102 protein-coding genes, 1 tRNA gene and 1 pseudogene (2 of these 104 running past the window's edge) are annotated in these 115343 nt (G+C 40.2%); 46 read left to right on the forward strand and 58 right to left on the reverse strand.

From position 1 onward, the window contains the following. The 9 genes from SD427_RS11430 to SD427_RS11470 form a co-directional block, all read left to right on the forward strand. Positions 1-439: the 3' portion of a TetR family transcriptional regulator C-terminal domain-containing protein gene (locus SD427_RS11430; protein WP_320557926.1), read on the forward strand. Its footprint begins 215 nt before the window's first position; the window shows 439 of its 654 coding nt (coding positions 216-654); its start codon lies off the left edge, out of view; it ends in the stop codon at positions 437-439. Positions 440-449: 10 nt separating this feature from the next. Further along, the gene (locus tag SD427_RS11435; RefSeq protein ID WP_320557927.1) at positions 450-1769 is read left to right on the forward strand and encodes an AarF/ABC1/UbiB kinase family protein; all 1320 of its coding nucleotides are present in this window, start codon (positions 450-452) and stop codon (positions 1767-1769) included. A 2-nt stretch (positions 1770-1771) separates the two neighbouring features. Beyond that, positions 1772-1927: a DUF2256 domain-containing protein gene (locus tag SD427_RS11440; protein WP_320557928.1), complete on the forward strand. Its 156-nt coding sequence runs from the start codon at positions 1772-1774 to the stop codon at positions 1925-1927. Further along, entirely contained in the window at positions 1879-3183 is a 1305-nt protein-coding gene (locus SD427_RS11445; protein ID WP_320557929.1) for a DASH family cryptochrome, read from the forward strand. The genes SD427_RS11440 and SD427_RS11445 overlap by 49 nt, the downstream gene beginning before the upstream one ends. Before the next feature lie 115 nt (positions 3184-3298). Continuing rightward, positions 3299-3580 carry a TIGR03643 family protein gene (locus SD427_RS11450; RefSeq protein WP_320557930.1) on the forward strand — a complete coding sequence of 94 codons (282 nt, stop codon included), beginning with the start codon at positions 3299-3301 and terminating at the stop codon, positions 3578-3580. 192 nt (positions 3581-3772) lie between these two features. Continuing rightward, positions 3773-4471, forward strand: a complete 699-nt coding sequence (locus SD427_RS11455) for an SDR family oxidoreductase (protein WP_320557931.1) — start codon at positions 3773-3775, stop codon at positions 4469-4471. A 48-nt stretch (positions 4472-4519) separates the two neighbouring features. Further along, a complete protein-coding gene (locus tag SD427_RS11460; RefSeq protein ID WP_320557932.1) occupies positions 4520-5164 on the forward strand; it encodes a MarR family winged helix-turn-helix transcriptional regulator in 645 nt (214 codons plus the stop codon). Positions 5165-6276: 1112 nt separating this feature from the next. After that, a complete protein-coding gene (locus SD427_RS11465) occupies positions 6277-7017 on the forward strand; it encodes a DEAD/DEAH box helicase (RefSeq protein ID WP_320557933.1) in 741 nt (246 codons plus the stop codon). Between the two features lie 73 nt (positions 7018-7090). Further along, on the forward strand, positions 7091-7285 hold the full coding sequence (locus SD427_RS11470; RefSeq protein WP_320557934.1) for a cold-shock protein: 195 nt from the start codon (positions 7091-7093) through the stop codon (positions 7283-7285). 265 nt (positions 7286-7550) lie between these two features. On the opposite strand, the gene SD427_RS11475 is transcribed toward SD427_RS11470, so the two are convergent. Both SD427_RS11475 and SD427_RS11480 read right to left on the reverse strand, forming a co-directional pair. Then, a complete protein-coding gene (locus tag SD427_RS11475) occupies positions 7551-8252 on the reverse strand; it encodes a phosphatase PAP2 family protein (RefSeq protein ID WP_320557935.1) in 702 nt (233 codons plus the stop codon). A 192-nt stretch (positions 8253-8444) separates the two neighbouring features. Further along, positions 8445-8606: a hypothetical protein gene (locus SD427_RS11480; protein WP_320557936.1), complete on the reverse strand. Its 162-nt coding sequence runs from the start codon at positions 8604-8606 to the stop codon at positions 8445-8447. A gap of 240 nt (positions 8607-8846) precedes the next feature. Between SD427_RS11480 and SD427_RS11485 the strand changes: the two genes are divergently transcribed. The 4 genes from SD427_RS11485 to SD427_RS11500 all read left to right on the forward strand — a co-directional run bounded on the left by SD427_RS11485 (position 8847) and on the right by SD427_RS11500 (position 14664). Beyond that, positions 8847-10274, forward strand: a complete 1428-nt coding sequence (locus SD427_RS11485) for an SDR family oxidoreductase (protein WP_320557937.1) — start codon at positions 8847-8849, stop codon at positions 10272-10274. 176 nt (positions 10275-10450) lie between these two features. After that, positions 10451-12592 (forward strand): ATP-binding protein, encoded by a 2142-nt coding sequence (locus SD427_RS11490; RefSeq protein ID WP_320557938.1) that lies wholly within the window; start codon positions 10451-10453, stop codon positions 12590-12592. 202 nt (positions 12593-12794) lie between these two features. Then, positions 12795-14306, forward strand: a complete 1512-nt coding sequence (locus SD427_RS11495; RefSeq protein ID WP_320557939.1) for a sensor histidine kinase — start codon at positions 12795-12797, stop codon at positions 14304-14306. Further along, the gene (locus tag SD427_RS11500; protein ID WP_320557940.1) at positions 14299-14664 is read left to right on the forward strand and encodes a response regulator transcription factor; all 366 of its coding nucleotides are present in this window, start codon (positions 14299-14301) and stop codon (positions 14662-14664) included. The genes SD427_RS11495 and SD427_RS11500 overlap by 8 nt, the downstream gene beginning before the upstream one ends. A gap of 185 nt (positions 14665-14849) precedes the next feature. Here the strand turns inward: SD427_RS11500 and SD427_RS11505 are convergent, their stop codons facing one another. The 4 genes from SD427_RS11505 to egtD form a co-directional block, all read right to left on the reverse strand. Continuing rightward, positions 14850-15251 (reverse strand): hypothetical protein, encoded by a 402-nt coding sequence (locus SD427_RS11505; protein WP_320557941.1) that lies wholly within the window; start codon positions 15249-15251, stop codon positions 14850-14852. A gap of 275 nt (positions 15252-15526) precedes the next feature. Further along, complete coding sequence (locus SD427_RS11510; protein ID WP_320557942.1) at positions 15527-16012, reverse strand: DUF4385 domain-containing protein; 486 nt, start codon at positions 16010-16012, stop codon at positions 15527-15529. Between the two features lie 40 nt (positions 16013-16052). Next, positions 16053-17228: an ergothioneine biosynthesis protein EgtB gene (gene egtB / locus SD427_RS11515; RefSeq protein WP_320557944.1), complete on the reverse strand. Its 1176-nt coding sequence runs from the start codon at positions 17226-17228 to the stop codon at positions 16053-16055. Next, on the reverse strand, positions 17218-18234 hold the full coding sequence (gene egtD, locus SD427_RS11520; RefSeq protein WP_320557945.1) for an L-histidine N(alpha)-methyltransferase: 1017 nt from the start codon (positions 18232-18234) through the stop codon (positions 17218-17220). The genes egtB and egtD overlap by 11 nt, the downstream gene beginning before the upstream one ends. A gap of 216 nt (positions 18235-18450) precedes the next feature. Between egtD and SD427_RS11525 the strand changes: the two genes are divergently transcribed. The 3 genes from SD427_RS11525 to SD427_RS11535 all read left to right on the forward strand — a co-directional run bounded on the left by SD427_RS11525 (position 18451) and on the right by SD427_RS11535 (position 21835). Further along, positions 18451-19461: an SDR family oxidoreductase gene (locus SD427_RS11525; protein WP_320557946.1), complete on the forward strand. Its 1011-nt coding sequence runs from the start codon at positions 18451-18453 to the stop codon at positions 19459-19461. A 65-nt stretch (positions 19462-19526) separates the two neighbouring features. After that, on the forward strand, positions 19527-19850 hold the full coding sequence (locus SD427_RS11530; RefSeq protein ID WP_320557947.1) for a hypothetical protein: 324 nt from the start codon (positions 19527-19529) through the stop codon (positions 19848-19850). A gap of 1127 nt (positions 19851-20977) precedes the next feature. Continuing rightward, entirely contained in the window at positions 20978-21835 is an 858-nt protein-coding gene (locus SD427_RS11535) for a lamin tail domain-containing protein (protein WP_320557948.1), read from the forward strand. 590 nt (positions 21836-22425) lie between these two features. On the opposite strand, the gene SD427_RS11540 is transcribed toward SD427_RS11535, so the two are convergent. Continuing rightward, positions 22426-22764, reverse strand: coding sequence for a hypothetical protein (locus tag SD427_RS11540; protein ID WP_320557949.1), 339 nt, complete (start codon positions 22762-22764; stop codon positions 22426-22428). 193 nt (positions 22765-22957) lie between these two features. Between SD427_RS11540 and SD427_RS11545 the strand changes: the two genes are divergently transcribed. Next, positions 22958-23305 (forward strand): hypothetical protein, encoded by a 348-nt coding sequence (locus SD427_RS11545; RefSeq protein ID WP_320557950.1) that lies wholly within the window; start codon positions 22958-22960, stop codon positions 23303-23305. Positions 23306-23414: 109 nt separating this feature from the next. On the opposite strand, the gene SD427_RS11550 is transcribed toward SD427_RS11545, so the two are convergent. From SD427_RS11550 to SD427_RS11565, 4 genes are all read right to left on the reverse strand, one after another. Next, positions 23415-24380: a gluconolaconase gene (locus SD427_RS11550; RefSeq protein ID WP_320557951.1), complete on the reverse strand. Its 966-nt coding sequence runs from the start codon at positions 24378-24380 to the stop codon at positions 23415-23417. Between the two features lie 7 nt (positions 24381-24387). Continuing rightward, the gene (locus SD427_RS11555) at positions 24388-25566 is read right to left on the reverse strand and encodes a PQQ-dependent sugar dehydrogenase (protein ID WP_320557952.1); all 1179 of its coding nucleotides are present in this window, start codon (positions 25564-25566) and stop codon (positions 24388-24390) included. 69 nt (positions 25567-25635) lie between these two features. Further along, the gene (locus tag SD427_RS11560) at positions 25636-26202 is read right to left on the reverse strand and encodes a ferritin-like domain-containing protein (RefSeq protein ID WP_320557953.1); all 567 of its coding nucleotides are present in this window, start codon (positions 26200-26202) and stop codon (positions 25636-25638) included. A 528-nt stretch (positions 26203-26730) separates the two neighbouring features. Next, positions 26731-27468, reverse strand: a complete 738-nt coding sequence (locus SD427_RS11565) for an SDR family oxidoreductase (protein ID WP_320557954.1) — start codon at positions 27466-27468, stop codon at positions 26731-26733. A gap of 505 nt (positions 27469-27973) precedes the next feature. Between SD427_RS11565 and SD427_RS11570 the strand changes: the two genes are divergently transcribed. From SD427_RS11570 to SD427_RS19085, 5 genes are all read left to right on the forward strand, one after another. Then, on the forward strand, positions 27974-28771 hold the full coding sequence (locus tag SD427_RS11570; RefSeq protein ID WP_320557955.1) for an alpha/beta hydrolase: 798 nt from the start codon (positions 27974-27976) through the stop codon (positions 28769-28771). Continuing rightward, the gene (locus tag SD427_RS11575; RefSeq protein ID WP_320557956.1) at positions 28761-29897 is read left to right on the forward strand and encodes a PAS domain-containing sensor histidine kinase; all 1137 of its coding nucleotides are present in this window, start codon (positions 28761-28763) and stop codon (positions 29895-29897) included. The genes SD427_RS11570 and SD427_RS11575 overlap by 11 nt, the downstream gene beginning before the upstream one ends. A 291-nt stretch (positions 29898-30188) precedes the next feature. Further along, a complete protein-coding gene (locus SD427_RS11580) occupies positions 30189-31793 on the forward strand; it encodes an ice-binding family protein (RefSeq protein ID WP_320557958.1) in 1605 nt (534 codons plus the stop codon). 441 nt (positions 31794-32234) lie between these two features. After that, entirely contained in the window at positions 32235-32378 is a 144-nt protein-coding gene (locus SD427_RS11585; RefSeq protein WP_157844669.1) for a bacteriocin-like protein, read from the forward strand. Positions 32379-32406: 28 nt separating this feature from the next. Next, positions 32407-32553, forward strand: coding sequence for a bacteriocin-like protein (locus SD427_RS19085; protein WP_414017690.1), 147 nt, complete (start codon positions 32407-32409; stop codon positions 32551-32553). A gap of 124 nt (positions 32554-32677) precedes the next feature. Here SD427_RS19085 and SD427_RS11590 read toward each other — a convergent pair whose 3' ends face one another. From SD427_RS11590 to SD427_RS11640, 11 genes are all read right to left on the reverse strand, one after another. Then, a complete protein-coding gene (locus SD427_RS11590) occupies positions 32678-33868 on the reverse strand; it encodes a hypothetical protein (protein ID WP_320557959.1) in 1191 nt (396 codons plus the stop codon). Between the two features lie 40 nt (positions 33869-33908). Further along, positions 33909-35465 (reverse strand): hypothetical protein, encoded by a 1557-nt coding sequence (locus SD427_RS11595; protein ID WP_320557960.1) that lies wholly within the window; start codon positions 35463-35465, stop codon positions 33909-33911. A gap of 16 nt (positions 35466-35481) precedes the next feature. Beyond that, positions 35482-36747, reverse strand: a complete 1266-nt coding sequence (locus SD427_RS11600; RefSeq protein WP_320557961.1) for a hypothetical protein — start codon at positions 36745-36747, stop codon at positions 35482-35484. A gap of 20 nt (positions 36748-36767) precedes the next feature. Further along, a complete protein-coding gene (locus SD427_RS11605; protein WP_320557962.1) occupies positions 36768-37787 on the reverse strand; it encodes a hypothetical protein in 1020 nt (339 codons plus the stop codon). Positions 37788-38105: 318 nt separating this feature from the next. Next, positions 38106-38843, reverse strand: a complete 738-nt coding sequence (locus tag SD427_RS11610; RefSeq protein ID WP_320557963.1) for a response regulator transcription factor — start codon at positions 38841-38843, stop codon at positions 38106-38108. A 3-nt stretch (positions 38844-38846) separates the two neighbouring features. Continuing rightward, complete coding sequence (locus SD427_RS11615; RefSeq protein ID WP_320557964.1) at positions 38847-40532, reverse strand: ATP-binding protein; 1686 nt, start codon at positions 40530-40532, stop codon at positions 38847-38849. Between the two features lie 61 nt (positions 40533-40593). Next, positions 40594-40992: a hypothetical protein gene (locus SD427_RS11620; protein WP_320557965.1), complete on the reverse strand. Its 399-nt coding sequence runs from the start codon at positions 40990-40992 to the stop codon at positions 40594-40596. A gap of 806 nt (positions 40993-41798) precedes the next feature. Beyond that, a complete protein-coding gene (locus SD427_RS11625; RefSeq protein ID WP_320557966.1) occupies positions 41799-44045 on the reverse strand; it encodes a DUF262 domain-containing protein in 2247 nt (748 codons plus the stop codon). 10 nt (positions 44046-44055) lie between these two features. Then, entirely contained in the window at positions 44056-45777 is a 1722-nt protein-coding gene (locus tag SD427_RS11630) for a DUF262 domain-containing protein (protein WP_320557967.1), read from the reverse strand. A gap of 150 nt (positions 45778-45927) precedes the next feature. Continuing rightward, positions 45928-48789, reverse strand: a complete 2862-nt coding sequence (locus tag SD427_RS11635; protein WP_320557968.1) for a type I restriction endonuclease subunit R — start codon at positions 48787-48789, stop codon at positions 45928-45930. A 100-nt stretch (positions 48790-48889) separates the two neighbouring features. Next, positions 48890-49816, reverse strand: coding sequence for a tyrosine-type recombinase/integrase (locus SD427_RS11640; protein ID WP_320557969.1), 927 nt, complete (start codon positions 49814-49816; stop codon positions 48890-48892). Positions 49817-49979: 163 nt separating this feature from the next. On the opposite strand from SD427_RS11640, the gene SD427_RS11645 reads away from it, so the two are divergent. Next, the gene (locus SD427_RS11645; RefSeq protein WP_320557970.1) at positions 49980-51137 is read left to right on the forward strand and encodes a restriction endonuclease subunit S; all 1158 of its coding nucleotides are present in this window, start codon (positions 49980-49982) and stop codon (positions 51135-51137) included. On the opposite strand, the pseudogene SD427_RS11650 reads toward SD427_RS11645, so the two are convergent. The 6 genes and pseudogenes from SD427_RS11650 to holA form a co-directional block, all read right to left on the reverse strand. After that, positions 51026-51535: pseudogene (locus tag SD427_RS11650) on the reverse strand (restriction endonuclease subunit S); the annotation flags it as partial. The gene SD427_RS11645 and the pseudogene SD427_RS11650 overlap by 112 nt on opposite strands. A gap of 57 nt (positions 51536-51592) precedes the next feature. After that, a complete protein-coding gene (locus SD427_RS11655; protein WP_320557971.1) occupies positions 51593-53161 on the reverse strand; it encodes a type I restriction-modification system subunit M in 1569 nt (522 codons plus the stop codon). Between the two features lie 417 nt (positions 53162-53578). Beyond that, a complete protein-coding gene (locus SD427_RS11660) occupies positions 53579-53845 on the reverse strand; it encodes an Arm DNA-binding domain-containing protein (RefSeq protein WP_320557972.1) in 267 nt (88 codons plus the stop codon). A gap of 253 nt (positions 53846-54098) precedes the next feature. After that, positions 54099-54183 (reverse strand) — tRNA-Ser (locus SD427_RS11665). A gap of 217 nt (positions 54184-54400) precedes the next feature. Further along, positions 54401-55345, reverse strand: a complete 945-nt coding sequence (gene trxB, locus SD427_RS11670) for a thioredoxin-disulfide reductase (protein WP_320557973.1) — start codon at positions 55343-55345, stop codon at positions 54401-54403. Between the two features lie 208 nt (positions 55346-55553). Next, entirely contained in the window at positions 55554-56591 is a 1038-nt protein-coding gene (gene holA, locus SD427_RS11675) for a DNA polymerase III subunit delta (RefSeq protein ID WP_320557974.1), read from the reverse strand. A gap of 7 nt (positions 56592-56598) precedes the next feature. On the opposite strand from holA, the gene SD427_RS11680 reads away from it, so the two are divergent. From SD427_RS11680 to SD427_RS11690, 3 genes are all read left to right on the forward strand, one after another. Continuing rightward, positions 56599-57030: a type I restriction enzyme HsdR N-terminal domain-containing protein gene (locus SD427_RS11680; protein WP_320557975.1), complete on the forward strand. Its 432-nt coding sequence runs from the start codon at positions 56599-56601 to the stop codon at positions 57028-57030. A gap of 40 nt (positions 57031-57070) precedes the next feature. Further along, on the forward strand, positions 57071-57301 hold the full coding sequence (locus SD427_RS11685; protein ID WP_320557976.1) for a hypothetical protein: 231 nt from the start codon (positions 57071-57073) through the stop codon (positions 57299-57301). 386 nt (positions 57302-57687) lie between these two features. After that, a complete protein-coding gene (locus SD427_RS11690; protein ID WP_320557977.1) occupies positions 57688-58431 on the forward strand; it encodes a dienelactone hydrolase family protein in 744 nt (247 codons plus the stop codon). A gap of 87 nt (positions 58432-58518) precedes the next feature. Here SD427_RS11690 and SD427_RS11695 read toward each other — a convergent pair whose 3' ends face one another. The 11 genes from SD427_RS11695 to SD427_RS11745 all read right to left on the reverse strand — a co-directional run bounded on the left by SD427_RS11695 (position 58519) and on the right by SD427_RS11745 (position 70394). Continuing rightward, positions 58519-58896 (reverse strand): PEGA domain-containing protein, encoded by a 378-nt coding sequence (locus SD427_RS11695; RefSeq protein WP_320557978.1) that lies wholly within the window; start codon positions 58894-58896, stop codon positions 58519-58521. Positions 58897-59215: 319 nt separating this feature from the next. Then, entirely contained in the window at positions 59216-59587 is a 372-nt protein-coding gene (locus SD427_RS11700; RefSeq protein ID WP_320557979.1) for a cupin domain-containing protein, read from the reverse strand. Beyond that, a complete protein-coding gene (locus SD427_RS11705) occupies positions 59574-60110 on the reverse strand; it encodes a GNAT family N-acetyltransferase (protein ID WP_320557980.1) in 537 nt (178 codons plus the stop codon). The genes SD427_RS11700 and SD427_RS11705 overlap by 14 nt, the downstream gene beginning before the upstream one ends. A 2-nt stretch (positions 60111-60112) precedes the next feature. Next, positions 60113-60718, reverse strand: a complete 606-nt coding sequence (locus SD427_RS11710; protein ID WP_320557981.1) for a DUF2911 domain-containing protein — start codon at positions 60716-60718, stop codon at positions 60113-60115. A 165-nt stretch (positions 60719-60883) separates the two neighbouring features. After that, the gene (locus SD427_RS11715) at positions 60884-62752 is read right to left on the reverse strand and encodes a hypothetical protein (RefSeq protein WP_320557982.1); all 1869 of its coding nucleotides are present in this window, start codon (positions 62750-62752) and stop codon (positions 60884-60886) included. Positions 62753-62771: 19 nt separating this feature from the next. Next, positions 62772-63923, reverse strand: a complete 1152-nt coding sequence (locus tag SD427_RS11720; RefSeq protein ID WP_320557983.1) for an ABC transporter ATP-binding protein — start codon at positions 63921-63923, stop codon at positions 62772-62774. A 172-nt stretch (positions 63924-64095) separates the two neighbouring features. Next, complete coding sequence (locus SD427_RS11725; protein ID WP_320557984.1) at positions 64096-64590, reverse strand: hypothetical protein; 495 nt, start codon at positions 64588-64590, stop codon at positions 64096-64098. 88 nt (positions 64591-64678) lie between these two features. Then, positions 64679-67861, reverse strand: coding sequence for a carbamoyl-phosphate synthase large subunit (gene carB, locus SD427_RS11730; protein ID WP_320557985.1), 3183 nt, complete (start codon positions 67859-67861; stop codon positions 64679-64681). 56 nt (positions 67862-67917) lie between these two features. Further along, a complete protein-coding gene (locus SD427_RS11735) occupies positions 67918-68268 on the reverse strand; it encodes a four helix bundle protein (RefSeq protein ID WP_320557986.1) in 351 nt (116 codons plus the stop codon). A 37-nt stretch (positions 68269-68305) separates the two neighbouring features. After that, positions 68306-69400 (reverse strand): carbamoyl phosphate synthase small subunit, encoded by a 1095-nt coding sequence (locus SD427_RS11740; RefSeq protein ID WP_320557987.1) that lies wholly within the window; start codon positions 69398-69400, stop codon positions 68306-68308. Positions 69401-69497: 97 nt separating this feature from the next. Beyond that, positions 69498-70394, reverse strand: coding sequence for an aspartate carbamoyltransferase catalytic subunit (locus SD427_RS11745; RefSeq protein WP_320557988.1), 897 nt, complete (start codon positions 70392-70394; stop codon positions 69498-69500). A gap of 242 nt (positions 70395-70636) precedes the next feature. On the opposite strand from SD427_RS11745, the gene SD427_RS11750 reads away from it, so the two are divergent. The 11 genes from SD427_RS11750 to acs all read left to right on the forward strand — a co-directional run bounded on the left by SD427_RS11750 (position 70637) and on the right by acs (position 83794). After that, entirely contained in the window at positions 70637-71098 is a 462-nt protein-coding gene (locus SD427_RS11750; protein WP_320557989.1) for an Lrp/AsnC family transcriptional regulator, read from the forward strand. A gap of 272 nt (positions 71099-71370) precedes the next feature. Then, positions 71371-71787, forward strand: coding sequence for a transposase-like zinc-binding domain-containing protein (locus SD427_RS11755; protein ID WP_320557990.1), 417 nt, complete (start codon positions 71371-71373; stop codon positions 71785-71787). Between the two features lie 257 nt (positions 71788-72044). Continuing rightward, the gene (locus SD427_RS11760) at positions 72045-73424 is read left to right on the forward strand and encodes a porin (protein ID WP_320557991.1); all 1380 of its coding nucleotides are present in this window, start codon (positions 72045-72047) and stop codon (positions 73422-73424) included. Between the two features lie 44 nt (positions 73425-73468). Continuing rightward, complete coding sequence (locus SD427_RS11765) at positions 73469-75049, forward strand: MFS transporter (protein ID WP_320557992.1); 1581 nt, start codon at positions 73469-73471, stop codon at positions 75047-75049. A gap of 44 nt (positions 75050-75093) precedes the next feature. Beyond that, positions 75094-75321: a DUF6814 family protein gene (locus SD427_RS11770; protein ID WP_320557993.1), complete on the forward strand. Its 228-nt coding sequence runs from the start codon at positions 75094-75096 to the stop codon at positions 75319-75321. An 83-nt stretch (positions 75322-75404) separates the two neighbouring features. Continuing rightward, entirely contained in the window at positions 75405-75599 is a 195-nt protein-coding gene (locus tag SD427_RS11775) for a hypothetical protein (RefSeq protein WP_320557994.1), read from the forward strand. Further along, the gene (locus SD427_RS11780; protein ID WP_320561041.1) at positions 75592-78312 is read left to right on the forward strand and encodes an ATP-binding protein; all 2721 of its coding nucleotides are present in this window, start codon (positions 75592-75594) and stop codon (positions 78310-78312) included. Before SD427_RS11775 ends, SD427_RS11780 begins: the two co-directional genes overlap by 8 nt. 501 nt (positions 78313-78813) lie before the next feature. Continuing rightward, positions 78814-79245, forward strand: coding sequence for an IS200/IS605 family transposase (tnpA, locus tag SD427_RS11785; RefSeq protein ID WP_320557995.1), 432 nt, complete (start codon positions 78814-78816; stop codon positions 79243-79245). A gap of 130 nt (positions 79246-79375) precedes the next feature. Next, the gene (locus tag SD427_RS11790) at positions 79376-79738 is read left to right on the forward strand and encodes a response regulator (RefSeq protein WP_320557996.1); all 363 of its coding nucleotides are present in this window, start codon (positions 79376-79378) and stop codon (positions 79736-79738) included. Between the two features lie 202 nt (positions 79739-79940). Further along, on the forward strand, positions 79941-81839 hold the full coding sequence (locus SD427_RS11795; protein WP_320561042.1) for an AMP-binding protein: 1899 nt from the start codon (positions 79941-79943) through the stop codon (positions 81837-81839). A 47-nt stretch (positions 81840-81886) separates the two neighbouring features. Beyond that, on the forward strand, positions 81887-83794 hold the full coding sequence (gene acs, locus SD427_RS11800) for an acetate--CoA ligase (RefSeq protein WP_320557997.1): 1908 nt from the start codon (positions 81887-81889) through the stop codon (positions 83792-83794). A gap of 39 nt (positions 83795-83833) precedes the next feature. Here acs and SD427_RS11805 read toward each other — a convergent pair whose 3' ends face one another. Both SD427_RS11805 and SD427_RS11810 read right to left on the reverse strand, forming a co-directional pair. Beyond that, the gene (locus tag SD427_RS11805) at positions 83834-84142 is read right to left on the reverse strand and encodes a T9SS type A sorting domain-containing protein (protein WP_320557998.1); all 309 of its coding nucleotides are present in this window, start codon (positions 84140-84142) and stop codon (positions 83834-83836) included. A gap of 71 nt (positions 84143-84213) precedes the next feature. Next, on the reverse strand, positions 84214-85095 hold the full coding sequence (locus tag SD427_RS11810) for a hypothetical protein (RefSeq protein WP_320557999.1): 882 nt from the start codon (positions 85093-85095) through the stop codon (positions 84214-84216). A 217-nt stretch (positions 85096-85312) separates the two neighbouring features. Here SD427_RS11810 and SD427_RS11815 point away from each other — a divergent pair, with 217 nt between their 5' ends. Together SD427_RS11815 and nhaA are read left to right on the forward strand one after the other, a co-directional pair. Then, positions 85313-87517: a RelA/SpoT family protein gene (locus tag SD427_RS11815; protein WP_320558000.1), complete on the forward strand. Its 2205-nt coding sequence runs from the start codon at positions 85313-85315 to the stop codon at positions 87515-87517. Between the two features lie 15 nt (positions 87518-87532). After that, a complete protein-coding gene (gene nhaA, locus SD427_RS11820) occupies positions 87533-88711 on the forward strand; it encodes a Na+/H+ antiporter NhaA (protein ID WP_320558001.1) in 1179 nt (392 codons plus the stop codon). A 64-nt stretch (positions 88712-88775) separates the two neighbouring features. Here the strand turns inward: nhaA and SD427_RS11825 are convergent, their stop codons facing one another. After that, the gene (locus tag SD427_RS11825) at positions 88776-89738 is read right to left on the reverse strand and encodes a YihY/virulence factor BrkB family protein (RefSeq protein WP_320558002.1); all 963 of its coding nucleotides are present in this window, start codon (positions 89736-89738) and stop codon (positions 88776-88778) included. A 202-nt stretch (positions 89739-89940) separates the two neighbouring features. Between SD427_RS11825 and SD427_RS11830 the strand changes: the two genes are divergently transcribed. Beyond that, positions 89941-90414, forward strand: a complete 474-nt coding sequence (locus SD427_RS11830; RefSeq protein ID WP_320558003.1) for a 23S rRNA (pseudouridine(1915)-N(3))-methyltransferase RlmH — start codon at positions 89941-89943, stop codon at positions 90412-90414. A gap of 1 nt (position 90415) precedes the next feature. Here SD427_RS11830 and SD427_RS11835 read toward each other — a convergent pair whose 3' ends face one another. The 6 genes from SD427_RS11835 to secD all read right to left on the reverse strand — a co-directional run bounded on the left by SD427_RS11835 (position 90416) and on the right by secD (position 97207). Beyond that, positions 90416-90877 carry a tRNA (cytidine(34)-2'-O)-methyltransferase gene (locus SD427_RS11835; protein ID WP_320558004.1) on the reverse strand — a complete coding sequence of 154 codons (462 nt, stop codon included), beginning with the start codon at positions 90875-90877 and terminating at the stop codon, positions 90416-90418. A 72-nt stretch (positions 90878-90949) separates the two neighbouring features. Beyond that, positions 90950-91762 carry a tetratricopeptide repeat protein gene (locus SD427_RS11840; RefSeq protein WP_320558005.1) on the reverse strand — a complete coding sequence of 271 codons (813 nt, stop codon included), beginning with the start codon at positions 91760-91762 and terminating at the stop codon, positions 90950-90952. Next, the gene (locus SD427_RS11845; RefSeq protein ID WP_320558006.1) at positions 91759-92325 is read right to left on the reverse strand and encodes a phosphatase PAP2 family protein; all 567 of its coding nucleotides are present in this window, start codon (positions 92323-92325) and stop codon (positions 91759-91761) included. The genes SD427_RS11840 and SD427_RS11845 overlap by 4 nt, the downstream gene beginning before the upstream one ends. A 12-nt stretch (positions 92326-92337) precedes the next feature. Beyond that, positions 92338-92673, reverse strand: a complete 336-nt coding sequence (locus SD427_RS11850) for a twin-arginine translocase TatA/TatE family subunit (RefSeq protein WP_320558007.1) — start codon at positions 92671-92673, stop codon at positions 92338-92340. Between the two features lie 216 nt (positions 92674-92889). Next, the gene (locus tag SD427_RS11855; protein ID WP_320558008.1) at positions 92890-94125 is read right to left on the reverse strand and encodes a TCR/Tet family MFS transporter; all 1236 of its coding nucleotides are present in this window, start codon (positions 94123-94125) and stop codon (positions 92890-92892) included. Between the two features lie 187 nt (positions 94126-94312). Continuing rightward, positions 94313-97207 carry a protein translocase subunit SecD gene (gene secD / locus SD427_RS11860; protein ID WP_320558009.1) on the reverse strand — a complete coding sequence of 965 codons (2895 nt, stop codon included), beginning with the start codon at positions 97205-97207 and terminating at the stop codon, positions 94313-94315. A gap of 215 nt (positions 97208-97422) precedes the next feature. Here secD and SD427_RS11865 point away from each other — a divergent pair, with 215 nt between their 5' ends. After that, a complete protein-coding gene (locus SD427_RS11865) occupies positions 97423-98793 on the forward strand; it encodes a PQQ-dependent sugar dehydrogenase (RefSeq protein WP_320558010.1) in 1371 nt (456 codons plus the stop codon). Positions 98794-98836: 43 nt separating this feature from the next. On the opposite strand, the gene SD427_RS11870 is transcribed toward SD427_RS11865, so the two are convergent. The 6 genes from SD427_RS11870 to SD427_RS11895 form a co-directional block, all read right to left on the reverse strand. Continuing rightward, positions 98837-100042 carry a hypothetical protein gene (locus tag SD427_RS11870; protein WP_320558011.1) on the reverse strand — a complete coding sequence of 402 codons (1206 nt, stop codon included), beginning with the start codon at positions 100040-100042 and terminating at the stop codon, positions 98837-98839. Between the two features lie 7 nt (positions 100043-100049). After that, complete coding sequence (gene hemN / locus SD427_RS11875; protein WP_320558012.1) at positions 100050-101408, reverse strand: oxygen-independent coproporphyrinogen III oxidase; 1359 nt, start codon at positions 101406-101408, stop codon at positions 100050-100052. Positions 101409-101498: 90 nt separating this feature from the next. Beyond that, positions 101499-102410: a sialate O-acetylesterase gene (locus SD427_RS11880; protein WP_320558013.1), complete on the reverse strand. Its 912-nt coding sequence runs from the start codon at positions 102408-102410 to the stop codon at positions 101499-101501. Between the two features lie 95 nt (positions 102411-102505). Continuing rightward, the gene (locus tag SD427_RS11885) at positions 102506-102904 is read right to left on the reverse strand and encodes a hypothetical protein (protein WP_320558014.1); all 399 of its coding nucleotides are present in this window, start codon (positions 102902-102904) and stop codon (positions 102506-102508) included. Positions 102905-102907: 3 nt separating this feature from the next. Then, positions 102908-103921 (reverse strand): glycosyl hydrolase, encoded by a 1014-nt coding sequence (locus tag SD427_RS11890; protein WP_320558015.1) that lies wholly within the window; start codon positions 103919-103921, stop codon positions 102908-102910. 55 nt (positions 103922-103976) lie between these two features. Further along, a complete protein-coding gene (locus SD427_RS11895; protein ID WP_320558016.1) occupies positions 103977-105497 on the reverse strand; it encodes an APC family permease in 1521 nt (506 codons plus the stop codon). A 165-nt stretch (positions 105498-105662) separates the two neighbouring features. Here SD427_RS11895 and pnuC point away from each other — a divergent pair, with 165 nt between their 5' ends. From pnuC to SD427_RS11920, 5 genes are all read left to right on the forward strand, one after another. Then, on the forward strand, positions 105663-106328 hold the full coding sequence (gene pnuC / locus SD427_RS11900; RefSeq protein WP_320558017.1) for a nicotinamide riboside transporter PnuC: 666 nt from the start codon (positions 105663-105665) through the stop codon (positions 106326-106328). A 4-nt stretch (positions 106329-106332) separates the two neighbouring features. Then, the gene (locus SD427_RS11905; RefSeq protein WP_320558018.1) at positions 106333-106959 is read left to right on the forward strand and encodes a hypothetical protein; all 627 of its coding nucleotides are present in this window, start codon (positions 106333-106335) and stop codon (positions 106957-106959) included. 88 nt (positions 106960-107047) lie between these two features. After that, the gene (dapF, locus tag SD427_RS11910; protein ID WP_320558019.1) at positions 107048-107833 is read left to right on the forward strand and encodes a diaminopimelate epimerase; all 786 of its coding nucleotides are present in this window, start codon (positions 107048-107050) and stop codon (positions 107831-107833) included. Between the two features lie 21 nt (positions 107834-107854). Further along, positions 107855-108880 (forward strand): endolytic transglycosylase MltG, encoded by a 1026-nt coding sequence (gene mltG / locus SD427_RS11915; RefSeq protein WP_320558020.1) that lies wholly within the window; start codon positions 107855-107857, stop codon positions 108878-108880. Between the two features lie 166 nt (positions 108881-109046). Next, positions 109047-111557 carry a TonB-dependent receptor domain-containing protein gene (locus tag SD427_RS11920; protein ID WP_320558021.1) on the forward strand — a complete coding sequence of 837 codons (2511 nt, stop codon included), beginning with the start codon at positions 109047-109049 and terminating at the stop codon, positions 111555-111557. A gap of 63 nt (positions 111558-111620) precedes the next feature. On the opposite strand, the gene SD427_RS11925 is transcribed toward SD427_RS11920, so the two are convergent. From SD427_RS11925 to SD427_RS11940, 4 genes are all read right to left on the reverse strand, one after another. Continuing rightward, the gene (locus tag SD427_RS11925) at positions 111621-112088 is read right to left on the reverse strand and encodes an adenylyltransferase/cytidyltransferase family protein (protein WP_320558022.1); all 468 of its coding nucleotides are present in this window, start codon (positions 112086-112088) and stop codon (positions 111621-111623) included. A 25-nt stretch (positions 112089-112113) separates the two neighbouring features. Continuing rightward, positions 112114-112878 carry a methyltransferase domain-containing protein gene (locus SD427_RS11930; protein WP_320558023.1) on the reverse strand — a complete coding sequence of 255 codons (765 nt, stop codon included), beginning with the start codon at positions 112876-112878 and terminating at the stop codon, positions 112114-112116. 11 nt (positions 112879-112889) lie between these two features. After that, complete coding sequence (gene galE / locus SD427_RS11935) at positions 112890-113912, reverse strand: UDP-glucose 4-epimerase GalE (RefSeq protein WP_320558024.1); 1023 nt, start codon at positions 113910-113912, stop codon at positions 112890-112892. Between the two features lie 488 nt (positions 113913-114400). Continuing rightward, on the reverse strand, positions 114401-115343 hold the 3' portion of the coding sequence (locus SD427_RS11940) for a DegT/DnrJ/EryC1/StrS family aminotransferase (RefSeq protein ID WP_320558025.1). Its footprint extends 182 nt past the window's final position; only the last 943 of its 1125 coding nucleotides appear in the window; its start codon lies beyond the right edge, outside the window; the stop codon is at positions 114401-114403.

The raw sequence follows: 115343 nt of genomic DNA on the forward strand, positions 1-115343 counted from the left end.
GGCTGAAGTCAATATTTCGGAAGGAGTGACGGCAAAGGAAAAACTGCTGAATGTCTACTTCATTTTCTTTGAGAACCTGACGATGAACAGATCACTTGTGCTTTCCCTGCTGGGAAAAGACAGGATGGACCATGCAAAGGTATTGGACAGCCTGAAGAGAACCCATCAGCAATTTATCAACACGCTGGATTTCAACGAATGGGAAATACTGAGGAAGGCAGAGAAAATCAGGAACTTTAACGAAAAATCCAGGCAGCAGGCCTTATGGCTTCATTTGGTTTCGTGTATTGAGTTCTGGAAAAAAGACACGTCGCGGGACTTTGAAAAAACAGATATTTTCATTGAAAAAACAATTGATACGGGATTTGAACTAATCGATAATGAACCCTTGAAAAAGCTTCTCGATCTCGGAAAATTTTTATGGAAAGAACACCGGTAAACAAGCATTTATGAAAACATTAGATAAAATACCGACGGGGAAAATTGAAAGAACGGGCAGCCTCCTGAAAGCAGGTGCCAAAGTGGGCGTCAATTACCTGAAATATTACGGCAATAAGATAACCAAGGATGAAGGCGAAGCAAGGAAGATCCTGAATGAGGACAATGCTTCGGACATATATGATTCACTGAAAGAACTGAAAGGCTCTGCCCTGAAAGTTGCGCAGATGCTGAGCATGGAGAAGAATATGCTTCCGGTGGAATATGTGGAAAAATTTTCACTGTCACAGTTTTCAGTACCGCCGCTTTCTGGAGCATTGGTGAGGAAGACGTTCAGGAAATACTTCGGAAGAAACCCTGAGGAGATATTTGATGAATTTTCTTCGGAATCAGTAAACGCAGCAAGCATAGGCCAGGTCCATAAAGCCCGGAAAAATGACAGGCCCCTTGCCGTGAAAATACAGTATCCAGGCGTGCGTGAGAGCATCAGCAGCGACCTTAAAATGGTAAAGCCGATCGCCATGAAGATGTTCAACATTAAAAAAGACGGCTCGGAATCTTATTTCCAGGAAGTTGAAGACAAACTCTATGAGGAAACGGATTATAACTTAGAACTTCAGCGGAGCCAGCATTTTGCAGCGGAATGCAGGCACCTTCCGAATCTTCTTTTCCCTACTTATTATCCGGAATATTCCTGTGAAAAGATCATTACGATGGACTGGATGCCCGGGCTCCATTTTTCAGAGTTCACCAAAAAAAACAATACGCAGGAAGAGCTGAACCTGATAGGCCAGACCCTCTGGGACTTCTACATGTACCAGATGCACATCCTGAAAAAAGTGCATGCAGACCCGCATCCGGGCAATTTTCTGGTTTCTGACGATCAGAAGCTGCTGGTAATCGATTTCGGGTGCATCAAGGAAATCCCGGAAGATTTTTATACGCCTTATTTTGAAATGGCCAGAGCGGAAAACCTGAAGGATCCTGAAATATTCAGGGAGAAATTATACACACTGGAAATATTGCGAGACGATGATACGCCTGAGGAAACAGCATTTTTCTCCAAGCTCTTTTATGAATTGCTGGAACTGTTTACCCGTCCATTCAACAGGGAAGATTTTGATTTTTCCGATGATTCGTTTTTTAATGAAATCGCAGACCTCGGACAGCGGTATTCAAAGCTCAGCGATATGAAAGGGATGAATGCCAACAGGGGTTCCAGGCATTTTATTTATCTTAACAGGACATTCTTCGGGCTGTACCATATGATGCATGACCTGAAATCAAACCGTGTGGTCATCAACAATTACAAAAATTTTGTAAAACCGTAAATATGCCTGCCGGACTGCCTTCAAAGACCTGTGAAGTCTGCGGACTTCCTTTCAACTGGCGCAAAAAATGGAAAAAAAACTGGGACGAAATCAAATACTGCAGCGAACGATGCCGGAAAAACAAAAAATCAATATCCTCTGGTACACCAAAGACCTGAGAACGAGAGACCAGGAATCCCTGTACCGGATTATGCAGGAAGAGACGCCGTTTCTTGCCGTGTATATTTTTGATGAGGATTTTTACAATAAAAGACAGTGGGGATTCAGGAAGTGCGGCCGTTACCGGGCTAAGTTCCTGCTGAAAAGTGTTCGGGGCCTAAGCTCTGTTCTACAAGAAAAGAATATTCCTTTTCTTGTAAAATACGGAAAAACGGAATCTGTATTCAGGGCACTTTCTGAGAAATACACGGTGGAAAAAATCTTCTGCCAGCAGGAATGGACACAGGAGGAACGCGAAACGGAACGCAGGATAAAAAGCGTTCTGCCTTCTGCAGCTTGGGAAAAATCATACTCCCAGTTTCTTATCAGTCCTGATTCTACGCAGGCGTATTTCTCAAAAGTCCCAGTACAGTTTACCGCGTTCAGGCAGAAGCTTGAAAAAAACTTTACGGTCCGTGAGGAATTTGATTCCGAGCATTCGGACTATGATAAATCCGGTCCTGAACTTCATTTTACCAGTGATGATGTCAGCCTGAAGTCATTGGGGTTTGATGAATATGAACCCGACAGCCGTACCGCTTTCCCGTTTTCGGGAGGTGAAAGGCAGGCATCACAGCGATTATCCTATTATTTTTCTGAAACCCGAAATCTGGACACCTACAAAGAAACCCGAAACGGAATGAAGGGTACCGATTACAGCAGCCGGTTTTCTGCATGGCTTGCCGACGGAAGCCTTTCTGCGGTAACGGTTTACCATGAAATAAAAAGATATGAAGCCCGGCACCGGAGCAGCGAATCTTCTTACTGGATGGTTTTTGAACTGCTCTGGCGCGATTTCTTCAGGCATACGTCGTTAGAATACGGAGACAATGTGTTCCGTCAGCACGGCATTAACGGGAAGGCATATGATTATGATCCTGACCCGGAACTGATCCGGCAGTGGACCGAAGGAGAAACAGCATCCGAATTCATCAATGCGAATATGATGGAACTAAAGCATACCGGATGGATGAGCAACCGGGGAAGGCAGAATGTGGCTTCTTACTTCAGTAAAATCCTCAAACAGGACTGGAGAGCGGGTGCCGCTTATTTTGAAGAAATGCTGATTGATTACGATGTACACAGCAATTACGGCAACTGGATGTACCTCGCCGGAGTCGGAAATGATCCGCGGAACAGGGTCTTCAGTCCCGAAAAACAGGCAGCCCAGTATGACCCCGAACAGGAATTCATACAGTTATGGCTGAACAGATAACCATACGGAACAGTCGTTTTTTTTCGGCTTTGGGTTATAAAATACCTAAAAATTCAATAAGAAAAAGACAATAGGTACAATCAGACAATTTTATAAAACAAACACATTATATATTATGGATAAACAATTCAGTCCCCAACAGACAGACCGGATTATTGAAATGGCATGGGAAGACCGGACACCGTTTGAGGCCATTGCCTTTCAGTTCGGGATCAGTGAAGCAGAAGTAATCCAGCTGATGCGCTCGGAGCTTAAACCGTCAAGCTTCAGGTTGTGGAGGAAGCGGGTCAATTCCGGAGTCAGCCAAAAGCACCTTATGAAAAGAAGCGAAGAAATGATCCGGTTCCGGTGCAGCAGGCAGCGTGTAATCAGCAATAATAAGATTTCAAAAAGATAGAAATTACTGTTAAATGCCGGATCTGACCTCTCCTGTTTTCCGGATTGATGGATATTCTGTTTAGGAACAATAAAACATAGGAAACCATTTAATAATTTTCGCAGATTTTTTATATCAAATCTAAAAATCAGGAGAAAATATTTAAGAGTCATCCTTGAAATTTTAATCAATAATAAACTAAAAAATAAGCATATGAAAAATATTGTCATCATCGGATGCGGATCAGGGATCGGACTGGCTGCTGCGAAAATCCTTTCGGAAAACCATAAAATCACCGGTATTTCCAGGACGTTTAACCCGGAACTTCAGCATGAGAATATCGAATTTCATGAAATGGATATCCTTACCGGAAATTTAGACGATATTACCTTTCCTGAAAGTGTTGACGGGCTTGTATATGCGCCAGGAAGCATCAACCTGAAACCGTTTAACCGCCTTACGGAAGATGATTTTAAGAATGATTTTGAAATCAATGTTTTGGGAGCTGTAAAATGCATCCGGAAACTGCTTCCGAATCTGAAAAAACCGGAAAGTTCGTCCATTGTACTGTACAGTTCCGTAGCAGCGAAACTGGGAATGCCTTTTCATGCTTCGGTTGCTGCCAGCAAAAGTGCCGTTGAAGGACTGGTAAAAAGCCTTGCGGCAGAATTTTCGGCACAGAAAATACGGGTCAATGCCATCGCGCCTTCTTTAACAGATACGGCACTTGCTTCACAGCTGCTTTCCACCCCGGAAAAAAGAGAGGCTTCCGGCAAAAGGCATCCGCTGCAAAGAATCGGGAACCCTGCAGAAATGGCAGAGATGACAGCATTCTTACTTTCTGATAAGGCAACATGGATTACCGGGCAGGTTTTCGGGGTTGATGGCGGAATGGGAAGCGTTAAACTGTAATTTTGAATCCCGTATCCAAACATCTATCTTTACACCAAAAATTATATCATGCATACTGATTTTTTTATCGATCTGCTTCTGCAGGTAAAAGATTTTGAAAATTCCGGATCCTACGCGCCCCAGGCTAAAGTGGAAGACTTCCGGCTGTGGCTGAATGATAAAAAATACAGGGAAGAAAGCCCTACCAAGCTTTTTAAGAATGAACAGCATGAGGTTTCCTTCAGAGAAAATGAAATCTGTAAGCAGATCCTTTTGCTGAGCAGGTATTCTAAACAGCTGGTAAGAAAAGGGCTTGGGGAATTCCCTGAACTGGCTAATGAAGAATTCACCTACCTGTACCGGCTGAAAGACGAACCAAACCTCACCAAAATACAGCTGATTGAAAAAAACGGCCATGAAAAGCAGACCGGAACGCAGATCATCAAAAGACTCCTGGAAGCCGGGCTGATTGAAGAAAAAAATGACGAAGAAGACCGCCGGAGCAAAAGGCTGAACCTTACCAAAAAAGGGGAAGACCGTTTTCACCAGTCGGTTGAAAAGGTAAATCTTACTTCTGTGATCCTGTCAGGTAAACTCTGCGATGAAGAAAAAAGCGATTTATTAAAGACTTTAATCAAGCTGAATGATTTTCATTCCCACCTGTATTCCGAGCACAGAAATTCAGACGTAAACCTGATCCGCCAGTTGATTTAATTTATAGGAGAAATCCTGTTTTCCTTATTCAAGGAATACCACAGCGATCTTAAAACTGATTAAGACGATCGGCAAAAAACACATTTAATACGTTATCATACAGCCTATTATCATCAATCAATATGTATAAAACTGACGTTCCTTAAAACATTGATTCATAGATTAATTTAATACAATTCAAGGTATTCCAGCCTTAGTAATCATAAGAACAGTTTTGTAAAGAGATTCTATCGGCGGAAAAGATACAAAAAATCGCATTCTTCAAATTCCATTACTTTTCATTACTGGTCAATAACATACCGGTTTTCATCCGCAAGCACAAACCATTTTCTACCGATGTAAATAATGGCTTCTTTCAACAATCACTTTTGTAAATAAACAGGCTCTGCTTTACGCTCAATATCAATCACATAAAACTTGCTTACCGGAATAAGTTTCGACGGATACAGCCTTACATACTTCCGGTTTATGACGGGCCCTAATAAAGCAAACCATTTTCAGAAGCATATATATCAAAAATCTTTAACAGTTTTCATTAATGGACAGGGAAACCTGCATATCGGGATGGTAAAGTCATCTGTGCTGTAGGGACCATGGTTTAACACGGCATACTAAATAACAAATTTCTGATAATCAACATCTTAAAACTGCTGTTATTCGGTTTTTTTATCGTATGTTTGCAAAAGCATTTACAAACAGGTTTCTGCCTTTGCCATTCTGTATAAGTTTAAAATTACAATTTTTCTTTCAGTCTCGCTTTTCAGCTGCCCGATTTAAACTTCATTTTATTACCATAGAATAATACAGGCGATTGGCTGGCTGAGTTCGGGAATATCCAAACAGGCAAAACAATCCTTTTATAAAGTTTATTTTTACTTAAAGATGTAGATGAGCCGCAATAAAGGTCAGGGGTCATAGATTCATGTGCCACCAATTGTGTGAGATATGCATTGCAAAGCCTGCTGTGTTTTCAATGAGAACATTTGCTGCTGCTGAAGCAAATGAATAGGTTAAAAAAAGCAATTCTTTGAATAACCTGTTTACAAAAATACATCAATTCAGATCATATAAATAAAGATCTGCCCATAAAAACAACAGAAATTCTGATGTCCATGATAAGCTTTAAACATTTAAATCTCATTAATCCTATTGTCCGTGCCGTTACGGAAGCCGGATATTCCAGGCCTACCGAAATTCAGTATACTGCAATTCCCCATATTTTAGCGGGAAAGGATATCCTAGGATGCGTACAGGCGGGAATGGGAAAAACAGCCGCATTTGCAATGCCCGTTATGCAGCTTCTGAAAAAAAACACGCCAGACCATAATGAAATAAGAATCCTTATCCTGACCCCGACACGTGAACTGGCGGTGCAGGTTGAAGATGATTTTAAGATGTACAGCAAATACCTCCCTTTGTCCCAACTCTGTATTTTTGAAGGTGTTTCTGCAGGAGGCCAGCTGGCAGCCTTAAGAAAGAGAGTGGATATCCTCATTGCAACACCGGGAAGGCTTCTGGAACTGATAAACCAAAGGCATATTGATCTTTCTAAAATCGAAATACTGATACTGGATGAAGCCGATATCATGTTTGATCTGGAGCTGATCAGTGAGGTAAAGAAAATCGTACAGATGACCCCAAAAAAGAGACAGACTTTGTTTTTCTCCGCTACGATGCCTGCAGAGATCCGTGCTTTTGCCGGGAGCCTGCTCCAGAATCCGGCAGAAGTTGCCGTTTTACCGAAAGCACAGAATATCCCGCCGCCGGTGTATCCTGATAAAAGAAATATACCGAATGTACCGATAGAATTGACCATGCCTGCCGCCGCACAGGATTTCCGGTATAAGAACTAAGCCCGCAGATAGTTCGGTATCAATGATTATTACCATACACAATTAATAATAACAACAATTTAATATAATTACCATGCAAGAAGGCACCGTAAAATTTTTTAACGAAACAAAAGGTTTCGGGTTTATTTCTCCGTCAGACGGAAGCAGTGATATATTTGTACATTCTTCAGGACTGGCTGTAAGGTCGATCCGTGAAAATGACAAAGTAGTTTTTGATGTACAGAAAGGCGAAAAGGGCTTAAATGCCGTTAACGTTAAGCTTGCATAATTAAAATTTCCTGAAAGATTTCGGATAAGAAAGAGCCTGAAGATTTGTATATAACGGAATTGGTTGGTGAACAAAAAACACAAATACTGAGTCGACAAATCCCATTATCCTGCCTGGTCTGACCATCTGACCTGGCAGAACAAATTTTCCGAGCTTTTCCGAATTAATAAAAGAATAAGATCAATACCCTCTCATGAATATGAGAGGGTATTTTTTTGCTTTTCGTTTTCTGTTACCGTTACCCATATTCAGATTTTTTAAAAATTTAATCAGGTAAGGTTGTCTCCGGTTTATCATGATCCGGATCCGGCCTGCTCCTCAGGTACAGCAGCCGTGCGATCTGCAGAAACTGGATCCCGATAATAAGTCCTCCGAGAATATCGGTAAACCAGTGTGCTCCGAGATAAATCCTTGAAACGGCTCCGCAGACAATGAAGAAAGCCAATAGAGAAATCATTATGCCTCCGGCCTTTCTGCTTATGCTTTTTGAATAATATACGATTATACATAATATCCCGAAGAAAACCGTGTAGAAAAGGACATGGCCGCTGGGGAAGCTCTGGTATTTCGTTTCTTCAATAACCCTTACGACATCTGCACCGGGCCTCGGGCGGTCAATCAGCATTTTCAGGGTCCAGCTTATGGCCCCGGAGAGTACCGTGGAACCGACCAGGATGGCTTCTCTTTTTTTTCCTGAAATCAGAAAAAACAATGAGGCCATACAGATGGCAAAAAAAGCGACCTTTACCCTGCCCAGCCAGCTGAATGCTTTCATAACATAATCCAGAACAGTATGCTGCTGATGCTGAAGGATATCCGTCACATAGTAATCCCAATAGGCAGAGCGGTTAGACAACACGAAAAAAGTCAGTACCAAAAATAAAAAGGAAAGCAGAAAAAACAACAAAGCATTTAAAAATACTGAATTGGCAAAGGACTCAAAGATCCCGTATCTTTTTTTATGCATGAACGGAATAATAGATTGATGAACGATAATTTTAAAGCTGTATATTGGTGAAACTACTTGATCAGAAAAATCCCCTGAGATTAATCAGGTGACTGCTTCAGTAAAATGATGGAAGGAAAATGTACAGCCCTGTATTTTTTTGCAAAAAAAAAGCTACCGAAGTAGCTTATTATTCTTAAAAGGAATCAAAAACTAAAATAAATTATTCTGTTTAAGGCTTCCACTGGCTCCTTTAGGCAAAAAAACAACCTTCCTGCTAATCATTTTCGCTTTTTCAAGAACTTTTATTGCTTTCTGACGTTCGATTTCCTTAGTCATTGTTGAGGAGCTGTCCCATTGAGTAGATTCTTTCATATTGTATAATTTTGTGGTGTTATTGGCAATTAATCAGGCATTCATCACCTGCTTATTATTCTTTTAGCATAAAACAGACCATTTTTTAAAAAACCGGGAGTTAAAATAAAAAAAGTTCATCCTATGGTATCAGTTTTGTAAACTTTCAATGCATAGGGAACTTAATTCTATGTTACAAATATGGGTTCTCTATTCAAGCAGAAAAAAGAATACCGGCAAAACCAATAATAAAAATACAAGATGAAAATATTTCTTACAGGAGCAACAGGATACATTGGAAAGAGACTGCTTATCCAACTTTTAAGCGACGGGCATGAAGTAATCTGTTCAGTACGTGATAGAAAGAGGTTTGACACTTCCATGTACAGTAATTACCAGGATAAACTGAGCATTGTTGAACATGATTATAACGATCCTGAAACCCTTGTTCCGATAGAAAAAGATATTGATGCTGCCTATTATCTTATACATTCCATGTCTTCCAATGCAGACTTCAGCAAAGCGGAAAAAATATCTGCCCGGAATTTCTCCGGAATCATTGAACAGACTTCCTGCAAACAGGTCATTTACCTGACGGGGATTGTAAATGAAGATAAACTTTCCAAACACCTCCAGTCAAGGAAAGATGTTGAGGAAGAACTTAAATCTCCAAACTACAGCCTTACCGTGCTCCGAGCAGGGATTATCATCGGATCAGGATCGGCATCTTTTGAAATTATCCGCGATCTGGTGGAAAAATTACCGGTAATGGTTGCTCCTAAATGGCTTAAGACCCTTTGCCAGCCGATTGGTATCAGAAACGTTATCGAGCTCCTGACCGGTGTTATGCACAAGCCGTTTACCTATAACAGGCATTTTGACATTGCAGGCCCGGATGTATTATCTTACAAGGAAATGCTGCTCATGTTTGCCAGCGAGCGCAAGCTTAAAAGAGTGATTATTTCCGTTCCGTTCCTAAGTCCTAAATTATCTTCTTACTGGTTGTACTTCATTACTTCAACTTCCTATGCACTGGCAAAAAACCTGGTTGACAGTATGACCATTAACGTAGTAGCCGAAGATAACGACCTGGCAGAAAAGCTGAATGTAAAGCTCCTGACTTACCGCGAAAGCCTGAAGCTGAGCTTTGATAAAATCGAACAGAATGAAGTGCTGTCGACATGGTATGATTCATTCGGGAATTACCGCTATACTAAAAATGTGTGGGAATTTTTGGAGGTTCCCTGCAAAGGCGTCTTTAAAGACCGGAGGACCCATGAAGTGAAAGATGAAAAAAAGACCTTAAGTAAAATTTTCGGAATCGGCGGGAAGAACGGGTGGTATTATGCCAATCATTTGTGGAGCATACGAGGTATGCTGGACAAGCTTTTCGGTGGTGTGGGACTGAAAAGAGGCCGTAAAAATTCAGCTACGGTAAATGCCGGAGACAGCGTGGATTTCTGGAGGGTATTATATGCCAGCAAGGAAGATAAAAGGCTGCTGCTTTTTGCCGAAATGAAAATGCCGGGTGAAGCATGGCTGGATTTTAAAATTGAAGACGGAAAACTGATCCAGGAGGCCACATTCAGGCCTGTGGGTTTGATGGGCAGGCTGTACTGGTATTCCGTACTTCCGTTCCATGCATACCTGTTTAACGGAATGATTAAAAAACTTACTGATGACCGGTAATTTTGCAGCGTTTCAATCCGGACAAATCCCGGTAAATCCATGCAGTTGAATTTTTTGCAAACAGCTTTTTAATAAACGGAATATACAAATTTTGCGAGGTACCACTTTTTTGTTTTTTTATAATACCTTTACTGCATCTGTCAGCGCAACTTTTCTTATTTTATCAGAACAGCACTATGATTGAAAATACTTTTGGAATAAATATCGTACCTGAAAACGAAGCACACCGTCTTGATGCCCTGAAGCGCTACCGGATTACCGATACGCCTTCCGAAGAGAGCTTTGACGGAATTGCCAGGCTTGCTGCACAGATTTTTAATACTCCGGTGTCACTGCTTTCCCTTGTAGATGCCGAATCTGTATTTTTTAAAGCAAATATAGGAATGGGTAAAGCAACCCGGACCAACAGAGGCAAAAGCCTGTGCGCACTTGCGGTGATGGACGAAAAATTAACCGTATTTGAAGATGCTCTGAAAGAACCCTGCCTGATCGCCAACCCCAATGTTACCGGCGATTTCGGACTGCGTTTTTATGCAGGAGCACCGCTGATTACCCATGACGGGTTTTCTATCGGTACTTTGTGCATCATTGACCAAAAATCAAGAATATTCAGTGATGCTGACAGGCTGATCCTTGAAGGCCTTGCCAAAACGGCAATGGACCATATAGAACTCCGGAGATCTTCCCTTGATACCATAGATGAAGTAAGGCAGGTAAATATCCAGCTGAATGCAACCAGGAAAAATTTAGAAGATGCAGTACACGAACTGGCCGAGTTCAATATGGAAATGGAAGCCACCAATGATGAGCTTAACAAAGTGAACAATGAACTGAGCAAATCCTATGACCTGACGGTTTCACTGAACGCAAGCCTCAAAAACAGCGAACAGCGCCTGAAATCATTTATCAGCCATGCTCCTGTGGCATTTGGTATCTTAACCGGGAGGGAACTGATGATAGAAGTTGCCAATGATATGATCCTCAAGATATGGGGCAAGACCGGTTCGATTATCGGAATGCCACTTGTGAATGCCCTGCCCGAACTGGAAGGCCAGCCTTATCTGAATATACTTGACAATGTTTTTACCACAGGCAGTTCTTATGTATGCGATACTACCCATGTGAGGCTGGATTCCGAAGGCGTTATCAATGACTGCTACTTCGATTTCATTTATGAGCCGCTTAAAAATGAACTCGGGGAATCTGTGGCTATTATTGTGATTGGCAATGAAGTTACCGACCGTATCAACAAAAGAAAAAAACTTGAAGAGCTGAACCAGCATCTTAAGATCGCCCTGCATGCCGGCCGGCTGGGCTCGTATAACCTGAACCTCAAGACCGGCATAATGAGCTGTTCTGAAATCTGCAAAGCCAATTACGGATTTGCCAATGAAGATCCCTTCAATTTTGATGACCTGATGAACAGCATCCTGCCTGAATACAGGGAATATGTAAAAAAAGAAATAGACAATTCCATAAAGAATGCGCTCCCCTATCATGCCGAATACATGATCAAATGGCCGGATGGCTCGCTGCACTGGATGAGTGCTTCAGGACTGCCGGGATATGATCATGAAGGAAATCCGGCACACATGAACGGGGTTACCATAGATATTACCAAAAGAAAAAACTATGAAGCCCAGAAAGACGATTTCCTGGGAATTGCCAGCCATGAACTTAAAACACCCATTACCAGCCTGAAAGCAACGATTCAGCTTCTGACAAGGCTGAAGGGGAATCTTGGCCATGAAATGGTTCCAAGGCTTATCGATCAGGCATCAGGCAGTATGAAAAAACTGAATGCCCTGGTGGATGACCTCCTGAATATGCACCGCATCAGTGAAGGGCAGCTTGAACTGAAAAAAGAAGTATTCAATGTTTCCAGAATGTTGGATAACTGTTGCAATGATATCCGGTTTATCGGTAAATACAACCTTATTATAGAAGGAGACCGTGAGGCTTCCGTTTTTGCCGATGAAAGCAGAATTGAACAGGTAGTGGTAAATCTTGTGAACAACGCCATTAAATATGCCCCGGATTCCAGGGACATTTACCTTTCTACAGAAACATTGGACAACGGGCAGATAAGAATCAGCGTAAAGGACAACGGTGACGGTATTGATCCTGCTGTCCAGCCTTTTATATTCGACCGTTACTACAGGGCGAACCACCAGGGTAAAAAATATTCAGGACTCGGGCTCGGGCTGTATATTTCATCTGAAATCATCAGGCGTCATGAAGGGGATATCGGTGTTGAAAGCTCGTTAGGCAAAGGCAGTCGTTTCTGGTTTACCCTTCCGGCGAAAGAAAAGGTGTAAATGCATGTTTAAGAAAACTGTGGTAATCTGATGGTATTAAATAAGTTAAATAATTATAATACATTGATCATTAAGAGGCATACTATTTGTGTATCAAGTAATCGGTATACAAATTTGCAAAATTTTATGTTTTTTCTCATATTTGCAGATTAATGTCATTAATACAACACAATTTGAAAGCATTACAAAAACAAGCTACAGAATGACGGATAATAATATTGACATTTATATTCAGGCACTGGATTCGGCTAACTGCGGAATTGTAATCACCGATAATACCCAGCCTGACAATCCTATTATCTACTGTAACAAGGCATTTGAAACGATGACAGACTATTCTTATGATGAAATCATAGGACACAACTGCCGCTTTCTCCAGGCCCAGGACCGTTCACAGTCCGAAAGGCAGTTCCTTAGGGAATGTATCATTAACGGAGATGAGTGCCGCGTGGAGATCAGGAATTATAAGAAAAACGGCAATCTGTTCTGGAATGAACTTTTTATTTCACCCGTTAAAAATAAAGAAGGCAAAGTCACACATTTTATCGGTGTCCAGAATGACATCACTGAGCGCAAGAGGTCTGAACATGAACTGCTTGCAGAAAAATCTTCAATTGAAAGAAAAATCAGGGAACGCACAAAAGAACTTGCCGAAAAAGAAGTATTCCTTTCCAGTATTATACAGACCGTACGGGAAAGCCTCCTGGTGCTGGATTCCGATTATAAAGTACTGAGCGCGAACAACCATTTTTTAAATTCATTTAAAGTCACGTCAGGAGATACCGTAGGGAAAATTTTATTTGAACTCGGAAACAACCAGTGGAACATCGGGCCTTTCAAGGAGCTCCTTATGAAGATACTTCCTACCAATAACCCGGTTGTGGATTACGAAGTGGAACATGATTTTCCGTACATCGGCAAAAAAGTAATGCTGGTGAATGCGTACCGCATTGAGTTTGAGGGACAATATAAAGACAGGATATTAATTGCAATAGAAGATATCACGGAGAAGAAAGAAATTGACCGCCGCAAAGATGATTTCCTTTCTATAGCAAGCCATGAGCTTAAAACCCCTCTAACAACAATAAAAGGGCTTATCCAGCTTCTTCAAAGGATGGTTCCTGAGGGTTCTTCTGATAAATATACCATAACGCTTGATAAAGTATCCTTATATGTAGACCGCCTCAATATCCTGATATCAGACCTTCTGGATACTTCTAAAATCCAGTCGGGCAACATAGAACTCCACAAGGAGCCGTTTAAAATTGATAAAACAATCACCGATACGGTAGAAAACCTGTCGTTAGCCGCTCCCAACCATAAGATTTCCTTATCCGGCAGTACGCAATCAGACGTTTTAGGGGACGAGCTGCAAATCTCACAGGTAATCAACAATCTGATTTCCAATGCCATTAAATACTCACCCGGTTCACATGATGTTGAGGTCTATTTAAGTAAGGTAGGAAATTTTGTGAAGATTTCGGTAAAGGATTATGGAATGGGCATCAATGCCCAGGACAAAGCAAAGATCTTCGAAAGGTTTTTCAGGGCAAGGGATATACAGAAAAAATTTCCGGGGCTTGGTATCGGCCTCTATATTTCACACGAAATTATCGTTAACCATAACGGAACACTTTGGGTAGAAAGTGAAGTAGGTGAAGGATCAACCTTCAGCTTTACTTTACCTATAATGAAAAATGATGAAAATGAATAGCAAAAAGATCATCGTCTGTGATGACGATCAGGGCATACTGGATGTATTGCAGATGCTCCTTGAAACGGAAGGATTTACAGTCTTTACTGAGATCAACAGTACCAACCTGATCAAACAGATTCAAAACAATACGCCTGATCTTATCCTGCTGGATCTCTGGATGCCGCTTTTATCCGGTGACCAGGTTCTGAAGATGATCCGTAATACAGAAGAGATAAAAGATATGCCGGTCATTGTTTTATCCGCCAGTGTAGACGGCAGCGACATTGCCGCTGATGCAGGAGCCAATGATTTTGTAGCCAAACCTTTTGATCTTGATGATATTATTTTTAAAATCAACAATTTATTGAACAATTAATCTACTGAATAAAGGCTGAATTTTACCAATTAAAGACCTGTTTCGGAATGTTTTGTTTCATTCCGAAAATTCGCGCTTGATGCAGTCCGGTCCGGGTAGTAAAGTTATGTTGCTTGTTTTTCAGATTCACAATGGATACCTATAAAGATAGATCTCTGAATTATCACGGGTAAACTTTTATAAATTTATACGCCAATCATAACAGCACCAGTATCAGAACTATGTGCTAAGGAAACGGATTCTTCTTCCTTCAGCCTGAAGATGAACAGAGGGAAATTTCCGCTTACAAAAGTATAATTTATGCTCTTTGAATCAAGGTAATCCTTGGTAGTCTGTATTAAAACAGATATTATCCAGATGTTAAGCTTCATTTGCTGGCCAGGATACAAATGTATGGCATTGCATATGTTGATAAACGTAAGTTCGATAATCTCATCTGAATATTTTTTCAGGCATAAAGACTGTAGTGTAAGGCCATACAACAGGCCGCAATACTTATCATACAGGTAGTCAAAACCATCCTTTTCCTTCCGCATTATCAAGGCATAAAGTTCGGTATCTGAAATTAAGGGTGTTATTAATGTCATTGGTATCCATTATTACTGTTTTATCAAACCTCATCATGTGCTAATGAATAATTAAAAACGGATAGAATAAGATTGACTGTAATCTGCATATATGACCAGGACCGTATTTTCCTTTTTAAAAATATTAGATATATGCTGTGAATCAAAATATATGCTAAACTTAATATTTTATAATCCTGATCATAAAATATATCTAAAATTATCGTAAAATTATATTTTCGTACTATGAAAGGCCTCCTATCATTCTAAAGAATCGCTATGCAAATCACAGATTTTCAGCCCTTGTCTTTCTTCCACACAGCTTTCATCCGGGTATATTGGCTGTCGGCCTCTGCTTCTTTCCATCGGTCATAAAAAATTGCTGCCGATGCTGCCTTTTCAGGATCACCGGTCCCCCTTTCCAGCGATTGGTATCCGTTCTCCTTATCATACTTCCTGCCTCCTTTATAATTGCAGTACCTTCGTGCCCGCGTATACCCCATCTGCAGGTATTTCCTGGCCATATCTGCACCTACAAAATCACGATCTTTAATATATTGCCTAAACATCCCGAAAATCTTTTCTGAACTTTCCTCTGCAATCTCCACAGTCTTGAAACGCCAGTACTGCCCTATTTCACTTTTATACGGTTCACAGATCAGGACGCCCTGTTCGCCTTTTCCCACAAGATAAAGTTCAGGATTAGCACGGTAATCAATATCCGGTTTCCAAGGATAATCCTCAGAATTAAAATTCAGGTAGCTGGGCTTCTTTTCTTTCATATTTAAATATTGTCAGTAAATAAGATAAAGGAATAATGAATTATTTCGCCAGCCTGATTCCCGAGAACTGCCACTGAAGTTCTGCCGGAAAGAAGTTCCGGTACGTATTCCGGCTATGTCCTTTGGAAGTAGCTTCAGAAGCGCCGCGCAAAACCATCTGGTTGACCATAAATTTCCCGTTGTACTCTCCTACTGCGCCCGGTTCTTTTTTAAAGCCCGGATACGGAAGATAGGCACTGTTGGTCCATTCCCAGCGTTTGCCCCATTTAAAATCCGGAGAAGCGATCTCCCATTCCTCTTCTGTCGGAAGGCGCAGCCCTTTCCATGATGCATAAGCTGAAGCCTCATAAAAACTTACGTGGCAGAGTTCTTCATCAGGATTTATTTCCTGTAAGCCGCTTAAGGTGTACATCATCCATGCCCCGTTAATAAAATGCCAGTATAAAGGCGAAACCATCTTTTTCTGCTGTACCCAGTTCCAGCCATCCGCATGCCAGTGCCTGAAGTCCGTGTATCCACCTGCTTCTATAAATTCCAGGTATTCACCATTGGTAACCGGATGTTCCGAGATCTCAAAGTCATCAACATAGACTTTATGCCTCCCAAGTTCATTATCAAAACAGAATCCCGTACCTGAAAACCCGATTTCATAGATCCCTGCAGAAAACGGCAGCATCTTAAGGTTTTCCTGCACCCTTTCAGTATTGCTTTTCCCATCAGGTTTATAGACCGGAAACAGTGGGTTATGCCCCAGAATATATTTGATATCGGTCATAAGCAGTTCCTGGTGTTGCTGTTCGTGGTTCAGTCCAAGTTCGAGCAGAGGCTCAACAGCACCGGCCATATATTCACTTTCCAGGAATTCAGCCATTTTTTCATCTACATATTTCCTGTACCTGTAAACATCTGCCACGGAAGGCCTGCTCAGGTTCCCGCGGTCAGTACGGATTACACGTGCACCGATGGTTTCATAGTAGCTGTTGAACACAAAATTATACTGAGAATCGAATACTTTATAAGAAGGATCATAATGTTGAAGGATAAAGGTCTCAAAAAACCATGTGGTATGTCCTAGATGCCATTTCGGAGGGCTTACATCTACCACCGGCTGTACTACATAATCTTCTATTTCCAGCGGTGCACAGATCTCTGCCGTATGCCTTCGGATATCATGAAACCGCTTAATAAGAGGATCCGTTATTGTATTATTTTCCATAAACATCGGTTTTAAGATGACCTTTTTTCCAGATACTGTCGACAAACCAGTTTTTGGAATCTGTAATTTCTCCTGTTACCTTAAAGCCTGTATGCTCTGCAAGGTGATGTATTTCATCTATTGAAAATTTCTGTGAGACTTCCATATCAAGGATTTCATTTTCTTCAAATATAATTCTTTCACCGGAAATCAGTACTTCCTGATTAACAAGGCTTATCAGAAAGCTCCGGCAGGCTCCGGTAACCGGATCATACGTTGCATAATGCTGAAAATAATCCGGATTGAAATTCCCTTTCAGCTCACGGTTGATCCTTGAAAGAAGATTCAGGTTGAAGGCTGCTGTCACCCCTCCCGGGTCATTGTAGGCATTTAGCACTGTATGGGGATTCTTCTTCAAATCAAAACCGATTAGCAGAATATCCTGAGGATCTGACAGGTGATACAGTTGCTTACAGAAGTCTTCCGCTTCCTGTCTGCTCATATTCCCGATATTGCCTCCTAAAAATAAAATTACCTTTCGCTTAGATGACATGGCCGATGCTTTTTCAAGCATTTCAAAATATTCTCCTTCCAATGGGATAATATCAAGTTGAGGAAGTTCTTTATTCAGATTTTCTTTAAGCACGGAAAGGATGTTCCCGGATATGTCAATCGGCATATAGGTAAAGTCGGCTCCTTTTTCATTGAGATGCCTCAATAGAAAGGCAGATTTCATCGCATCACCTGCTCCCAGCTCAATAAGGTCGAAAGCACTGCCGTACGCATTGATGAGATTGGCAAGGTCCCCGGTTTTATTCCGGAAAATGTCCAGCTCACAACGGGTAAGGTAATATTCCGGCATTGCCATTATCTTCTGAAACAGGCCGTCTCCGGTCTTATCATAAAAATACTTAGAAGATAAATGTTTGGGGTTGCTTCGGAGGCCTGTAAGAACATCTTCGAGAAAATGGTTCATATGATTGCTTTTAAATACCGTTTCAGGGTCTTCAGTTAATGCTAGACTCATATCTGTAATAATTTGGTGGTTAAAATTCTGCAACTATCTTGCCGCCGTGGCTAAAGCATTGTAATTATTTATATATCAGTCCATATAATAATAAAATTCCGGAAGCCAAATCACATTTACGGTAAAAAGATACATGATATTCCAAGCTTGGAATGTTCATTGCTATGATACTGTAGCGGCTGACGAACGGCCTACCACACCACAAAGTTTAATATTATGGAAAAAACAATCACAAGAAGAAATGCGATTGGAAAAATAGCGGCTACCCTTGCTGTTGCTGCTGTCGCTCCAGGCGCGCTGGCGCAGTCACAGCCGCAGAATCAAAAAGTACGAAATACTACCGGTCCGGACCTTACCGATCCCACTACCAAATACCCAAGGCCGCCTTTTAAAAGTCAGTCTCAGCCGTTTCCCGGATTAGCGGGTAAAATGGATCCTGTGCCGGACCATGGCGAGAAAAGCTATATCGGATCCGGAAGGTTAATGGGAAGAAAAGCACTGATTACCGGCGGGGATTCCGGGATAGGCCGTGCTGCAGCCATTGCCTATGCGCGTGAAGGTGCTGATGTAGCTATTAATTACCTGCCTGAAGAAGAATCCGATGCAGCAGAAGTCATTGAGCTGATCCGAAAGGCAGGCCGCAAAGCAGTGGCGATTCCGGGGGACATCAGGGACGAGGCATTCTGTAAAAGATTGGTTTCGCAGGCAGTGCAGCAGCTCGGCGGGCTGGATATCCTGATCAATAATGCAGGACACCAGAAAACCAATGAGTCTATTCTCGACATCAGTACCGAAGCATTTGACAGGACGATGAAAACCAATGTATATGCACCGTTCTGGATCACAAAAGCTGCTCTGCCCCATCTTAAACCGGGATCATCTATTATCGGGCTCTCATCCGTCCAGGCATATGACCCTTCTGAAAACCTGTATGATTACGCACAGACCAAGGCAGCAACCACAAGTTATGTAAAATCCCTTGCCAAGCAGCTGGGACCTAAAGGAATACGGGTAAACGGCGTAGCTCCGGGACCGGTATGGACAGCTTTAGAAGTAAGTGGCGGACAGACCCAGGAAAACCTGGTGAAATTCGGAGACGATACGCCTCTGGGAAGACCAGGGCAGCCTGCTGAGCTGGCTTCTATTTTTGTACAGCTTGCTGCCAATGATGCAAGTTTCACCACAGGGCATATTTACGGGGCCGCAGGAGGAAGCGGGCAGCCTTAATTAATGAATGCCAATAATTTAACTTAATTTACAAAAGAATTATTACTCATTTAAAACAATATATTATGAACAGCAAGATAAAATTAGCATTGGCCTTGTTAGGCACGGGAACGTTGATCTGGGGCTTAAGAAACAGAAATAAAAATAAAAACAGAGTAAAAACCTTCACTGCTCCTGACGGAAATACCTATAAGGAAAACCAGCTGTACCGTACATCTGACAATAAAGCGTATAAAAACGGTAAAGAGGTACGTTTCAGTAAACCTATACCAGAGCAGAATAATACTTCTGTAAATGCTTACAACAATTCTGCAGAAAACCTTTCCAAGAACTACCAGTCTGTAAACAAAGATGTTAACTATCATCATAAAGGAGTAAGACATCGTTAATAAATACCCATTACCATTATAAACAAACAATACTCCGGCTGTCCTAAAGCAGCCGGAGTATTGTTTATGCCTTATTTTGATTATTTCAACAATCCGGAACATAACTTCTATGGCTTATTGAAATAATGTAATTTAAATAGGTTTTAGCTTTCGATTTATACTGATGGCGAAACCGCCGCTTCCTGCCGTTTTAAAACTATCCTTGATTTGCAGGTAATGTCTTTATTATATATATGATGGGTTTAGAGATTCATCATGTGGCCAACACTTTACAGTTTTTATAGATTGTTGCCAGGCCTGATCCATTATTAAACAGCCTGAATTTGATAATCATATTAAGTATAATGAAACGTAAAGGTTAGTCCGTTGTAATAATTGATATAATTTTCTTTTTCTCCCGACACCAGCTGCCGCATTTCATTTTTAGCTTCCTTTTTAACCGACTTTAGCAAAGATGCCGTTCAAATCATTTCCACCATTTCAAGGACGTCTTTTTAAATAATTTCAGTCCGGGTTTTGAATTTTCCGCTACTATGGTTCCTCTTTAACTTTAAACTGTAACAGGGAACGCCGCGCTTTAGCTGAAAATCCATCCCGAATTTCCTTCCGGCGACTGCAAAGACTGTATGCAGATTACAGAGAACATATTTTATAAGGCTTGTATTCCCATATCAATAATTTAGTTTGGTCCTTAACAATGACATTGTACTAAAGTATCCTGTTATTGAGGCGGGCAAAAATTAAGGTTGATATCCATTGGATCCGAAACCTGTCTAAATTCATTTTAATAAAACAATTTTTCAAAGGTTATAATTTTCCAATAATTTCTGATGTGATTAAGCACCTGAACTCCAGTTTTGATAAGAATATAGTTAAAAATTTTGCTTTGAGTGCATTTATAATTTTCTAAGCCTTAATTCATGCAAATCGCATCAAAAACTGATTATGTTGATATATTATATACAATTACATCTATTGAACTAAGGATATCAAATTAATTATTACTATAATCTATCAAATTTTATAAGGTTAATTCATTTATTAAATAATGAAATAAATATATCCTTTTGCTGTGAATTCGGTACTTATTTTGTATACAATTAATTAAATCACCAAATATCATCATTATGAAAAAAGTATTTACTTTTATCGGACTTGTTTCGATAGCTGCATTTTCCAATGCTCAGATTGTCATTAATGAAATTTATACGGGAGGTGGAATTTTAGGCGCCACGCTGACCAATGATTTCATAGAGCTGAAGAATATCGGGTCTTCAACATCTTCTCTTACGGGTGCCACCATACAATACGGGCCTGCTTCCGGTGCATTTACCCAGTACCATACCCTGCCGAATATTACTTTGGCTCCGGGACAGACCTATCTGATTCAGGAAGGTTCGGACGGCGGCGGAATTATTAACCTTGTTAATCCCAATCTTGTTGTAAACACAGTCCTGAATTTTAACGGGTCGAATCCTTTGGTAGGTGTAGGATTAAGTATTGCCTTTACTTCGGGAAAAGTGGCTCTGGCAAGCAATACGATACAGGTTACGGGCCCTGCTGCCTCAAATGTCCTGGATTTTGTAGGATATGGCCTGGCGAATCAGTATGAAGGATCAGGAGCTGCGCCTTCCCCAACGATATTAAATTCAATTAATAGGGTTTCCGGGGACAGCAATAATAATACAGTGGACTTTACCGTTGCCCTTGCTTCTCCGCAGGCAGGTACACTGGCGGTGAAAGATCTTTATACCAGTTCTACACAATATGATTTCATCAGGAATTCTCTAGTAAAAAATAATGAAATTGTATTCGGGTCAGCAGTGAAAGATGTTAAGATTTACTCCCTTTCCGGCCAGTTGATTAAAACTTCTTCTGTGAAGGCTAATGAAACATTAAATATTTCAGAATTGCAGAAAGGAAATTATATTGTTACAGGAGCGGTTAACAACAAGCCGGTTACCCAGAAAATCTTAAAAGAATAGGTAAAATAAATTTATTAATGTTAACAGCTGTCGGTAGACAGCTGTTTTTTTATTTTAGTCCCTATAAGGATTTTTAATTTTAAGCTAAAGCATAGTTAGTGGCAGGCAGCAGAGTCTGAAATTCATGTAAAAAAATTTCAAGCCTCAAGATCATGCCTTTATTCATTGTACAGTATTCTTCATTCAGGATCTGAAAAAATTATTGATCATATTTTGTTCTGATTGACTTTTCTTCCACTACTATCAGCGTAAGGTTTCCTTGCATAGCTTCGGATGCCTTATTCAGAATAAACCTGTCTTTCCGCTATCATAATTCTTAGTCTTTAAAATCAAAATCAAATTAACAGAGCACATTATTTACAGCAGAAAAATAAAGTACCGGGGTAGTTCATACTACATTATAATTTGTCTGGTGATAACAGAAACTTTAATTCCGTGTCCTGTATTTATACTGCTCTGTTTTTAACAGTACTGAATATTGAGTAAATATTTTTTGTATATTGACAATATTGCTTGATAGCATATTTCACCAGCCTACATGCAATAAATGATCACCCTGATATAAGGAAGATAATTTATCTGATGTTATCTTAATTCAGTTTTTCTGCAGTAATGTATATTCTTCCCTGATCGTCATTCCAGGAAGGGCCTTTTACGGTAATGGCATCCCCTATCTGATAACGTTTGTAGATACTTCCGCTTTTCTGAAGGTTCACAATGCTGATGGTTGCCGTATATTCTTTTCCGTTAGCATCTCTGATGGTTGCCATATAACCATCTTTTCCATTTTCGATATGGGTAATGGTTCCGCTTGCAGATATAATCATCTCGTCATCTGCAGCCGTTGACTGAGCTGTTTTATTTGCTGTGCAATCTGTAATGGTGAAAGCTCCTGATAACAAAATCCCCAAAAGAATTATTTTTTTCATGATCATAATCATTTATTGTTGATAATTATTTAGAACAGATAAATTTCAAATGCTGTACCAAACTTTCTGATATAAATTGTGCCTAAAATTAAACCGATAACAAATTCATCAACATTATCAGGTTGGATAAATACTGCTTAACTTTATGGCAGTGAAATGATTTTCAATGGATCAAAGCAGATTTTAACAGATTATGGATAAAGAAACAGCAGGCTATATCATCACATATTTCAGGAACCTGATGACAGCTGATGAAGATCTGGCATTAAAATACCATCTATATACATATAAAAGTGACGGTAATGATAAATTAAGAAAAATAATGACTGACCGAGGCTGGATCAGTGAAAAACCTGAAATAAAAGAATTTCTTAAAAACGGATATGAGGAATTTGAATTAAATGTAGCCGTACGCATTATGAAAGAAACACCTGAAAAAGTTTTTCTGAATAAATGCCCGAAATGCAACGGGCTTGCAAGAACGCCTTATGCAAAGCAGTGCAGGTATTGCGCACATCGCTGGCACACACTCGCCTCTTAACAGGACTAATTATTTTCATTAAACAATAACAGATTGTTTAATCTGAAAAAATAAAAAAGGCAGAGAAAATTCCCTACCTTAATCTATTATAAAAAAATAACCTGCTTTTTTATCTTGGCAGCGGCATCAGCCGTGCATGCTGGATGGCAAATTTCCTGGAAGGGACAGAAGTACTGTCAGTCAGTTCTGAAAATTTGGCATTCATTACCCAAATCTTGTCTTTGGTTTTTGTAGCCGTAGACGGATAAGTAAAACGGTCAGCCGCCAAGGTGGATGCAGACAGTTTTGCAGAAGACCAGTTGTCTTCTGAGGTCAGCTCATAAATTTTATCGCTGCCACCGTTCTGCACCACTACAAGTTTCTGACTATCAGTAAGCAGCAATCCGTCGCCGTTAAGAAAAAACTGTTCTGTGGCTACTTTCGCCACATTTTTAGGATTACTGAGATCAATTTTATATAAGGTCCCTGTACCGCTGCTTACGGTAAGCAGATAACCGGACGGATGATAGACGATTCCGTTCAGCCCGATGCCTTTTGTTTTAAAGAGCGGACTGTCTGCAAAAACAGATGCCTTGCCGCCAGGTGTTACTTTATAAATCACGTTGGCAAAACTGTCGGTAACATAAGCATTCTGCTGGCTGTCGAAAGCAATATCATTCGCAAAATGTTCTCCCGGAACCAATCCTGCAAGATCAATATCATCCGTTTTTTTTCCTGTTGCTATGTCAATACCTACCAGGCGGGCCATTTTTTTACGCGTCTCCGGTGAAGTAAACTTGCTGTAATTGGCATCCCCGATGCAGGCAAACAGGCGTTTACCGTCCGGATGCATTCTGATGCCGTAGCTTGATTTGAATGTCGGATCGTTGATCAGGGTACTGTAAGCACCGGCAGGCGTTACTTTGCCGATACTTCCAAGTCTTGCTGAAGAAACAAAATAAGTATCCGAATTGCTGTTGTACTCAATTCCTTCAGGATAGGCTTCAGGTGCGTTAAATTCTATTCTCGCTGTAGGCTGGTCCGGAATGGCCGAAGCACATCCTACGAATAGCGCGCATACTATTATTTTTTTCATAAAGTTCTTATTTTTTTTTGATACTGTACAAAATGCCGTTTGCATCATCGGAAATATACACTGTGCCGGATGAGGCAATTGCTATCCCGGCCGGCCGGCCGAACCTTGTTTTGCCTTTAAGGAAACCTGTCAGGAAATCCTCTGCGCCTACCGGCTTGCCGTTGACAAACCTTATACGCTGTACTTTAAAGCCTACAGGCTTGCTGCGGTTCCAGGATCCGTGCCAGTTAACAAGGGCATCCCCGCTGTATGGCGAACCAGCAGGAAAAAACTGAAATCCGATCGGTGCCATATGCGCCTGGAACTCCATTACGGAAGGCTCGGTATTTTCTGCCAGCTTTTCTTTGCTGTCACCTGCCGGGTCTTCCCTGCTTTCGTCAATCTCTCTTTTTGCGTATACAAAAGGAAAGCCGTAATTTTTGTTTTCTTTGATCTGGTTCAGTTCCTCAGGCGGCCAGTCGTCTCCTTTAGCATCACCGCCGTTATCCATTGCCCAGAATTCATTGGTCTGCGGATGCCAGTCGAAACCGATGGTATTCCGGAGGCCTGATGCAAAAATGGTCCTTTTCCAGGTAGCCGGGTCAACCTGTACCATAGTGGCTGCCTCCCGGTCGCTTTCCTTACAGTCATTGCAAAGGGTTCCAATAGAAATGTACAGCTTGCCGTCCGGTCCGAAATCCATGGTCCTGTTCGGGTGCTGGCCGGCGCTCGGCATGTCCTTAAACAGCATTTCTTTACCGCTCAGTGTGCCGTCGGTATTCATTTTATACCTCCGCAATTCATTATTGTTGCAGAGGTACATCCATCCGTCTTTCATGGTAATTCCGTGAACTCCCTTGAATTCTGCCACTACGGTTCTGATATCATCAAATTTGCCGTCATTATTGGTATCTTTCAAAAGGAGAACATCTCCCGTATCACGGCGCGTAATGTATATGTTTCCGTTGGGCGTATGGTACAGCATCCTTGGCTTCCCAAGTCCTGAGGCAGCTACGGAAACCTCCCATCCTTCAGGTACTTTCAGGAGCTTTACCATTTCGGGAACAAAATCAAGATGTTCCGGATAGTTGGTGGAATGCGTAATTTTAGTAACATCTCCCGGAGGGGTACCGCGCTGTGCCGATGCACCTGAAAATGCAAGGGCGGCGACCATGGGAATAATTCTGAAAATAGTTTTACTATTCATATTTAATTTATCTTATAATTTAAATGGAAGCAGGCTGCAATATGCAGCCTGCCTCGTGTGTGATTAAATTTATTCCTGGTCCTGATCTTCGTCAGCCGCTTCAAAATTGATTGAGTTGTATGCAGATTCAGTCAGCAATGCGTCCGCTTCTTTTTCTTCCGCCAGTGTGGCTTCCAGCAGTGAGGCGATTTCTTCCTCACCAAGTGTTCTTGCAAACGCAGCCAGCGTACCGTAAGATGCTATTTCATAATGTTCTATTTTCTGTGAGGCAGAGATAATTCCCGCATCACGTACCGGGCCTTCTTCGGTTTCTTCCATAATACTCTCCCCTTCTTTAATCAGCCCCTCCATGGCATCGCACTTTTTTCCCCGGTTGGATTCCCCGAGTATTTCAAAAATCTTTTCCAGCCTCTGAACCTGGCCTTCCGTAACGGCAATGTGGTCTTCGATAGCAGCGGCAAGCTTCGGCTCGCTTGCGTTCTTAGCCATTTTAGGAAGTGCTTTCAGCAAAGCTCTTTCTGCATAGACAATATCTTTAAGTTCATCAATGAACAGTTCTTTAAGGCCTTCTGCAGCGGAAGATTTTGCAGTAACTTTACGTGCTGCTCTTCCATCCTGAGTGTCTGTCTTTTTCATATTATCTATTTAATTAAATGGTTTGTACGGCAATAGATACAAATCTGATACCTTCGGAGTCAAAGATCCTGCTTTGTGGTATTTTTTGTAGAAAATAATTCAATAAATAATATTAATATGGAGATAAAAAATCTGGAATTTCCTATATCGACTGTATTATTGAGCATGCTAAGGACACTGTAATTAAAACAGTAATAATAACAGTAATCATAATCAATAAAATAATAAACGGTTTTCAAAGGTCCTGATGCACCAATATGGGTTTTTCAAACAGAAGGTTTCACAATATCAGTATCTGATATGTATTTACCGTTAATCTTAAAGGAAGATGATCGCCCGGATTCCGCCTGAATTTACCTATGCAGTAAATCACCTGGTACAGCTTTCAGGATATATGACCATAGAATATATCATCAGCAGTAAATCAATCATCCTCAACTTAAAATTCAGTTATACCCGATTACCGCACCGCACCTGTACTGATCTGTTATTCCGTAAGCCGGAATGGGATGCAGCGCATAGCAATTTTTACCAAGGGATCTCCCCTGTCTCCGGATTGCTTTCTTCGCTGAAAAATTTTCCTGTCGGGCCGTCCGGCCTTATTAAAGCATACCTGACGATGCGCTTACCGGCTTCTTCAACCTCGCCTCCATTGTAGCCGGTAAAGTCCGTTTTCGTATACCCCGGACAGACTGCATTTATCCTGATTGCCGCATTTCGTAATTCATAAGCCAGGTGAACGGTATACATATTCATAGCGGCCTTGGATGAAGCATATACTGCATATTTCCCATAATCATATGCCGGCCATTCCGGATTGCTCTGCAATGACAGTGAACCTACACTGGTGCTTACGTTGACGATTACCGGTTCTTCAGACTGCTTCAGCAGACCGATAAATGCCTGGGTAACACGCACAACACCGTATAAATTAACATTAAACACCTCATTGTAATGCTTTACAGAGGTTTCAGCCGCATTCTGCGTGACCACTCCGCTGATCCCGGCATTATTTATAAGAACATCCAGTCTGCCCTGCTCTTTTTCAATGATATCCCGGGCTTTCATCACTGTTTCCTCCTTGGTAACATCAACCTGTATTGCCCTGATGTTTTCAAATCCTTTCTCCTGTAATTCCTTCACTGCAGCATTTCCTTTTTCAATATCCCTGCTTCCCAGATAGACGAGCAATCCTTTGTCTGACAGTTGTTTTGCCGTTTCCAGGCCGATGCCTTTATTGGCACCTGTAATTAATACTGATTTCATTTTTTTGATTTTAAATTCCTGAACAAAGCTAGGACTTACGGATATGGGAATATTTACCATTTGGTAAAAAGTTCAACGATATGATCTTATTCCGATTCATAGTCAGAAGGATCAGAACTCGCCTGGAAGCTATGTAACACCCAAGCCATAATAAATTAATGTCAAATAAGATTCGGCAGAGCAGAAAAAATTTAAGATCAATTTTAATTTCATTCCTGCAGATCATGGCAATCCTGCAGAGTCTTACGTTTCTTTGATAGATCAGCAGAAATTACTCTGTAAGATCTATTTAAACTGACTTTTGGTATGTCACCAAACTGTTTTTCCATACAAAATATTATGAGTACCTGTTTTATGTCAAGATAAAAATGATGAATGTTTAAAAATACAACAAATTATTAGTAAGACTACCTAATTATTATGGATTAAGTACTGTTTGTGAATTTATTATGACAGAGCACGTTCCTCAGTAATAATGAACTATATTTGTAAAAAGCAGCCTTTTATGAGTATACTTAAGAGAAACCATGTCATGGTAAGCGGGACCGGTGATACTGTAATAATGTTTGCCCATGGTTTCGGCTGTGACCAGAATATGTGGCGGTATGTTTACCCTGCTTTCGAGAGCAGTTACAGGACAGTTCTTTTTGATCATGTAGGGGCAGGAAATTCAGATATTTCAGCCTATTCTTTTAAAAAATACAATAATCTTGAAGGCTATGCTGAAGATATTGTGGAAATTGCCCGCGAACTGGATATTAAAAACGGTATTTTTGTAGGGCATTCCGTAAGTGCTGTCATGGGACTTATGGCAGCGGATATAGCACCGGATATTTTTAAAACACTGATTCTGGTCAGCCCCTCGCCTTCGTATATCAATCAGGACGGCTATACCGGCGGGTTCAGCAGATCGGAAATCAATGAGCTGCTGGAATCAATGGACAATAACCACCTGGGCTGGTCAATGTCAATTGCACCGGTCATTATGGGAAACCCGGACAGAAAAGAACTTGGGGAAGAACTCACAAACAGCTTCTGTAAGACTGATCCTGAAATTGCCAGGCAGTTTGCCCGAACCACTTTTCTTACCGACAAACGCCATATCCTGCCGCAGACTGACATTCCCGTTCTAATCCTGCAGTGCAGCAATGATGTAATTGCACCGGAAGAAGTGGGCTGTTATATGCATGAACACATACCTGACAGTACGCTGGTTATCATGGATGCTACCGGACACTGCCCGAATTTGAGCGCTCCTGAAGAAACCGTTTCAGCAATAAAAAATTATTTATATGAACAATAAACTTCCTCTCCCTCCTTCTGCCGAAGATTTTGAAGATTTTTTCGAGTCCTCGCTGTGTGGCTTTGTCATAACAGACAGGGAAGGGAAAATTGCGAGGATCAACAGGCGGGCAGCCGGCTGGCTCAATACGGTACCTGAAGAATTATCGGGGAAACGCTTTTCTGATATCCTGGCTGTGGGTGGTAAAATTTATTTTGAAACGCATCTTTGGCCCTTATTGCGGATGCAGGGGTATTTTGATGAGGTTGCCCTTGAACTGGCAGATTCAGGGAACGGAAAAATGCCTGTTTATATAAACGGCTATGAAAGGAAAGATGATAATGATCAGCCACTCTTTATCCGATTTACAGTTTTCCGTGCGTCAGACCGCCGTCTGTACGAAGAAAACCTGCAGACTGCCAAACAGCTTGCGGAAGCCAATCTGGAAATGGAACAGCAGAATGCCCTGATCCGTGAACAGTTTATTGCCGTTCTGGGACATGACCTCCGGAACCCGCTCGGCGGCGTTATGAGCGCAGCACAACTGGTGGCAAGATCCGATTTGGGGGCGCGTGAAGAAAAACTCGTCAAATTAATCCAGACAGGATCAAAAAGGATGCATAATATGATTAACGACATCATGGATCTGGCACGCGGGCGGCTTGGCGGCGGCTTTCCTGTCAGCCCGGTTGAAACAGACCTTGAACAGTTGCTTAACCAGGTGAGTGATGAATTAAAAGTGGTATGGCCGGAAAGAAGCATCGAATCGGATTTCAATATCACGCAGAAGGTCATATGCGATCCCGGACGTTTATCCCAAATGGCCTCCAACCTGCTGGCCAATGCCATCATCCATGGTTCACCTGTCACCCCTATACTTATACAGGCTGCGGTAACGGAAGATATATGGGAAATTTCTGTAACCAATCAGGGAAAGCCGGTCCCGAAAGAAGCATTGCCGCATCTTTTCCATCCGTTCCGCCGGGAAGGTAAACAGAAGAGCCAGAACGGATTGGGCCTGGGACTGTATATTGCTTCTGAAATAGCGAAGGCTCACAACGGCACATTAACGGTGACGTCAAACGAACAGCAGACCTGTTTTACGTTCCGTGCCCATCTTCTGGAAATGGCAATGCCTTATAAATAAGCTGTGCCTTGTATTCGGAGAATGGAATTTACCTTTTACCTTAAATAATCTATTAAAGATTGTACGTGCGCAAACCCAGTTCCTGAAGCTCTGGCTTCATCCATTGACTCTTCATGCTTTATCATTGTTTTATTCATTATATTTTTCTTAATTAAATAATTAAAATATTTATTATATTTTAATAATAAATTAATTTCATTATTAAAAATGCAAAAATAAAAATTTTATGGTATGATTTTAGCATAATACACTCAAGTTGGAATAATTAATTTTCAGCTTTATATTAAAACAATGAGAAAATTTTTACATCTGGTAGCCCTGGTTACCTTTATGTGCTTTAATTCACATGCGATGGGTCAGGCACCCGTACTTGGTGCAGTATCGAATTTCGCACTTTTTTCAACAAACGGAGCCGTCAGCAATACAGGACTCTCTCACCTCACCGGAAATGTCGGCACAAACAATGGGGCCAGTACTAACTTTGGAAACGTTGACGGTGTCATGCATGATGCCGACGGTTCTGCAGCCAGCGCAGCGGCGGATTTAACCATTGCCTACAACCAGCTAAATGCGGCTATTCCCAATTTCTTTCCTGCACCGCTTTTAGGGAACGGACAGACACTGACTGCAGGAACATATGCCATCGGGCAGAGTGCTGCTTTAAATAACAATCTGATCCTCGACGGAGGCGGAAATGCGAATTCAGTCTTTATTTTTAAAATCCAGGGTGCATTCTCCTCTGCCGCAGGCGCACAGGTACAGCTTACCAACGGAGCATTGGCCTGCAACGTATTCTGGAAGATAGAAGGCCTTGTAGATCTTGCAGCCAATACCGCAATGAAAGGGACGGTAATTGCAAACAATGCCGCCATAGTCCTTAACAGCGGAGTATCACTTGAAGGGCGGGCCCTTTCAACAACAGGTGCAATAACGGTATCAGGCGTCACGGTAACGAGGCCGCTTGGATGTGGATCTCCGGTCCTGACAGGACCTGCCAAACCGGTTTTAAATACCATAGCCTGCTATACCGTGTTCACAGGAAACGGAACAGTTACCAATACCGGGATTTCTTTTGTAACGGGAGACATCGGTTCAAATGCAGGGCTTACCACCGGATTTGATGCCAACAATGTAACAGGTACCATCCATTCAAGCCCTGATACCTCTACGGCAGCAGGTGCCGCAGACCTTAACAATGTCTATACGTATCTCAATACGCTTCCTACGGATATTGAATTGCTTTATCCGGCCGCATTCGGGCAGAACCTTGTGCTTACCCCGCATACGTACCTGATGAATGCCGCTACCGTTCTTAACGGAACAGTAATTTTAAATGCCCAGAATAACCCGGATGCCGTATTTGTAATTAAAATTAACGGAGCTTTATCAACCAGTACATATGCTTCTGTAGTATTACAGAACGGCGCACAGGCAAAAAATGTTTTCTGGAAGGTAGACGGAGCCATCAACCTTAATGATTATTCCAGCTTTAAGGGAACAGTGGTCGGTAATAACGGTGCAGTTAACCTGAATACTGGAACCGTGATCGAAGGACGTATCCTGAGTACGAGCGGCGCTGTTGCCACCTCCGGTATCAATGCACAGATGACCGCCGGATGTACATCTACACTGGGCACCGTTTCCGCCCATGCTAAAGATTACGTTGCCAAGGTCTATCCGAATCCATTTTCATCAGTCCTGCATATCGTCTTAGATGATGCGGAAACGAAATCAGACCTTATAATTTTTAATGCTGCAGGATCAAGAGTCTTAGAAACCCATCTGACAAGCAAGACCAATATCCTGGATATGAACCTTCCTGCCGGCATCTATTTTTATCAGATAAAAGGCAAAACAGGTATACAGCAAAGTGGTAAACTTATTTCGAAACCATAGTATAGTATATTAAAATCCAGACCATATTACAAAACCTGCCATTCGGCAGGTTTTTTTTGTGAAATTAATTTTTTTGAAAATTTTGCTAAAGTGGTTATCCCTTATATTTATTGTAAACTCTTCCAAGAATATACCTTCTTGCTGAATAAGACAGAATCCTAAAACATCGATCTTCTGAACATGAAAGGCATTACAAAAATCTTTTTACTTTTAGTACGTCAACTTTTAATTGATTGAAAGACAGACCCTGCTGCTGTAAAGAGACAATAACTGGAATGGACTAAATTTTTCAAATATCCAAAACACTGTTCAACCCTCTGGCCATGCAGCCTAAAGCAAATTCAAAAGCACACAACCCATTGATAATAAAATATTTATCAGAATAGTCAGCTTTAATCGGTGAAAAATTATTAATTTCGGAGAGAACCAAATCCTATTGTTATGAAAAATTTAAAAAAAGTCAACAGACAGGAAATGAAAGCCATCAAGGGAGGTATTAACTGCCCGGGCGGCCAGCTGTGTTTAATTAAAGGAAAATGGCAATGCATGCCTTATGACGGATGCGGCGGCGGAAACCAGCCTTGATTTTAAGTTTAACCAATCATTTATTATTATGAAAAATTTAAAAAAAGTTTCAAGAGACCATTTGAAGCATATCAATGGTGGCGCATTAAGCTGCTCCCAGGCATGCTGTCCGCCTCCGGGAATCAAAAGATGCCCGTGGATAATCTGTGTAGCTCCTTGTGATCTATTGAGTTAGATCAGGAAAATACACATTGTTCAAAAACAAAACCTGTAAAATCGATGATTTTACAGGTTTTGTTTTTATCGTCTTAATTATTAAATAACTGCCAGTTCAGAGGATCTAAATTTTCTTACAGAAGCTACTCATACTCCAGAGGACTCAGCAGCTTGTTGTCAGTCCTCCCTGCCAGCTCACTATCGTGGGCAACATACTGCATTACGCTGGGATGATCCATCGCTTCCCGGTTTGCATCATCGGGATTGGTAAAAACATAGTTCAGCGTAGACGGCTGAAGTACACTGTGCTTACTCTTGCCATCACTGAGAGGGACACTCTGCATAAAATGCGTTTCTTTCTGTGCTCCGCTGCTCTGGGGATGCAAAGCACTACCATCCGGGAGATACCCACCCATAGAAGGTGATGAATACTTATCCATAGGTGAAGAATAATTAGTGTCTCCGAAATAACTTGTTACCACAACCGGGCTTGCAGATTTCCCCTGTTCTGCAGCATAATTAACAAACGATTGATGTGTACTGTTATTTTTCGTTACAGTTCCTATAAATTCATTAGGTATATGAACCGCTAGCGACCTGTACTTTGTTCCATCTTCAGTAGTATAATTTATACCGAGTGCATTAATTGTTTTACCGTTCAGATGCGTTACTGATTCTTCTGAAACGCTGTAAACTTTCATCATATCATCCCTGATATATACACTCATACTTTGCTTGTTATCTGAACTTCCTTTGGCATTTCTTCCCTGTACGTATTTTACACGTGTATACGGAACATCAACATCCTTCGTATCAACCTTAGTCTTGATGGACAAAGACGGCATTTCCTGCTTCCCTTCAATTACGGCAATGACATGCGGATTTGTCTTATTTTCCAGCAATGCCTGAACCTGGGCCTGGAAATCTGTACCCAAAACAGTTTTTGACTGCAGGGAGAGCATTTTTTTAACATCCGTACTGCTTACCCCTTTTCTTGATTTTGCAGTGGCAAGATCTAAAGTATCCGCGTTCATTTTAGATTTCCACTCTCTTGCAAAACTTTCGAAAGCTTCCCTGGAAAAAACAGCCATTACACTGTAATCTTTCATACTCTCCTTTTTCAAACCGGTATTTACAGTTAACCTGTCAGAAATCGATAAACGGTTTCCATCCGGCCCTATACTATTTGACCGCTTTAATCTGGGCTTCGGTTTGCTCCGGAGCGTTTCAGAAATATGGCTGTTGTTTTCTTCAGATAATTTCACCCTTTTTCTCGGGTTCGAAATTTCTAAATCTTCATCGCTGTCATATTCTCTAGCCCTTTTAAGTCCCATAACTTTATCTATTTATGATAGATTCACCAATTGGTTAAGGTTATCCTTCTACAGATAAAGCCAGTAAGACATATTGGCAAGCAACTGAATTATCCTGGGGTTTTACCGTAATGGTAATTTCATTCCATCCCAATACTAAATAATCATGGAAATTGGCAGACTTCAAATCAAAATTTCTAAGATCAAGCTGGCTGACATTATTCAGGGATCCCTGCCCCTCAGTGTCAGTTACGTTAATAGTGGTCTGATTGCCGTTTATCAGGCAGGACAACATAATATCCCCGCTGTTATTACCTTTCCAGTGTTTTAAAATGAAAGAGTACTGTGTGTTAATATCTGCTACTTTAAACGCTATATTCAGTGTTGCGCCGGCCCCTTGATATTTAACCGGAAAATCTGCATTCATTGTCGTAGAGAACCCTGAGCCTGTCACCAACAGGTCATTTCCTCTGGAACGTATCTTGAATACGGTTGACGGCGTACTTGGGCTGATATCAAAAAGATTGCTTTGAAAACCTATCCCCGTAGTCTGATTATCAGATAACGGAACAAGCGCATACCCGCTTAGCTGAAGCGGAGTGCTTTGCTTCATAACATTTTGGTAAGCGCCGGTGACAGAAGCAATCAGTTTTGCCTGTCCCCCTCCTGCAGGAGCTGTCATTGAATGGGATGCTTGTGTTACACTGACATCATGTTGAAATGTAAGGGTTTCAGCAGCCGTTAAATTCTCAGGAAACGTAATCAGCCATTCCGAAGCCATTGTAAAATCCAGTCCGAAAAGAGACAGATCACTGGGCGGCAAAAGGATATTGCTTTCGGAACTTTGACTGTCGGAGCCGTAATACAGCAGATTAGCCACAACACTTTGAGGCAACAGAATATCTGAACCGGATGCTGTTTCATTATACTCAAAAATACTCCACGGGTACGTTTGCCCCCAATTCCACTGGATGAATTCACCGATAAAAGAGCCATCGGAATTGTTAAAATTCTGTATTGATGAGTATGCGGACCAGTCTTTTACACTCATCTCATTTCCTGATGCAGACTGCCGGCTCGTAGCACCGGAATTTGAGACGCCTGACGACCTGGACGTCCCATTCTCCCAACTGTGAGAATAATTTATGCCTACGCTTGCCACAGGGCCGTCTACAAACCATCCGGCCGATAAATCAACACCGAAGGTATTCACATTTGATGAGCTGGAACCGGATGATGTCTGATTGGTTTGAGAGCTGGAACTTCCTGTAGAGATATTAGTGCTCTGCTCAACATTTGCATTGATCGTTTTCGGAAATATTCTTTTGAGTACGATCTCTGCCCCCGTCTGGCTTACTGCCGTTACACCAGACTGAATATTAATCAATACAGGATAGTTGTTAAATCCTGCAGCCTGGTAATTTTCTTTCGGGCTCCAGTTTATACCGCTTACCAATATGCGGTGCTTCACTGTTACGGAATATGTATTTGCACAATTTAAATTTTTTGTATCAAGTACTTTTAATATATTATAAGTAACGAGATCCAGTCCGATTTTGTTTCCTGAATTGTCTAATATATCGTAAATTTCTTCTTTGGTAAAAAAATTGTTAGTCATGATAATTTATTTTCATTTATTTACGTTCATAAATATGTATTTTGGGCGCCTCTCTTGTCCTGCCGTCAGCACCGGCAAATCCCTGGTGTCCGTTTTTTCCGTTTTGCACTTCTGCAGAGCCCTCATTTTCATAAAGATCACCATGCAGGCCTGCATAGCCTCCTTTTCCTCCGGCACCTCCTTTTCCACCGTTACCGCCTGACGAACAAGAAGTTACTGCCTGAAAAAAATATGCACTCTGAAAAGGGAGCGATAAAAAAATATCGCAGGACATTCCTCCGCTGCCTCCTCTTCCGCCGTTGCCTCCGTTTCCGCCGTTTCCGCCGGATCCTCCTGCAAAGCCTTTTGCAATACCGAATGGCGTTGATAATCCGTCAGCACCGTTGCCGCCATTACCGCCGTTACCGCCTTGAGACCCGTCGGATCCCGGAAAACCGGTTCCGGCACAGGCTTTTAAATGGATGCTGTTTGCCTTAAAACCTGAGAATCTGCCAAATCTGAGGTCTGATAAGAAAAGCATGGCGCCATTTCTGCCGTTACCGCCTTTTAATCCGTTTCGGCCATCGGTTCCGTCAGATCCATGATGAGATTCGCCTCCATCAATAACCCGCAGGCCCAGTGGCGTGGATTCAACATTTAAGCAAAATCCATCAGCGCCGTTTACTCCGTTTATTTCAGGCTTCAGCGCTTCATCTACGGGTCTTAAGCGTGGAAAACTCAACTGCTGTATGAAATCGGAAGTACCTAATTCTATTATTGCATATCCGCCGTTCAGATCATGGGCAACCGCTTCTTCACAATTCAGGATAAACACATTTCCGTTTACTACCAGCCTGCTTTGGCGGCTGAGAATTAACCGTTTTACCGTAAGGTGCAGATAGATCTCTGAATCTCCGGTATCCCATGGAAATTCACCGGGATGCGCAGTCAAGTCAACTGTCTCACCTGGAGGAATGAATAATTCTTCTATCCGCATTACTTTTACTGAAACAGGAAAATGATTTTTATGAGCATCTGAATCCACATCAGGAAAAATCCCGTTCCCAAAAATATACGCTTCCGCTCTGTCATGTTCACCGATACCCAGTTTCGAGCGGGGTGACTTAAGTAATGCATCGAAATACATCTTATCCCGCCATGTACGCTCTTCCGAAGTTATCGGGCCAAAAAACTGTTTGGTTTCTTTTACAGTCGGGATAAGAATATATTCGAAATCAATATTGGAATTAAACGCCTTCTGCTCAGGATCTGTATTCATAAGATTATCAACATAATTCTTCATAGCACAGGCCTTGAAAGCGATTAAGAATTGGTAACAACCGTAATCTGCGGCATACTTCCGTTGGAACCGCCGGCACCTTTACCACCCAATGGGCCTGTAGATCCTTTAGCACCATTGCTGCCATAGTGCCCGTGTTTTGTTCCTGAGCCGCCTGAGCCTCCTGAGCCGCCTGAACCTCCCTGGCCGCCTTCTCCCGGCTGTCCTGCACTTCCTGAAACAGCATTTACAGACAGGTAACCTTTATCCGCTTTTGTAGCCAGGGTAATTGTCATAGTTTGATTGTTACTGCTTCCGTTTCCGGCATTGCCCCCTTTTCCGCCCGTTCCGCCGGTCCCGCCGTTTCCGCCGTTTCCGCCGTTATTATAACATGTACATCCGGTACTTGTTGCATTCCCGCCATTTCCGCCGGTTCCACCGGATCCGCCTGTTCCTCCTGTTCCGCCATTGCCACCGTTGCCACCTTGTGCAAGAACGGTGAAAAGCGTAGAACCGTTAAGTTGAATAGATCCTAATGTAAAATTTGAAACAGGTGTTGCTCCCCCGTTTTGTCCGTCTGTTCCATCATTCCCCGGATCACCGGTTTTACCGTCTGTTCCTGCCTGGGCATCATCACAACTTTTGGATTGTCCGTCCGTACCATTGGCACCCATACCTCCGGTCGCTCCGTTTCCGCCAACCTTGCCAGCAGATCCGCTTACAAGGATCTGATAATTGTTTTTGCTGCTTGGGGTGGTCAGCGTAGTGGTAGTGGTATTAATCGTCAGCTGAACATAAGAAGTTATACTTCCGCCATTGAACTCTAAATTTTTACAGTTAATTATTTGCGGAATTCCAGAGTAGACAAAATCCTGATCTACCACAAAGGTATCTGTTTCAGTAAATTCAGCATAAAAAGGCAGAAAATCAGTAAGTTTTTGATTTCCTGGCAAACTGTCATTTAATTTCTTAAAATCCTCTTCCTTAAAATAATTTAAGCATTCTGCTTCTGTACTGAGTTTAATAATTCTGCCATTCTCATTTTGGGCAGTAAATTTTTCCATTGTTTCCATAATTATTAATATTTGAATTATATAAATTTTTTATTTTCTTCGGTTTCTCTGTTATTTCAGAAACTGCTATAAGGCAACTATGAAAATACCGGGAGTGGTGTATAACCTACATAAACCTTTATCTGTCAGCAGATAAAAAGGTAACGATAAGAATATCATGCTCCTGTATTAATCTGAAATAAAAGTATAGGAATATCGATGACATCTTGGTTACAATGTCACCGGACAAAAAATTTCTGACATGAAAATTGAAAACAATGGTATAAGATTTAAATAAAACACACAAGTGTGTTTTATTTAAAATCCTTTTTACAGTATCGTATAGGTATTTAGAAAGTCCTTGTATTTATTACCGAGGGTTATGACATGATTCCCTTCCATAATAATCGTATTTTCCGATAATATAATTTCAAGAATCTTATTGGAATTGGCAATGTAGTTCCGGTGGGTACGTACGAATTTATGAGAATCCAACAAAGGCATAATTTTGGTCAGCGAAATCTGAATAACAAATTTTTCAGTTGTTGTAACTATATTACAGTATCTTTCTTCTACCTCTATGTACACAATATCTTCAAATAAAACCTTCCCGAGACTTTTTCCTTTTTTAATAAATACAGAGTCGCCGGCCAGAATAGGAACCTGCTGTGTACTGCTTTCCTGATCTTTTGTATAGAACTTTTCCACCGCTATTTCCAAGGCATATAAAATCTCAAGTTCATTAAAGGGTTTCAGCAGATAACTGAATGGTTTTGTGATCTTGGCCTTTTCAAAAATCCGGCGGTCAGACGAGTTGGTAAGAAAGACAAAAGGCTTCGCTGTTTCGGGATTCATATTAATGGTCTGTGCAAGGTTGATACCTTCGGGATAACCATCTATGAAAATATCCAAAACCAGAATATCCACAGCCTGATTGTAAAAACACCGAAGCGCCTGCTCATAGCCGGAGGCAGTAACCACATTATAATTATTGGCAGTTAAAATCTCTGAGAGAAGAAGGCTGTCTTCTTCAGAATCTTCAACGATCAGTACATTTATCTTTTTCATATTTTATATCTTTAACAAGGAAAATGTAATCTGTGTTCCTTTATATTTTTCTGATTTTATATCCAGAGATCCTGAATTTTTCTCAGTCATCAGTTTACACAGCTGAAGGCCGAGCCCTGTGGATCTTCTGCCATCCTGCTGGTTGATTGTCTTATCAGGACTGTTCAAAACTTCATCTATTGTTTCGCTGGTCATTCCCACACCTGTATCTTCAACAGTTACGGTATACCTGCCGTCAGGGATTTCGGTTTCATAAATACTTACTTTTCCTCCTGATTCCGTGTATTTAATAGCATTGTCCAGAAGATTCCTTAAAATTATCTTCAAAGATTCCTGATCTGCATAAACTTTTGTGCGTTCGGATACGGTATTTTCAAACAAAATATTTTTTTCGGCCATCAGTACTTTATAATTATAGGATACCTGCTGTATAATCTGAAAAATACTGATGGCTTCTCTGTGGAAATACAACTGGCCTGTCTGCATGAGTGCCCAGTGCAGGAGATTATTCAGCAATCCGTGGGTTGAATCCACTATGGAAGAACTGGTTCTTATCTGTTCATTTAACTGTTCAAAATTCCGGGCTCCTGCGGTGATCAACATAGCCGAGTGCATTCTCTTTACTGAATTAATATACGATCGCAGATCATGGCTGATCACAGAGAAAAGCATATCTTTTGTTGTGTTGGATTCATCCAGCTTTAATTTTTGCTTTAAAATCACCTTATTTATTTTGGACTTATCAATATAAAGATATGTTCCCCCTGTTAATAAGATAAAAAGTAAGACTGCGATGTATAATATCCTGTTTTTCTCAAATGTCTTTACTTTATTCGCCGCTTTTAATATGTTAACTTCATTTTGTTTATCTTTTATAACTAATTGTTTCTCAAGCTGGGCAGTATTCCATATTGCAGTCTGGTTATTCAGAGAATCATTCCATATTTCATACTCTTTTCTGTATTTTAGAGATGTTATATAATTCTTTCTGTTTTCCTCAACAACAGCCATGTTAAAAGCTGCATTTTTCTTAATAAGATAATTTTTTGTATTTTTTGAAAGCAGATATGCCTTATTGTAATATGCAATGGCTTCTTTATCCATATACTGTTCATAATAAAGTCCGCCAATATCCATATAAGATCCAATGATCATTGCTGTGTCTTTATTTTGTCTGTGCAGCTTCAAACCCTCCAAAAGAAATTGTCTGGCATTTTTAAATTCGCCTAAATGAAGGTAACATACCCCTAAATTATGGATGATGCGGCTTTCGTCTATTCCCGATTTCTTAAACTGATCGTTGTTAATAATTTTCTGATAGTATTTTACTGCCTTATGGAAATTATTCTGCTCAAGAGCAATATCTCCAAGTAAACCCACTGTTTTGGAATAGCCTATAAAGCTAACGGGAATATTCTTCAATTCAATTTCAGCTTCCTTAAACATTCTTTTTTGCATAAAAGCTATACCTCTGAAATAATGACATAAATATTTTACATCAGAATTTAAATTGGTCCGTTCGAGCTGTCTTGTAGAATAGATCAGTGATGAATCATTTTGCTTCTTCAGGAAAAAAACAGCTGCTTTGTAAAAATCAGTATTCTCTGAAAATTCATGGGCCATTTTTTTAATATGAAAATCAATTTTATTCTGCGCTTTTGTCTGAAAAAAGGCAATAACAAAAACCATCAATAACCTATTAACCAAATTATTGACATTGCATTTTATGTTATGCATTGGAAATGCGCGATTAAACGTTATGTTGCACAGTAGTTACTGTCCCACGCGATAAGGTAGGATCATCATCCTTTAAGTAAACAATTATTTCGTTATAATTATTTTCTGCATTGATATTGCTGATCATGAAATCCAGCCGGTAATTTCTGAATATTTTTACCGAATTGGGCTTACTGTCTTTACTATACTCAATAAAAAAAAGAAATTCATTTTCTGAATCCTGAATGATCCTGATATTATCCTGGCTGATGCTTACTTCTGCATTAATGAAGATATTTGCACTGACTGCAATATGGTCTTGGTTATGATATGAAGATTGTACAAGCGGCATCAGTGGGTTGATTCCCAGATTATTTTTAAATTCAATAATATTTCCGGATGTAAATTCAAATGGTATTAGTTTGATATTCATAAAACGTTATTGGTTGTCTGCAATTTACAAAAAATAGCAGATCAATAAAATTATTTATAAATATGAATATGTTAAAATGTAAGCATTATTAAAAATTATAAGGAAAAGAAATAATAAATACCATTGAAAGTATAATTTTCCCTGCAGCAGAACAGGCAGGTAACAAAGAACGCTCAATCCGGTTTTTTTGACAAAATAGTATTTACTAAAAAGCTAAGGGCCGGTTTGCTGTCAACTTATTTCTAAACCTTTAATAACGTAAAACAAAAAACGCTGTAAACATTGATTTTTACAGCGTTTTAGCTTATTTTGGATCAGTTCCCAAACTTGGGGAGAAAAATAAAATTAATAATTTTGAAGAATGTTAAATAATGCCGAATTCCTTATAGTATTTTTACCTGAACGCTTGATTGCGTATTTCAGGTGCTTGCAGGAACTGGAGAGATTGGGAAAATTTCTGGATATTTCAGCAGTCATAGCCAGGAATATAAAATCCCGCAATTTTTAATTGCAGGATTTATAAGTTATTATACTTTTGAAGAGATCTTCTTCCTGTATTAGCGGAGAGAGAGGGTTTTTGTAACTTCTTCCCGTCCTTTTATTGATAAGCATTTCGCTGTAGCATCTTGTGAAAGGCCTTAAATAGGGCATTTGCAAAAAGCGGTAAAATCCAATATAAAAATTTTACGTAGTAAAAGTAGAAATTTTCGTTCGGATTTGCAAGTAAAAATTGCTAAATTTTAAACAAGTTTTTTGATTTGCAATTTGCTTTGGCAATTTGTCAAATTTATTTTTTGGAATATGTCTTATTTGTAATAATTATTCAAAAATATAATTGCCACTTCAATTATGTTTTCTTTCTTTGAAGGAGTAATTAAAATACCTTTTTTATCAAGTTCTTTAAAAGATAATCCGTTTAAAGAGTTCATAATGTCTTTTGTACTATGACTAATAAACCAACCGTCATTAACAGGTGTCATATATGCTGAATTCTTAAGCTGAATAACACTTTCATTAGTGTCTACTTCCCAACCATTATTTTTTATTTTATTGCTAGATAAAAGTTTTGAATCGTGTAAAACTGCATTTACAAAAGAATTTGTATGATATCCTCTTAAAGTATATTTATCTAAAGCATCGATTTTATAATATTTTTCATCTCTAAAAGAATAAATATTAGTGTCTGAAATTAACATTTTAGGATAGTTTATAAATAGTTTTCTCCATTCCTCATCTACGTCTTTCTTTTTAAGTTTTTGAAGTGCTGTTTTAACTGTTTTTTGTTTGACGCTCTCGATATCGGTAAATAAATCCAAAAGGATTGTTGGAAGTTTATCATTTGCATAAAAAATTCTTTCCCATTTATTTTTATTTCCAAAATACCGTAAAGCTCCAAAATAGCATTTTCCCACATGAACGGAATAATCACCATAAGATAATAAACATCTTAAAATATCATTTGTTTCTACAGTTTTCCATAATTCCACAAAATTGTTTGCTACGTTGGTAATATCCAAATTACTCTGAAGTATTAAATCAAAACTTGACAAATTTCCCTTTAAGTTTGGATGATTCTCTAACAACTGGATAGCTTCTCTAAACTGCGGATTCAGATTAATATAATTAATTTTTGCAATTTCTCTATGAACAAATTCTTTTCTATAACTTGAACTTGATGTATTATAATCAAATTGATCAAATGGTTTTTCACTGATGATTTTATCTATAAAACCAACAATTTCAGGGTAATTAGAGAAACGAATATTAGGAACAACGTCATCTCTTGAATTATCATTTCCTTTTTGATTAATATCTACAACAAAATTTCTGACTAATCTTGATAGTTCAATAATTTCATTATTGATTGTGAGTTTTTGATAGTCGAATTTTAAATGAAACTCGATTATTGAGTACAATAAAAATCTATCTAAATGCGTAATAGAACTGAAGCTGAATAAAAGTTTAGTTAATAAATTAGTTTCCTCTTCAAAAATATTGACCTTATTTTTATCTGCTTCATTAGTAAATATATTATCAAAAAATAAATTGATTTCTTTTACATTATCTTTTGAAGCTGAAATTAAGTTCAACGAATCGATTAAAAATTTAAGATTTTCTTTTGAAGAATAAATTAAGCTTATGATTTCAAAATTATTAAAATCATACTCATTATTCGAAGCAATCTCTTCATCCTTATTGAATAAAAGTCCTGTAATGAAACTAAAATAGTTTAAAAATAATTGATCAACAGCAGGCTTCTCAGGAGTATGTTCTTTCGATAACCCCCAAAATAAATCGCACCAAGTAGTGTCTATAGAATTTACAAATTCTTTTCTTAAATCAGAATCCACGTTTTCAATAATGCTTTCAAATCTCGCTTTGAAATTCTCGAAAGAAGTCAATGATTTACCTCGAGCATTCATCTTGATATAAAGATCATCAGAAAGATTGTATTCGTCTAAATTGAGAAATTCAAAACTGATTAATTTATTATTGACAAGTTTTTCAAAATATCCAGATGAGTTTTTGAATTTTTCTTCAATAGCATCCAACATAGTAAGAGCACCTGCAACTGTAGGGTCATTTTCCCATTCATAAAAGTACCATTTTTGGTCTTTTAATAATTTGGAAATAATTATATCGTCATTTAAAATCACCTCTCCGTTAGAAGTAAGATTATCAAAAAAGCTTCTTGAACTGTGTCTCGTTTTATAAGTGAATTTAGATAAGTTTTCTTGTTGGAAAATTGTTTTAAATGAATCAAATTTTTCATCCTTTACTGCCAAATAATAGTGCAATAAAAAAAGGGTGGTAAGACGTTGTTGCCCATCTAATGGAATAAATTTAGCGTTTTCTAAATATCCATATACAAAATCTAAATCTACTATTTTTTCGTCTTGCAATGCGTTAAATAAAACAGTTAAAAATTCATTTCTTATACTTTTTTTATTGTTTCTTCCTTGTGCATAATCTCTTTGAATAATTGGTATTTGAACAGATAAATCTTTGGTTGTAAATATATCGGTAAGCGTAAGTTTTTCTCCGGTTTTCATTTTGTTTTTTTTAATTAAGGTAAAATTTCAATGTTGATTTTATACATTCTTGATAATCTTCTATATCATTCTGTTGCCAAAACATAACTTGGTCAAACTTGTTGGAATAGTATTTCACAAAAACATTTTTTGTACATAAAGGAACAAACATAGCATTTGCTTCATTTTCTAAAATCCATTTTCTTTTAACTGGAAATATTGCATTTTTATAGGCTCTATTGGTATAAGCATCTAGTAAACAAAGATTCCCAATACTGTCTTTCACATCTCCATCTATTTCATCTTCTTTGAAATAAGACAAAACTTTATTGAATAACACCTCAAACTTTCCATAATTAAAATCTTCTTGTTCAAGTAAAGATTTGATTTCATTAATTAGTCTTAAAGTTGTATCATCATTAAATTCGTAATTGCCTGTTACCTTTGTACCAATAAAATATTCATACACAGCCATCATCCAAGATTTTGCATTCTTCTCCTTTGGCATCTCTGAATTGATAGAGCTGATATGTTCTAAATCCCAATTATTTTTCAAATATTCATCAAAAGGAAAACGCAGGTTGGATTTATCATTCTTTAAAATATACTCAACATTGAACAATAGCAGTAGATGTTTAATTGTAGTGGAATGTTGATTATAATTTAAGCTATCAATGTCATACTTTTCGAAATGTTTCTTAATCTTATCTTTTATATAACTTTCAAATTCTGACTTTTTCAAATTAGTGTTTTTATTGATTAATTTTTCAATTGAAATAATCTTTGTGGTTATAACGTAACCCACTAAGTGATAAAGTTTATGATAATTATACCATTCTTTGAAACGTAAAAACAAGTCCATTACTTCCTTCCAGATTTCTGTAATATTATTTTTTCTCATTTCAAATTCTTCATTGTATTTTAGGAAGGTAAACAATTCCTCATCAGAGTTTGATTTCTTTTTTATTACATCAAAGATGTATTCTATACGTGTATCATACTGAGAATTATTGTCCTTTATAAAATACCAAAAATTATCGTTTCGAAGCGTATTTTCAATAACATCCCATTGCGAGGCAATCTCAATTTGTTTCAATAAAACTTCGCTAGAATCTTTGCTAAGGAAATTACGCTTTCTCAAAAAAAGTGCTTTTATCAACTCAGCATTTGTGAGTGGGATTTTGCCTACATTTATTCTAGTAAATATTTCAATAGCATTCTTATTATCTATTTCATACCATATAACTCGTACATTTATTCCTGCTTCTGATGGAGATGTAAGGGTTTGGAGTATATGATTTTTATAAACTCCATCTTTTTCTGAAAACCACTTTTCGATGGCTTTACGGGCTAAACAAATATGATAATAATCGACATTGTCATATTCTTTATCATAATCTATATTTTTCAGAAATGATTGACTATTCTTTCGAGTTTCATATTCGATAGAATATGTTCCTTTCCCCAGTATTTCTCTTAACGGCTTTAAACAATCTAATATTAAAAAAATCGTAGTTAATCTTTGCTGTCCGTCAATCAAAATCCATTGGTCATTCTTTTTAGAAACAACCAAAGGTTGTAAACAATAGAAAGGCTCTATAACTGCATTTTTATTATTGGTATAAAATTCTAAAATATCATTTAAAAGTGCATTGACTTCTGTTTCTGTCCAGCGATATCCTCTTTGGTAGGACGGAACATAAAAAGATTCGCCCAATAAGTCATTTATTGGTTTTAGTTCTATTTTATTCATATTTATTAGTTTTAAATTATTCTGTCAATTTATTAACATTGACTTGTCTGTAATTTTTAATGAAATCAAAAAAGTATTTAGAAAGAATCTTTCCAATGAGCAAAAATAATCTGTATCTCTCATTGAAAATTACGGAAAACCATAATAAGATTACGAAGCCACCCCATCAATAAACACATCCACAAAATCCTGAACTTTTTGGATAATTCTTTTTCCAATATTATTTCGTTCCGTCAGTTTTGGTTTTATTTCTAAGAGTTTTAAGGCATCACTCATTTTGGGTATTTTGGAAGTGAAAAGAAAGCTGTCAATCGTTTCTTGAAATTTTTCTTTGTTCAGGGATTCTTCTTCGGCAATTTTTTCGAAGGCATCAGTTCTTTCTTTGTTCCAGAAATTATCAAATTCATCACTTACAGCATCGCCGTCCGGAATATGTGGCAAGTTCTCGTCTATGAATTTTTCAATCAGTTCTTTTTTGCTTCTTAATTGGGCGTCGCCGGATAGGATTTCGCGGATTTCTTTTATTTTGGCTTCCCGTTTAGTTCCTTTTATATCTGCAATATTTGCTAATAGTGAAAGTATATAGCTCACATTGATTTCATCACGGTGGATGAGCTCTAATTCAAAATCAACATCATCTAAAATGCTGACTTTGTCACCACCTTCTTTCTTTCCCTTAATTCCAGTCCAGATATCAAGATATTTACTTTTATATCCATCAAATTCAAATTCTGTCATCTCCAATTGGTCAAAATCAAAATCTGTAAAGGATTTTAAAACATTCAGAATACGCATCAATTCTCGGAACGCTGTAACAAATTCAAACTTTTCCTGTTCGGTTTGGTATGAGTCTACACTTTGAATTTCGGGTGCAACCAGTTTCAGTTTTTCTAAAGAATTTGTGAAAAGTTCAATATAATTTTCAATGGGTTGGATGATTATTTCCTGTATGGCTTCTTTATTAGAAAATAAAGTCACGGCATCATCTGTCGCAGATTTTAAATTGCGAAAACAAACGATATTTCCTTGCGATTTTTTCTCTCCGATAATTCTGTTGGTTCTTGAAAATGCCTGAATCAATCCGTGGTATTTCAGGTTTTTATCTACGAACAAAGTATTCAATTGCGGACTGTCAAATCCTGTCAAAAACATATTGACTACAATAATCAAATCAACTTCTTTGTTTCTTACTCTTTTCGCAATATCGTTGTAATAGTTATAAAAAGTCTGACTGTCTTTAGTAGAAAAATTAGTTCCGAACATTTCGTTGTAATGACGAATATACCTGTCTAAAATATTTCGGCTGTGATTAAAACCGTATTCTGCCCGAGGTTCTGCAACCATTCCAAACACCTCCTCTTCTTCCTGATAATTTCCGTCTGCATCATTATTCTCTTCATTAGCTCCATAACTGAAGATGGTTGCAATTTTCAGATCGTGTTTTCCCTCTTCTTTCTTCTTTTGGAAAAGATCATAATATTTCTGCAAAACATCTATGCTACTCACACAGAACATAGCATTGAATGTTTTCTGATGGGTTTTTCTATCATGTTCGGTTATAATGTAATCGGTGATTTTCTCCAGACGCTTTGGACTTGCTAGTAATTCTTGAGTATCAATAGCTTCAACTTCCATATCTATGTAAGTATTACTACCTTCCTTTTCTTTGTATCTGCCGACATATTCTACAGAGAATTTCAAAACATTTTCATCTCTGATAGCATCTGTAATGACGTATTTATGCAAACATTCTTTGAAAAGCATATTTGTAGTGGCAGAAATTCCATTTATTTTTCCAACCGAATTCACTTCCGAAATTGGCGTTCCGGTAAAGCCAATCATTTGCGCTTTTTGGAAATATTTCTTAATATTTTGATGCGTTTCTCCGAACTGACTTCTATGACACTCATCAAAAATGAATACCACTCTTTTGTCTTTTAAACGGTCTATTTTTCTACCGTGCTTTTCTTTTGTAATGGCGGTATTCAGCTTTTGTAAAGTTGTTACAATGAGTTTTGTATTATCAGAAAGTTGTTTTACAAGATGTGCGGTGTTTTCTGTAGCATCTACGCTGTCTTTTTCAAAAGCATCAAATTCTTTTTGCGTCTGATAATCCAAATCTTTCCTGTCTACCACGAAAACAACTTTTTCCACTTTAGGAATTTCTTTCAAAATCTGACTTGCTTTGAAAGAAGTTAATGTTTTCCCTGAGCCTGTTGTATGCCAAATAAATCCATTGTTATCGGTGTTTCTAACCCTTTCAACAATTTTTTCTACCGCATAATATTGGTACGGTCGAAGAACCATTAAAATTTTATACGTTTGATTCAGCACGATATATTTCGTAATCATTTTGGCAATGTGACAAGGCTCTAAAAATGCCTGTGCAAAATCTTCAAGTTGTGTGATATTATTATTGTGCTCGTCTGACCAGAAGAAAGTTTGTTTAAAACTCTGCTTGGCGTTATTGGAATAATACTTTGTATTGACCCCGTTACTAATGACAAACAACTGAACGTAGTTGAATAAACCTTTTCCCGAATTAAATGACTGATGATGATAACGGTTGATTTGATTGAAAGCCTCTTTCATTTCCAAACCACGGCGTTTGAGCTCTATCTGAACCAAAGGTAAACCGTTGACAAGAATCGTGACATCGTAACGGTTTTTATAATCTCCTTCCTGAGCAATTTGATTTGTGACTTGGAATTGATTCTGACACCAGCTTTCCTGATTGATGAATTCAATCCATTCCGATGTTCCATCATCTTTGGTAAACTGAAATCGGTCACGCAATATTTTAGCTTTTTCAAAAACATTTCCTTTAGCAAGATGATTTAATATCTTCTCGAATTCTTTATTGGAAAATTGTTTTTTATTATGAATTTTGAGCTGGGTTTTTAGGTTTTTAATAAGATCTGCCTCATTACATATCGTAACTTTTTTGTGACCTAACTGTTGTAATTGTTCTACTAATTTCTGCTCTAAAATATATTCCGGCTGACTTGACATTCGGTTTTGAGTTTTGGTTAAAAACTTTGTCAGAAGTTTCAGTTCTGACAAAGTTGTTTCAGTTTTCCCAAATGTAAGAAATAATCAATGATAACAACAACTATTTTAGTGCTTTAAACATCTGGTCAATCGCTTTTTTCTTTTGTTCCAGATTTGGGTGGACATAAAGATTCAATGTTGTACTGATATTGGAATGACCCAGCAGGACACTCACAGTTTTATAATCACATTTGCTTTCAATACATCGGGTAGCAAAACTATGACGCAATCCGTGAAATTTAATTTCCGGAATTTCCAGTTGTTTCATCAGATTTTTATAATAGCTCCGGTAAGTTCTTGGCTCAGTAGGTTTAGAATCATTTGTTAAAACAAAAAACAAAGGATTCACAATCTTTTTAAAAGGCTTCAACATTCGCAAAAGGTCTCTGCTCATTGGAACTTCTCGAATTGAGTTCTTGGTTTTTGGTGTATCGAGAAGCAATTCTGTTCTGCGTTTTCCATCTTCGATAATGTAGATTCGCTGAATGGTTTTTCTAATGTTGATAATCCCGTTATCCGTATCAATATCTTCCCAAGTGAGTGCGCAGATTTCGCCAATCCGCATTCCAGAACAAAGACAAATATAAACCCCCAGATTCCGGAATGTAAAATGCTCCTGAATATAGTTCATCACTTTTTTCTGATGGGTTCTGGTCAGAACTTCAATACTCTGATTTTCCCGAACTGTTGGATATTGGATGTCAAATGGAGTGTATTGAATCCATTTATATTTTGCCCCAAATTTCATTACCATTTTCAAAACGATGAGAACATCTTTGATGCTTTTCTGGCTCAATCCCTGTTCCAATTTTTGAAAAACAAATTTCTGAACTTCCTCTTCTTCTATACTATTAACTTCCGCAAATTTGGGTAACAAATGGTTTTCCAGCAAAAGGACGTAAGCTGAAAAGCTAGACTTTTTCACATAAAGTTGTTTGTCTTTTTTCCATAGTTCCACGATTTGAGCAAATGTTTTTTGTGTCGTCATAATTTTCTTTTTGATTTTAAATTATTATTAAAAATCAAAAAAGGTATGAATAAAGGATTTGAGAAGAAAATTCTGTAAAATTTAAGATTGGAAATTATTAATCTTTGGGTTTCCAAATTTGCGATTTAAAGCTAATAATGGAGACGATTTTCCAAAATGGGATATGAAATTTGGGAATGAGATTTTCCAAAATATATCGGATAAAAATCATAATTCTGACTTACCAATTCTTGCTATTACACAAGAATACGGCGCAATACCAAGAGACCTAATAGACTACAAAATTTCAGTAACTGACAAGAGTGTTGATAGTTATAAAGTTGTACAAAAAGGAGATTTTATAATTAGTTTAAGGTCTTTTCAAGGTGGAATAGAATATTCGGAATATCAAGGAATTTGTAGCCCAGCTTATATTATATTGCGACCAATAATTACTGTTGATAGAATATTTTATAAATATTATTTAAAAACGTCAAAATACATAACTCACCTTAACCGAAAGTTAGAAGGAATTAGAGATGGAAAAATGATAAGCTATAAATATTTTTCTGATATTTCGTTGCCTCTTCCATCAATTGCTGAACAAAACAAAATATCTTCATTTTTATTTCTCATTGATTCCCGTATCCAAACCCAAAAGAAAATAATTTCACATTTACAAACCTCAATCCAAAGTTATAGACAGAAGATATTTTCTCGGAAAATTAGATTTAAAGATATTAGTAGCAAAGATTATCCAGATTGGGAAATAAAAAAATTAGGAGAAATAGCTATGAGATTAACAAATAAAAACAAAGATAATAATCAAAATGTTCTAACAATCTCTGCACAGTATGGTTTAATTAGTCAGTTAGAATTTTTTAATAAATCTGTATCTGCTAAAAATGTAACAGGTTATTATGTGTTAAATAAAAATGATTTTGCGTACAACAAAAGTTATTCAAATGGCTATCCAATGGGTGCTATCAAGAAACTAATTAAATACGAAAAAGGAGTGGTTTCAACTTTATACATTTGTTTTAAATTTCACTCCCATATTAATTCTGAATTTATGAAGCAATATTTTGATGCAGGTTTTCAGAACAATGAAATAGAGAAAATAGCTCAAGAAGGAGCACGAAATCACGGATTATTAAATATTTTCATTGATACTTCTATTCTATCATCAATTAGTGAAAGTAAAGATGATATTTTTTGTTGTTCTTCATATGAAGGAAATGGAATTTTAAATTTCTTCAAATCACTTCCATTAATAGAATTTATTGTTGCACCTAAATTTTTATTGACAATTTCTTTATATTGTTTTGTATCAAACCACTGAAAAACAAATTTATTATAAGGACTTCTGAATACTGTCATAAAAGCTCCAAATGCTAATCCTTCATTCTCTTTTTTTATAATTGCATTTTTCCCTATAAGATTTTTACTTCCATTTCTAACACATATCAAAATGTCATTTTCTTTGACTGGATTAAATTTTTCTGTTTTGACAAAAACGTTGTCCTTTAAAGTCACAATCCTATTTTGAACATTTGAAGAACGTAATACTAAAATTCCGCTATCATCAATGTTATCAGGATTATACGTTAATCCATTTACTATTTCTCCAATCTCTCCTAATTTTTTCACTTTCCATTCCTCAGTAAACTCTGAGAACCTCAACTTAGGTACACTTCCATAATTTGGAAAATTTCTGATACTTTTATTTTTTTCTGTCATCTTGATAATTTATTGTTACTGCTATAAAAATTAAGGATATTCTAAAGTCAAAAAAATTTAACTTACTAATCCTAATTCTTTTAAATAAACTTCAATTTCACTATCGAGTTCGACACGTTTGGCTTCCAATTGTTTGATTTCCGCCATTACCGCTTGAATGTCGATTTCTTCTTCTTCCTCAAAAGTATCGACATAGCGAGGGATATTCAGATTGTAATCATTGTCAGCAATTTCCTGCAGGGTGGCGAGATGGGAAAATTTTTCTTCTGCTTTTCTTTCCTGGTACATATCGACAATTTTATTGATATGTTTTGGAAGCAGTACATTTTGATTTTTTTGTTTTTCAAATTCTTTGCTTGCATCCACAAACAGAACATCTTCATCTTGCTCTCTGCATTTTTTGAAAACCAGTATACAGGTTGGAATGCTTGTACCAAAGAAAATATTGGCAGGTAAACCGATTACAGCATCCAGATAATTTTTCTCTTTAATAAGATATTTACGAATAACCAATTCCGCTGCACCACGGAACAAAACTCCGTGAGGCATTACAACTGCCATAATTCCGTTCTCATCCAAATGATGAATCATATGCTGGATAAAAGCAAAATCTGCTTTGGAGGCTGGAGCTAATTTTCCATATTGTGAGAAACGCTCGTCTAACAATAAAAGTTCATTACTACTCCAATTCGCAGAAAAGGGCGGATTAGCAACAATAGCATCAAAAGTTTTATCAAGGTGTTGAGGTTTTTCAAGCGTATCTTCCTGTTTGATATCGAAATTACTGTAATTGACACCGTGTAGAATCATATTCATTCGCGCCAAGTTATAAGTGGTTCGGTTCATTTCCTGACCGTAGAAATCACTTACTTTTGCTTCACGGGCAACACGAAGGAGCAAAGAACCACTTCCGCAAGTTGGATCATATACGGATTTCAACTGGGATTTTCTGCTGGTAACGATTCTAGCCAGAATGGTAGAAACTTGTTGAGGCGTGTAGAATTCCCCTGCTTTCTTACCTGCACCACTGGCAAATTGTGAAATCAGATATTCATAAGCGTCGCCTAGAACATCGGCATTGGTATCAGAAAGATTGAAGTCTATATCATCCAGATGATACAACACTTTGGAAATCAACGTATTTTTCTCGTCTTCTGTTTTCCCTAATTTGGAAGAAGTCAAATCCAGGTCTTCAAAAAGATTATCAAAATCGTCTTCACTATCAGTACCTAAAGTGGACTGTTCTATATTAGTAAGAATCTTTGAAAGTTCTGCAAGGATAAAATTAGATCTTCCCTCCTCTTTTTGATGACCTTTTTTAGCAATATTACTGAAAAGTTCTGATGGTTTTAAGAAATATCCTAAGTCTTCTACAACCTCTTCATAAATTGCCTGAACGATTTCTTTTCCTTCTTCAGTATTTTCATCAACGTCATTATAGTCAATGTCTTCTCCAGAATCTAATAAAATTTTGTTGGCTGTAAAATGAATCTTCTCGGACAGATATTTATAGAAAATAAATCCTAAAATATAATCCCGAAATTCGTCGGCATCCATTTTTCCTCTTAAAGTATTGGCTATATTCCAAAGTTGCTGTTGCAACTGACGTCTTTGTTCTTCTGACATTTAGTATCATTAATGTTAATCCTCAAAGATAAAAAATGTTAGATGCATACAATGCTAAAATAGCTAAAAATAATAAAATTGATATTGAAAAATAATTGTCATAATGCATATTATAGTTCAACAAATGTCGCAAAATTACGTCTGCCATTAACTAGCACTTGGGAAATTCAGAAGAAATTTAATTTTTGATTCTTATTTGCTTAGGAGTGGGCTTCAATTCCCCCGCAAAATCCAGCATAAAAACCTGACTTCCTGTAAACGGATTATAAGACGACTGATAATCAATTGGAACATCAAATCGTTAAAACGATAATATTAAAGGGAGTTGTATTAAATAAGAACAATCTGGAATAATTTGGAAATAAGTGGAAGTTAAAAAAAAATAAATAAGGATAATTTGGAATCTTTAAACCAATTTTAAGAAAAACAATTAAGCATCAGGTAATGAGAATCGTAAACTCGCTGTTCCAAAGTTTTAAGATAGAGGTTCAGTGTTTTGGCTTCCTGAGTATTGCCTACTGCCTTATGTGACCTATTATCCCATTTCTGTGGGTCGATGTACCTTTTAGCAGCAATGTCCGCTGCCTTGCCATCTATCGTGATTCGCAAGTAGATGGGTGCGGTTCCATTGGTTCTGATCTTATTCTTTTTTATAAAGAATAACAGGTTGAATGTTTTGTTCATTGTGTGGTAACTTTAATTGTTTAATAATTTAGTTTTTGTTACCACTTTCTGCAAGATGTACAATCGTTAGACTGCCTGTTAGTCGGCTTTCCCTGAATTTTTTGTGACCCATTTTCAAATTTTCAGGATAGGTCACGGAATAGGTCATATAAATCGTGACCTTTTTTGATTTTTTTTGACTCTAGCGTAAAACAAAAAACGCTGTAAACATTGATGCTTACAGCGTTTTAGCCTATTTTAGTTTCTCAACCAGCGGAGAGAGAGGGATTCGAACCCCCGGACCTGTTACAGTCAATAGTTTTCAAGACTATCGCAATCGACCACTCTGCCATCTCTCCAAAACTCCGATCAGATCGTCGTTTTCAGTGGTGCAAATATAAAATGTTTTTCATGACTGCCAAAATATTTTTAACGAAAATTATGAGAGAATACAATAATCAGTTAAAAATCAGAAGAATTAATTTATGCTTGCTGTAAGAAAGAGCATCTGGAAAAGCGTAAAACAAAAAACACATCCCGGAGAATGCGTTTTTGTATTATTTATGGCCTGTAAGATTAATCTTCAAGTTCTGCCAGATATTTTTCTGCATCCATAGCTGCCATACAGCCGCTTCCCGCTGCCGTAATCGCCTGCCTGTAGATATGATCCTGGACGTCGCCTGCGGCAAAGACACCCGGAAGGTTGGTTTTGGCAGTGCCTTTCTCAGTGGCGATATACCCGTTTTCATCCAGGGTTACCTGTCCTGCGAAAACATCGGTATTCGGCTTGTGCCCGATGGCAATGAAAATCCCGTCTACATCGATAGAGGATGTTTCGTTTGTCTGGTTATTAATGACTATGGCTCTCTCCACCAGATTGTTTTCTCCTTCAATCCCAATCAGCTCATGATGCAATCTCACTTCGATATTCGGGGTGTGATGTACCCTGTGGATCATGGCTTTGGAAGCCCTGAACACATCTTTTCTGACCAGCATGGTTACTTTTCTGCATAATTTGGCAAGATAAGTGGCTTCTTCAGCCGCCGTATCTCCGGCACCCACCACTACAACATCTTTTCCTTTATAGAAAAAGCCGTCACAGGTTGCACATGCTGATACACCGCCGCCTGCATATTTTTTCTCATCATCAAGGCCTAAATATTTTGCGGTTGCCCCGGTAGAGATGATTACTGTCCTGGCCAGGATCTCTTTGCTTCCGGCGTACAGTTTATGTATCCCTCCCCTTTCTCTGGAAAACTCGACTTTAGTGATCATTTCATAATACACTTGGGTATCAAATCTTTCCGCCTGCTTCTGCAGATCCATCATCATTTCAGGACCCGTGATCCCTGACGGGTATCCCGGAAAGTTGTCTACTTCGGTAGTGGTAGTCAATTGTCCGCCCGGCTCCAATCCTGTATACAACTGTGGTTTAAGGTCTGCTCTTGCTGCATAAATGGCCGCTGTAAAACCGGAAGGCCCGGATCCCACGATCACACAATCAAAAATATTTTGCTCCATAATCTGCTTTTGAAAGATTTTAAATTTATGTCCGCTAAGTTCGGAATTTTTAACGTTTAATTAAAGTAATTTTAATGATAGTTGTCAATATCTAAGATGTTGGTTTTCGATGACATGATCAGCCATGAATTGTGAATTATAAGTTATCTGGTATGAGGCATGAGTTAATTAAGCTGGATATTAAATTCAGATAAAAATTTTTACCTGCTCAGACTTTCATTTTGATTTTATCCACATGGATAATTTTATAAACCAGTTCTTTAATCAGTTCGGCTTCATTCATATTGACCGCTCCCAGCCCTTTCCCCTTCATATCGAATTCCCTTAAAATGGAGATTACCCTGGTGGCATGCTTTAACGGGTACAGCCTCGCCGATTCTGCATAGTCTTTAATAAAATAAGGGTTCACTCCCATCTGGGAAGCTATGGTCTGCGGCGGCTGTCCTGCCATGGTGTTGTAGATGATGACGTTGGAAAAGTAATTATATAAGCTTGAAAGCAGCATGACAAAAGGATTATTTTTAGGGTTTTTGCCCATGTAATGCGCGATTTTGAATGCTGCACTGGCGTTTTTTGTCCCTAAAGCTTTCTGCAGTTCAAAAACATTGTATTCTTTGCTGATCCCGATGTGGTTTTCGATAAGGGTGCCGTCTAAAACTTCTCCCTGCTTAAGGATCATTTTGAGCTTGTTCAGCTCATTGGCAATCCGGGAAAGATCATTCCCGAGGTATTCCGCCAGTAAATGGGACATGTTCGGGGCTGTTTTTATGCCGAGCCTAATGCATTCATCCGCAATCCATTTCGGGAGGTTGTTTTCCCTTACGGATTCACTTATAAACAATGCTCCGGCTTTCTCCAGGGATTTGGTTACCTTTTTCCGGCTGTCCAGTTTTTTGTGCTTGTGGGCAAAAACCAGGACCGTTGAAGGAACAGGATTTTCAAGATAGGCTTCCATAGCCCTGCTTTCACTTTCATTGAGCTTTAAATCCTGGGCTTCCTTTACAATGATTACCTGCTTATCGCCCATCATCGGGAACTGCCTGGCCAGGGAAAGGATTTCCGGGTAGCCGGTATCTTTGCCGTACACCACGGTCTGGTTGAAGGCTTTTTCATCTTCACTCAGAAAATCATGTTCCAGGGCCTTTACGGCAAGATCAATAAAATAGGGCTCTTCTCCGTGAAAAAAATAAATCGGTAAAACTTCTTTATTTTTAATATTTTTGAGGATTGTTTCTAATTCTTTCATCTTAATAATGGAACTTCCGACACTGAATTTTCAGGACCGTTTTGATTTTAAATTCAAGCAGGACAAAGATAAGTTTTTTATTTATGACCCCGTCCGTAAAACCTACCTTTTGCTTACGCCTGAAGAGTGGGTGCGCCAGCACTGGATCCACTATTACCTTACCGTGAAGTCTTATGCCGCATCGGCCCTGATCACGGAGAAAAAAATAGTCCTGAACGGCCTTACGAAAAGAATTGACCTTCTGGTTACCGAAAAAACGCAGCCGGTCATTTTGATTGAATGCAAAGCGCCGGGCATTAAACTTACGGAGAAAACCTTTGAGCAGACGGCCCGGTATAACTCAATTGTGGGAGCAAAAAAAATCATCTTAACCAACGGGCTGCAGCATATTTATGCATACTATGAAAACGGGCAGTATCAGTTTTACAGACCGGATTAAATGGTTAAGTGTTCAAAATAATTAATATCCGAAGTTGTCTATGAATGATACAATATTGCAGAAGTATGGTTTAGTCATGCAAAAAACACCACAGAAATCTGATGGTATAGTTTCCGGAAATCCAATTGCCAATTATCTTTACAGCTTTAGACATCCCGACGATCCGGATGATTCTGTTTCTGATTTGGATTTAGCCATGTCAGATAATTTTTCTGAAATTGAAGATCCTGATTACGGAGACGGTTGGGAAACCATTGGTTCGCAGAGATAATGCCAACTCATTTTGAATTATGGCAGGAAGGGTTTTCAAAAACGATAATTCCTTTAACAGACTGGAAAGAAATACGGCTCTCCTGGAAAGCATGTTTACAGCCATTTTAATCATCAGACTATTTATAAAATATTATTAATATGGGTTGTAAGTTATTTTTATTAATTTAGATAAGGATTTGTTATTGCAGGGAAAGAAACAACGAAAGATCTCACCTGAAGAAGATGAAGAATAGTAGAGGTTACTTCATCATCCGCCTGACAGACCAAAAATCTGTATCAATGACCAAACCCCAGCCCCGATTGAAGCGGAAATCCTTTTTTGAAAAAAAAGATTGCAGCGGAAAGCGGGAAAAAGCTCCAAATAAAAAAATTAAATTACAAGATATGATACGTTCAGTTTTATTACCTGCGCTTCTGGTGACCTCAGCTACCCTGTTCAGCCAGAAACTCAAACCGGTTTCCTATCAGGACGGTCCGCAGAAACTAAATGGCCTGGTGACATCCAACGCCGGGAAAAAGCTTCCGGGCGTCCTGATCCTTCCCGCCTGGAAAGGGATTGACGATGAAGCAAAAACAGCAGCAGCCGAACTTGAAAAACAGGGATACATTGCTTTTATTGCTGATATTTACGGCGAAGGGAATATCCCGGCAGACAGTGATGCAGCAGCGAAAGCATCAGGTTCCTACAAGAAAAATTATGAGGCATACCAGAAAAGGATTTCCCTGGCTCTGGACCAGCTTAAAAAAAGCGGAGCGGTTCCCGGCAAGATTGCAGTGATCGGATACTGCTTCGGCGGCGCAGGAGCACTGGAAACGGCGCGCGGAGGCCTTCCTGTGGCAGGTGTGGTTTCCATCCACGGAAGCCTGGGGAAAGACCAGACCCGTAAAAACGGACCGGTTTCCACTAAGATCCTGGTAGAAAACCCTGCGGATGATAAAAGCGTAACGCCGGAAGATTACAACAACCTGGTTAAAGAAATGAATGAGGGAAATGCAGACTGGCAGATCATTACCTATGCGCATTCCAAGCATACTTTTACGGACCCGAAGTCGGCAGACTACAATCCCGTGATGGCAAAAAGAGCCTGGAACCATACGCTGATGTTTCTGAAGGAAATCCTTAAATAGTATAGCAATGTATAAATGTAACAGTGTAACAATAGTTTGACCTTCACGATTGTTACACTGTTATATTGCTGTAATGATAAATTTCAATTACTTTGCTTCCAGCTCTATCTTATAAGCGTTCGGGGAATATTTCGTCAGGGAGCCTGTAGCAGCATCAATTCCGACACCGATTACGCCTCCCAAAAGGATATTAACCAGGGATACGGCATTAAAGGTTTTGGTAAGTTTCACTTCTTTGTTATTAAATCCTTCTCTTTGCAAGGTAACCATCTGCCTGCTTAACGACCTCGGAATTTCGGCAGTACACGGCGTGGTACATTTTTCAATACCTTTGTGTATCACTTTTGCTCCTTCGGGAGTTGAATTGAATGTTATGCTGTCTTTGGTCCCTGTAAGGATGGTTGCGCATGATGTTGCGGAAAGCGAAATGCCCAGAAAAAGGGCTGCGGATAATTTGTTTTTCATGTATACAATCAGTTGTTAGTTTTTACAGCGGCGAACTTACAAATAATTCTGCAATGCTCCAAGAAAATTTAAAGATCCCATTTTATGGAGTAACTCAGTACCTGTATTTCAAAACAATCTTCCGCAGATAATACTGATACGCAGATTTTATGTATGCTTCATCTGTTCATATAAAAATTGTCAGTAAGCTTAAACGCAAAAGTCTAAAACAGGTTCCTATCCTATTGATAACCAAAAAAAATAACCTCAGCAATTTGAGGTTATTTAATCTGTATAGCCTAACCAATATCTTTAAGCCGGCTCTGTTTATTTTACAAAATCAATCCACCCCTTCCTGTTCCCTGTTCACCAGTTCCATGGAAAATGCGGGCAGGCAAATGGAGACATATTCACATTCTTCGGGAAATGGGTTGCTGTAGCGTACCCTTGCCCCTTTTTCGATCAGGATGCTCTGCCCTTTTTCAAGCACCACGGTTTCACCGTCGATTTCAAACTGTTTTTTACCGGAAATGATGAGGGTGTATTCATCAAATTCGGGCGTTTGATGAGGCTCGCTCCAATCCGCCGGCGCTACCATGTGAGCGATGGAGATTTCTGAATTCTGTGTCGAGTTTCCCCAGTGTTCTTTAATAAGCTTTCCGTCTGTTGTGGGAACAACGAGCGGTGACTGTTGGATCTTAAATTTTTTCATACCAGTTCTCTTTTTTTATTTCGTATACGATGTTGGTTCTTGAAGGTTCACCGAAATAAGCGACTTCCTGTTCGGCAATGGCATGGGCTCCGAGCCTTTCCATGGCTTTCTGTGAACGGATATTGTCTTTTCCTACATGGAAATATACCCGGCTTACAAACCGGAAGATATAATCAAGCATCAGCTTCTTGATTTTCGGATTGATGCCTCTTCCCCATGATTGGGTCCCGTAAAACGTATAGCCTATGAAAATAGAATCGCCTTCTTTGTCATAATCGTAAAAACGGGTGCTGCCCAGTATATCGCCTGACGTTTTTTCTGTGATTTTAAAAGCCCCTTTGCTTTCCATAGCCCCTTTGAAAAAATTCCGGAACACTTCTTTCCGGTAACGGTCTTTATTGGGATGCTGCTTCCAGACTTTAGGGTCGGAAGCCACTTCGTACAAAAGCTCAAAATCCCCTTGCTGTAAGGGGATTAGTTCATATTCCTGATCCTGCAGGACGGCCTGGACTGAAAAATCCATGCTTAGCTTTTTGTTTTGGCAGCGTCGGCTTCTATTTTCTTGATTTCTTTCAGCTTGTCTGCAATCTTGCTTACGGCTTCAGGCTTTGCAGGCTTTATTGCCACTTCTGCCTGGGCCATGTCCCATTTGATCGCCAGATTGCCGGAGTTTTCATCCGTTGGATTCAGCGTGATCTCAAACCATTCCTGTTTGTCGGCAAGCTTTTTTACCGGAACGGTAACGTCCACCACATCCTGTTTTGCATCATACGTATACGCACCCCACTGCTGGAAGTCTTTGTTTAAGATCACTTTCCATTCCTTTTCCGTAGGGACCACAAATAAACCGTATGTTCCTGCCGGAACGATCTTGCCTCCGAAATTCACCGACTGCCCAAAGGTAATTTTGGTAGATGAGTTGGCTCCCGCTCTCCAAACCTGTCCGTAAGGTACCAGCTCACCGAAGATTTTGCGCCCTTTTACACCCGGCCTTCCATAATCAATGGTTATTTTAGACATGGAAAACTGCTGTTCTACTTTCTGGCGCGGACTTGCTGCCGGCACTGAATAATCCTGGGCAAAACCGAGAGCTGAAGCTGATATGCAAACTGCAAATAGTAACTTTTTCACTTTTTAAAATTTTATTTAAAAATACGAAAACAAGGCCAGAAATCTGTTTTAGGGATACTAAATTTTGTTAAAACCTTTCAGGTGCTGAATAATTAATTCCTGATTAAATCACCATACGATTATTAGGATTATACGGTGCTTTGAAACTTTATACAATTACAGCAGCTATTCCGGCATTGCTTTCCATTTTTTAAGAACACCGGTATAAAAATACATAAACACAAATCCGATTGCCAGTATAATATAGCTCAGAGAGAAACCCAGTGTTTCGATCACCGTTTTGCAGTTGCTGTATCTTTCCGGACTCATCAGATCCCTACAGGCTTTTTCCTGGTGAAGGCTTACGATAAAGAATAACAGCAATACAAACAGCACAAAACCGTTCATGGAAACCGTAATGAATATCGATGAAACGAGCTTTTTAAATTTCCTCATCATCAGCAAGGGAACCGATAAAATAAACAGCCCGATCCCGAATACCAGATAGGCAATAAAGAACTCTTCGCTCCCTCTTCCTCCCGAAACGGAATATAAAACGGTAATAAGCACAACCACCAAAGATAAGATGCCTCCACTGATCATACTGAACAGCAGCGATTTTAAATCTGTTACCCTGAAGCTGAAAATAACCGTAGCAAGAAAGAAGGCGATCCATAAATAAATATGGATATTTTCTGAAAAGAAATCTGTGGACTTTACAGTATCTACATTCCCCAGGAAATTCTTGAGGTCATCCGTATGGTAATAATAACCGGTGATGTTCTTCATGAAATAATCCTCCGGTGAAAGCTGGCTGCTGATATCAGGATTAAAATCTTTGATCTGAACAGCATTATTAACGATCTGCCCCTCTACAACAGTAGCCGCCGAGTCTATCGTTGATGTAGCATATCCATAATCATCATACTGGCTGTTTCTGTTGGGGTCATATTCTTCATTGCTTTTCGTTTCATATTTTTTGATGAAATACCGGACTTCGAAATCTTCAGGATGGCACACCATTTCTGCCCATTTTACGGCATCCAGGTTATTGCTGATCCCGAATTCTCTGGAGATCCTTAGAAAGTCGTTCATCAGTTTCTCGATCTCTGCAGGATTTCTTTTATCCAGTAACTGTGCAGTAAGCCTGCTGGCTTCACTCTTTTCTTTCCAGTAAGCGTTTTTATTGTAATCGATATAGGGATCATTATAATAATTTCTTTTTAAAAAGCTTTTTTCTTCAAGGTTGTTCCGGTAGAATATACTTGAAAAATTATAGAATGTAAGACCGGTTGTTTTGATGTAGGGTGAAAGATCCACCACCTCTTTTTTAAAATAGTAGGTCTCAGAGCTGTCATTCTTTTCAGAATAGGCAAATCTGTCTTCCGGTTCTGTTCCCGGGAACGGATAATCGCCGTTATTATCTTTTTCATATACTGTTCTGGAATATAAAGTATAGTATTGGTAGACGCGGTCATAATAAACAAAGTATTTTTTATTCCGGTTTATCTTCTCAATATGGGTCTCACAGAAAAGCTGCGGATATTGGGGGAAAATCTTATTGTCCAGGGTATAGTTCTCAAGATCCTGTGAGAAGAAGGGATAAGTCCTGTTGATGACCGCTATGCTTTCAGACATCCGTCCATCAGGATACGTATTCTTTACAAACAGTTTGAAACCCGCCATGTAAGAGAAGAAAAACGATGTACAGGTAAAAATGATTATAAAGTACTGCAGGAACTGTGAAAACATCTGCCATTTTGTAACAGGATAAAAATTCTTGAAGGCATTGTTTTTAAACATCAGAATCAGCCATCCTACGATCGTCAAAATCGAAATAATCAGATGAATAAAGATCATTCCGCCCGAAAAATAATCATCCATGACGTTAAATTTATGAAGCGACTTAGGGTCCGCATGGGAGATATAGCCGATAAAAAAGAAGATTATATGAATCATAATACCTGCCAGAAGCATCCATACGATTTTTGTATTCCAGACCGCAGGATAATGTTCCAGTAAATACCGGTTGAAGTTTTTTATTTTTTGCTGCATTTTCTTAGATTAAAGCCAATTAATTAACGAAGAACCGTCTTGTGGAAGATGAGATATTACGGAGATACACAATGTCTGCCCCGGCTTTCCCGAGAGCGGTCATCACATCGGAAAACGATGTGTCAGAAGAGAAGTAAGCAACGTATACGCCACCGTTGAAATTCAGCTTCTCTAAGTTGAAACTTTTGAAGGCCTCCAATAGTTCTTCCCTGGAACCGGCCGAATCAATTTCTATAATCAGCTGATTTCCTGTATCACTTTTAAACTCAGCATTGTCTTTATACTGTCCGTTTTTCAGGAAGATAACTTTGTCTGAGACTTTTTCCACTTCATACAGCTGCTGCGAACTTAAAATCAGCGCAATGGGATGGTTAACGGAATTGGCTATGGATTTCAGGTCTTCCAGAATCACCTGCTGGGCCACCACGTCAAGATTTGCAAGCGGTTCATCCAGAAGCAGGATTTCGGGTTTCCTGAGAAGGGTCCGGGCTAATTCGAAACGCATTTTGTATCCGGAAGAAAGTTCGCTCCATTTCAGGTGCCTGTAATTCCAGAGTCCGAGGCGCGCGATCATCATTAATGTCCGGGTTTCATTTTCCTCCGGATTTATGCCGTAATTCGAAAGGACAAATTTTAAGTTATCCTTTAAATTTCCATACCATTTTGCGGTCCTTTGCGGGATGTATATCAGTTTTGTCCTGAGATCATATTCATCTTGGGGATTTTCATTAAAAGAATACTGCAGTTCCCCTTCACTATAGGAAATCTCTTTGGCTAAGATCCTGAGCAGCGTGGTTTTGCCGTTGCCGTTCTCGCCTACCAGCCCGTACACCTGTCCTTTACAGATCTCCATAGAAACAGGCCCTAAAGAAAACCGGTTGCTGCCGTAAGATTTTTTGACATTCCCTGCCCGGAGTACCGGCTTTTCAAGTGAATATTCCTTTACCGGAATTTCTTTGATTTTCTCAAGAAGGCTTCTTGATTTTTCGATCAGTTCTTCGGTGTGCTCCGGAAACCGTTCTTTCCAGTCGGTCAGCTCAATGGCCTGCCGGTAAATATCCATATCCTGGGTATCCGTGGCAGCATCCAGCAATTTCCTGAACCCTAAAACCGTATCTTTATTATCGAAAAAATGATAGACTTCGGCTACCCGCTGCTGATGTTTGGTCATCTGATGTTCAAAATTATTAATTCGCTTTTAAAGATATGCATTTTGAGCGGTTCCGGATTCTGATTTTGTTAAAATATAAAGGTGTATTTCCGGTAGTCTGTTTAATAATTTCAGAAATGTAAAGCAATGGTAATCACAAGTACTTTTTGAGCTTTATTGAATTTAGAATTCCTTAGTTTTTCAATATCTCAATTTCAGTATACCGAAATACTTTTCCAGCTTCGTTTTGGGATACTTTTGATAATCTTTTTCCTTTAGGAAACCCTTTCTTGCTTATAATCTGCCCTGTTACTTTTATTTGTACCGGCAAATTATCTCCCTGAAATAAATTATCTGCAGCTAATAATTTTTCATTGGCCGGTTCCAGCCAATAATAATTCTTTTTATCAGGATTTTGTTTTTTATCAAACCTTGAATCACTCCATTGGGCACAAGTGCATGAAATTGCATTATAATTTAAGATCAAAGTTTCCGCTCTCCTGATAGGTTTAAATGTCGATTTATCAAAAACTTCATTCTCTGTATATCTGATCGGTTTATTTATAGAATCGGCGTTAACTCTTGTCTTTGAAATGGTATTATAATCTGTTATTTCTGTTTTTGTCTGATTACAGGAAACTGTAATTCCATATAGAAAAATTATTAATATATATTTTAAACTATCCATTTGTATTAAATTATAAATCTGTTAAAACTAAAAAATGCATCTTAATAATAAGATGCATTTTTTAGTTATTTCGTTTTATTTCCGGAAACTACATCGTTTCCATCTTAAATGTCATGCTTTCAATAACTTTCAGGATTGCTTCTACTGTATCCATTGAGGTTAAACAGGGAACTCCGTTTTCCACGCTCATTCTCCTGATCTGGAAGCCGTCTCTTTCAGACTGTTTTCCTTTGGTCATGGTATTTACCACATATTGAACTTTTCCTTTCTGGATCAGATCAATCAGGTTGACGCTTTCTTCACCTATCTTATAGCCAATTTTACAAGGAATGCCCTGCTCGCTGAAGAATTTAGCCGTTCCTTCCGTTGCCCAGATCCTGAAGCCCACTTCATGGAATCTTGCTGCCAGATCAGCTGCTTCCTGCTTGTGTTTGTCTGCTACTGTGAATAAGATAGAACCGTGCATCGGCACTTTTCTTCCGGCTGCTACTAAACCTTTATACAATGCTTTTTCCAGCGTTGTATCTTTCCCCATTACTTCTCCTGTCGACTTCATTTCAGGTCCTAAAGAGATGTCCACCTTCGTCAGTTTTGAGAAAGAGAATACCGGAACCTTTACAAAAACGCCTTCCTTGTTGGGAACCAGTCCGTTTTTGTAGCCTAAATCGGTTAACTTCTGGCCTAAGATTGCTTTGGTTGCCAGGTTGGCCATCGGAACTTCCGTAATTTTAGATAAGAAAGGAACTGTTCTTGATGATCTTGGATTCACTTCAATTACATATACATTCCCTTCAAAAAGTACGTACTGGATATTCATTAACCCAATTACTTTCAGGCCTTTGGCTAATCGCTGCGTATAATCTACCAATGTCTCAACTTCGCTTGGTGAAATATTCTGCGGAGGATAGACTGCAATCGAGTCTCCGGAGTGAACTCCTGCTCTTTCGATATGCTCCATAATCCCCGGAATAATTACCGTTTCACCGTCGCAGATGGCATCCACTTCAATTTCTTTCCCTACCATATACCTGTCGACCAGAACCGGATGTTCCGGGCTCGCATCTACGGCAAATTCCATGTAATGAGACAGCTCAGCTTCAGTATAGACGATTTCCATGGCCCTTCCTCCTAAAACGTAGCTCGGACGAACCAATACCGGATACCCGATTTCGTTGGCAATTTTTATAGCTTCTTCTTTTGAAGTCGAGGTTTTTCCTAAAGGCTGGGGAATTCCCATTTCCTGAAGGGCTTTTTCAAATTTATCCCTGTTTTCCGCCCTGTCCAGATCTTCCAGAGAAGTTCCCAGGATCTGAACGCCGTGAGAAGCCAGTTTATCCGCTAAGTTGATGGCTGTCTGCCCACCGAACTGTACCACCACGCCCATCGGTTTTTCAAGCTCGATGATGTTCATTACATCTTCTTCCGTTAATGGCTCGAAATATAATTTATCCGAGATGGAGAAATCCGTAGAAACCGTTTCAGGATTATTGTTGATGATAATGGCTTCATACCCCATTTCTTTGATTGCCCAAACCGAGTGAACCGTTGCGTAGTCAAACTCAACCCCCTGCCCGATCCTGATCGGTCCGGAACCGAGAACAATAATTTTATTTTTATCGGAAGCTACGCTTTCATTTTCTTCTTCGTACGTTCCGTAGAAATACGGCGTCTCACTTTCAAATTCCGCAGCGCAGGTATCTACCATCTTGTATACCGGCATTACTCCGTTTTCTTTTCTGAAATTGAAGATTTCGCGCTCTTTTACATCCCATAAAACCGCAATATTAACATCGGCAAACCCTAATTTCTTGGCCTGGATCAAAGTTTCCTTGTCAAATCTCTTATCCGCAATCGTTTTTTCGAAATCAATTAATTTCTTGATTTTCCAGATAAAGAATTTATCAATTTTGCTCCATTCCACAATCTGTTCCCAGTCGTATCCTCTTCTTAATGCATCCCCGATGATGAACAGTCTTTCATCGTCGCATACCCTGATTCTTCTTTCGATCTCCTCTTCGGTAAGCGCTTCTGCCTGCTTGGTTTTCAAACCGACATGCTTGATGCCTGTTTCCAGAGAACGGATGGCTTTCTGCAAAGACTCCTCGAAATTTCGTCCGATGGCCATTACTTCACCCGTTGCTTTCATCTGTGTGGATAACCTTCTGTCTGCCGTTTCAAATTTATCAAACGGGAATCTCGGGAATTTAGTCACCACGTAATCCAGGGCCGGCTCAAAGCAGGCATAGGTTTTTCCGGTCACCGGATTCATGATTTCGTCTAGCGTCAGTCCTACTGCGATCTTAGCGGCAATTTTTGCAATCGGGTAGCCGGTTGCCTTACTGGCCAAGGCTGATGAACGGGAAACCCTCGGGTTCACCTCAATGATATAATAGTCAAATGAATGCGGGTCTAAAGCCAGCTGAACGTTACATCCGCCTTCAATACCCAAAGCCCTGATGATTTTTAGCGATGCATTCCTCAACAGCTGGTATTCCCTGTCAGAAAGCGTCTGGGAAGGCGCCACCACGATAGAGTCACCGGTGTGTACACCAACCGGGTCTATATTTTCCATGTTACAGACTACAATTGCGTTGTCGTTTGCATCACGCATTACTTCGTATTCAATTTCTTTGAAACCGGCAATTGACCGTTCAATAAGGCACTGTGTTACCGGACTGTATTTCAGACCCAATTCAGCAATTTCCTTCAATTCCACTTCATTGGAAGCGATCCCTCCGCCTGTTCCGCCCATGGTGAAGGCAGGACGCACAATTACCGGATACCCGATTCTGTCCGCGAAGTTCAATGCCCCTTCTACAGTATTCACGATATCAGACTCAGGAACGGGTTCATTCAGTTCCCTCATCAGCTCCCGGAACAAATCCCGGTCTTCCGCCCGATTGATGGCCGAAAGCTTTGTGCCCAGAACTTCCACTTTGCATTCTTCAAGAATACCGGATTTTTCCAGCTCTACCGCCATGTTCAGTCCGGTCTGCCCGCCAAGTGTTGGTAAAAGCGCATCCGGACGCTCTTTTCGGATGATGTGACTTACAAACTGAAGGGAAATCGGTTCGATGTATACTTTATCCGCGATTTCAACATCCGTCATGATCGTTGCCGGGTTGGAGTTGATCAGGATTACCTTGTACCCTTCTTCTCTCAAAGACAGGCAGGCCTGCGTTCCGGCGTAATCAAATTCCGCCGCCTGACCGATGATGATGGGACCGGAACCGATTACTAAAATTGTTTTTATGTCTGTACGTTTTGCCATTTTTCTTTTTATTATAGAGTCAGGATTCTAGAGCCAATAGCCAAGATTCCAGATTTTTATTTTAAATTATTTTTAAACGAATAAATCATTCTCTGAATTTCAGAAACTTCATTTAGTAGAGTGATTGTTTTTTCTTTTGGTAAGAGATTTAATTCTTTAATCAAAATCAGCTGTGTCTGCAGTTCAAAAGCTGAACCTAAAGCAATCGACAGAAAATGATTAAATTCTTTATTTCCATTTCTACCCGAACCTTCAGCAATATTAGAAGGAATAGAAACTGCTGATCTTTTAATCTGAGAAATCAACCCGTACTTTTCATCATTGCTGATCTCTTTACAAATAATGTAAATATTTTTGGCCAATACAATGGATCTTTGCCAAAAAATCAGCTTTTCAAAGTTATGCATCTGCAATCTATTTGATTTTGATTTTGCGTCTTGGTTCTTATATCTTGGTTCTTGGTTCTTCTTTTTTAAACCCTTCCATCAGCTCTATAAAATCATCAAATAAATAATTTGCATCTTCAGGGCCCGGGCTTGCTTCCGGATGGTACTGAACGGAGAAGCATGGGTGGATTTTGTGTTTCAGGCCTTCGTTGGTTCTGTCATTCAATGCGATATGCGTTTCGATAAGGTCTGTCGCTTTTAAGCTTTCCTGATCTACGGCATACCCGTGGTTCTGGGACGTGATGGCCACTTTGTTTTTCTCTAAATCCAGCACCGGATGGTTTCCTCCGCGGTGCCCGAATTTCAGTTTGAACGTTTTTGCGCCGCAGGCCAGACCAATCAACTGGTGTCCTAAACAAATCCCGAAAATCGGGACTTTCCCTAACAGTCCGCGGATCATTTCCAGGGCCGGCTGGTTGTCTTCAGGATCGCCGGGGCCGTTGGACAGCATCACGCCGTCAGGATCCATTAATAAAATGTCTTCCGCCGTTACGTCCTGGGAAACCACGGTGATATCGCAGTTCCGTTGGGACAGCTCCCTGATAATCCCCAGTTTGGAACCGAAGTCGACCAATACCACTTTCAGGCCTCTTCCCGGATTGGCGTAAGGCGTCTTGGTGGAAACCTGTGCCACCTGGTTGGTAGGGAAAGTTGTAGATTTCAGTTCTGAAACTACCGTATTTTCGTCAGCATCAGCATTTACGATTTTTCCTTTTACCACGCCGTGGTTACGGAGAATCCGGGTCAGTCTCCGGGTATCGATTCCCGAAATCCCGGACAGGTTTTTCTTTTTAAATAATTCGTCTAAAGTAATCTGAGTACGGAAATTGGATGGCAGGTCACAAAGCTCTTTTACAATAAGACCTTTGATTGCCGGTTCAATACTCTCATAATCATCTCTATTAATCCCATAGTTCCCGATAAGCGGATATGTCATGCATACAATCTGACCGCAGTAAGACGGATCTGAGATCAGTTCCTGATACCCTGTCATGCCGGTATTGAAAACCACCTCTCCCGCAGTTTCCAACGCTGCCCCGAAACCTTCTCCATGAAATACTTCACCGGACTCCAGTATTAACTTTTTCTTCATTTTTAATTTTATCTCTTTATTTCTATTTATAATTTCTTTTGTAAATGTATAATGTAAGTCGTAGGGATGTACTTTTTTACTTTGTACATTATACTTTTTACAATTCTTTAAAGGTATGACCTTCATTTTCCAAAGCCTCTTTCAGGATGGCCATTCTTGCAAAAACACCGTTCTGCATTTGCCTGAAGATTCTCGAACGTTCGCATTCCACCAGGTCAGTATCAATTTCCACGCCCCGGTTTATGGGTGCCGGATGCATGATAATTGCTCCTTCTTTCATTGCTTTCTCCCTGGTTTTGGTCAGTCCGTATTTTCTGTGGTATTCCGAGGCGGAAAAACTCATTTTGGCATCGTGGCGTTCATGCTGGATCCTTAACAGCATCAGGACATCCACTTCAGAAATCAGCTGCTCTACTGCCAGATAGGTCCCGTTAATAAGTGCGCCTTCATCGAACCACTGCTCAGGGCCTGAAAAATACACTTTTGCGCCTAACCTTCTCAGCGCCTCTGCATTTGAATTGGCAACACGGCTGTGTTTTACGTCTCCCACGATCCCCACTTTCAGGCCTTCAAACTTACCGAATTCCTGATAAATGGTCATGAGGTCCAGCATGCACTGTGAAGGGTGGTTTCCCGTTCCGTCCCCTCCGTTGATCACCGGGATGCTGATGTTTTTAAGGTCATCAAAATACCGGTCTTTCTTATCCCTGATCACAACCAGGTTTACACCCAGGCTTTCAATGGTTTTCACTGTATCATACAGGCTTTCGCCCTTGTTCACAGAACTGTTTGAAGCATCGAAAGGGACTACCTGAAGGCCCAGTTTCCTTTCAGCGATATCAAAGCTGGTCTTTGTTCTGGTGCTGTCTTCAAAGAAAAGGTTTGAACAAAAAACTTCCCCTTCAATTTTAGCCGTTCTGCCGGTGGCAAAAGCCATGGCTTCTGTCAGTATCCTGTTGATTCTCTCGGTGCTCAGTTCTGTAATCGTAAACATAATAACTCAAATTTTTTACAAAAAAAAAGCGAAGAAAATATCTTCGCTTAAAATAAATAAATATCGTAAAGGGCGTCTACGCCCGGTAATTCTAATGATATAAATACTGTGTTATTCATTAGGTGCAAAGATATAACAATTTTATAAATCTGCAAAAGAAAATCTGAGTTAGTTAAAATACCACAATAATTCAATAATTTAATTTTTATATATTATTTTTGTGCCCATTCAATCATCATTATATGGATTTAAAAGATAAAATGATTCTCAGCATCGTCCAGGAAAATTCTACGCTGTCTGTAAAAGAAATTTCAGAAAGAATCGGTCTTACTTTTACGCCTACCTATGAGCGGATCAAACAGCTGGAGAAAAATGGGATCATAGAAAAATACGTAGGTCTCCTGAACCGCGAAAAATTAGGGTTGAATATTGTGGTCTACTGTAATGTCCGTCTTAAAGAGCAGTCCCAGAAAGTCCTTGAAAGCTTTGAAAAGAACATCGGGAAATATGATGAAGTACAGGAAATCATCAGCCTTTCCGGAGAATATGATTACATGCTGAAAATCATTGCAAAAGACGTCAATTCTTATAATGACTTCACGGTCAATGTCATTTCAAACATCCCGAACATCGGCCAGTACCACAGCTCTATTGTCCTTAATGAAGTCAAAAAATCCACCAAGTTCAAAATTGACATGGGATAATATAAGGTGCGTTTATTATTTGGCTGTATCATTTCTCAGTTTACTGCATATTCATTCTTACCCATTCATTTAAAGCGGAAAAATTCAATGCTATATCTTGGATTTCAGCATTCTTTTGCTTAAGATAAGTCAGGTTTATTGTTTCTTATTCCTTCCTCTGTTTTCATATCTGCTTCAGAAAAATGAATTTTCATTTTGTGTTTTAGAATATAATATTCCGGTGCAAAAATTAAATATTGCTAAATTATTATATATTTGCTAAAATACTATACATGGAAAATTTCTGCCCGAAATGTAAAAGCGATAAAGTGGTTAAAAGCGGAATCATTAACGAAAAGCAAAGATTCCATTGTAAAGCATGCAACTATTATTTTACCGTTAAAAAACTGGGTAAAAAGATAGACGACTACTATGTAACCAAAGCGCTCCAATTGTACCTTGAAGGACTCAGTTTCCGAGAAATAGAAAGGATTATCGGAGTTTCCCATGTAACGGTAAGCTCATGGATCAAAAAGTACAACATCACAAGACCGCCGCATTCCGATTTTCATCCCGTTTACAAAATTCTAAAGCAAAACGAACTGATCGACTATATATCGAAAGAAGAAAACATCAAAGATTCCGGTTTGATCATTACCCAGTTTGCCGATAAGTACATGTTGATCAAATGGGAAAGATTTAAAAAATAGTTTTAATTATAGGTTATTAATTATGAGTTATAATTCTCTTTCTCATAAAACATAATCCATTAAAATATTAACAATCAATACATTGAATCTTAAAACAATCTAAGATATAAATTTAAAGAAAGCTTTTTTTCAACTCTTAATTCATAAGTCAAAACTATTAACTATAGCCTTACCTATAATATATATTAAATTTTCACAACTAAATTATTAATTACAATTTGGCTTTCATAAAATAACAGCCAAAAAATTAATAATTTATGAGGAAAATATTAAGTTTTATTGGATTAGCTTTAATCAGCAGTTCTGTATACGGCCAGGGTTCCCCGGATTATGGAAACGGTTTAAAAATAAATTTGAATACTGAAGGCGATAAGTATGTGCGATTTATTTTATGGGACCAGTTCTGGATCCGGAACACGGAAATGAACCCCGGGAGCATGGTGGGCGGCGAACCCACCAAAAATACATGGAACCTGGGAAACCGCAGGGCGCGTATTTTAGCTTATGCCCAGATCACAAAGCGTTATATGATTCTGACCCATATCGGGATCAATAACCAGACGTTCATCAACGGCGGCGCAACCGGAACCACCGGAACAGGCGGGTACGGAAACGGTAAAAAACCACAGCTTTTCTTTCATGATGCGTGGAATGAGTATGCGGTGATAATGCCCGGAGAAGCCGGAAAATTCAGCCTTACTTTAGGAGGCGGGCTTCATTATTACATGGGGCTTTCCCGGATGACAATGGCTTCAACCCTGAACTTCCTGACCTTGGATTCCCCTGTTTTCAGCTGGCCTCTGATTGACAATTCGGATCAGTTTGCAAGACAGATGGGTGTTTTCGCTAAAGGAAAGTACGGAAAATTTGAATACCGCATGAGTTTGAACAAGCCGTTCGCAACCGATTTGACTCCTGCAAATACTCTGGTTCCCGGAAACGAAGTCGCGGTTGACAATAACGGAAACCCGAACTGGTCCAAAGCCGGTTATTTTGAATACCAATTTTTAGATACGGAATCCAATCTCCTTCCTTTTAAAGTGGGTTCTTACTTAGGAACCAAAAAAGTTTTCAACATCGGTGCCGGTTTTTACCATCAGGCGGAAGGTACCAGAACGTCAGTTAATTCAAATATTGAAAAGCATGACATCACTTTGCTTTCTGCGGATGCTTTTGCCGACATCCCTCTGGGCAGTGCCAAAAACAAGATGGCCGTTTCCGCTTATGCAGGATTTTACAACTATAATTTCGGGCCGAATTATGTAAGGAATTTAGGAACGATGAACATCGCAGCCAATGACCCGAATTTTGTGGGACAACGGGCTTTGGCAGGCCCCGGAAATTTACAGCCGATGATCGGAACCGGAAATGTAGTCTACGCTCAGGCAGGTCTGTTATTGCCGAACCAGGCAGAGAAACCGAAAATCAGGATCCAGCCTTTTGCCGCTTACACATACAAGGATTTTGAAGCTTTTGATAAGCCTTCTTCCCAGTTTGATGTTGGGGCCAACTGGTTCCTAGACGGGCACCATGCAAAAATTACAACACAGTATTCCACAAGGCCGGTTTATACAAGCCCGACTGAAAACCCGAAATCCAAAGGGGAATTTATTGTGCAGCTTCAGATTTATTTATAAGAAGATATTTTATTTAATTTAATAATCAACAAAAATTTAGTGATATGAGCGAACAACACCACGATGTTTACGGCAATATGACGGAAAAGCAGAAAAACCGCACCATCTGGAGCGTCATTACAGCATCGTCCCTCGGAACTCTTATAGAATGGTATGATTTCTATATTTTCGGGAGTCTGGCTGTCGTCTTGGCGACCAAATTCTTTCCGGCAGATAATCCCACCGCAGCATTTTTGTCTACACTGGCAACCTTTGCAGCCGGATTTGTAGTAAGGCCTTTCGGCGCCTTATTTTTCGGAAGGCTGGGAGATATTATCGGAAGGAAATACACCTTCCTTGTTACTTTACTGATCATGGGATTTTCCACCTTCCTGATCGGATGTATCCCCGGCTATGAAACCATCGGATTCATGGCGCCGGTCCTGGTCTTGATCTTAAGGCTTTTACAGGGACTGGCTTTAGGCGGGGAATACGGCGGGGCGGCAACTTATGTTGCGGAATACTCGCAGCCGCACAGGAGAGGTTACTGGACTTCATGGATCCAGACGACCGCTACTGCAGGGCTTTTCATTTCATTAATCGTTATCCTCATTACAAAAAATACGCTTTCAGCCGAGGAGTTTGATTCCTGGGGATGGAGGGTCCCGTTCTGGATTTCGATTTTAATGGTGGGCGTTTCTTATTTCATCAGAAAAAATATGAAAGAGTCTCCGCTTTTTGCCAAGGCTAAAAGTGAAGGAAAAACGTCAAAAAATCCTTTAAAGGAAAGTTTCGGTAATAAATTCAATTTCAAATTTGTCTTACTGGCATTATTCGGTGCTGCAATGGGACAAGGCGTAATCTGGTACACCGGGCAGTTCTACGCCATGAGTTTCCTTCAGAAAGTGATGAACATCAACTCTATGCAGGTAGATTACCTGATGGCCACGGCTTTACTGATGGGAACACCTTTCTTCGTGTTTTTCGGTTGGCTTTCGGATAAAATCGGCAGGAAAGCCATTATGATGACCGGGATGCTGGTCGCGATCTTAGCCTACCGCCCGATCTACGATGCCATGTACAAAAGTGTAAACATTGAGGCAAAAACCGTTGCGAGTGAAGGCGTGAAGGAAACAAGGACGGCCGCCCTTCATAAAACGATTGCAACGGACAGCATGATCACCTTCCATAAGGAAACTGCTTTCACAGACGGAACTTTAATCAAAAAAGACAGTATTATTCACTGGTCTGCGGCAGGTCCCGTAATGAAAGACGGAAAAGCCGAAGAACCGAAAGTTTCCACCGCAATTACCCTGAACAATGAGACAAGATGGTACCTGGTATTCCTGGTATTTATTCAGGTAATTTTCGTGACGATGGTATATGGCCCGATTGCCGCATTTTTAGTTGAAATGTTCCCGGTGAGAATCCGTTATACATCGATGTCTCTGCCGTACCACATCGGCAACGGGGTTTTCGGAGGCTTGTTGCCTGCTGTAGCTACTTATCTCGTGACTTCCGGGAAAGATGCAGGGCATGCAACCTGGTACCTGGAAGGACTCTGGTACCCGATCGGGGTTGCTGCCGCCTGTTTGGTCATCGGACTGATTTATCTTAAGAACAAGAACAACAATATCCACGATTAATAGGGATAATCACTTAAAAATTTATTAATTTTAAATCTACTAAAATGAACGGATTAAAAAAAATATTAGGCATTGTATGGATTTTAGCCGCCTTAACCGTTGCCTACTTCGGGATCACGGTGATGGGCATTCCTAAAATTACCTCCGGTAAGCAGGAAGACCTGGTATTCGGCATCATCATACTTTTTGTACTGGTACCGATTGTTACCGGCGGACTGGCCATCTTCGGATATTATTCTTTAACAGGAGAATATTCTGACGAGAAAGTTTAATTATAAATGATGAATGATAATTGATGGATGGCCGCGGTCTGTTCATCAATTATCATTATTTTATCTAATTTCATTTATTACCTATGAAAAAGCGCCATGAGCAAAAACTGATTATCCTGAGCATAGGCCTGCTTATCGCTTTCAGCATTCCCCTTTCATTGCTTTTCAACAGTGAAAAGGAAATTCTGGGTTACCCGATGCTTCTGGTTTACCTGTTTGCGGTCTGGATGCTTTCCATCATTATTTCTTTTGCAATCATAAAAAAATATGATGAGTAGCTTTGCCTTATTTATCGTTGTCCTTATTTACCTCGCACTTTTATTCCTGGTTGCCCATCTGGCAGAGAAGAAAAAGAGTAAGATCTGGATCAATAATCCATATATCTATGCACTGTCTCTTGCCGTGTACTGCACTGCCTGGACGTACTATGGAAGTATCGGTGTGGCAGCGACCAGCGGACTCAATTATTTACCCGTTTACATTGGACCTATTGTAGTAGTTCCGGCCTGGATTTACATCAACACAAGGATTGTCCGCATCTCAAGAGTGAATAAAATAAGCAGTCTGGCAGATTTTATTTCATTGCGGTACGGAAACAGCAGGAGCTTCAGTGCCATCATTACCTTAGTTTGTTTTTTTGCGGTTATCCCTTACATCGGGCTGCAGATCAAAGCCATTTCAGAAACGTTTCACCTGGTGACGGAAACCAAGATATCACCGAATATCCTGACAGACAGCGGTACATTTGTAGTCATTCTGATTGCCGTATTTTCATCATATTACGGAACAAGATATGTTGACGCCTCCGAAAAACGCTTGGGAATCATCTCAGCCATTGCCCTGGAGAGTTTCCTCAAATTATTTTTCATCATTATCCTTGGCTTGTTTGTCATTTATTATGCTTTTGACGGATTTTCAGACCTGTATCAGAAGGCAAGCCAATTCCCTGATTTTAAAGCTAAAAATACCTTTAACGGAATTGAAGGCGCCATGAACTGGATGGTTCTGTGCATGATTTCCGGAACGGCCATCTGTATTTTACCGAGACAGTTCCATACGGCAATCGTAGAAAACAGACAGGAAAAGCACATCAAGACAGCCATCTGGTTTTTTCCCCTGTATCTTCTGATATTCACCATTTTTATCTTCCCGATTGCCTGGGGCGGAAGATTGATTTTTAACGGGCAAAATGTAAACCCCGAGTTCTACTCTATCCTGATCCCGCAGCATTTTGACAATACTTTGATTACGGTTTTTGTATTTTTGGGAGGCCTGAGTTCGAGTATTTCGATGATTATTATTTCAGCCATTACCTTGTCGATTATGCTTTCCAACAATCTGATCATTCCTTACGGCTTACTGGGGAAATTTAAAGCCGAAAACGAAATCCAAAATACAAGAAACATTACCAACATCCGAAAATTCTCAATTTTCGGACTGATCATCGTTGCTTTTGCTTTTTATAAATATTTTATTCTGAAAACTTCTTTAGATTCCGTCGGGCTGATTTCATTTGTGGTCATCGCGCAATTGGCGCCTGCCTTTTTCGGAGCGATTTTCTGGAGAAGGGGAAGCTACAAAGGCGCTGTAACCGGACTGTTGGCAGGACTGGTTATCTGCTATTTCGGGCTCATTATTCCGCAGTATTATTTTTCCTATAATTCTGAGCTGAAAGGGATATTAAGGGATCTCTACAATGTTTTTCAGTTTTTTGACATTTCTTTTTTAACCCGGATTCCTGAAATTTTCTTCTGGTCGGTTTTAGTGAACACCGCTCTGTTTTCCATACTTTCAGTGAGCATGAAAGGGAATTACCGGGAGCGGAATTTTGCTGAACTCTATGTTGATATCGATAAATACATCCAAAATCACGAAAATGCATTCATCTGGCGAGGAACGGCTTATGTTTCTGATATCCAAAACATCCTGGAACGTTTTTTAGGCAAAAAGAAAACCGAACAGGCGATGCGGATTTTCAATATCAAATACAATATCGATTCGCAGACTGAAACGGCAGACTCCAGGTTCATCAAATTTTCCGAGAACCTTCTGGCCGGAAGAATCGGGACGGCTTCTGCCAAAATCCTGATTGAAGGCGTAACCAAAGAGGATAAAATTTCATTGAAGGAAGTCTTGAATATTTTAGAAGAGTCCAAAGAAAACATCACCTTAAATAAAAAGCTCACCGAAAAATCCGAAGAGCTGAAGCAGCTTTCCAATGACCTCAGCGCCGCCAACGAAAACTTAATCGTAAAAGACCGCCAGAAAGACGATTTCCTGGATTCCGTTGCGCATGAACTGAGAACGCCGATTACCGCCATCCGCTCAGCCGGGGAAATTTTAGCTGACGATGATGATATTCCGTTAGATATCAAGAAAGAATTTCTAAACAACATCATCACGGAATCTGACCGCCTGAGTGAAATTATCAACGATATTCTGTATCTGGACAAGCTTCAGCACGGAGAGATTGCGTTGAACATTCAGGAAAATAATATCATTGAAACCTATAAAAAAGCCCTGAACCCTATCTTACATCTGATTCAGCAGAAGTTCATTCATATCAGCGAAGTTGATCTGTTACATGATTACCTGTTTGAATATGACGAGGCAAGGTTTATCCAGCTGTTTCAGAATATCCTGGGAAATGCCTTGAAGTTTACGGATGAACAGGGAATCATCCAGACCAAATTTTCACAAAGGAACAGTAATCTTATTATAAAAATATTTAACACCGGAAAAAATATTCCTGATGAAGACCTGGAACTTATTTTTGATAAATTTTACCAGTCCAGAAACCAGAATATCCGGAAACCCACCGGAAGCGGCCTTGGATTGGCTATTTCAAAAAAGATTACCGAAGCCCACGACGGACATATAAAAGCGGAAAACAGCGGGCTGGGCGTGACATTTACCATCACTCTACCAATAAAAAATAAGACTGATGATGATGAAGAACCCGAAGGATTCAATACAAATAACAGTGGGTGAAAACACATGGATTATAAACGCAGCAAACAAGAACCCGAAGGGTTCAATATGAATAACCGTGGGTGAAAACCCATGGATCATAAACGCAGCAAACAAGAACCCGAAGGGTTCAATATGAATAACCGTGGGTGAAACCCTTGGATCATAAACGCAGTAAACAAGAACCCGAAGGGTTTAATATGAATAACCGTGGGTGAAAAACCCATGGATCATAAACGCAGCAAGCAAGAACCCGAAGGGTTCAATATGAATAACCGTGGGTGAAACCCTTGGATTATAAACGCAGCAAACAAGAACCCGAAGGGTTCAATATGAATAACCGTGGGTGAAAACCCATGGATCATAAACGCAGCAAGCAAGAACCCGAAGGGTTCAATATGAATAACCGTGGGTGAAAACCCATGGATCATAAACGCAGCAAGCAAGAACCCGAAGGGTTCAATATGAATAACCGTGGGTGAAACCCTTGGATCACAAACGCAGAATAAAAAACAAACACCAATGGGAACATACAGACAAATATTGTATCATATTGTTTTCGGGACAAAATACAGAGAACCGGTAATTATTAAAAAGAACGAATCTGAGCTTTATAGATACATCTGGGGTATTTTAAAGAATAAAAAATGTAAATTATACAGGATTAACGGAATGCCGGATCACGTGCATATTTTATGTGATTTACATCCCGGTGTGAGCCTAAGCAGTTTAATAAAAGATATAAAAATCGCTACGAATGTATGGATAAAAGAATCAGGGCTATTTCCTGAATTTACAAACTGGCAGGAAGGCTATGGAGCTTTTACCTGTTCAGTCAGAGAAAAAGAGACAATTATAAATTATATAAAAAATCAAAAAGAACATCACAGAAAAGAAAGCTTTGAACAAGAGTTCAGTAAATTGCTAAAGGAGAATGGCATTGAATGTGAATAAAAGGGTAATTTTAATTATATTCAACTCACTCTTTTTAAGGGGTGGTTTAATGTAATCACAATACCATGGATTTCACCTGCGGTTATTAAAATTGAACCCTTCGGGTTCTCCAATCAAAACAAAGAAAAAAATGAAAAAGATATTGATTGCTGATGACGAACATAAAATATTGATGTCTCTGGAATACAGTTTCCGGAAAACAGGGTATGAAGTTTTTATTGCCAGGGACGGAACCGAGGTTTTAGAATTTTTAAAAACGATTGTTCCTGATGTTATTTTACTGGACATCATGATGCCGAACCTGGATGGCTACAGCACCTTGGAAGAAATCAAAAAAAATGAAGGCTTAAACAATACAAAAGTTTTGTTCTTGAGCGCCAAAAACAATCCCAGAGATATAGAGAAAGGCCTTGAGATGGGTGCCGATGCCTATGTAACGAAACCGTATTCGATTAAAAAACTGATCCAGCAGATTGAGGAAATGTTTGAATAGATTTCAGATAATAGAGAAGAGATCAGAGACTTATAATTTATGGGTAATGATCATTTTAACATACAAATTACAAAAGGCATTCAGAAATTGAATAAGTCGTATTTTAAGTTTTTCACCACCAAAATGATTTGAGAAACTGAGATTATTAAGAGATTATGCAGCAGCTTCATTTCCCGCAATGGCAAAAAACACAAAAAGCAATATGGACGCAGACGATTTATTTAAGCAGAGCATAAAAAACAAAGCGCAGTTCTGGAAAGAACAGGCTCAGGAACTCCCGTGGTTTAAATTTCCTGAAACCATTATTTCAAAAGACGGGAACAATTACACGCAATGGTTTCCGGACGGGAAGCTGAACATGTGCTATTTATGTATCGACAGGCATATTGAAGACGGCTTTGGTGAAAACACGGCCATTATTTATGATTCTCCGGTTACCGGCCAGAAGAAAAAATACACTTTCAATCAGGCTGAAGGAGAAATTTCAAAATTAGCCGGCGGCCTGGTTTCTCTGGGTTTAAAAAAAGGCGATACCGCCGTTATTTATATGCCGATGATTCCGCAGACGCTTTTTGCCATGCTGGCCTGCGCAAGGATTGGTGTGATCCACAATGTGGTTTTCGGAGGTTTTGCGCCGCATGAGCTGGTCGTAAGGATTGACGACTGCAAACCGAAGGCTTTGATTACCGCGACTGCCGGAATAGAAATTGCGAAAAGGATCCCATACCTGCCTTTGGTGGAAAAAGCAATTGAGCTGGCGCAGGATAAAGTGGATAATATCATTGTGTTCAACAGGAAATTAGTTGATAATCAGAATGAGATGTTTGAGGGGATTATGGATTATGAGGAATTGGCCGGGAAATCAGAACCTGCAGACTGTGTTCCGGTAGAATCCAACCATCCGCTGTACCTGCTCTACACTTCGGGAACCACAGGCAAGCCGAAAGGAATCACAAGAGATACCGGAGGTTATGCCACGGCTTTGAAATTTTCCATGAAATACATTTACGGAATTGAGCCCGGCGAAACGTTTTGGGCAGCTTCCGACTTTGGATGGGCAGTGGGCCACAGCTACAGCGTTTATGGTCCGCTGATTAACAGAAACGCCACCGTTATTTTCGAAGGAAAACCAGTTATGACTCCTGATGCAGGAACTTTCTGGCGAATCATCTCAGAGTATAAGGTAGCAGCGATGTTTACAGCTCCGACTGCCATCCGGGCGATTAAAAAAGAAGATCCAAATGGAGAATTGGCAAAAAAATATGACTTAAGCCATTTCAGAAAACAATTCCTGGCAGGCGAAAGATGTGATATTGCCACATTAGACTGGTTTGAGAAACACATCGGAGTTCCCGCCATCGACCATTGGTGGCAGACAGAATCCGGCTGGCCGATGCTGGGCCTGATGACCTTTAATGAAGATTATAAAATCAAAAGAGCTTCAGCCGGAAAACCGATTCCGGGATATGACATTAAAATTTTTGACGAAAACGGGTACGAACTGGATGCCCATAAAGAAGGTTACCTGGTTATCAAGCTTCCGCTTCCGCCCGGTGCCATGCTGGGAATCTGGAATGATTACGGGCGTTTTGAAAAAAGCTATTTATCACAATACAAAGACTATTATTTTTCAGGCGACGGAGCCATAAAAGATGAAGACGGCTATATTTTTATTACAGGAAGAGTAGACGATGTCATCAACGTTGCGGGACACCGCCTTTCCACTTCTGAAATGGAGGAGATTGTTTCATCCCATCCTGACGTTGCCGAGTGTGCCGTTGTGGGGATTGATGATGAACTGCGCGGGCAGGTCCCTTTTGCAGCGGTTGTTTTAAAGAACGGCTCAAAAATTTCTGAAGAAGACGTCGAAAAAGAAATCATTCTGAAAGTCAGGGAAAAAATAGGCGCTGTGGCATTTTTAAAAAGCGTCATGGTAGTCAAGAAGCTTCCGAAAACACGTTCCGGAAAAATTTTAAGAAAGCTCATCAGAACAATTATTGACGGGAAGGAATTTCAGGTTCCGCCGACTATTGACGATGAGAACATCATTGAGGAAATTCGGCAAAAAATCAATGAATACAGGCTTCGGACAAAAAATTAAACATATATTTAAATAATAAAAATTCAAATTCAAAAAAAGAAAGGGATATGAGAAACTATCTGATAGAAGATTTACCGCACTACTTTGAAGAATATAAAAAGTCTATTAAAAATCCAAAAAAATTCTGGGACAAAATAGCCGATCAAAATTTTGTATGGTACCAACGGTGGAGCAAAGTTGTAAAATACGACATGAATGAAGCAAAAATCACCTGGTTTAAAAATGCGAAATTAAATATCACCAAAAACTGCCTGGACAGGCACCTTTCCGTGAGAGGAGAAAAAGCGGCCATCATCTGGGAACCCAATGACCCGAAAGAACCGGCACAGCATATTTCCTATAACGAATTATACACCCGCGTCAACAAAACCGCCAATGTCCTGCGCGAAATGGGTATTGAAAAAGGCGACCGCGTTTGCATCTACCTGCCGATGATCCCTGAACTGGCCGTTGCCATGCTGGCCTGTGCAAAATTAGGCGCCGTGCATTCCGTAATCTTTGCAGGATTCTCTGCCGCCGCCGTAGCATCCAGAGTCAATGACTGCGAAGCTAAAATGGTAATTACCTCAGACGGAAGCTACCGGGGAAGCAAAGTCCTGGACCTGAAAAGCATTGTTGATGAAGCGTTGGAAAAAACCCCGACGGTTGAAAATGTCCTGGTCGTAAAAAGAACGCACAACGAGATCAAAATGAAGGAAGGAAGGGATCACTGGATGGCTGATTTGTATGAACAGGCATCCCCGGATTTTGTAACTGTTATCATGGATGCCGAAGATCCTTTATTTATTCTTTACACATCAGGTTCCACGGGAAAACCTAAGGGAATGCTCCATACATCCGCGGGTTACATGGTGTATACGGCCTATACTTTTAAAAATGTATTCAATTACAAGGAAAATGACATTTACTGGTGTACTGCGGATATCGGCTGGATCACAGGCCATTCCTATATATTATATGGTCCGCTTTTAAACGGGGCAACCACTGTGATTTTTGAAGGTATTCCTACTTATCCTGAACCGGACCGTTTCTGGGAAGTAATCGAAAAACACAAAATCACCCAATTCTACACCGCTCCTACGGCCATCCGTTCATTGGCCAAAGAAAGCACCGAATGGGTTGACAAGCATGATCTGAGCTCATTAAAAGTAATCGGCTCGGTAGGTGAACCGATTAATGATGAAGCATGGCACTGGTTTAACGACCATGTCGGGAAGAAAAAATGCCCTGTTGTGGATACCTGGTGGCAGACCGAAACGGGAGGCATCATGATTTCGCCGCTTCCGTTTGTTACCCCGACAAAACCTACCTATGCTACCCTGCCCTTACCGGGAATCCAGCCTGTGCTGATGGATGACAAACGCAATGAAATATCAGGGAACCAGGTGACCGGAAACCTGTGCATCCGCTTTCCATGGCCCGGAATTGCAAGAACCATCTGGGGAGACCACCAACGGTATAAAGAAACATATTTCACCGCTTTCCCGGGAAAGTATTTTACAGGTGACGGTGCACTGAGGGATGAAGTGGGATATTACCGGATTACAGGCCGCGTGGATGATGTGGTGATTGTCTCCGGGCATAATCTGGGAACGGCCCCTATTGAAGACAGCATCAATGAGCACCCTGCCGTGGCAGAATCAGCCATTGTAGGCTATCCTCATGATATTAAAGGAAATGCGCTGTACGGATTTGTCATCTTAAAAGATTCGGGTGCCGACAGGAAGCAGGAAAACCTGGTTAAGGAAATCAACCAGCTGATTTCAGACCAGATCGGACCGATTGCCAAGCTGGATAAAATTCAGTTTGTTTCCGGGCTTCCGAAAACGCGTTCCGGGAAAATCATGCGCAGGATCCTGAGAAAAATTGCAGAAGGAGACTTCAGTAATTTCGGGGACATCTCTACCCTGCTGAATCCTGAAATTGTTGAGGAAATCAAAAATGAAAGAATTTAAAAAATAGAAAAGCGCAGAAATTTCTGCGCTTTTTGCTTATCAGTTTTTAATAACCTTAACAGACTGCCTTCCTAAATTAGAATGGACATCAAGCAGGTAATTTCCTTTGGGATAATTAAATTCCAGCGTATATTTTTTCAGGCCTTTATCATTTACATCATCTTTAAGGATATTTTTTACAAATTTCCCTGAAGCCTCATACAAACCTACGATAATATGATCGGAATGTAAATAATGAACATTCAGGTTCAGTTTATCCTTTACCGGATTCGGTACCACTTCCACCTTTAATTTCCGTTCCTGCTTTTCACCGGATACTTCCTGTGCTGCCAGATTTCCCGTAGTCATTTTATAGACATTTGTTCCGGCCGCAAACGCAACGTTGTTATTAAGAATAAAAATCCGGTTCAGAGAACCTCCTACGCTTGTATCCGTCCACGTGTTTCCACCATCCAAAGTCTCATAAAACCCAGTATTGTGGGGCCGCCCATCCAGCCGTGTGTTGCCGATGTAAAACCAACCGCCTGCACATAATGATCAGGAAAATCCTTTGTTTCCCAGCTGAAACCGCCGTTCAGGGATTTCAGCAGTTTGCCGGTATTCGGAAGCTCCGATTCTATGGAACAGAAAATCTTATTATTATCTAGAAACTGCATTTTCCAGACATATTCATTCTCAATGTTACTATTATAAATTTTTGTCCAGCTGTTTCCACCGTCCGTTGTTTTCAGGATCACAGCACCGTTGTCATCATTCCCTGCCGCATATCCTGTAGTTTCAGTAACAAAATGAATTTCTACCAAAGCATTTGTGTAAGCAGACATATCCATATACTGCCATGTATTTCCGCTGTCTGTAGACTTTATGATATAGGCCGGGTAAAACCATGCTCCGCAGCCATAGACGGTAGAAGTTCCCACACAATCCAGTCCGCAGATGGCCTGTGGATAGGGTGAAATATTGTTTACACGCTGCCAGGAATTCCCGCCGTCAACCGTTTTGTAAAAATTGTTGTTCAGCGTCCCTAAGAAACCGACGTTTTCATTTAAGAATTCTATATTCCTGTAATACTGATTGGCAGTTGCGCTCACCGTCTGCTGTGTCCAGCTGGCACCACCATTGGTTGTTTTAAAAACGGCTCCGTTACCGCCTCTTGCTGCCCAGCCTACATTTTCGTTCAGGAAGAAGACATCATCATACCTTCCGTTAGTACTTGCCGGCGGATACGAAAAAGCAGTCCATGAATATTGCGCACTGAAGAGCGAACCCAGAAGTGAGAAAGCAAGAATCATTTTTTTCATAGGTTATTAATTTTTCACATACAAATTTGCCACATTTCATACAGATACACAACATATAATCTCAAAAGCACTAAATCATAGTCTCATTATTAAAAAATCCGCATTCCGATAAGCATGAAACCGGTAAATTTATTTCTAAGATTGGCCTGCGTATGCTATGTTGTTTGAAAAGTGCTAAAATTTTCGTATTTTCGTGTATATATAGGCATTTGCATAAATGAGTTACGACTTAGAACAGGAAAACAAAGAGATTCTGGCAAGATATAAGGATCTGATTTCAAATACATACCGCACGCTGGATGAGGAAAATAACAAGCTCATCCGGAAGGCCTTTGATATTGCGCTGGATGCACATAAGGATCAGAGAAGAAAAACCGGGGAACCCTACATTTACCACCCGATTGCCGTGGCAAAAATTGTGGCAACGGAGATCGGTCTGGGGGCCACTTCCATCGCCTGTGCCCTTTTGCATGATGTGATTGAAGATTCTGACTATACGTATGAAGACCTGAAGAAGATTTTCGGTGAGAAAATAGCAGATATCGTGAACGGGCTCACCAAGATCTCCATCATGAACCACCAGAATATTTCCGTACAGTCTGAAAATTACCGTAAGCTTCTTCTTACGCTATCGGAAGATTTCCGGGTTATCCTGATTAAAATTGCCGACCGCCTCCACAATATGCGCACGCTGGAAAGCATGGCTCCGGACAAGCAGAAAAAGATCGCCTCTGAAACGGTGTATATCTATGCCCCGATGGCGCACCGCCTTGGCCTTTACAATATCAAATCCGAATTGGAAGACCTTTCCCTGAAATACAACAATCCGGATATTTTCAATGAAATAACGGAGAAGCTGGAATTTGCCAAGGAAAACCGCGAAAGGTATATTGAGGAATTCAAGACGGAAGTTTCCGAAAAGCTGCATGAAGAAGGACTGAACTTTAAAATAAAGGGCCGCGCAAAAGCCATTTCCTCCATTTACCGGAAAATGCTGAAGCAGGGTGTTTCTTTTGAGGAAGTCTATGACAATTACGCCATCAGGATCATCTATAAATCCGATGCCAAGAATGAAAAATTCCTGGCCTGGAAAATTTATTCCATCGTAACGGACGTTTACCACAGCAACCCTTCAAGGATGCGTGACTGGATTACCCAGCCGCGTTCAACCGGTTATGAAAGTCTGCATCTCACGGTTTTAGGCCCAGACAAAAAATGGATCGAAGTACAGATCCGTTCTGAAAGAATGGATGAAATTGCGGAAAAAGGGGTGGCCGCCCACTACAAATACAAGGAAGGCTATAAGCAGAGCTCGGACGACAGGAATTTTGAGAACTGGGTGACCGAGATCCGTGAAGTACTGGAGCAGCAGCAAAACCTTACCACTTCGGAACTTCTTGATAACATTAAGCTTAACCTGTACTCCAAAGAAGTATTTGTCTTTACGCCAAAAGGGGAAATCAAAATTTTACCGACCAATGCCACCGCACTGGATTTTGCATTTTCGGTACACTCTGATCTCGGCATGAAGTGCCTCGGAGCAAAGATCAACGGAAAGCTGGTACCGATCTCATACATTCTCCAGAACGGCGACCAGATTGATATCCTGTCTTCCCAGAACCAGAAACCCAAATCTGACTGGCTGGAATTTGTCATAACATCCAAAGCCAAATCCAAGATCAAGAGTTATCTGAACTCACAGAAAAATCAGCTGGTGGAAGACGGCAAAGAAATACTGCAGAGAAAGCTCCGCCACGCAAAAATTAATTTTAACGATGAAGAAATAAATAAGCTTCAAAAATATTTCAATCTTAAAAGTTCACAGGAACTGTTTTTGAAGTTTCAAAGTAATGAACTGGATGCCAGCAGCTTAAGAAAATACCTTGAAAGTAAGAATGTCTTTAACAATTTACTTTCAAGATTCAGGAAATCTCCGTCGAAAAATACGGCTTACACAGAGCCTAAAGAGCAGAACCTCGACATGATTGTTTTCGGAAAAGATGAAGAAAAGCTGAATTATACCTATGCCAAATGCTGTACGGTAATACCGGGAGACAAGATTTTCGGGTTTATTACCATTTCTGAAGGCATCAAAGTACACAGCGACAGCTGCCCGAATGCCATCAACCTCCGTGCCCAGTATGACTACCGCGTGATCCCCGCCAAATGGGTAAATGCGGAAAGCTTTAAAAACAGGGTGAAAATTGAAATTGAAGGGCTTGACCGGATGGGAATGATCAATGACATCACCACTGTGATCAGCGGTGCCATGGGTATGGATATGAAGAGTTTATCAATAGAATCAAATGACGGAATTTTTACGGGAACCATTAACCTGGAAGTCAAAAACAGGAGCCAGCTGGAACAGACGTTTAAAAAACTTACTGATATCAACGGTATTTCAAGAGTAAGAAGGCTATAATATATTGTTTCATGAATGAATCTGACCCTGTATTTTAAAAAATTTTTCAGCAGCAGCCAGGCTTCAGGCATTATCCTGATCTTCTGTGTCCTGGTTTCATTATTTATTGCCAACTCTTCTGCCGCGGAAGGGTTTCAGTCCTTTTTAGATACAGAAACAGGAACGGGCCTGTTTGGATTAAAATATCCGGTAAGCATCTGGATCAACGACGGGCTGATGGCGATATTTTTCCTTCTGGTAGGCCTGGAAATTAAAAGGGAAATGGTGGAAGGTGAGCTTTCATCCTTTAAAAATGCTTCGCTGCCAATCTTCGCTGCAGTTGGCGGCATGCTTGTTCCGGCGGTTATCTACACTGTTTTCAACTTCGGGACGGAATATGCAAACGGATGGGGAATCCCGATGGCCACAGATATCGCTTTTTCTCTGGCGATTATTTCCCTGTTAGGAAAAAAAATCCCGAACTCCATTAAGATTTTCCTTGCCGCACTGGCTATTGTAGACGATCTGGGCGCAATTTTGGTAATTGCCGTATTTTATACGGAACAGATTCACTGGATGTATCTGTTATCGGCTTTCGGGGTAACCGCTTTGTTATTCTTACTGAATTTTTTAAAGGTGACCAAGATTGTTTTCTACCTGGTTCCCGGATTGTTTTTATGGTATTTTCTGCATCATTCCGGAATACATGCAACCATTGCAGGCGTTCTGCTTGCTTTTTCAATCCCAACCAATATATCGTCAACCGAAATTTCACCGCTGGAAAAACTGGAACATCAGCTGCATGTGCCGGTAGGTTTCCTTATCATGCCTATCTTTGCGCTGGCCAACACCAACATCACTTTTACCCGTGAAATGGTATCTGAAGTAACCAATACTTTAGGGCTGGGCATTATCTGCGGCCTGGTTTTAGGAAAACTGATCGGGATTAATATATTTTCATATATTGCGATTAAATCGGGATTGAGTTCGCTGCCACAGAATGCGTCCTGGAAACAGATGTGGGGAGTCGGGCTTCTGGCCGGCATCGGGTTTACCATGTCTATTTTTATTGCCCTGCTTTCTTTTAAAGAATCACATGAAATTCAGGATGAAGCTAAGTTTGCGATACTGATCGCTTCCCTGCTGGCCGGAATATCCGGTTTTATAATCCTGAAGATAAGCGCCGGAAATACGGTGACGGAGGAGGGAAATTAAGCTTCTGAGATTCAGGCATTGTGTGTATGGAGCGGTTATTTACTTTAACCTGATTCCAATCACATCATCTATTCTCATCATTTTCAGAACTGATGTTTTCAGATTCTTTTTTAAGTTCGTCTGACAGTATTTTTTTAATCCTTACTTTTCTGATGGCCATATTGAGTTCATTTCCGAAAAGCAGAAGGTATACATTAACATTTACCCACACCATCAGCAGGATCATGCTTCCGATGGAACCGTACAGTACGTTGTAACGGGCAATATTTTTAACGTATAATGCAAAGAAATACGTAGTTGCCACAAACAGTATGGTAGTAAGAATGGCACCGGGAACCGCCTGGCGGAATCTCGTTATCTTTACGGTCCCCAGCCAGTAGAACATGGCTAAAAGGATGAAATAAAAGATAGGGAATGAAACAAATCCAATAATTTTCGTAAGATTGCTCATCAGCCAGGAAACATCATATACCGGCGTAAACATCTTAAGCACGACTTCCGAATAGTATACTCCGAAAAGGGTCAGGAAGACCATAAGGATAAAGCCGATGGTAATAAAAAATGAAAGGATGAACTCCTTCACATCGCCCATTTTCTCCTCGGCCTGCTCATTGAATCCGTTAATCAGTGAAAATGTTCCGTTGGTGGCAAATACAAGGGCTAAAACAATGGTCAGGTTGCTGATCCCTTTCATATTGGGGACAATGCTCTTCTCAATATAAGTCCGTACATCACCTTCTATATTGGAGGGAAACACGTTACGCATCAGGACTTCAAAAATATAAAACTGAAGCTTGTCATAATGCGGCATATAAGGCATTACCGACAGGAGAAACAGAACAAACGGGAATAAGCTGATGGTAAAGCTCCAGGAAATGGCAGCTGCCTTCCTTCCTATTTTTTCTTTGAAAATCCCTCTGAAATAAATCTGAAACATTTCCCACAGGGATATGCCCAGCAGAGGAATATGGATATCATTAAAAAATTCTCGGACTTTCAGGATAAATTTAGGAACTTTCATGCCCATTGTGCTTTAAAATAGTATTTATCTTCATTATCTGTTTTATAATTGGTGAACAACAGAAAATAAAAGGATTAATTCTTTCATCAAATAATGCCCTGCAAAAATAATGTTTTTTTTAAACTTACGAATTTTCTGTAAAAACACAGGATATGACTTTCTTTAATTTATGAATATCTTTGCCGCTTCAATTGCTTAAACACATCATATGCAGATTAATTTGCTTTGTATAGGGAAAACAGACGATAAAGAAATTACATCTTTAATCAGCTATTACCTGAAACGCCTTCCCAAGCACTGGAATTTTGAGATCGTGGAAATTCCTGATATCAAAAATGCCAGAAACCTGACACCGGATCTTTTAAAAAAAGAAGAAGCCAAACTATTTATGTCCCATATTGACCGTACTGACCTTGTCCTGATTCTGGATGAAAAGGGAAAGCAGTTCACCAGTCGGGAATTTGCACAGAAAATAGACAGCTGGATGAATTCTTCAGTGAAGAAAATCCATCTCCTGATCGGCGGGGCTTACGGTTTTTCAGAAGAAATTTATGCCAGGGCCAATGAAAAAATGTCATTATCCAAAATGACATTTACCCATCAGATGATCCGGCTATTTATTGTAGAACAGCTGTACCGTGCCGATCAGATCTTACAGGGAAAACCTTACCACAACGATTAAGTTACGGACCGGTTTTTAAACCGATCTGCCTTTTTGCTTCACCCACAACAAAAGCAACCGAATTGGCAATGTTGAAACTGCGGATCAGCTTAGACATCGGGATGGTTAAGTGGTTTTCAAAACGGTCTAAAACCTCTTTACCCAGTCCGGCACTTTCTTTCCCGAACACCAGCCAGTCGCCGTCCTTAAAACCGGTCTCCAGATAGGATTTTTCGGCATGCGAGCTCATCAGAAAGACACGGGACAGATCCGGGATTATTTTCATCCACGCTTCTACATTTTCATATTCAGTAACATCAAGATGAGGCCAGTAATCCAGCCCGGAACGTTTCAGATTTTTATCATTGATGACAAATCCGAACGGATGGATCAGATGCAGCCTGCTTTCGGTTCCTACGCATAATCTTCCGATGTTTCCGGTATTATTGGGGATCTCAGGCTCTACAAGAACTACATTTAACATGAATAATGGATATCTATTTTAAGGTTTTTCCGGTACAACCGGTCAGAACAGTAATCTTTTAAGTACAGCCGTTTATTTTTTCTCGCATTTGGCATAATACTCCAGAAGCAAAGGCTTTTCGTACCCTAAAGTCACTGCTTTGTCTAAGCTTGCACAGGCTTCCTTCGGTTTTGCGGTTTCAAATAAAATCAAAGCTTTATTAACGTGGGCCTGGGCAAATTTCGGATCGATGGCAATCGCTTTATTTACATCTGCAAGTGCTTCCTTATTTTTCTTCAGCTTAAAATAAACGTCTCCCCTTCCGCTGTACAGAAGAGATTCCGGTTTTTCTGAAATCAGCTGGTTATAATCTTTTAAAGCACCTTCCAGGTCGCCGCTGTTCTTTTTAAGGTTTGCAAGCCCTGTCCTTGCATAAATGTTGTCGGGAGCGAAACTTAAAAGCTGGTTCAGGTCTTTTGCAGCAAGGTCTTTTTTGCCTAAGTTTTCATATACTTTGGCGCGTGTCAGGTACATATCGGCGTTTTCAGGCTGTAATTTTATTCCCTGGTTCAGATAGTCAATGGCGGCCTGTTTATTTCCTTTCTGCCCGTGGATGGAACCCAAATTGGCATAGACCGCTGCAGACATCGGGTTGGATTTGAGTGCGGACTCATACGATTTAAAGGCAGACGTTGTTTTCCCCAGCCTTCGCTGTGCGGTCCCGAGATAGTTGTAATATTCAGACTTGATCTGCTGGATTTTTTCGGTCTGTGCCAGTGCGGCATACTGTTCTTCGGCACATTTGTAATCTGCCTTCTGAAAGCATTCTTCAGCGGTTTTTTTGTCCTGGGCGTAAAAGTTTAATGATAATAATGCTAAGGTAAGAAATGATAAACGTTTTTTCATGAGGTTATTTTTTGTTTATTGATTACTTTTCTGGCGAGTGCACCAAAAATCACCCCCAACAAAGTTCCAACAAACGACCCCACCAAAATATCTATCGGGAAATGCACTCCTAAATATATCCGGCTGTACGATACTACTGCAGCCCACACAAATATAGCATAAGGAAACCATTTAAGCTTCTTTTTTAATAAAATAGTCAAGTAACTGGCTAAAAAGAAGGTATTGGAGGCGTGGGCAGAATAGAACCCGAACTGCCCGCCGCATTTTACAATCCTCATGTGATGCTCTAAAGAAGGGTCATGGCAGGGCCTCAGCCTTTCGATCCCATGTTTGAAAACCCCGGCAAGCTGGTCTGAAACGGTTACGCCGATGGCTACGAATACCAGGATAAAAACAAGCGACCTTAATTGATAGTTTTTGAATAAAAAATAAAGAAAAATCGCGTACAGCGGCACCCAGATCCAGGTGCTTGAAATCAGCATCCAGAACTGATCGAATGAAGAGCTGCCCAGATTATTAAGAAATAAAAAGACTTTTTTGTCTTCCTGAATAATTTCGTCCATCTTAACGTACACTTATCTGCTTACCGGTCCTTCGTAAGTTTCATCATCAGCAGGCTTCGGCTGTATGGGCTGAGGCGTTTCAGACTCTCCTGAAACCTTAGCTTTTTCAGCTTCTTTCATGGGATCATAGTCTTTTGCCGCATCTTTAACCTTTTCGATTTCACGCTTGATCTCGGAAACAGGATTGTCTGTCTCTTTCATGATCTCCGTTTTGATATCTTCTACCGCGCCGCGCATTTTCCTTACCCCTGAGCCTAAGTCGCGTGCGATTTGGGGAAGTTTATCCGGACCGAATAATACAACGATTGCAACGGCAATAAGTGCCATTTCTCCTATGCTTAGTTCCATTTGGTAAAATTACGAAAGATTATACATATGCAATACAAATGTATTGTATTTTAAACAAATTTTAAGAAAGAATCAATTAAGATTAAAATTCAGCGGTTAAATTTTTCAGCAACGGTTACCGGAACCTGAGGTTATTGTATTTCAAATTGTCATGCTCCATACAGTTTCCTAAACCCATTCTGAATAGACAGGCTACCTGGATGATATTCCGGCAGCTTACTCTGAGAGGTTTTTTTTCAGATTCTTTTTCCGGAAATTGATGTAGGTAATAATCACGCTGGCCGCCATTAAGATAAAGGCTAAGAAGAACGGTGCCCCTGAAAACCTGAACGGAGCATCTTCGTGCGTGAAAAAGTAAAAAAGGTTGGTCATCATCGGCGGACCGATAATGGAAGTGGCACTCATCAGGCTGGTTAATGCCCCCTGCAGTTCTCCCTGCTCATTGGAAGGGACACTTTTTGTGATCACTGACTGGAGCGCCGGCCCGCAGATTCCGCCCAGGCAATACGGGATGAGGAAGACAAACATCATCCAGCCCTGGGTGGCAAAAGCAAACAGCAGCATGCCGATGGCATACAGGGTCAATCCGTAATAAATGCTTTTCTGTTCACCGAACTTCGGGGTGGTCCACCTGATCAGGACGCCCTGGACAAGGCCTACCAGTAATCCTACGACTCCCAGTGAAATCCCTACCATCCTTTCATCCCAGCTGAATTTATACATGGTGAAAAAGCTCCAGTTGCTCTGAACGGCATGTCCGGCAATATAGATTAAAATCAAAGAAACAATCAGTCCGGAGATTTCAGGATGCTTTCCCAGGAATTTGAAGGACCCGACCGGATTGGCACGCTTCCAGTTGAACTCCCTTCTTTTTTCTTTATCCAGGCTTTCCGGAAGGATGAAATACCCGTACAGGAAGTTCAACAGGCATAAAACCGCCGCCGCATAGAACGGAACCCGGGCTCCGTAATGCCCTAACAGTCCGCCCAGAACCGGCCCTATAATAAAACCAAGCCCAAAGGCAGCCCCGATCAGGCCAAAGTTTTTTGCCCGGTCTTCATCTGTAGAAATATCGGCAATGTAGGCACTTGCGGTTGTCACACTTGCCCCGGTAATGCCTGCAATAATCCTCCCCAGGAACAGCCATAAAATGGTAGGTGCCAATGCCAGCAAAATATAGTCTATGGCAAACCCGAAAAGCGAAATCAGGATGATCGGCCTCCTCCCGTACTTATCGCTCAGGTTTCCTACAACAGGAGAAAAGATGAACTGTGTAAATGCATACGCAAAGCCCAGCCAGCCGCCGTATTTGGCCGCTTCGCTTATATCGGCATGAATAAGTTCCTCAATCAGTTTCGGGACTACGGGAATAATAATTCCCCATCCCGTAATATCAATCAGCAGTGTGATAAATATAAAGCTCATTGCAGCTTTCTTCCTTGCGTTTTCCATAATGCTGCAAAAATACTCAAATCGTTAAAATAATAATAGAAAATATTGGCAACCTACAGAAATTGACGGATCCTATGATTGAAGTATGAGCACAGAATTAAAAAATTCAATGAAGCCGCTATCCTGAATTCGGGCATAAAAAAGCCTTTCAGAACTGAAAGGCTTTTTCTTATTTATTGTAGTTTACTTATTTTGAAGCAAGTACTTCCTTACTCGTTGTAGATTTACCGTGTACTTCATCTTCTTTTCCTGTTTTTAGGAAATCGTAAGCAATAGCTGACGCGATAAAGATGGATGAATACGTACCGAACCCGATACCGATTAACATTGCAAACATAAATCCTCTCAGGTTATCCCCACCGAAAATGAAGATGGCCAGGATTACTAAAATGGTAGTAAATGAGGTGTTGAATGTTCTTCCCAAGGTACTTGAAATAGAATCATCAAATAATCCCGCAAGGGTTAAAGATTTTTTCTCTCTCAGATACTCACGGATCCTGTCAAAGATAATTACCGTATCGTTGATTGAATATCCCAATACCGTTAAGATCGCAGCGATAAAATCCTGGTTGATCTCCATGTTGAACGGCATGAATTTGTGAAGCAGTGAATACGCTCCCAAAATAATTACCGCATCATGGAACAAGGCCGCCACAGCACCTAATGAGAACTGCCATTTTCTGAATCGTACCAAGATATAGATGAAGATCCCTGCCAAAGCAGCAACTACGGCTAAGATACCATGAGTCTGGATATCATCTGCTACCGTAGGACCTACTTTTTCAGAAGAAATAATCCCTGCATGGTCTTTATCCGCAGATTTGAAATCTGCCAGCGTGGTTTTGGAAGGCAATTCTGATTTTAATCCTTCAAACAACTTCTGTTCGATGACCTGGTCAGCTTTTAGGGACTCATCTTCAATCAGGTAATCCGTAGAGATTTTTAACTGGTTGTCGTTCCCGAAAGTTTTTGCTTCAACGGAAGAGTTTTTACCGTCTTCAGTTTTGAACAGTGTTATTAATTTTCCTTCAATATCTTCTGCATTTACCGGCTTGTCAAATCGTACCACATAGTTTCTGCCTCCTGTAAAATCGATACCGTATCTGAATCCGTTGATTGCGATGGAAGCAATACAGATTACCGTTAAGATTGCTGAAACAATGTATGCATATTTTCTTTTCCCGATAAAATCAATCCAGGTATTTCTGAACAGGTTTTTGGTTGCAGGCGTCCATACAGAAAGGTTTTTCCCTTTATTCAGCCTTGAGAAGATCATTGCCCTGGAGATCAATACAGAGGTAAAGAAGGTCATTAAAATACCGATTCCCAAAGTTAAGGCAAAACCTTTGATAGGCCCTGTCCCGAAAAGGAAAAGTACACCGGCCGTTAATAACGTTGTTAAGTGACCGTCCACAATGGCATTCAATGCATGTTTGAAACCGTCTTTATAGGCTTCTAAAATACTTTTTCCGGCAAATAATTCTTCCTTGGTTCTTTCATAGATGATGACGTTCGTATCCACCGCCATGGCCATCGTCAGCACAATACCGGCAATACCCGGAAGGGTAAGCGTAGCATCCACGGAATCCATGATTCCGAAAATGTAGAATAAGTTGATGATCATTGCGATTACCGCATAAACACCCGCTCCGCCATAATAGAAAATGATATAAACGATGATCAACAAGAATGCAATACCAAATGAAATCATCCCGGCATCGATAGATTCCTGTCCTAACGAAGGCCCTACCACAGTAGCCTGAACCACTTTTGCCCCTGCAGGCAGTTTACCGGCTCCCAAAACGTCCACCAGTTCCTTGGCTTCTTCCTGGGAGAAGTTACCTGAGATCTGCGTTCTTCCGTTCGGAATGGCATTTACTACGTTCGGTGCAGTATATACCCTGTCATCAAGGGTTACGGCAACAGGTTTTCCAACGTTTTTCTCAGTAAGGGTTTTCCATTCTTTGGCTCCTTTTGAATCCATCTGCATGTCTACCACCACCCTGCTCAGCTCATCATAGCTGATGTTGGCTGTTTCAACAGCGCCGTCTACCGGAGCTTTCCGGTTGATGTTGCTTCTGATGGCATACAATACAAGGCTTTCGGCATCATTCGCTTCAGGCTTGTATCCCCACATGAATTGGGTATATTTAATATTGGCAGGACGTAAAGACTGTGCTACCTTGCTGTTTAGGATTTTATTTACTGCCGCTGTGTCAGACAGTTTTACGTTGGCAACGCCGTTGGTCCTTAATTTATCCAGGTGTAAAAGGTTCATGAAGTTGGTTGTTTTGGCAACGCCCATAGAATCACCTTTCGCAGCTACAATAGAAGTAAGGGTCTGGAAATAAGGTGCCATTTCAGGAACCTGCTGTACTTCCCAGAACTGGAGTTTCGCAGAAGTCTGAAGCATTTTTTTCACCTTGTCGATGTCCTTCATACCCGGCATTTCCACAGAAATCCTTGCGGTTCCCGGTACTCTCTGTACGTTTGGCTGTACGGCTCCCATCTTATCGATTCTGGTTCGGATTACCTCGAAAGCGGTACCTACAGATGCATCGATTTTTCTTTTAACAATGCTTTTTACCTGTTCGTCAGGCGTGTTGTATTTTACTTCAGTAAGTGTGGTGTTTCCGAAAAGTTCCGGATCTGCCAGCTTAAGATTGGTACCTTTTGCTCTATTTACCGCATCGAACTGATCAAAGAAGTTATCAATGTAAGATCTCGTAGAATTCTTCTGTACTTCATCCGTTTTATTCAAAGCCTCAATAAGGACCGGGTTGGAAGAATAATTGGTAAGATCGTTCACAAGATCTCTCTGGTTGATCTCCAAAAGAACGTTGATCCCGCCTTTAAGGTCAAGACCCAATTTCATTTCCTTGTCTTTGGCTTTGGAATAATAGAGTTGGGTAAAGCCGAGATTAAGGGTATCCTCCTTCAATCGCTTGATCTCTTTCTCGTTTCCGTTTGCAGCTTCAATCTGCGATTCAATTTTGCTGGCGTACCAGGTTGGCAATAGCTCATTTAAGCAAATCAACCCTAGTACAATAGCAACAATTGTAATAAGTCCTTTTCCTTGCATTTTGTTATAACTACGTTAAATTAAGTCGGCAAATATAATCATTTTCTTGTATTTTATAAATTTTTAACAACAGAAATCGTTTATTTTCAGATATATCGGCAATCTTATTTTTATTTTATATTTAATAATATTTTTATGGTATTATAATGAATTTTTCAACGGCTGATTGGTATGAAATTTTCATTCTTGTTTAATACACTAAATATCAAAATATTATGAAAAAACTATTATTTTCTGCGTGCAGCCTCTTTTTCATGATTGGCAATGCACAAAGTATTAATTTACAGGAGTTTGCCACGGGATTTACCGCCCCTGTAGAGATTGCCCATGCCAACGACAGCCGCATGTTTGTCGTTCAGCAAAACGGGATCATCAGGATTGTACAGCCTAACGGAACCGTTAATGCAGACAACTTCCTGAATATCAGTTCAAAAATTACTTACGGAGGCGAAAGAGGGCTTTTAGGACTGGCTTTCCACCCGCAGTACCCTACGAACGGGTATTTTTTTGTGTATTACAATGACACCGGCGGAAATATCACCGTGGCGAGATACACCAGAAGCTCAGCCAACCCTGATATAGCAGATCCTGCTACGGAAAAAATCATCCTGAACCAGCCTAAACCCTTCGACAACCACAATGGCGGAAGCATCCATTTTGCTCCGGACGGCTATCTCTGGGTAGTAACCGGTGACGGCGGAAGCGGCGGTGACCCGAACAACAACGGACAGAACAAAAACTCCCTTTTGGGAAAGCTGTTGAGGCTGGATATCAATTCTACGGGGCCTTACAACATTCCTCCCGGAAACCCTTTTGTAGGGATTGACGGAGCAGATGAAATCTGGGCCTACGGTTTGAGAAATGCATGGAAATTTAATTTTGATACCGCTTCGGGGAATGTGATGATTGCCGATGTAGGACAAGGCCAGATCGAAGAGATCAACAGAATGCCGCTTACGCAGGCCGGAATCAATTACGGATGGCGATGCTATGAAGGTAATTCGGCATATAATACCGCCGGATGTGCGGCACAATCCACGATGACGTTCCCGGTAGCAGCGTACAATCACAGCGGAGGAAGATGTTCCATTACCGGAGGTTATGTTTACAGAGGCACCCAATTCCCTGCATTGCAGGGTAAATATATTTTTGCCGATTACTGCTCTACGCAAATCGGGATCTTAAATGCTGATGATTCTATTACCTGGACCCCGGCGTTTTCCGGAAATAATTTCTCTACTTTCGGGATAAATAACCAAAATGAACTGTTCGCAGCAGCGGTGAACAGCGGCAAAATTTTCAGGGTAACCACCACTACGCTGGCTGCACAGGAAAATGACTTTTCCAATCCAATAAAAGTATATCCGAACCCGGCATCAAAAAAAGTTTATGTGGACGGGTTAAAAGATAAAAAATCAACGATAGAGATCATCAGCTTTGAAGGAAGAAAAATCATGGAATCGGCCGCGGTTGGCAATGACAACAGCCTTGATATTTCTGGTATACCGGCAGGAGCTTATTTTATCAATATCAATTCAGGAGATACAAAAACCAAAACCTACAGCAAGAAATTAATCATCAAATAATAAGTGATTCAGTAAATTCTCATTTCAGATAGTTTTCAGAGTCTCAATCCTTTTGGATTGGGGCTTTTTTAATAAAGTACAGCATAATGAGCATCGGCAGTACCAATATTAATCTGATAGGCAGGGAAAACCTTTCGGCCTGATCGTCAAATAAAAAATTCGGAATCAGCGTGATCAAAGCAAATGAAATAACAAAAGAAGCAATTCCGGTCACAGATATATTTTCACAGGGCTGCCGGATCTCTGAAGATTTCGAGCTTAAAATCCAGAAGCCCAGAAATATTATCATAAACGGGAATGACCAGATCCTGTAGGTATCATACGCCACTGCATGAAGCAGCAGAGGAACAAATGAAACAACTGCCAGTAATGCAAATAACCTGAAATTCTTTCGCAGCCTGAATTCTTTAAAAATCATCCATAAAGAAAAAATCACAGGAATTCCGTAGAGAACAGTGGCCCTGGAAATAAACAGGCGCTGAATGAAATGACCGCTCTGCTCTTTAAAGTAATAGCTGAAACTTTTGGTATATGCAGAAGAAACGGAATCGGCTGCTTTATGCGCAATAAAAGGAATATGGTTCAGGTAATTGAACAGGGTATTAAAATAATGCGCTCCGCTCATTTCCTGGTATGTTGAAACGGCAAATGTCGCAAGAACCGGCAGGGATAAAAGCAGCGCCAGCTTTTTCAGTATATTCAAGGAAAAAAAAGATTTCATTGGGAATCGTCCGCACTCTGTAACGATCAGTGCAAAACAGCTGACCGGCAGCAGCAGGAAAAATGAAATTTCATGGATAAAAATGCTGACTCCCGCAACCGCAGAAGCCACAAGAACATTCCCTTTCCTGATTAAAAAAATACTCAAAACCGTCATGAGGAAAACAACATGGTCCAGATACCCGATCAGATGTGCCGAAAAAACAAGATACTGCGAAAGAAAAAAGGTCAGGAAAAACAATATGCTGTAAAAACTATTTTTCCTTCTCCCTGTTTCTTTTACTGCAATAATAAAAATCAGAGCATAGAGCAGAAAGAGTACTCCACCCGACAGCACCAGGATATTGGATTCGCTTTTTTCAAAAAACCACCCGAATACTTCCCCGGCAAGTCCCCTTTTGATAAACCCGAACCTGTAATCCAGCATCCAGTGTGCCTCAGACCAGTCATTGGGGAGCCTTACCGTTTTCAGCACACTGAATGCGAATGCATAGAAATAAAGTAGAACCAAAAGGGCTTTCCTGCTCATCGCCAGATCAGATCGTCATGGAGAAAATCCTTGTTTCCGGCTTGTTTCTCATCATCCTGAGATCAAAAACCATTGCCACATTCCGGGTAAATGCCCTTCCTTTTTCTGTAATCTGTATATGGCTGTCATGAATTTCCACCAGCTCATCTTTCTCCATTTCTTTCAGCATTTGAAATGCATGCTGCAGTTCGGGAAAGGAATTACCGGCATCAAAAGTTGTTTCAAGCTGGCACATTAAATTTAAGATATGCCTTCTTACCACCAGGTCTTCTTCATTCAGGATGTGGCCTTTCACGACAGGAATTTCACCTGCCTCTACCATTTTCTGATACTCCTCAACGGTTTTTATATTCTGTGCAAAGGCATACCATGAGTCAGAAATGGCGGACATACCGAGGCCTACCATCAGCTGGGTTTTGCTGGAAGTGTAGCCCATGAAATTCCGGTGCAGCTTTTTCTGAGTCAGAGACTGGTACAGGTCGTCATGTTCCAGGGAAAAATGGTCCATTCCCACTTCAATATACCCAAGTTCCTCCAATAGTTTTTTCCCGTCTTCGTACAGGCGGCGTTTTTCCTCACCGCTCGGAAGGTCGTTTTCATCAAAACCTCTCTGTCCCACGCCTTTTACCCACGGCACGTGTGCGTAAGAATAAAATGCCAGGCGGTCCGGTTTAAGCTCCATAGTCTTACGGATGGTATTTTCCATTGCTTCCCAACTTTGATGCGGGAGTCCGAACACCAGGTCATGGCTGATGCCGCGGTACCCGATTTCTTTAGCCCATTCGGTTACTTCCTTTACTTTTTCAAACGTCTGGATCCTGTTGATGGCTTTCTGGACTTTCGGATCATAATCCTGCACGCCGAAACTCACCCTTCTGAATCCGAGGCCGTAGAGTGTTTCCAGATGTGCTCTTGTGGTATTGTTCGGGTGCCCTTCAAAGGAAAACTCGGGCTCTTCTGCGATTTCCACCGTTTCAAAGATCCCTTCCAGTAAAGCTCTTAAATTTTGCGGCGAAAAGAAAGTAGGTGTACCGCCTCCCAGATGCAGCTCTTTTAATTTGGGCTTTTCATTGAAAAGGCGGAGATACAGCTGCCATTCTTTCAGTACGCTTTCCAGGTACGGGATTTCAACGCTGTGCTGTTTGGTAATACGTTTATGGCAGGCACAGAATGTACACAAAGCCTCACAGAAAGGCAGGTGGATGTAAATAGAAATCCCCTCTTCTGCATTGCTCTCCCTGAATGACCGGATTACACTCTGCTTCCAAAGCTCCGGTGAAAACGAGCTTTCGTCCCAGTAAGGGACGGTGGGATAAGAGGTGTAACGCGGGCCGGGAATATTATATTTATCTATTAAAGAATTCATTGCGGGTTTCAACTTTTTAGATGAACTTCAGGATAGAAATTCATTATGCAAAATTAAATATATCTTATGAATTTTGAATAATGAAATATATTAGGGTTTTTTTTCGAAATTTATAATGAGTCTAAATACCTCTTCGGCAAACTTCTTCCCCATATCAATATAGCCTGCGCTGTTGTAATGCCACGGATCATTGCCATAACCGTAATTTTTGGTAGACCGCACAATGGCTGCATTTTTATCTTTCTTAACAAATTTCTCCTGTGTATACTGAACAAGCTCACCCGTTTTCCAGACTCTCCCGGAAGGGTCTTTCCCGGAATCCGAAATTTTACCGATCACTACCGGAAGGTCATCCGCCAGCAAAGCGGCCCTCATCTGGTTCATTAATATTTTCAGGTGATCATAATAAGCACCTGCAATCGCTTCGGTATAGCTGGCATCGCCTTCACCCTGCATCCAGAGAATCCCTGATGGGACGATGATGTCTTTTTTGCCGTCTTTATCAATATCTGTTTCCGACAGGGCATTTTTCATCGTTTTTAAGAAATGATCATATTGGTTGAGCCCGTTGGTTCCGTAATAATCGGCATCCCAGCATCCGAAATTTGCTTTTGCGGCACTGTCAATGGATGTTCCTTCCCTGGCGTATTTAATCAGCGCAATTCTATCATTGGGGAAGAGTTTCTTCATCTCTCTGGCAAAAGACAGCTCCAGACCGAAACGGTCTGAAAGGGTATTTGTTTTTCCGTCTGATCTAAAACCGGTTCCGTTGCCGGGCTTCAGCACCTCCCATTTCCCGGTTCCGCCGTTCAGATCTCCGTCCGGGACGGAATTCCCCTGAAAGATGTAAACGTCTTTAAAGATTTTAAGATCATCAGGCAGGTCTTTATTGTAGCCGAAACCGTTCATATTGGATTGTCCGGCGAGAACAAAAACCCTGACTTTCTGGGCATAGAATAAAGCAGGAATCAGTAAAAGAAATAATATTTTTAAGTTTTTCATGCACAAAATTTAATCAAAGGTAAAGCGAATAATGCTTTAAATAAAGTCCTGTGGAAAGATATGCTCTATAGTAAGAATTCAGATACTGAATCAGGTTATCTTCTGTCTATCCAATGAGGTTCCGGAATGGATTCGAGAAAAACTTTCCACTCTTTTAAAATGGCCAGGAAATCCGTAACAGGCACCCTGATCTCAGTCCCGCCTGTATTAAATACGGCAGCAGGCGGATCCGGCGGATGATTTCTTATTTCGACAGATTCCGAATCATGGTAGCCCCAGATCGTGTAGTTTTCAAAATCAAAAGTATAATCCAGTGAATTAATTTCACCTCTGATATGTTCTGTAAGTTCCAAGCCGTTTGGCTCCAGAAAGCTTGCAATTTCATGATTTAAAGCATTTCCGTTAATATTACTCACACCAATACAAGGTCTCCTGGTAAAACCGGGCATTTCGGAAATACAAAAAGTTAAATTATATTTTTTTGAAGTATTCATCTTTTAAAACTGCAGTTTCATCACAGAAATTTTATCTTTTCCTGCAAAAACAATTGTGTTTCCGTCAATCCACTCACAGACAAAAAACCCTTTTTCATCAGAAATCTTTTTCCATGTCTTACCGAAGTCTGAAGAATAGCTGATGTGCCGGTCTCCCACTGAAACAATCTCTTTTCCTCCGGACCCGGGTTTGATTTTTACACAGGTAGTGTATCCTGCATTCTGCCCTGAAGCCTGTACCTGCCAGGTTTTCCCTGCGTCTTTTGTGGTAGCAATGTTATTGATGTTTGCCTCCTGTTTTGTATAGTCTCCGCCAACTGCAATCCCGAACCGGTCATCTGAAAAATCAATAGAATAGATGCCCTGCGAAGATTCACCCTGCACAAATGGGGTATTAAAAACTTCAAAATCACCTTTTTTAAGGTTTAACCGCAGAATTCTGGAAGCTTTTCCGCCGGTAGCGATCCACAGGTAGTTTTTTGTGGAAGCCATATTGGTATTGCTGGCTGCAAATGCCGCTTCCCCTTTCTCCAGGATAATCGTGCTGCTGTACATGCTCCATTTTCCGTATTTCCACTCAGCCAGCTTCAGTCTGTTATCGGTACCGGCATCACTGAAGGCAAATGCATGTTTCTCATTTACAAAATGCAGTGCATCATAAAAAGACGTTTTGGCAGTATCTGAATATACAATTTCAGCGGTCAGGTTTATTTTACTGATTTTAAAAAATTCAGCAGGACTTTCAATATTTACCGCATAGAAGGAATTCTTATCCTGGGCCAGTGTCCGGAACTGCAGTTTCTTTTCAGACAGCTGAATCTGTTTCTGATTCTTTGGGTTTTTCAGGTCAACAAACCCGAATTTTGAATCCGTGCCGCTGTACCAGATCTTACCGTCATACAATTCAATAGCTCTGATGCTGATTTTATCACTGAATAAGGTTTCGAATCTTTCTACCTTCTGGGAAAACATCATCATACCCAAAAGCGAAAATATAACAGGAAATATTTTTTTCATAGTCTTACAAAAATAAAAAAACCACAGCATGCTGTGGTTTTAATTTAAATATTTTTTATAAATCGGTATCAGGTTTCTGCAGTGGTTCCTGTTCTGCTTTGAAGGTCTCGCCGTACCCGACTTTATGAAGCTTACTGTTTCTTAGACTGTAGGTAAAGTAGATGATCACCCCTAAACCAAGCCATGCCATGGAAAGGTATTTCGCTTCGTGGCTCAGGTTCCAGATCAGGTAAACATTAATACAGATTCCCAAAGTAGCAATAACAGGCAAAGCAGGCACCCTAAAGGTTCTCGGCAGCTGCGGCTCCTTTTTTCTCAGGATCCAAACGGCTACACATACCATGGTGAAGGCAAACAATGTCCCGAAACTTGTCATATCTGCCAGTTTACTGATTGGTGTTAATGAGGCTACCGTTGCAATAACAAGCCCTAAAAGCATTAAGCTTTTTGCCGGTGTTTTTCTTACCGGGTGAACATCGCTGAACATCTTAGGGATCAATCCGTCCTTAGACATTCCCAGGAAAATCCTGGACTGCCCCATGATCATGACCATTAATACAGAGATCAGACCTACGGTTGCTGCAATGGTAATGATATAACCGGCCCAGCCCTGGCCTGCAATTTCAAATGCATAGGCTACAGGTGCTTTAATGGCATCCGGGTATTTACCGTGAGGATCAAAATTCTGGTAGTTCATCATCCCCGTAAGTACCAAGGATACCAAAATATATAGGAATGTACATACCAGAAGCGAAACAATAATCGCAAAAGGAACATCTTTCTTAGGATTGATGGCTTCCCCGGCCTGTGTAGAAACGGCATCAAAGCCTACATAGGCAAAGAATATGGCTGCCGCCCCGGAAACAACGCCCTGGAAACCGTATGCTTCTTTCATATTTTCACCTTCCATTACCATCTGCTGTGCAGGGATAAAAGGATGCCAGTTCGCCGTATCAATAAAAAACACCCCGGCAATAATCACAAACAATACCGCTGAAACTTTCATGATAACGATAAGGTTGTTTGCTTTAGCGGCTTCTTTTGTGCCTCTAATCAGGATGGAAATAACGAATACAACAATAAGAAAGGCAGGCAGGTTCATGGAAAAACCTTCTCCCGCATAGCTTGCAGGATCTGAGGTAAGGTAATCCGGCAGGTGGAGCCCGAACATTTTCAGCAGTTTATTGAAATAACCGGACCATGAAACGGCCACTGTCATGGATCCCATGGCATATTCGAGGATAAGACCCCAGCCGATAATCCAGGCGAAGATCTCCCCTACCGTTCCGTAGGCATACGCATAGGCAGAACCTTCCACAGGTAATATGGAAGCGAACTCAGAATAACATAAAGCTGCAAAGACACATGCAATCCCTGCAATGATGAAAGATATTGCTAAAGCAGGACCCGCATGGTAATAGGCACCGGTACCCGTCAACACGAAGATTCCCCCCCCGATGATGGCGCCGATGCCGATGGCTGTAAGACTCCATTTTCCAAGCACTCTTTTAAGCTGACTACTTTTAACATCATTCTCAAAAGCACTCATGGGCTTTTTCGTCCAGATTTTTGACATATTTTATTATTTATTAAAGATTTACGAAAATATAAAAAAAATAGAAACTTTAACGTTTATTAATAAATTTAAAACAATATTTATACATAAAAAATTTTAAAATTCTGATTTACACATTATTTAAACCATTTTCAGGAGCGTAATTTTTTGTTTATTTTTGGTGTCATGAATTTATATGACCTCTTCATAAAACCTTATGAAACCTACACTTCTATACAGGTCTTTTCAGAAGCCTTTGCCGCCGTTTTCGGAATTCTGAGCGTTTATTTTTCAATTAAAAAAAACATCTGGGTTTATCCTACAGGAATCGTCTCCACCCTGCTTTATGTCTATATCCTTTTTGATTTCGGGCTGCTGGGCGACTGTATGATCAATATTTACTACACAGTCATGAGCATTTACGGATGGATGCTGTGGGCCGGAAGCTCAAAAGACCACATCCATGTGGAAGTTTCCCGGGCAACTGAAAAAGAATGGCGGTTCGGGATTTTACTTTTTGCCTTAAGTTTCATCTTAGTAAGTGCAGTATATTACTACAAACCTTACATTGACAACGGATTTTCAATGGCCGGTGCAGATCTGGGGCTTTATCACCTGGACTGGGCGAACTGGCTGGACGTTATGACCACTTCCGTTTTTCTGGTGGGCATGTGGTTTATGGCCAAACGTCGTATTGAAAACTGGATCTTCTGGATTATCGGGGATTTCATCTGCATCCCGATGATGATTTATAAAGGTTTAGGAATTACTTCGGTTCAATATTTGGTATTTACTGTAATGGCAATCCTGGGATATGCTACATGGAAAAAAAGTTTAAATAAAATGTATTAAAGTCATGAAAAATTTATTAAAAATAGCACTTAGCGTAATCACCATATCAAGTTTAACTTCTTGTGCAGTGTATTCTGATCCTGCGGTAAGCGGATACGGAGACCCATATTATGATAACGGTTCTTATTATGCCCCTCAGGGATATTACGGAAACGGAGGATATTGGGGAAATGACGGATATTATTACAGAAACGATGTCAATTACTACTATGATAACGGAACGCCTTACTATTACCAGAATTACGACAATTCCAGAAGAAAAGTATATGTAGACCGGAGATCAACTGCCTCCGGACAAGGAGCAACCAGTTCACAGAGGCCCAATAACGGTTTCAGAGGCGGCGTGCAGGACGGCCCTACGAATAACGGCAGTTCCAATACCGGGTTCAGGCAGAACAACGGCAGGCGGAACAACAGCCAGAGGCAGAACAGCGGATTCAGAAACCAGCAGCAGAGTACACCGAGAACGCAGAACAACAGCGGCGGATTCAGGAATAATTCTTCCACAAATTCCAATACCAACTCAAACAGCGGCGGGTTCAGGAACAGTACGGGGACAACCACTACGCAGCAAAACTCTTCATCGCAACAGAACAGCACCCGTAATACAAACAGCGGCGGATTCAGATAAGATGGTTATAAATAAAGAAACGGACAGCTCACACTGTTCGTTTTTGTTTTAATTGTAGTAATTTTGCACGTTCATTTTTAAGACCGATATGAGAGCAGAAAATATAGAATTTTATAAATACCAGGGCACGGGAAATGATTTTGTCATGATAGACAACCGTGACCTTCAGTTTCCTAAAAACAAAGAAATCATTGAGAAATTGTGCGACCGGAGATTCGGGGTGGGTGCAGACGGACTTATCCTGCTGGAAAACGATCCTTCGTACGATTTTAAAATGGTATACTATAATGCTGACGGCGGCGAAAGCACCATGTGCGGAAACGGCGGAAGATGCCTGGTGGCATTTGCTTTCTTTCTTGATATTTTTGAAAACAGATGCCGTTTTATTGCTATTGACGGAGAACATGAGGCAGAGATCCATGATGGGATTGTCAAATTAAAAATGATTGATGTTGATACCATTTCCATGGAAGGCGAAGCTCACGTAATGAATACAGGTTCACCCCATTATGTAAAATATGTTAAGGATCTGGTAAACTACAATGTCTTTGCAGAAGGACACGGAATCAGGAATTCTGAAAACCATAAGGAACAAGGGATCAATGTCAACTTTGTAGAGAAAATATCGGATGATGAAATTTTCGTAAGGACCTATGAGCGTGGGGTTGAAGATGAAACCTACAGCTGCGGGACAGGTGTTACGGCTTCGGCTTTAACTTTTCTGCAAAAAGGACATCTAACCTCAGTAAAAGTAAAAACCCTGGGAGGGAGTCTTAAAGTATATGCTGAAAAAAACGGGGATTCTTTCATGCATATTTGGCTGGAGGGCCCGGCAAAGCAGGTTTTTAAAGGAAAAATCAACCTTATTAATTAATAATAACTTTAATCATAGTACATGAAAAAAGCTATCCTCATTATTATCCTTCTTGTTTTTGTGATAGGCGGATTTTTCGGTTTGAGATTGTATACCAAATACTTCGGGAATAATATTGAAAAAGACGGTTACGTGCTGATTCCCCATAGTGCAGGGTTTAAACAGATCCTGGATTCAGCGGCGAAATATGTTGACGATAAAGAATCTTTTGAAGCGGTTGCCCGGGAGAAGGATCTCGAAAACAGTTTTAAAGCGGGACGTTATCATTTTCAGAAAGGCCTCGGTAATGCAAAACTTGTGAATATGATCAAGGCCGGCAACCAGACGGAGAACAGCTTCAGGATCGGCGATTTCGGGGATGTTTACCAAATGCTGGGTAAAGTGACCAGAAAAACAGAACTGGATTCTTTGAAGTTCCTGGACGGACTCAATACCATTGCAGCCGAAAAAGGTTATAATAATGCAGAAGACCTTAAGAAATATTTCTTTATCGATACCTATAATTTTTTCTGGACTGTAAGCCCAAAAGATTTTTTCAACAGGTTCAATGACCAGTATAACGAATTCTGGAATGCTGAAAGAAAAGCAAAGGAAGAACAGACAGGGTTAACAAGGGATCAGGTGTATGCACTTGCGTCTATTGTGTATAAAGAATCCGGAGGGAAAAAAGATGAAATGAGAACCATCGCCGGCCTGTACCTGAACCGGTACAGAAAAGGAATGAAATTACAATCTGACCCAACGGTCATTTATGCCATTAACAAGCAGACCAACTTCAAAGAACCGATTAAACGTGTGTTCTACAAACATCTTTCAACCCCGTCACCGTACAATACCTATGCTAATAAAGGAATTCCGCCGGGGCCGATCTGCATCGTGGATAAAAACTCTGTAGACGCTGTTCTGAATGCAGAAAAAAACGATTATATTTTCATGTGCGCCGATCCTGCAAGATTCGGGTACCACAAATTCACGGCAAGTGCCGAGCAGCATGCCATTAATGCAAAGGCTTACCAGGACTGGCTGAATTCTAAAAATATAAAATAGAAAATAAATTTAACTTTATTTTAACAATTCAATAATTAACATTTCGCATCTTAAAGCGACTTATGTACTATAAATAATAAATTATACTTAATATCCGGGAATAGGCAGGTTAGCAATTTCACAATATTAAGTTTAATCTTTCACGGTTTTACACAAACAATACCTTATGAATCAGACGGAAATTATTAACATTTTTACAAAAAAAACCTTAGGGCTTACTTTTGTACTTTCGGCGGCGGCATTTGCCTTTGCACAGGAGAAGGTCGGTATTTCCGGGTCGGTAGTCAATAAGAGCAACCAGCCCGTTCCTTATGCTTCTGTTACATTCAGTAACAAAGCAAATAAATTATTCAGTGACGCAACGCTGACCGATGAAAAAGGCCAGTATAGGCTTGACCTTGCTCCGGGAGCCTATGACATTACCATAGAAGCCATCGACTATAAAAAAAGTGTTGTCAATAAACAGATTACCGCAGCAGGAAATATCGGGGCCTTGTCCGTCGATCCTGAGACCAGTGCGACAAATCTTAAGACAGGAGATATTCAGGGTGTGGTAATCACGGCTCCTTCTACCAAGCCTTACAAAGTAGAGCTGGATAAAAGAACCTATGACCCTTCCCAGGATATTGTAAGCAAAGGAGGAAACCTGCAGGATGTACTGTCCAACGTTCCTTCCGTTTCAGTGGATACCGATGGTACGGTTTCCATGCGTGGAAGCTCCAATGTAAGGTTTCTTATCAACGGAAAACCTTCTGCCCTTCTTGGTATTGATGACGGCGCCAATGCCTTGCAGAGCATCCCTGCAGACCAGATTGAAAGAATCGAGGTGATCACCAACCCGTCTTCAAAATTTGAAGCCAGCGGAACGGCTGGGATCCTGAATATTATTTTAAAGAAAAGCAAGAAAACAGGGTTTAACGGAAGTATAACCGGAACTTTAGGGTATTTGCCTCAGACTAACCTGAATACGAACCTAAGCTGGAGAAAAGGAAACCTTACCTGGTTCCTGAACGGCGGCGGCGGGTACAGGGAATCTAAGAATACCAGCAGAAACAATGCTACCTATTTCGACGCTGTTAATGCTACCGACAGGTTACAGGCTGACCAGGAGTCTATCACTGAAAGTAAAAATGACAATTACAATGCTACGACAGGCCTTGTATATGATATTTCTGATAAAACTTCGGTAAATGCATCCGGGACCGTTAGAACCTTCGACAGCTCCAATTATGGAAATGTGTTTTATAATTACCGTCTTTTGGATGGAAGTACCCCTTCAACAAGAAGAGAAAACACAGGCTCCAATAATAATTTAGCTTTTCAGGGTGATTTTGGCTTAGACCATAAGTTTGATGACAAAGGCCAGAACCTGTCATTATCATTAAGTTTACAGAGCAGCAGATCATATAATGATACCAATGTTACGCAGACAGAAAGTAATATTGAGAGGCTGACTAATCTCATCAACCAGGATACCACCAATAAAACTTTGGTAGGGAAAGCGGATTATGAACTTCCGATCGGTGAAAATTCAAGGATTGAAGCCGGTTACCGGATTGACATCAATCAAAATTCATATGACAATGATGTGTCTCAGAAGAATGCGCCTTTTCCGGATTATTACTTTTTACCGACATTTACCTACAGAGCCAATTACAGGGAAGTATTTAATGCAGGGTACGTACAGTTTAAAAGCAAAATCGGCAACCTTGGGTATCAGTTGGGCTTAAGGAATGAAAACTCCCAGATAGATATCAAATATCAGAATCTAGATTTTTTCTCGCCCAGGATTGATAAAACCAAGAATTACAACAACCTGTTTCCAAGTGTTTTCTTAAGCTATGAAATTGCAAAAGACAATCAGTTCTTAGTTAATTACTCAAGAAGGATTGACCGTCCGCGATCTTTCTTTCTTATCCCGAATCCAAGCTATACGGATAACCAGAATATATTTGACGGAAATATTGATCTGAACCCATCGTATGTGGATTCTTATGAATTCGGGTACAGCATCTCAAAAAATAAGTTTACCGTTAACCCTACTCTATATTTCAGGCATTCTACTGACGATGTAAAAATGCTGGTATATTCCACTGATGACGGAGCGTTTCATACAAAACCGATCAATTTAGGAACAGATGACCGCTACGGTTTAGACCTGAACTTCAACTGGGATGCTACAAAATGGTTGAAATTATTGGGTAATGTGGATTTATTCGGGTATAAGACAACCGGAATTTCTGATGCTCCGGAACTGAACGGAGAAACAATGTCTTTCGAAGGTTCAGGGTTCTCGTCAAGAGCAAGATTAACCACTACTTTTAAGATTGACAAAACATTCAGCTTCCAGTTCCAGGGCTTTTACAGAGGCGCTCAGAAATCTGAAAACCAGGACAGAAAAGATATGTATGCCATTAGTTTCGGTGCTTCAAAAACAGTGCTGGACGGAAACGGGACGCTCAGCTTCAATATCCAGGATATTTTTAATACCAGAGCCATGAGGAGCATTACCAAAAATGCCAGTTTTGTAAGAGACTCTTACATGCAGTGGCAGCCTAGGCAGTTTGCTCTGTCATTCACTTACAGGTTCAAGCAGGGTGAAAAAATAGACCAGCCTAAAAGGAAAAAAGACATCAATGCCAATGCGGCAGGTGATGACCAGCAGGCACCAATGTAAACCGGTAAGAACAAACATACATCTATACAAATAAAAAATCCCGAAACGTATTTCGGGATTTTTTTATTTTACAGCTTCATCTTCCTGAGCCTGTAGTTTTGAAAGCTTGGCCAGTTCTGCCTCATAGATTCTTTTTCTCAGGTCACTGGAAGAAAACCGGTGGTCCCTCTTATTGTAAAAGATTTCAATTCCCTTTTCTTCACAATATTTTTTTCCTGTGAAATCCCTGTCAAGATAATCATCACCGATGATTCTTACATCAATCACAAAAGATTTCAGGATATCCTGAAGGTCTTCCTCCGTGTAATAAGGGATGATTTCGTCTACAGCATTTACTGCGCGTAGCTGAATATACCGTTCCACGATAGTCTGGGTAGGTTTGTTTTTAGTAGGCCGGTCGTGTGATGGATCGATCTGCAGACCAACGATCAGGTAATCGCAAACTGTTTTTGCCTCCTCCAGCATCTTGATGTGACCGGCATGCAATAAGTCAAATGAGGAGAATGTGATGCCTATTCTCTGTGTTTTCATACTAATATCCAATTATGTGTTGATTTTAAAATGTTGCTGAAATAAAGGTTCTTTTAAAAGGATAAAAGACCGGTGATTTCATAAAAATATGTTTTAGTTCTCTTTTATAATTTTCTTTGAAGCCTTCCTGCAGATCTCCGGGAAGCATTTCCATATAAGGAATCATGGCTGTTCCCGAAGCCCAGGTGAAAACAGCTTCTGCATTATCCATCACAAGAGGATAAACTTTCTCAAAAACCGTAATTTCACTGCCCCGATGATCAAACATAATCCAGGCATAGGCTTCAGTTTTCAAAACGGAATAGTGTCTCTCCCATGAACCGTAAGCTGATTTATAAGGTTCGGTTTCCGCTACTTTTCTTAACAGCTGATGTACGATAAAATCATGATTGGAAGGAACCTGAACGGCCAACTGTCCGCCTTTGTTAATTTTACTGATAATTTCCGGGAATAGTTTTTCATGATCGTCGCACCATTGAATGGCTGCATTGGAAATAACCAGGTCAAACGTTTGGTCTGACTCCAGCTGCTCTTCAATGGTTCTCTGATAAAATTTTAGTTTGTCTGTTTCAAGAAGCTTTGCTTTTTCCAGCATTTCTGAAGAATAATCAATCCCGGTAATTTCTGATCCCGGTAAATAATCCGGCAGTTCTGAAGTCAGTTCACCCGTTCCGCAGCCCAGATCAATAACTTTCAGATTGTCCCTGGGAATAACCAGTTTTAAGAGGTCAAAAAACGGTGCAGACCGTTCTTTTTTAAATTGATCGTAAAGTTCAGGATTCCAGGCCATAAGTAAATTATTTAAACATTCCTAGATACCAGATAGTTCTGCCACTGCCAAACAGACTTTAATGCTTCTTCCAGGGAAGTTTCAGATTTCCAGCCGAGTTCTTTCTCTGCTTTGTCAACATTGGCATAAGCAACGGTAATATCTCCCTCCCTACGGTTGCAGATGTGGTATTTAACTTCAACATTGTTTGCTGTTTCAAAAGCTTTGACCACTTCAAGAACTGAAGATCCTTTTCCGGTCCCCAGGTTAAAAATATCAATCACCGCTTCAGCAGAATCGTTGTCCATCAGTTTTTTTAAGGCAGCGACATGGGCTTTTGCCAGGTCAACCACATAAATGTAATCACGCACCGCTGTTCCGTCTTCCGTAGGATAATCATTCCCCCAGATGCTGAGGCTTTCACGGATTCCGGCAGCAGTCTGCATCACATAAGGGACCAGATTGTTCGGGATCCCGATAGGCAGTTCACCCAATTTTGCAGAAGGATGCGCCCCGATCGGGTTAAAATACCTCAATAATGAAATTTTGCGTTGGTATGCCTTGGCAAAATCAGTCAGGATTTCTTCTCCCATCTGCTTGGTTTTCCCATACACGCTTTCCGGCATTTTCAGAGGGGTATTTTCGTCAATAGGCATCTGGTCTGCCTGCCCGTATACCGTGCAGGATGAACTGAAGATAAAGTTGGAAATCCCACGCTCTTTAAATTCCTGCAGGATGTTAATCAGAGAAAACAGGTTGTTCTCATAATAATCAACAGGCTTCAGCTGGCTTTCACCCACTGCTTTTGAAGCGGCAAAATTAATGCAGCCGTCAATCTGGTGTGCATTAAAAACCTGGGTAAGAAGTTCTCTCCTTTTTAGATCAAAAGGGTAAAAGACCGGTTTTCTTCCGGTAATCTCCTCAATATTTCTTAAAATAAATTTTTCTGAATTCGATAAGTCATCAACGATCACTACTTCGAAATTGTTATTTAAAAGTTCTACCACCGTATGTGAACCGATATATCCGAGACCTCCTGTTACGAGTATTGCCATGTATTAATTTTTGGGCTTTGCCGATGTTTAATTTCCGGCTTTTTTATGTGTTTATGTTTTGTTATATTAAAGAATATCAATAGATTCAAGCCATTTGACATTACGTGCATTTCCGTATCAGATTATATGTCTTTTATTTCATATCAATTTAAAATAAAATAGATAATAATGTAAATACTGACATTTTATGATATACGTGATTAAATTTTTGAATTTTTATTTAAGAATCAATAAAATTCTATTCGATAGAAACTCAAAAAACGGACCATTGTTATCAATAATCCTTACTTAACTCTGTGATGTGGTATTTATTGATCCATTCCCTTAATGCAGCGGTTCCTGTTCGTCAAAATCAAAAAATCATCAACTAATTCCTGACCCGTTTTTAAATGCAGATTTATATACTATATTTCCATGCATCGGTACACATCCAAACAAGAGACTGAATACCGTTCCGAAAAAAATATAACCCTGAATTTAATGCGTAATTATTTCATAAATTCAAGCACGGCTTCCGTAATGTACTTTAGCTGTTCATCATCCAGTTCGGTATGCATGGGAAGTGAAATTACCTGTTCCAGCAGCCTGTCTGTATTTACAAAATCCGCATCATTGCTTTCCTGGTAATAGGCCTTCTGTTTTCTCAGGGCTACAGGATAATAGATCATGGCCGGAACATCTTTTTCAGTCAGGAATTTCTGTAAGTCATTCCTTTTTCCGTTCACGATCCTCAGGGTATACTGATGGAAAACATGAGACGAATTTTCTGCTCTTTTGGGAGTTAAAATATGTTCTTGCCCGGCAAAGGCCTCATCGTAATAATCAGCTGCTTTTCCTCTGGATTCGTTATAATGGTCAAGATGCGGAAGCTTTTTCCTTAAAATAGCCGCCTGCACGCTGTCTAACCTGGAATTTACCCCAACTTCATCATGGTAATACCTTTCATACATCCCGTGGTTGACAATCCCTCTTAAGCGGTGGGCCAGCTCGTCATTATTGGTAAAAATAGCACCGCCGTCTCCGTAGCAGCCCAGGTTTTTGGACGGGAAGAAAGAAGTGGTGCCTACTGTTGACATCGTACCCGCTTTTTTTACCGTACCGTCTGAAAAAGTGAACTCTGCACCGATGGCCTGTGCATTATCTTCAATCACATACAGGTTATGCTCTTCTGCAATCTTTAAAATCGCTTCCATATCAGCACACTGCCCGAAAATATGTACAGGAATGATTGCTTTTGTTTTAGGCGTAATTGCTTTTTTAACAGCTTCGGGCGAAATGGTGAACGTATCGTAATCAACATCTACCAGAACCGACTTAAGCTTCAGCAGGTGAATGACTTCCACAGTGGCTGCAAATGTAAAATCTGCCGTGATGATCTCATCTCCTTCCTTCAGGTCAAGTGCCATTAAGGCTATCTGGAGGGCATCCGTA

Source organism: Chryseobacterium sp. JJR-5R, assembly GCF_034047335.1.
In the GTDB taxonomy this organism is placed as follows: Bacteria; Bacteroidota; Bacteroidia; order Flavobacteriales; family Weeksellaceae; genus Chryseobacterium.

What these genes read in the sequence shown, in the direction of transcription:
- SD427_RS11905 (WP_320558018.1), top strand. Translation starts at nt 106,333, where the DNA reads ATGAAAAATTTATTAAAAATAGCACTTAGCGTAATCACCATATCAAGT.
- SD427_RS11925 (WP_320558022.1), bottom strand. Translation starts at nt 112,088, where the DNA reads ATGAAAACACAGAGAATAGGCATCACATTCTCCTCATTTGACTTATTG.
- SD427_RS11480 (WP_320557936.1), bottom strand. Translation starts at nt 8,606, where the DNA reads ATGAAAGAATCTACTCAATGGGACAGCTCCTCAACAATGACTAAGGAA.
- egtB (WP_320557944.1), bottom strand. Translation starts at nt 17,228, where the DNA reads ATGGAAAATAATACAATAACGGATCCTCTTATTAAGCGGTTTCATGAT.
- SD427_RS11460 (WP_320557932.1), top strand. Translation starts at nt 4,520, where the DNA reads ATGCATACTGATTTTTTTATCGATCTGCTTCTGCAGGTAAAAGATTTT.
- SD427_RS11715 (WP_320557982.1), bottom strand. Translation starts at nt 62,752, where the DNA reads ATGCAGCAAAAAATAAAAAACTTCAACCGGTATTTACTGGAACATTAT.
- SD427_RS11685 (WP_320557976.1), top strand. Translation starts at nt 57,071, where the DNA reads ATGAATGATACAATATTGCAGAAGTATGGTTTAGTCATGCAAAAAACA.
- pnuC (WP_320558017.1), top strand. Translation starts at nt 105,663, where the DNA reads ATGAATTTATATGACCTCTTCATAAAACCTTATGAAACCTACACTTCT.
- tnpA (WP_320557995.1), top strand. Translation starts at nt 78,814, where the DNA reads ATGGGAACATACAGACAAATATTGTATCATATTGTTTTCGGGACAAAA.
- SD427_RS11470 (WP_320557934.1), top strand. Translation starts at nt 7,091, where the DNA reads ATGCAAGAAGGCACCGTAAAATTTTTTAACGAAACAAAAGGTTTCGGG.
- secD (WP_320558009.1), bottom strand. Translation starts at nt 97,207, where the DNA reads ATGCAAGGAAAAGGACTTATTACAATTGTTGCTATTGTACTAGGGTTG.
- SD427_RS11825 (WP_320558002.1), bottom strand. Translation starts at nt 89,738, where the DNA reads ATGGGCATGAAAGTTCCTAAATTTATCCTGAAAGTCCGAGAATTTTTT.
- SD427_RS11495 (WP_320557939.1), top strand. Translation starts at nt 12,795, where the DNA reads ATGACGGATAATAATATTGACATTTATATTCAGGCACTGGATTCGGCT.
- SD427_RS11795 (WP_320561042.1), top strand. Translation starts at nt 79,941, where the DNA reads ATGGACGCAGACGATTTATTTAAGCAGAGCATAAAAAACAAAGCGCAG.
- hemN (WP_320558012.1), bottom strand. Translation starts at nt 101,408, where the DNA reads ATGAATTCTTTAATAGATAAATATAATATTCCCGGCCCGCGTTACACC.
- SD427_RS11780 (WP_320561041.1), top strand. Translation starts at nt 75,592, where the DNA reads ATGAGTAGCTTTGCCTTATTTATCGTTGTCCTTATTTACCTCGCACTT.
- SD427_RS11640 (WP_320557969.1), bottom strand. Translation starts at nt 49,816, where the DNA reads ATGACGACACAAAAAACATTTGCTCAAATCGTGGAACTATGGAAAAAA.
- SD427_RS11865 (WP_320558010.1), top strand. Translation starts at nt 97,423, where the DNA reads ATGAAAAAACTATTATTTTCTGCGTGCAGCCTCTTTTTCATGATTGGC.
- SD427_RS11750 (WP_320557989.1), top strand. Translation starts at nt 70,637, where the DNA reads ATGGATTTAAAAGATAAAATGATTCTCAGCATCGTCCAGGAAAATTCT.
- SD427_RS11850 (WP_320558007.1), bottom strand. Translation starts at nt 92,673, where the DNA reads ATGGAACTAAGCATAGGAGAAATGGCACTTATTGCCGTTGCAATCGTT.
- SD427_RS11775 (WP_320557994.1), top strand. Translation starts at nt 75,405, where the DNA reads ATGAAAAAGCGCCATGAGCAAAAACTGATTATCCTGAGCATAGGCCTG.
- SD427_RS11645 (WP_320557970.1), top strand. Translation starts at nt 49,980, where the DNA reads ATGAAATTTGGGAATGAGATTTTCCAAAATATATCGGATAAAAATCAT.
- SD427_RS11510 (WP_320557942.1), bottom strand. Translation starts at nt 16,012, where the DNA reads ATGAAAGAAAAGAAGCCCAGCTACCTGAATTTTAATTCTGAGGATTAT.
- SD427_RS11565 (WP_320557954.1), bottom strand. Translation starts at nt 27,468, where the DNA reads ATGAAATCAGTATTAATTACAGGTGCCAATAAAGGCATCGGCCTGGAA.
- dapF (WP_320558019.1), top strand. Translation starts at nt 107,048, where the DNA reads ATGAGAGCAGAAAATATAGAATTTTATAAATACCAGGGCACGGGAAAT.
- SD427_RS11735 (WP_320557986.1), bottom strand. Translation starts at nt 68,268, where the DNA reads ATGCATAACTTTGAAAAGCTGATTTTTTGGCAAAGATCCATTGTATTG.
- SD427_RS11540 (WP_320557949.1), bottom strand. Translation starts at nt 22,764, where the DNA reads ATGAAAAAAATAATTCTTTTGGGGATTTTGTTATCAGGAGCTTTCACC.
- SD427_RS11630 (WP_320557967.1), bottom strand. Translation starts at nt 45,777, where the DNA reads ATGAATAAAATAGAACTAAAACCAATAAATGACTTATTGGGCGAATCT.
- SD427_RS11505 (WP_320557941.1), bottom strand. Translation starts at nt 15,251, where the DNA reads ATGACATTAATAACACCCTTAATTTCAGATACCGAACTTTATGCCTTG.
- SD427_RS11600 (WP_320557961.1), bottom strand. Translation starts at nt 36,747, where the DNA reads ATGAAGAATTATGTTGATAATCTTATGAATACAGATCCTGAGCAGAAG.
- SD427_RS11810 (WP_320557999.1), bottom strand. Translation starts at nt 85,095, where the DNA reads ATGAAAAAAATGATTCTTGCTTTCTCACTTCTGGGTTCGCTCTTCAGT.
- SD427_RS11555 (WP_320557952.1), bottom strand. Translation starts at nt 25,566, where the DNA reads ATGAATAGTAAAACTATTTTCAGAATTATTCCCATGGTCGCCGCCCTT.
- carB (WP_320557985.1), bottom strand. Translation starts at nt 67,861, where the DNA reads ATGGCAAAACGTACAGACATAAAAACAATTTTAGTAATCGGTTCCGGT.
- SD427_RS11485 (WP_320557937.1), top strand. Translation starts at nt 8,847, where the DNA reads ATGAAAATATTTCTTACAGGAGCAACAGGATACATTGGAAAGAGACTG.
- trxB (WP_320557973.1), bottom strand. Translation starts at nt 55,345, where the DNA reads ATGGAGCAAAATATTTTTGATTGTGTGATCGTGGGATCCGGGCCTTCC.
- SD427_RS11705 (WP_320557980.1), bottom strand. Translation starts at nt 60,110, where the DNA reads ATGGATTTTTCAGTCCAGGCCGTCCTGCAGGATCAGGAATATGAACTA.
- SD427_RS11660 (WP_320557972.1), bottom strand. Translation starts at nt 53,845, where the DNA reads ATGAACAAAACATTCAACCTGTTATTCTTTATAAAAAAGAATAAGATC.
- SD427_RS11745 (WP_320557988.1), bottom strand. Translation starts at nt 70,394, where the DNA reads ATGTTTACGATTACAGAACTGAGCACCGAGAGAATCAACAGGATACTG.
- SD427_RS11720 (WP_320557983.1), bottom strand. Translation starts at nt 63,923, where the DNA reads ATGACCAAACATCAGCAGCGGGTAGCCGAAGTCTATCATTTTTTCGAT.
- nhaA (WP_320558001.1), top strand. Translation starts at nt 87,533, where the DNA reads ATGAATCTGACCCTGTATTTTAAAAAATTTTTCAGCAGCAGCCAGGCT.
- mltG (WP_320558020.1), top strand. Translation starts at nt 107,855, where the DNA reads ATGAAAAAAGCTATCCTCATTATTATCCTTCTTGTTTTTGTGATAGGC.
- SD427_RS11635 (WP_320557968.1), bottom strand. Translation starts at nt 48,789, where the DNA reads ATGTCAAGTCAGCCGGAATATATTTTAGAGCAGAAATTAGTAGAACAA.
- SD427_RS11610 (WP_320557963.1), bottom strand. Translation starts at nt 38,843, where the DNA reads ATGAAAAAGATAAATGTACTGATCGTTGAAGATTCTGAAGAAGACAGC.
- acs (WP_320557997.1), top strand. Translation starts at nt 81,887, where the DNA reads ATGAGAAACTATCTGATAGAAGATTTACCGCACTACTTTGAAGAATAT.
- SD427_RS11625 (WP_320557966.1), bottom strand. Translation starts at nt 44,045, where the DNA reads ATGAAAACCGGAGAAAAACTTACGCTTACCGATATATTTACAACCAAA.
- SD427_RS11490 (WP_320557938.1), top strand. Translation starts at nt 10,451, where the DNA reads ATGATTGAAAATACTTTTGGAATAAATATCGTACCTGAAAACGAAGCA.
- SD427_RS11680 (WP_320557975.1), top strand. Translation starts at nt 56,599, where the DNA reads ATGGAACTTCCGACACTGAATTTTCAGGACCGTTTTGATTTTAAATTC.
- SD427_RS11465 (WP_320557933.1), top strand. Translation starts at nt 6,277, where the DNA reads ATGATAAGCTTTAAACATTTAAATCTCATTAATCCTATTGTCCGTGCC.
- SD427_RS11535 (WP_320557948.1), top strand. Translation starts at nt 20,978, where the DNA reads ATGAAAAAAGTATTTACTTTTATCGGACTTGTTTCGATAGCTGCATTT.
- SD427_RS11845 (WP_320558006.1), bottom strand. Translation starts at nt 92,325, where the DNA reads ATGGACGAAATTATTCAGGAAGACAAAAAAGTCTTTTTATTTCTTAAT.
- SD427_RS11550 (WP_320557951.1), bottom strand. Translation starts at nt 24,380, where the DNA reads ATGAAAAAAATAATAGTATGCGCGCTATTCGTAGGATGTGCTTCGGCC.
- SD427_RS11725 (WP_320557984.1), bottom strand. Translation starts at nt 64,590, where the DNA reads ATGGATAGTTTAAAATATATATTAATAATTTTTCTATATGGAATTACA.
- galE (WP_320558024.1), bottom strand. Translation starts at nt 113,912, where the DNA reads ATGGCAATACTCGTAACAGGAGGTCTCGGATATATCGGTTCACATACG.
- SD427_RS19085 (WP_414017690.1), top strand. Translation starts at nt 32,407, where the DNA reads ATGAAAAATTTAAAAAAAGTTTCAAGAGACCATTTGAAGCATATCAAT.
- SD427_RS11570 (WP_320557955.1), top strand. Translation starts at nt 27,974, where the DNA reads ATGAGTATACTTAAGAGAAACCATGTCATGGTAAGCGGGACCGGTGAT.
- SD427_RS11830 (WP_320558003.1), top strand. Translation starts at nt 89,941, where the DNA reads ATGCAGATTAATTTGCTTTGTATAGGGAAAACAGACGATAAAGAAATT.
- SD427_RS11805 (WP_320557998.1), bottom strand. Translation starts at nt 84,142, where the DNA reads ATGACTACGGGAAATCTGGCAGCACAGGAAGTATCCGGTGAAAAGCAG.
- SD427_RS11835 (WP_320558004.1), bottom strand. Translation starts at nt 90,877, where the DNA reads ATGTTAAATGTAGTTCTTGTAGAGCCTGAGATCCCCAATAATACCGGA.
- SD427_RS11475 (WP_320557935.1), bottom strand. Translation starts at nt 8,252, where the DNA reads ATGCATAAAAAAAGATACGGGATCTTTGAGTCCTTTGCCAATTCAGTA.
- SD427_RS11580 (WP_320557958.1), top strand. Translation starts at nt 30,189, where the DNA reads ATGAGAAAATTTTTACATCTGGTAGCCCTGGTTACCTTTATGTGCTTT.
- egtD (WP_320557945.1), bottom strand. Translation starts at nt 18,234, where the DNA reads ATGAGTCTAGCATTAACTGAAGACCCTGAAACGGTATTTAAAAGCAAT.
- SD427_RS11575 (WP_320557956.1), top strand. Translation starts at nt 28,761, where the DNA reads ATGAACAATAAACTTCCTCTCCCTCCTTCTGCCGAAGATTTTGAAGAT.
- SD427_RS11590 (WP_320557959.1), bottom strand. Translation starts at nt 33,868, where the DNA reads ATGGGACTTAAAAGGGCTAGAGAATATGACAGCGATGAAGATTTAGAA.
- SD427_RS11840 (WP_320558005.1), bottom strand. Translation starts at nt 91,762, where the DNA reads ATGAAAAAACGTTTATCATTTCTTACCTTAGCATTATTATCATTAAAC.
- SD427_RS11530 (WP_320557947.1), top strand. Translation starts at nt 19,527, where the DNA reads ATGAACAGCAAGATAAAATTAGCATTGGCCTTGTTAGGCACGGGAACG.
- SD427_RS11930 (WP_320558023.1), bottom strand. Translation starts at nt 112,878, where the DNA reads ATGGCCTGGAATCCTGAACTTTACGATCAATTTAAAAAAGAACGGTCT.
- SD427_RS11655 (WP_320557971.1), bottom strand. Translation starts at nt 53,161, where the DNA reads ATGTCAGAAGAACAAAGACGTCAGTTGCAACAGCAACTTTGGAATATA.
- SD427_RS11545 (WP_320557950.1), top strand. Translation starts at nt 22,958, where the DNA reads ATGGATAAAGAAACAGCAGGCTATATCATCACATATTTCAGGAACCTG.
- SD427_RS11690 (WP_320557977.1), top strand. Translation starts at nt 57,688, where the DNA reads ATGATACGTTCAGTTTTATTACCTGCGCTTCTGGTGACCTCAGCTACC.
- SD427_RS11700 (WP_320557979.1), bottom strand. Translation starts at nt 59,587, where the DNA reads ATGAAAAAATTTAAGATCCAACAGTCACCGCTCGTTGTTCCCACAACA.
- SD427_RS11525 (WP_320557946.1), top strand. Translation starts at nt 18,451, where the DNA reads ATGGAAAAAACAATCACAAGAAGAAATGCGATTGGAAAAATAGCGGCT.
- SD427_RS11500 (WP_320557940.1), top strand. Translation starts at nt 14,299, where the DNA reads ATGAATAGCAAAAAGATCATCGTCTGTGATGACGATCAGGGCATACTG.
- SD427_RS11895 (WP_320558016.1), bottom strand. Translation starts at nt 105,497, where the DNA reads ATGTCAAAAATCTGGACGAAAAAGCCCATGAGTGCTTTTGAGAATGAT.
- SD427_RS11740 (WP_320557987.1), bottom strand. Translation starts at nt 69,400, where the DNA reads ATGAAGAAAAAGTTAATACTGGAGTCCGGTGAAGTATTTCATGGAGAA.
- SD427_RS11815 (WP_320558000.1), top strand. Translation starts at nt 85,313, where the DNA reads ATGAGTTACGACTTAGAACAGGAAAACAAAGAGATTCTGGCAAGATAT.
- SD427_RS11755 (WP_320557990.1), top strand. Translation starts at nt 71,371, where the DNA reads ATGGAAAATTTCTGCCCGAAATGTAAAAGCGATAAAGTGGTTAAAAGC.
- SD427_RS11450 (WP_320557930.1), top strand. Translation starts at nt 3,299, where the DNA reads ATGGATAAACAATTCAGTCCCCAACAGACAGACCGGATTATTGAAATG.
- SD427_RS11455 (WP_320557931.1), top strand. Translation starts at nt 3,773, where the DNA reads ATGAAAAATATTGTCATCATCGGATGCGGATCAGGGATCGGACTGGCT.
- SD427_RS11920 (WP_320558021.1), top strand. Translation starts at nt 109,047, where the DNA reads ATGAATCAGACGGAAATTATTAACATTTTTACAAAAAAAACCTTAGGG.
- SD427_RS11790 (WP_320557996.1), top strand. Translation starts at nt 79,376, where the DNA reads ATGAAAAAGATATTGATTGCTGATGACGAACATAAAATATTGATGTCT.
- SD427_RS11560 (WP_320557953.1), bottom strand. Translation starts at nt 26,202, where the DNA reads ATGAAAAAGACAGACACTCAGGATGGAAGAGCAGCACGTAAAGTTACT.
- SD427_RS11585 (WP_157844669.1), top strand. Translation starts at nt 32,235, where the DNA reads ATGAAAAATTTAAAAAAAGTCAACAGACAGGAAATGAAAGCCATCAAG.
- SD427_RS11445 (WP_320557929.1), top strand. Translation starts at nt 1,879, where the DNA reads ATGCCGGAAAAACAAAAAATCAATATCCTCTGGTACACCAAAGACCTG.
- SD427_RS11605 (WP_320557962.1), bottom strand. Translation starts at nt 37,787, where the DNA reads ATGGAAAAATTTACTGCCCAAAATGAGAATGGCAGAATTATTAAACTC.
- SD427_RS11770 (WP_320557993.1), top strand. Translation starts at nt 75,094, where the DNA reads ATGAACGGATTAAAAAAAATATTAGGCATTGTATGGATTTTAGCCGCC.
- SD427_RS11855 (WP_320558008.1), bottom strand. Translation starts at nt 94,125, where the DNA reads ATGGAAAACGCAAGGAAGAAAGCTGCAATGAGCTTTATATTTATCACA.
- SD427_RS11880 (WP_320558013.1), bottom strand. Translation starts at nt 102,410, where the DNA reads ATGAAAAACTTAAAAATATTATTTCTTTTACTGATTCCTGCTTTATTC.
- holA (WP_320557974.1), bottom strand. Translation starts at nt 56,591, where the DNA reads ATGAAAGAATTAGAAACAATCCTCAAAAATATTAAAAATAAAGAAGTT.
- SD427_RS11695 (WP_320557978.1), bottom strand. Translation starts at nt 58,896, where the DNA reads ATGAAAAACAAATTATCCGCAGCCCTTTTTCTGGGCATTTCGCTTTCC.
- SD427_RS11885 (WP_320558014.1), bottom strand. Translation starts at nt 102,904, where the DNA reads ATGAATACTTCAAAAAAATATAATTTAACTTTTTGTATTTCCGAAATG.
- SD427_RS11890 (WP_320558015.1), bottom strand. Translation starts at nt 103,921, where the DNA reads ATGAAAAAAATATTTCCTGTTATATTTTCGCTTTTGGGTATGATGATG.
- SD427_RS11760 (WP_320557991.1), top strand. Translation starts at nt 72,045, where the DNA reads ATGAGGAAAATATTAAGTTTTATTGGATTAGCTTTAATCAGCAGTTCT.
- SD427_RS11615 (WP_320557964.1), bottom strand. Translation starts at nt 40,532, where the DNA reads ATGGTTTTTGTTATTGCCTTTTTTCAGACAAAAGCGCAGAATAAAATT.
- SD427_RS11595 (WP_320557960.1), bottom strand. Translation starts at nt 35,465, where the DNA reads ATGACTAACAATTTTTTTACCAAAGAAGAAATTTACGATATATTAGAC.
- SD427_RS11440 (WP_320557928.1), top strand. Translation starts at nt 1,772, where the DNA reads ATGCCTGCCGGACTGCCTTCAAAGACCTGTGAAGTCTGCGGACTTCCT.
- SD427_RS11870 (WP_320558011.1), bottom strand. Translation starts at nt 100,042, where the DNA reads ATGAGCAGGAAAGCCCTTTTGGTTCTACTTTATTTCTATGCATTCGCA.
- SD427_RS11765 (WP_320557992.1), top strand. Translation starts at nt 73,469, where the DNA reads ATGAGCGAACAACACCACGATGTTTACGGCAATATGACGGAAAAGCAG.
- SD427_RS11620 (WP_320557965.1), bottom strand. Translation starts at nt 40,992, where the DNA reads ATGAATATCAAACTAATACCATTTGAATTTACATCCGGAAATATTATT.
- SD427_RS11435 (WP_320557927.1), top strand. Translation starts at nt 450, where the DNA reads ATGAAAACATTAGATAAAATACCGACGGGGAAAATTGAAAGAACGGGC.